Annotated in this window: 103 protein-coding genes, 1 pseudogene and 1 riboswitch (2 of these 105 only partly in view); of the genes and pseudogenes, 58 read left to right on the top strand and 46 right to left on the bottom strand. The window is 70.2% G+C overall.

Annotated elements, in window-relative coordinates; all coding sequences use genetic code 11:
- From QFZ67_RS08540 to QFZ67_RS08530, 3 genes are all read left to right on the top strand, one after another.
- Positions 1 to 600, top strand: the 3' portion of a protein-coding gene (locus QFZ67_RS08540) for a nucleoside/nucleotide kinase family protein (protein WP_307660496.1). The gene continues 42 nt to the left of window position 1, outside the view; the window shows 600 of its 642 coding nt (coding positions 43-642); its start codon lies off the left edge, out of view; its stop codon occupies positions 598 to 600.
- Positions 601 to 701: 101 nt separating this feature from the next.
- A complete protein-coding gene (locus QFZ67_RS08535) occupies positions 702 to 1655 on the top strand; it encodes a hypothetical protein (RefSeq protein ID WP_307660495.1) in 954 nt (317 codons plus the stop codon).
- A 37-nt stretch (positions 1656 to 1692) separates the two neighbouring features.
- Complete coding sequence (locus tag QFZ67_RS08530; RefSeq protein ID WP_307660494.1) at positions 1693 to 2814, top strand: aminopeptidase P family protein; 1122 nt, start codon at positions 1693 to 1695, stop codon at positions 2812 to 2814.
- Between the two features lie 62 nt (positions 2815 to 2876).
- Here QFZ67_RS08530 and QFZ67_RS08525 read toward each other — a convergent pair whose 3' ends face one another.
- Both QFZ67_RS08525 and treZ read right to left on the bottom strand, forming a co-directional pair.
- Positions 2877 to 3881: an aldo/keto reductase gene (locus QFZ67_RS08525; protein WP_307660493.1), complete on the bottom strand. Its 1005-nt coding sequence runs from the start codon at positions 3879 to 3881 to the stop codon at positions 2877 to 2879.
- A 43-nt stretch (positions 3882 to 3924) separates the two neighbouring features.
- A complete protein-coding gene (gene treZ / locus QFZ67_RS08520) occupies positions 3925 to 5670 on the bottom strand; it encodes a malto-oligosyltrehalose trehalohydrolase (RefSeq protein WP_307660492.1) in 1746 nt (581 codons plus the stop codon).
- A gap of 90 nt (positions 5671 to 5760) precedes the next feature.
- Between treZ and QFZ67_RS08515 the strand changes: the two genes are divergently transcribed.
- On the top strand, positions 5761 to 7119 hold the full coding sequence (locus QFZ67_RS08515; RefSeq protein ID WP_307660491.1) for a GH1 family beta-glucosidase: 1359 nt from the start codon (positions 5761 to 5763) through the stop codon (positions 7117 to 7119).
- 5 nt (positions 7120 to 7124) lie between these two features.
- On the opposite strand, the gene QFZ67_RS08510 is transcribed toward QFZ67_RS08515, so the two are convergent.
- Positions 7125 to 8345 carry an MFS transporter gene (locus QFZ67_RS08510; protein ID WP_307660490.1) on the bottom strand — a complete coding sequence of 407 codons (1221 nt, stop codon included), beginning with the start codon at positions 8343 to 8345 and terminating at the stop codon, positions 7125 to 7127.
- 73 nt (positions 8346 to 8418) lie between these two features.
- Positions 8419 to 9309 (bottom strand): GNAT family N-acetyltransferase, encoded by an 891-nt coding sequence (locus QFZ67_RS08505; protein ID WP_307660489.1) that lies wholly within the window; start codon positions 9307 to 9309, stop codon positions 8419 to 8421.
- A gap of 336 nt (positions 9310 to 9645) precedes the next feature.
- Between QFZ67_RS08505 and QFZ67_RS08500 the strand changes: the two genes are divergently transcribed.
- On the top strand, positions 9646 to 10194 hold the full coding sequence (locus tag QFZ67_RS08500) for a DUF1707 and FHA domain-containing protein (RefSeq protein ID WP_307660488.1): 549 nt from the start codon (positions 9646 to 9648) through the stop codon (positions 10192 to 10194).
- 135 nt (positions 10195 to 10329) lie between these two features.
- Here QFZ67_RS08500 and treY read toward each other — a convergent pair whose 3' ends face one another.
- Together treY and glgX are read right to left on the bottom strand one after the other, a co-directional pair.
- A complete protein-coding gene (gene treY / locus QFZ67_RS08495; protein WP_307660487.1) occupies positions 10330 to 12687 on the bottom strand; it encodes a malto-oligosyltrehalose synthase in 2358 nt (785 codons plus the stop codon).
- Between the two features lie 196 nt (positions 12688 to 12883).
- On the bottom strand, positions 12884 to 15004 hold the full coding sequence (glgX, locus tag QFZ67_RS08490; protein WP_307660486.1) for a glycogen debranching protein GlgX: 2121 nt from the start codon (positions 15002 to 15004) through the stop codon (positions 12884 to 12886).
- Positions 15005 to 15303: 299 nt separating this feature from the next.
- Between glgX and QFZ67_RS08485 the strand changes: the two genes are divergently transcribed.
- Both QFZ67_RS08485 and QFZ67_RS08480 read left to right on the top strand, forming a co-directional pair.
- Positions 15304 to 16536 carry an SAV2148 family HEPN domain-containing protein gene (locus tag QFZ67_RS08485; RefSeq protein ID WP_307660485.1) on the top strand — a complete coding sequence of 411 codons (1233 nt, stop codon included), beginning with the start codon at positions 15304 to 15306 and terminating at the stop codon, positions 16534 to 16536.
- A 72-nt stretch (positions 16537 to 16608) separates the two neighbouring features.
- On the top strand, positions 16609 to 17331 hold the full coding sequence (locus tag QFZ67_RS08480) for a 3'-5' exonuclease (RefSeq protein ID WP_307660484.1): 723 nt from the start codon (positions 16609 to 16611) through the stop codon (positions 17329 to 17331).
- Positions 17332 to 17392: 61 nt separating this feature from the next.
- On the opposite strand, the gene QFZ67_RS08475 is transcribed toward QFZ67_RS08480, so the two are convergent.
- Positions 17393 to 18244 (bottom strand): phosphotransferase enzyme family protein, encoded by an 852-nt coding sequence (locus QFZ67_RS08475; protein WP_307660483.1) that lies wholly within the window; start codon positions 18242 to 18244, stop codon positions 17393 to 17395.
- Between the two features lie 123 nt (positions 18245 to 18367).
- On the opposite strand from QFZ67_RS08475, the gene QFZ67_RS08470 reads away from it, so the two are divergent.
- The 4 genes from QFZ67_RS08470 to mgt all read left to right on the top strand — a co-directional run bounded on the left by QFZ67_RS08470 (position 18368) and on the right by mgt (position 22899).
- Positions 18368 to 19312, top strand: coding sequence for a carbohydrate ABC transporter permease (locus QFZ67_RS08470; protein ID WP_373430213.1), 945 nt, complete (start codon positions 18368 to 18370; stop codon positions 19310 to 19312).
- Positions 19309 to 20151 (top strand): carbohydrate ABC transporter permease, encoded by an 843-nt coding sequence (locus QFZ67_RS08465; protein WP_307660482.1) that lies wholly within the window; start codon positions 19309 to 19311, stop codon positions 20149 to 20151. The genes QFZ67_RS08470 and QFZ67_RS08465 overlap by 4 nt, the downstream gene beginning before the upstream one ends.
- Positions 20151 to 21446 (top strand): ABC transporter substrate-binding protein, encoded by a 1296-nt coding sequence (locus tag QFZ67_RS08460; RefSeq protein ID WP_307665770.1) that lies wholly within the window; start codon positions 20151 to 20153, stop codon positions 21444 to 21446. The genes QFZ67_RS08465 and QFZ67_RS08460 overlap by 1 nt, the downstream gene beginning before the upstream one ends.
- A gap of 247 nt (positions 21447 to 21693) precedes the next feature.
- Complete coding sequence (mgt, locus tag QFZ67_RS08455) at positions 21694 to 22899, top strand: macrolide-inactivating glycosyltransferase (protein WP_307660481.1); 1206 nt, start codon at positions 21694 to 21696, stop codon at positions 22897 to 22899.
- A 233-nt stretch (positions 22900 to 23132) separates the two neighbouring features.
- On the opposite strand, the gene QFZ67_RS08450 is transcribed toward mgt, so the two are convergent.
- A complete protein-coding gene (locus tag QFZ67_RS08450) occupies positions 23133 to 25409 on the bottom strand; it encodes an MMPL family transporter (protein ID WP_307660480.1) in 2277 nt (758 codons plus the stop codon).
- Between the two features lie 368 nt (positions 25410 to 25777).
- Between QFZ67_RS08450 and QFZ67_RS08445 the strand changes: the two genes are divergently transcribed.
- The 5 genes and pseudogenes from QFZ67_RS08445 (at position 25778) to QFZ67_RS08420 (ending at position 29545) form a co-directional block, all read left to right on the top strand.
- A complete protein-coding gene (locus QFZ67_RS08445) occupies positions 25778 to 26977 on the top strand; it encodes a S8 family peptidase (RefSeq protein WP_307660479.1) in 1200 nt (399 codons plus the stop codon).
- A gap of 77 nt (positions 26978 to 27054) precedes the next feature.
- Entirely contained in the window at positions 27055 to 27603 is a 549-nt protein-coding gene (locus QFZ67_RS08440; RefSeq protein ID WP_307660478.1) for a DUF1697 domain-containing protein, read from the top strand.
- A gap of 237 nt (positions 27604 to 27840) precedes the next feature.
- Positions 27841 to 28176 (top strand): annotated as a pseudogene (locus tag QFZ67_RS08430) (ketopantoate reductase C-terminal domain-containing protein); the annotation flags it as partial.
- Positions 28177 to 28266: 90 nt separating this feature from the next.
- Complete coding sequence (locus QFZ67_RS08425; RefSeq protein ID WP_307665769.1) at positions 28267 to 28887, top strand: DsbA family protein; 621 nt, start codon at positions 28267 to 28269, stop codon at positions 28885 to 28887.
- Positions 28888 to 28960: 73 nt separating this feature from the next.
- Entirely contained in the window at positions 28961 to 29545 is a 585-nt protein-coding gene (locus QFZ67_RS08420; RefSeq protein WP_307660477.1) for a TIGR03086 family metal-binding protein, read from the top strand.
- 62 nt (positions 29546 to 29607) lie between these two features.
- Here QFZ67_RS08420 and QFZ67_RS08415 read toward each other — a convergent pair whose 3' ends face one another.
- The 14 genes from QFZ67_RS08415 to QFZ67_RS08355 form a co-directional block, all read right to left on the bottom strand.
- Entirely contained in the window at positions 29608 to 30354 is a 747-nt protein-coding gene (locus QFZ67_RS08415) for a sirohydrochlorin chelatase (protein ID WP_307660476.1), read from the bottom strand.
- An 8-nt stretch (positions 30355 to 30362) separates the two neighbouring features.
- Positions 30363 to 31268: an ABC transporter permease gene (locus QFZ67_RS08410; protein WP_307660475.1), complete on the bottom strand. Its 906-nt coding sequence runs from the start codon at positions 31266 to 31268 to the stop codon at positions 30363 to 30365.
- Positions 31255 to 32055 (bottom strand): ABC transporter ATP-binding protein, encoded by an 801-nt coding sequence (locus QFZ67_RS08405; protein WP_307660474.1) that lies wholly within the window; start codon positions 32053 to 32055, stop codon positions 31255 to 31257. The genes QFZ67_RS08410 and QFZ67_RS08405 overlap by 14 nt, the downstream gene beginning before the upstream one ends.
- A gap of 33 nt (positions 32056 to 32088) precedes the next feature.
- The gene (locus tag QFZ67_RS08400; protein WP_307660473.1) at positions 32089 to 33204 is read right to left on the bottom strand and encodes an aliphatic sulfonate ABC transporter substrate-binding protein; all 1116 of its coding nucleotides are present in this window, start codon (positions 33202 to 33204) and stop codon (positions 32089 to 32091) included.
- 219 nt (positions 33205 to 33423) lie between these two features.
- Positions 33424 to 34767, bottom strand: coding sequence for a sulfate adenylyltransferase subunit 1 (locus QFZ67_RS08395; RefSeq protein ID WP_307660472.1), 1344 nt, complete (start codon positions 34765 to 34767; stop codon positions 33424 to 33426).
- 2 nt (positions 34768 to 34769) lie between these two features.
- Positions 34770 to 35705 carry a sulfate adenylyltransferase subunit CysD gene (gene cysD / locus QFZ67_RS08390; RefSeq protein ID WP_307660471.1) on the bottom strand — a complete coding sequence of 312 codons (936 nt, stop codon included), beginning with the start codon at positions 35703 to 35705 and terminating at the stop codon, positions 34770 to 34772.
- 91 nt (positions 35706 to 35796) lie between these two features.
- Positions 35797 to 36381, bottom strand: a complete 585-nt coding sequence (cysC, locus tag QFZ67_RS08385) for an adenylyl-sulfate kinase (RefSeq protein WP_307660470.1) — start codon at positions 36379 to 36381, stop codon at positions 35797 to 35799.
- Entirely contained in the window at positions 36363 to 37067 is a 705-nt protein-coding gene (locus tag QFZ67_RS08380; protein WP_307660469.1) for a phosphoadenylyl-sulfate reductase, read from the bottom strand. The genes cysC and QFZ67_RS08380 overlap by 19 nt, the downstream gene beginning before the upstream one ends.
- Positions 37064 to 37243 carry a hypothetical protein gene (locus QFZ67_RS08375; RefSeq protein ID WP_307660468.1) on the bottom strand — a complete coding sequence of 60 codons (180 nt, stop codon included), beginning with the start codon at positions 37241 to 37243 and terminating at the stop codon, positions 37064 to 37066. Before QFZ67_RS08375 ends, QFZ67_RS08380 begins: the two co-directional genes overlap by 4 nt.
- A complete protein-coding gene (locus tag QFZ67_RS08370; RefSeq protein ID WP_307660467.1) occupies positions 37240 to 38937 on the bottom strand; it encodes a nitrite/sulfite reductase in 1698 nt (565 codons plus the stop codon). The genes QFZ67_RS08375 and QFZ67_RS08370 overlap by 4 nt, the downstream gene beginning before the upstream one ends.
- Before the next feature lie 115 nt (positions 38938 to 39052).
- Positions 39053 to 39136 carry a putative leader peptide gene (locus QFZ67_RS39070; RefSeq protein WP_351448512.1) on the bottom strand — a complete coding sequence of 28 codons (84 nt, stop codon included), beginning with the start codon at positions 39134 to 39136 and terminating at the stop codon, positions 39053 to 39055.
- 96 nt (positions 39137 to 39232) lie between these two features.
- Positions 39233 to 39799 (bottom strand): GNAT family N-acetyltransferase, encoded by a 567-nt coding sequence (locus tag QFZ67_RS08365; RefSeq protein WP_307660466.1) that lies wholly within the window; start codon positions 39797 to 39799, stop codon positions 39233 to 39235.
- Between the two features lie 66 nt (positions 39800 to 39865).
- Positions 39866 to 41164 carry a GAF domain-containing protein gene (locus tag QFZ67_RS08360; protein WP_373429968.1) on the bottom strand — a complete coding sequence of 433 codons (1299 nt, stop codon included), beginning with the start codon at positions 41162 to 41164 and terminating at the stop codon, positions 39866 to 39868.
- 361 nt (positions 41165 to 41525) lie between these two features.
- Positions 41526 to 43190 (bottom strand): acyl-CoA dehydrogenase family protein, encoded by a 1665-nt coding sequence (locus tag QFZ67_RS08355; protein ID WP_307660465.1) that lies wholly within the window; start codon positions 43188 to 43190, stop codon positions 41526 to 41528.
- 17 nt (positions 43191 to 43207) lie between these two features.
- On the opposite strand from QFZ67_RS08355, the gene QFZ67_RS08350 reads away from it, so the two are divergent.
- A complete protein-coding gene (locus tag QFZ67_RS08350) occupies positions 43208 to 44392 on the top strand; it encodes a YihY/virulence factor BrkB family protein (protein WP_307660464.1) in 1185 nt (394 codons plus the stop codon).
- A gap of 58 nt (positions 44393 to 44450) precedes the next feature.
- Positions 44451 to 45188 carry a DUF6597 domain-containing transcriptional factor gene (locus QFZ67_RS08345; RefSeq protein ID WP_307660463.1) on the top strand — a complete coding sequence of 246 codons (738 nt, stop codon included), beginning with the start codon at positions 44451 to 44453 and terminating at the stop codon, positions 45186 to 45188.
- Here the strand turns inward: QFZ67_RS08345 and QFZ67_RS08340 are convergent.
- On the bottom strand, positions 45128 to 45523 hold the full coding sequence (locus QFZ67_RS08340; RefSeq protein WP_307660462.1) for a VOC family protein: 396 nt from the start codon (positions 45521 to 45523) through the stop codon (positions 45128 to 45130). The genes QFZ67_RS08345 and QFZ67_RS08340 overlap by 61 nt on opposite strands.
- 155 nt (positions 45524 to 45678) lie before the next feature.
- Here QFZ67_RS08340 and QFZ67_RS08335 point away from each other — a divergent pair, with 155 nt between their 5' ends.
- The 3 genes from QFZ67_RS08335 (at position 45679) to QFZ67_RS08325 (ending at position 48636) form a co-directional block, all read left to right on the top strand.
- The gene (locus QFZ67_RS08335; RefSeq protein ID WP_307660461.1) at positions 45679 to 46470 is read left to right on the top strand and encodes a response regulator transcription factor; all 792 of its coding nucleotides are present in this window, start codon (positions 45679 to 45681) and stop codon (positions 46468 to 46470) included.
- 5 nt (positions 46471 to 46475) lie between these two features.
- Positions 46476 to 47597, top strand: coding sequence for a sensor histidine kinase KdpD (locus tag QFZ67_RS08330; protein ID WP_307660460.1), 1122 nt, complete (start codon positions 46476 to 46478; stop codon positions 47595 to 47597).
- Between the two features lie 160 nt (positions 47598 to 47757).
- Complete coding sequence (locus tag QFZ67_RS08325; RefSeq protein WP_307660459.1) at positions 47758 to 48636, top strand: ABC transporter substrate-binding protein; 879 nt, start codon at positions 47758 to 47760, stop codon at positions 48634 to 48636.
- A gap of 148 nt (positions 48637 to 48784) precedes the next feature.
- Here QFZ67_RS08325 and QFZ67_RS08320 read toward each other — a convergent pair whose 3' ends face one another.
- Both QFZ67_RS08320 and QFZ67_RS08315 read right to left on the bottom strand, forming a co-directional pair.
- On the bottom strand, positions 48785 to 49552 hold the full coding sequence (locus QFZ67_RS08320; protein ID WP_307660458.1) for a CbtA family protein: 768 nt from the start codon (positions 49550 to 49552) through the stop codon (positions 48785 to 48787).
- A 28-nt stretch (positions 49553 to 49580) separates the two neighbouring features.
- Positions 49581 to 49796, bottom strand: coding sequence for a CbtB-domain containing protein (locus QFZ67_RS08315; protein ID WP_307660457.1), 216 nt, complete (start codon positions 49794 to 49796; stop codon positions 49581 to 49583).
- Positions 49797 to 49799: 3 nt separating this feature from the next.
- Positions 49800 to 49947, bottom strand: a riboswitch (adenosylcobalamin (AdoCbl) riboswitch).
- Positions 49948 to 50057: 110 nt separating this feature from the next.
- Here QFZ67_RS08315 and QFZ67_RS08310 point away from each other — a divergent pair.
- Positions 50058 to 50636 carry a histidine phosphatase family protein gene (locus tag QFZ67_RS08310; RefSeq protein ID WP_307660456.1) on the top strand — a complete coding sequence of 193 codons (579 nt, stop codon included), beginning with the start codon at positions 50058 to 50060 and terminating at the stop codon, positions 50634 to 50636.
- Positions 50637 to 50645: 9 nt separating this feature from the next.
- On the opposite strand, the gene QFZ67_RS08305 is transcribed toward QFZ67_RS08310, so the two are convergent.
- Positions 50646 to 53327 carry a SpoIIE family protein phosphatase/ATP-binding protein gene (locus QFZ67_RS08305; RefSeq protein WP_307660455.1) on the bottom strand — a complete coding sequence of 894 codons (2682 nt, stop codon included), beginning with the start codon at positions 53325 to 53327 and terminating at the stop codon, positions 50646 to 50648.
- A 140-nt stretch (positions 53328 to 53467) separates the two neighbouring features.
- Entirely contained in the window at positions 53468 to 55099 is a 1632-nt protein-coding gene (locus tag QFZ67_RS08300) for an FAD-dependent monooxygenase (RefSeq protein WP_307665767.1), read from the bottom strand.
- A gap of 272 nt (positions 55100 to 55371) precedes the next feature.
- Between QFZ67_RS08300 and QFZ67_RS08295 the strand changes: the two genes are divergently transcribed.
- The 7 genes from QFZ67_RS08295 (at position 55372) to QFZ67_RS08265 (ending at position 60666) form a co-directional block, all read left to right on the top strand.
- The gene (locus QFZ67_RS08295) at positions 55372 to 56493 is read left to right on the top strand and encodes a SchA/CurD-like domain-containing protein (RefSeq protein WP_307660454.1); all 1122 of its coding nucleotides are present in this window, start codon (positions 55372 to 55374) and stop codon (positions 56491 to 56493) included.
- A gap of 66 nt (positions 56494 to 56559) precedes the next feature.
- Positions 56560 to 57027 carry a cupin domain-containing protein gene (locus QFZ67_RS08290; protein WP_307660453.1) on the top strand — a complete coding sequence of 156 codons (468 nt, stop codon included), beginning with the start codon at positions 56560 to 56562 and terminating at the stop codon, positions 57025 to 57027.
- On the top strand, positions 57024 to 58292 hold the full coding sequence (locus QFZ67_RS08285) for a beta-ketoacyl synthase (protein WP_307660452.1): 1269 nt from the start codon (positions 57024 to 57026) through the stop codon (positions 58290 to 58292). Before QFZ67_RS08290 ends, QFZ67_RS08285 begins: the two co-directional genes overlap by 4 nt.
- Entirely contained in the window at positions 58289 to 59539 is a 1251-nt protein-coding gene (locus QFZ67_RS08280) for a ketosynthase chain-length factor (RefSeq protein WP_307660451.1), read from the top strand. The genes QFZ67_RS08285 and QFZ67_RS08280 overlap by 4 nt, the downstream gene beginning before the upstream one ends.
- Positions 59540 to 59554: 15 nt before the next feature.
- A complete protein-coding gene (locus QFZ67_RS08275) occupies positions 59555 to 59812 on the top strand; it encodes an acyl carrier protein (protein ID WP_307660450.1) in 258 nt (85 codons plus the stop codon).
- 1 nt (position 59813) lies between these two features.
- The gene (locus tag QFZ67_RS08270) at positions 59814 to 60293 is read left to right on the top strand and encodes an SRPBCC family protein (RefSeq protein WP_307660449.1); all 480 of its coding nucleotides are present in this window, start codon (positions 59814 to 59816) and stop codon (positions 60291 to 60293) included.
- Between the two features lie 40 nt (positions 60294 to 60333).
- On the top strand, positions 60334 to 60666 hold the full coding sequence (locus QFZ67_RS08265; RefSeq protein ID WP_307660448.1) for a TcmI family type II polyketide cyclase: 333 nt from the start codon (positions 60334 to 60336) through the stop codon (positions 60664 to 60666).
- 73 nt (positions 60667 to 60739) lie between these two features.
- Here the strand turns inward: QFZ67_RS08265 and QFZ67_RS08260 are convergent, their stop codons facing one another.
- From QFZ67_RS08260 to QFZ67_RS08235, 6 genes are all read right to left on the bottom strand, one after another.
- The gene (locus QFZ67_RS08260) at positions 60740 to 61792 is read right to left on the bottom strand and encodes a methyltransferase (RefSeq protein WP_307660447.1); all 1053 of its coding nucleotides are present in this window, start codon (positions 61790 to 61792) and stop codon (positions 60740 to 60742) included.
- 35 nt (positions 61793 to 61827) lie between these two features.
- Positions 61828 to 62892, bottom strand: a complete 1065-nt coding sequence (locus QFZ67_RS08255; protein WP_373429967.1) for a nitrous oxide reductase family maturation protein NosD — start codon at positions 62890 to 62892, stop codon at positions 61828 to 61830.
- Between the two features lie 322 nt (positions 62893 to 63214).
- Positions 63215 to 64453: a cytochrome P450 gene (locus QFZ67_RS08250; protein ID WP_307660445.1), complete on the bottom strand. Its 1239-nt coding sequence runs from the start codon at positions 64451 to 64453 to the stop codon at positions 63215 to 63217.
- 54 nt (positions 64454 to 64507) lie between these two features.
- Positions 64508 to 65902, bottom strand: coding sequence for an NAD(P)/FAD-dependent oxidoreductase (locus QFZ67_RS08245; protein WP_307660444.1), 1395 nt, complete (start codon positions 65900 to 65902; stop codon positions 64508 to 64510).
- Positions 65892 to 66128 (bottom strand): ferredoxin, encoded by a 237-nt coding sequence (locus tag QFZ67_RS08240; RefSeq protein ID WP_307660443.1) that lies wholly within the window; start codon positions 66126 to 66128, stop codon positions 65892 to 65894. Before QFZ67_RS08240 ends, QFZ67_RS08245 begins: the two co-directional genes overlap by 11 nt.
- 112 nt (positions 66129 to 66240) lie before the next feature.
- Entirely contained in the window at positions 66241 to 66861 is a 621-nt protein-coding gene (locus QFZ67_RS08235; protein ID WP_307660442.1) for a hypothetical protein, read from the bottom strand.
- 772 nt (positions 66862 to 67633) lie between these two features.
- Between QFZ67_RS08235 and QFZ67_RS08230 the strand changes: the two genes are divergently transcribed.
- A complete protein-coding gene (locus QFZ67_RS08230) occupies positions 67634 to 68989 on the top strand; it encodes a rhodanese-like domain-containing protein (RefSeq protein ID WP_307660441.1) in 1356 nt (451 codons plus the stop codon).
- Between the two features lie 295 nt (positions 68990 to 69284).
- On the opposite strand, the gene QFZ67_RS08225 is transcribed toward QFZ67_RS08230, so the two are convergent.
- Positions 69285 to 70838: a serine/threonine-protein kinase gene (locus tag QFZ67_RS08225; protein WP_307660440.1), complete on the bottom strand. Its 1554-nt coding sequence runs from the start codon at positions 70836 to 70838 to the stop codon at positions 69285 to 69287.
- Between the two features lie 453 nt (positions 70839 to 71291).
- Here QFZ67_RS08225 and rsgA point away from each other — a divergent pair, with 453 nt between their 5' ends.
- The gene (gene rsgA / locus QFZ67_RS08220; protein WP_307660439.1) at positions 71292 to 72407 is read left to right on the top strand and encodes a ribosome small subunit-dependent GTPase A; all 1116 of its coding nucleotides are present in this window, start codon (positions 71292 to 71294) and stop codon (positions 72405 to 72407) included.
- Positions 72408 to 72545: 138 nt separating this feature from the next.
- Here rsgA and QFZ67_RS08215 read toward each other — a convergent pair whose 3' ends face one another.
- From QFZ67_RS08215 to QFZ67_RS08200, 4 genes are all read right to left on the bottom strand, one after another.
- Positions 72546 to 72914 carry a PPOX class F420-dependent oxidoreductase gene (locus tag QFZ67_RS08215; RefSeq protein WP_307660438.1) on the bottom strand — a complete coding sequence of 123 codons (369 nt, stop codon included), beginning with the start codon at positions 72912 to 72914 and terminating at the stop codon, positions 72546 to 72548.
- 118 nt (positions 72915 to 73032) lie between these two features.
- The gene (locus tag QFZ67_RS08210; protein ID WP_307660437.1) at positions 73033 to 75396 is read right to left on the bottom strand and encodes a glycoside hydrolase family 95-like protein; all 2364 of its coding nucleotides are present in this window, start codon (positions 75394 to 75396) and stop codon (positions 73033 to 73035) included.
- Between the two features lie 166 nt (positions 75397 to 75562).
- The gene (locus tag QFZ67_RS08205; protein WP_307660436.1) at positions 75563 to 76045 is read right to left on the bottom strand and encodes a DUF456 domain-containing protein; all 483 of its coding nucleotides are present in this window, start codon (positions 76043 to 76045) and stop codon (positions 75563 to 75565) included.
- Between the two features lie 26 nt (positions 76046 to 76071).
- A complete protein-coding gene (locus QFZ67_RS08200) occupies positions 76072 to 77061 on the bottom strand; it encodes a helix-turn-helix domain-containing protein (protein ID WP_307660435.1) in 990 nt (329 codons plus the stop codon).
- A gap of 244 nt (positions 77062 to 77305) precedes the next feature.
- Between QFZ67_RS08200 and QFZ67_RS08195 the strand changes: the two genes are divergently transcribed.
- The 3 genes from QFZ67_RS08195 to QFZ67_RS08185 all read left to right on the top strand — a co-directional run bounded on the left by QFZ67_RS08195 (position 77306) and on the right by QFZ67_RS08185 (position 81075).
- Positions 77306 to 78673 carry a protein phosphatase 2C domain-containing protein gene (locus QFZ67_RS08195; protein ID WP_307660434.1) on the top strand — a complete coding sequence of 456 codons (1368 nt, stop codon included), beginning with the start codon at positions 77306 to 77308 and terminating at the stop codon, positions 78671 to 78673.
- Between the two features lie 60 nt (positions 78674 to 78733).
- Positions 78734 to 80476, top strand: coding sequence for a pyruvate dehydrogenase (locus tag QFZ67_RS08190; RefSeq protein ID WP_307660433.1), 1743 nt, complete (start codon positions 78734 to 78736; stop codon positions 80474 to 80476).
- A gap of 137 nt (positions 80477 to 80613) precedes the next feature.
- On the top strand, positions 80614 to 81075 hold the full coding sequence (locus QFZ67_RS08185; RefSeq protein WP_307665766.1) for an ATP-binding protein: 462 nt from the start codon (positions 80614 to 80616) through the stop codon (positions 81073 to 81075).
- A 50-nt stretch (positions 81076 to 81125) separates the two neighbouring features.
- Here QFZ67_RS08185 and QFZ67_RS08180 read toward each other — a convergent pair whose 3' ends face one another.
- On the bottom strand, positions 81126 to 82211 hold the full coding sequence (locus tag QFZ67_RS08180) for a DUF2637 domain-containing protein (RefSeq protein WP_307660432.1): 1086 nt from the start codon (positions 82209 to 82211) through the stop codon (positions 81126 to 81128).
- Between the two features lie 210 nt (positions 82212 to 82421).
- Positions 82422 to 83267 (bottom strand): (2Fe-2S)-binding protein, encoded by an 846-nt coding sequence (locus QFZ67_RS08175; protein WP_307660431.1) that lies wholly within the window; start codon positions 83265 to 83267, stop codon positions 82422 to 82424.
- 149 nt (positions 83268 to 83416) lie between these two features.
- Between QFZ67_RS08175 and QFZ67_RS08170 the strand changes: the two genes are divergently transcribed.
- Entirely contained in the window at positions 83417 to 84244 is an 828-nt protein-coding gene (locus QFZ67_RS08170) for a GntR family transcriptional regulator (protein ID WP_307660430.1), read from the top strand.
- Positions 84245 to 84497: 253 nt separating this feature from the next.
- On the opposite strand, the gene QFZ67_RS08165 is transcribed toward QFZ67_RS08170, so the two are convergent.
- A complete protein-coding gene (locus QFZ67_RS08165; RefSeq protein WP_307660429.1) occupies positions 84498 to 84668 on the bottom strand; it encodes a MerR family DNA-binding transcriptional regulator in 171 nt (56 codons plus the stop codon).
- 202 nt (positions 84669 to 84870) lie between these two features.
- Here QFZ67_RS08165 and QFZ67_RS08160 point away from each other — a divergent pair, with 202 nt between their 5' ends.
- Positions 84871 to 85068 carry a hypothetical protein gene (locus tag QFZ67_RS08160; RefSeq protein WP_307660428.1) on the top strand — a complete coding sequence of 66 codons (198 nt, stop codon included), beginning with the start codon at positions 84871 to 84873 and terminating at the stop codon, positions 85066 to 85068.
- On the opposite strand, the gene QFZ67_RS08155 is transcribed toward QFZ67_RS08160, so the two are convergent.
- Positions 85065 to 85280: a DUF2867 domain-containing protein gene (locus QFZ67_RS08155; RefSeq protein ID WP_373429966.1), complete on the bottom strand. Its 216-nt coding sequence runs from the start codon at positions 85278 to 85280 to the stop codon at positions 85065 to 85067. The two genes, QFZ67_RS08160 and QFZ67_RS08155, sit on opposite strands and share 4 nt — an antisense overlap.
- A gap of 130 nt (positions 85281 to 85410) precedes the next feature.
- Here QFZ67_RS08155 and QFZ67_RS08150 point away from each other — a divergent pair, with 130 nt between their 5' ends.
- On the top strand, positions 85411 to 85770 hold the full coding sequence (locus tag QFZ67_RS08150; protein WP_307660427.1) for a hypothetical protein: 360 nt from the start codon (positions 85411 to 85413) through the stop codon (positions 85768 to 85770).
- A gap of 54 nt (positions 85771 to 85824) precedes the next feature.
- Here QFZ67_RS08150 and QFZ67_RS08145 read toward each other — a convergent pair whose 3' ends face one another.
- Positions 85825 to 86373 (bottom strand): hypothetical protein, encoded by a 549-nt coding sequence (locus QFZ67_RS08145; RefSeq protein ID WP_307660426.1) that lies wholly within the window; start codon positions 86371 to 86373, stop codon positions 85825 to 85827.
- Positions 86374 to 86479: 106 nt separating this feature from the next.
- On the opposite strand from QFZ67_RS08145, the gene QFZ67_RS08140 reads away from it, so the two are divergent.
- Together QFZ67_RS08140 and QFZ67_RS08135 are read left to right on the top strand one after the other, a co-directional pair.
- Positions 86480 to 87247 (top strand): transposase, encoded by a 768-nt coding sequence (locus QFZ67_RS08140; RefSeq protein WP_307660425.1) that lies wholly within the window; start codon positions 86480 to 86482, stop codon positions 87245 to 87247.
- Between the two features lie 134 nt (positions 87248 to 87381).
- Positions 87382 to 87810, top strand: a complete 429-nt coding sequence (locus QFZ67_RS08135) for a pyridoxamine 5'-phosphate oxidase family protein (RefSeq protein ID WP_307660424.1) — start codon at positions 87382 to 87384, stop codon at positions 87808 to 87810.
- A 15-nt stretch (positions 87811 to 87825) separates the two neighbouring features.
- Here the strand turns inward: QFZ67_RS08135 and QFZ67_RS08130 are convergent, their stop codons facing one another.
- Both QFZ67_RS08130 and QFZ67_RS08125 read right to left on the bottom strand, forming a co-directional pair.
- Complete coding sequence (locus QFZ67_RS08130; RefSeq protein WP_307660423.1) at positions 87826 to 88680, bottom strand: hypothetical protein; 855 nt, start codon at positions 88678 to 88680, stop codon at positions 87826 to 87828.
- A gap of 429 nt (positions 88681 to 89109) precedes the next feature.
- Positions 89110 to 90834, bottom strand: a complete 1725-nt coding sequence (locus QFZ67_RS08125) for a PucR family transcriptional regulator (protein WP_307660422.1) — start codon at positions 90832 to 90834, stop codon at positions 89110 to 89112.
- 277 nt (positions 90835 to 91111) lie between these two features.
- Between QFZ67_RS08125 and QFZ67_RS08120 the strand changes: the two genes are divergently transcribed.
- The 6 genes from QFZ67_RS08120 (at position 91112) to QFZ67_RS08095 (ending at position 99477) form a co-directional block, all read left to right on the top strand.
- A complete protein-coding gene (locus QFZ67_RS08120; protein WP_307660421.1) occupies positions 91112 to 91999 on the top strand; it encodes a xanthine dehydrogenase family protein subunit M in 888 nt (295 codons plus the stop codon).
- Positions 91990 to 92583: a (2Fe-2S)-binding protein gene (locus QFZ67_RS08115; protein WP_307660420.1), complete on the top strand. Its 594-nt coding sequence runs from the start codon at positions 91990 to 91992 to the stop codon at positions 92581 to 92583. Before QFZ67_RS08120 ends, QFZ67_RS08115 begins: the two co-directional genes overlap by 10 nt.
- 2 nt (positions 92584 to 92585) lie before the next feature.
- A complete protein-coding gene (locus tag QFZ67_RS08110; protein ID WP_307660419.1) occupies positions 92586 to 94994 on the top strand; it encodes a xanthine dehydrogenase family protein molybdopterin-binding subunit in 2409 nt (802 codons plus the stop codon).
- Between the two features lie 274 nt (positions 94995 to 95268).
- The gene (locus QFZ67_RS08105) at positions 95269 to 96750 is read left to right on the top strand and encodes an NCS2 family permease (protein ID WP_307660418.1); all 1482 of its coding nucleotides are present in this window, start codon (positions 95269 to 95271) and stop codon (positions 96748 to 96750) included.
- A 31-nt stretch (positions 96751 to 96781) separates the two neighbouring features.
- Positions 96782 to 97918, top strand: a complete 1137-nt coding sequence (locus QFZ67_RS08100; RefSeq protein WP_307660417.1) for an XdhC family protein — start codon at positions 96782 to 96784, stop codon at positions 97916 to 97918.
- A 299-nt stretch (positions 97919 to 98217) separates the two neighbouring features.
- The gene (locus QFZ67_RS08095) at positions 98218 to 99477 is read left to right on the top strand and encodes a glycoside hydrolase family 6 protein (protein ID WP_307660416.1); all 1260 of its coding nucleotides are present in this window, start codon (positions 98218 to 98220) and stop codon (positions 99475 to 99477) included.
- Between the two features lie 77 nt (positions 99478 to 99554).
- Here QFZ67_RS08095 and QFZ67_RS08090 read toward each other — a convergent pair whose 3' ends face one another.
- Positions 99555 to 100295 carry a class I SAM-dependent methyltransferase gene (locus tag QFZ67_RS08090; RefSeq protein WP_307660415.1) on the bottom strand — a complete coding sequence of 247 codons (741 nt, stop codon included), beginning with the start codon at positions 100293 to 100295 and terminating at the stop codon, positions 99555 to 99557.
- 77 nt (positions 100296 to 100372) lie between these two features.
- On the opposite strand from QFZ67_RS08090, the gene QFZ67_RS08085 reads away from it, so the two are divergent.
- The 13 genes from QFZ67_RS08085 to QFZ67_RS08025 form a co-directional block, all read left to right on the top strand.
- Complete coding sequence (locus QFZ67_RS08085; RefSeq protein WP_307660414.1) at positions 100373 to 101719, top strand: histidinol-phosphate transaminase; 1347 nt, start codon at positions 100373 to 100375, stop codon at positions 101717 to 101719.
- Between the two features lie 116 nt (positions 101720 to 101835).
- On the top strand, positions 101836 to 102438 hold the full coding sequence (locus QFZ67_RS08080; RefSeq protein WP_307660413.1) for a hypothetical protein: 603 nt from the start codon (positions 101836 to 101838) through the stop codon (positions 102436 to 102438).
- A gap of 7 nt (positions 102439 to 102445) precedes the next feature.
- Complete coding sequence (locus QFZ67_RS08075; RefSeq protein WP_307660412.1) at positions 102446 to 103204, top strand: fibronectin type III domain-containing protein; 759 nt, start codon at positions 102446 to 102448, stop codon at positions 103202 to 103204.
- 161 nt (positions 103205 to 103365) lie between these two features.
- Positions 103366 to 104655 (top strand): ATP-binding protein, encoded by a 1290-nt coding sequence (locus QFZ67_RS08070; RefSeq protein ID WP_307660411.1) that lies wholly within the window; start codon positions 103366 to 103368, stop codon positions 104653 to 104655.
- A 145-nt stretch (positions 104656 to 104800) separates the two neighbouring features.
- The gene (locus tag QFZ67_RS08065) at positions 104801 to 105259 is read left to right on the top strand and encodes a DUF6325 family protein (RefSeq protein WP_307660410.1); all 459 of its coding nucleotides are present in this window, start codon (positions 104801 to 104803) and stop codon (positions 105257 to 105259) included.
- A gap of 66 nt (positions 105260 to 105325) precedes the next feature.
- Positions 105326 to 105610, top strand: a complete 285-nt coding sequence (locus QFZ67_RS08060) for an SHOCT domain-containing protein (protein ID WP_307660409.1) — start codon at positions 105326 to 105328, stop codon at positions 105608 to 105610.
- A 48-nt stretch (positions 105611 to 105658) separates the two neighbouring features.
- Positions 105659 to 107041, top strand: coding sequence for a chloride channel protein (locus QFZ67_RS08055; RefSeq protein ID WP_307660408.1), 1383 nt, complete (start codon positions 105659 to 105661; stop codon positions 107039 to 107041).
- 129 nt (positions 107042 to 107170) lie between these two features.
- Positions 107171 to 107605, top strand: a complete 435-nt coding sequence (locus tag QFZ67_RS08050) for a hypothetical protein (protein WP_307660406.1) — start codon at positions 107171 to 107173, stop codon at positions 107603 to 107605.
- Between the two features lie 82 nt (positions 107606 to 107687).
- A complete protein-coding gene (locus QFZ67_RS08045) occupies positions 107688 to 108614 on the top strand; it encodes an aldose 1-epimerase family protein (RefSeq protein ID WP_307660405.1) in 927 nt (308 codons plus the stop codon).
- A gap of 123 nt (positions 108615 to 108737) precedes the next feature.
- A complete protein-coding gene (locus QFZ67_RS08040; RefSeq protein WP_307665765.1) occupies positions 108738 to 109652 on the top strand; it encodes a cyclase family protein in 915 nt (304 codons plus the stop codon).
- A 152-nt stretch (positions 109653 to 109804) separates the two neighbouring features.
- A complete protein-coding gene (locus QFZ67_RS08035; RefSeq protein WP_307660404.1) occupies positions 109805 to 111385 on the top strand; it encodes a GMC oxidoreductase in 1581 nt (526 codons plus the stop codon).
- A gap of 187 nt (positions 111386 to 111572) precedes the next feature.
- Positions 111573 to 112367, top strand: a complete 795-nt coding sequence (locus QFZ67_RS08030) for an SDR family oxidoreductase (RefSeq protein WP_373430212.1) — start codon at positions 111573 to 111575, stop codon at positions 112365 to 112367.
- Positions 112368 to 112402: 35 nt separating this feature from the next.
- Positions 112403 to 113004, top strand: partial view of a cytochrome ubiquinol oxidase subunit I gene (locus QFZ67_RS08025; protein ID WP_307660402.1) — the 5' end (the start) only. The gene runs 883 nt beyond the window's last position; only the first 602 of its 1485 coding nucleotides appear in the window; the start codon lies at positions 112403 to 112405; its stop codon lies beyond the right edge, outside the window.

Genomic DNA, 113004 nt, shown 5'->3' with positions numbered 1-113004 from the left:
TACCGCGCCCGCGCCCTCGCCGTCCCCGGTCGCCGCCTCGTCCTCGGCATCGCGGGAGCCCCGGGCGCCGGGAAGTCGAGCCTCGCCGCCCATCTCGTCGACGCCCTCGACGGGCTCGCTGTCCTCGTCCCCATGGACGGCTTCCACCTCGCCCAGGCCGAGCTCGAACGCCTCGGCCGCGCCGGCCGCAAGGGTGCCCCCGACACCTTCGATGCCGCCGGGTACGCCGCCCTGCTCGCCCGGCTGCGTGCCCCCGCCCCGGACGCCACGGTCTACGCGCCCGCCTTCGACCGCGCTCTGGAGGAGCCGGTCGCCGGCAGCATTCCCGTCGCCCCCGACGTCCCGCTCATCGTCACCGAGGGCAATTACCTCCTCCACGACGAAGGCCCCTGGGCGCAGGTCCGGCCCCTTCTCGACGAGGTCTGGTACCTGGAGATCGACGACGCCGTGCGCGTACGCCGCCTGGTCGACCGGCATGTGCGGTTCGGCAAGCAGCGGCATTACGCCGAGCGCTGGGTCCACGACTCCGACGAGCCCAACGCCCGCCTGGTGGCCCGCGGCCGCAACCGCGCCGACTTCGTGGTCACACAGTCCCCGTAGCCCCCGGGGCCCGCCGCAGGCACCGGCCCGCGGCGAAGGAGCCGGACGGGGTCGGTACGCTCGAAGCCCTGCACGCGAGCGGACGAGCGAAGGCGGTTGACGTGGGGTTGTTCCGGCGAGGGCCGAAGCGTGACGGACGCGATGCACCCCGGGACCCCGAGTTCTCCTTCTTCTCGGCCGACGAGGGCACACGCTTCCGCGCCCAGGTGCGGGAAGCCTTCGCCGAATCGGGCCTGGAGGTGACCGTCTACGCGGACGTGGTGACCGACAGCGCGGGCCGCCAGTTCGGCCTCGCCAACCTCGCCGCCGTCTGCCACAACGACGAACGCGGGCCGCGCGCCTGGCCCGAACTCGTCCGCCAGCACGTCGGGATGGTGCTGCGCACCATGGACGCCCCCTCCGCGCTCGACACTCTCCCGACTGAGCAGATCCGCGCCCAGCTCTACCCCCGCGTCGTCGGCCGCGACGGCTTCAACCCGGAGAACTTCGGCTACGCTCGCGCCCTCGCCCCCGGCCTGTACGAGATCATCGCGCTCGACCTCCCGGAGAGCGTCATGATGCTCACCGACGAGGCCCTGGAACCCCTCGGCGACCTTCAGTACCTGCGGGACCAGGCGCTCTACAACCTCAGGGGACTGCCCGTCGAGGGGCACGAGACCGTCAAGGACGGCGAAGGCATGCGCTTCGAGGTGGTCCTCGGCGACTCCTTCTACACCGCGAGCCGGGTCCTGGCTCTGGACAGCGTCGTACGGCAGGTGACCGGTCAGCAGCTCACCGCCGACGGCGCTCTGGTGGCCATGCCCTTCCGGCACCAGCTCGCCTTCCACGCCATCCACGACGCCGGGATGATCCCCGCGCTCAACGCCATGGCCTCCTTCGCTGCCTCCGGCTACGTCGACACCCCCGGCGCCATCAGCCCGTACGTCTACTGGTGGCGCGACGGCACGCTCACCCAGCTCAGCGACCACGACGAGGACGGCGAGGGCCTTCGGATCGTGGTCGGCGACGAGTTCCAGGAACTTCTCGAGCGGCTGGTGGCCAAGGGCCAGGACTGAGCTCGCGCGCCCCACGAGCTGCGGGCAGGATGGCCCCATGTCCACGACGCCCGCGCCCTTCACCGCCGCCGACTACCAGGCCCGGATGGTCCGCGCCGCCGACTCCGCAGCCGACGCGGGGCTCGCCGGAGTGCTGGTCGCGCCCGGCCCCGACCTCACGTACCTCACCGGCTACCGGCCCGCGATCACCGAGCGGCTGACCCTCCTCGTCCTTGCCGCGGGCCAGGACCCGGTCCTCGTCGTCCCCACCCTGGAGGCCCCGGACGCCGAGCGGGCCCCCGGCGCGGCCGCGCTGACCCTGCGGGACTGGACCGACGGCAAGGATCCGTACGGCGTCACCGCTCCCCTGCTCGATGTGGACGGTCGCTTCGGCATCAGCGACAACGCCTGGGCGATGCATCTGCTCGGCCTGCAGAGGGAGCTGCCGGGGACTTCGTACGTATCGCTCACCGAAGCGTTGCCGATGCTACGGGCGGTCAAGGACGCGGCCGAGCTGGAGCGGCTGGCCGCGGCGGGCGCGGCCGCCGACGCGGCGTACGAGGAGATCCTCAAGGTCCGCTTTTCGGGGCGGAAGGAGACGGACGTCGCGGCTGATCTCGCCGCGCTGCTCAAGCACTTCGGCCACTCCCAGGTCGACTTCACCGTCGTCGGCTCCGGCCCGAACGGTGCCAATCCGCACCACGAGGCCGGTGACCGCACCATCGAACACGGCGACATGGTCGTCCTCGACTTCGGCGGCCTCAAGCACGGCTACGGCTCCGACACCTCCCGTACCGTCCATGTCGGTGAGCCGGGCCCCGCCGAGCAGCACATCCATGACGTCGTACAGGAGGCGCAGCGGGCCGGGGTCGAGGCCGTGCAGCCGGGCGTGGCCTGCCAGGAGATCGACCGCGCCGCCCGCGAGATCATCGACGAGGCCGGGTACGGTGACCTGTTCATCCACCGCACCGGCCACGGCATCGGCGTCACCACGCATGAACCGCCGTACATGATCGAGGGCGAGGGGCGGCCGCTGGTGCCCGGGATGTGCTTCTCCGTGGAGCCGGGGATCTATCTCCCCGGGCGCTTCGGCGTCCGTATCGAGGACATCGTCACGGTCACCGAGGACGGCGGCCGCCGCCTGAACACCACCTCACGCGAGATGGCGATCGTGGAGTAGCCCCGGGCTCCGCCCCCGGGGCTCCGGTCGCCGGAAGGGCGTTCGGGGCCCGATGGCCCGCTCTAGCGCGGGTCGTGGTGGCTGTGGCGCGCCAGCATGTCGTACGGATACGGCAACGGGCGCGCGCTCGCCGCGTCCAGCTTCGCGGTCTGGTCCGCCGTCAGCTCCCAGCCGACCGCGCCCAGATTGTCCGTCAGCTGCTCGGCCGTACGCGGCCCGATGATGGGCGCGGTCACCGCCGGCCGCTCCGCCAGCCAGCGCAGCGCCACCTGCGACGGCGTACGGCCCGCCTCGTCGGCCACCTCGTGCAGCGCGTCCAGCACCCGCCAGGTGTCCTCGGTGTCCCGCTCGCGCCAGCCCTCGTTCCCCGACCGCTCCTGGAACCGGGCCTCCCGGGAGTCGGCCGGCACGGACTCCATGCCGCGCCGGTACTTGCCGGTCAGCCAGCCGCCCGACAGCGGGCTCCACGGAATGACGCCGACGCCCTCGGCCTCGCACAGAGGCGCCAGCTCCCACTCCAACTCGCGGCGCAGCAGGTTGTAGAGCGGCTGGAGACACACATAGGGCTCCCACCCACGGTGCCGGGCCATATCGAGGGAGCGCTGCAACTGGGAGGCGGACACATTGCTGGCGCCCACATAGCGGACCTTGCCGGCCTTCACGAGGGTGTCGAGCGTGGCGAGGGTCTCCTCGATCGGCGTCGTCGGATCCCATACATGCGTCTGGTACAGATCGATGTAGTCCGTGCCGAGACGGCGCAGGCTCGCCTCCACGGCTGCCACGATGTGCTTGCGGCTCAGCCCGCCGTCGTTGGGGGCGTCGCCCATCCGTCCCCACACCTTGGTCGCGACGACCAGGTCGTCGCGCCTGCGCCCCTTGAGCCAGCGGCCCAGGATCTCCTCCGAGCCGCCGCGCTCGTACATGTCGGCGGTGTCGATGAAGGTGCCGCCCGCCTCGATGAAGGCGTCGAGGATGCGATGTCCGCTCGCGTCGTCGGCGAAGCTCATCGTGCCGAGACAGAGCTCGCTGACGCGCAGACCTGTCCTGCCCAGATTCCGTTGCCTCATAGCAGCGACAGTAGGAGCTTGAGTGCGCTCGAAGGCAAAGGTTTCAGTCGTCTGCCAGGACGACACAGGACTCCGGCGGCAGGTGCAACAGGCCGTCCGCGCCCGGCGCCTCGACAGGCTCCCAGGCTGCCAGCACGCGGCCGCCGCCGCCCAGCGGGATCGCGGCCGGATCCTTGGCGAGATTGACCGCGACCCGCAGATCGCCGCGCCGGAAGGCCAGCCAGCGCGCCTGTTCGTCGTACGCCACCTTCACCGCGGCCAGATCGGGGTCGGCCAGATCGGACTGTGTACGGCGCAGCGCGATCAGTTCGCGGTGCCAGGCCAGCAGCCGGGCGTGCGGCTCCCGCTCCCGCTCGGCCCGGTCCAGACAGGAGTGCTCCCTGGTCCGCGGATCCTGCGGGTCGGGGATCTGCTCGGCCGCCCAGCCGTGCGCCGCGAACTCCCGCCGCCTGCCGGCCCGTACAGCCTCGGCGAGCTCCGGGTCGGTGTGGTCGGTGAAGAACTGCCAGGGCGTGCGGGCGCCCCACTCCTCGCCCATGAACAGCATCGGAGTGGAGGGCCCGGTCAGCACCAGCGCGGCCGCGCACGCCAGCAGCCCGGGGGAGAGGGTGGCCGAGAGCCGGTCGCCCAGCGCCCGGTTGCCGATCTGGTCGTGCGTCTGCGCATAGCCGAGGAAGCGGAGTGCGGGGGTGCTCGTCACATCGACCGGGCGGCCGTGCGTACGGCCGCGGAAGGACGAGTACGTGCCGTCGTGGAAGAAGACGCGGGTGAGGGTCTTGGCGAGGGCCGCGAGGGGAGCGGCGGCGAAGTCGGCGTAGTAGCCCTGGGATTCGCCGGTCAGCACGGTGTGCAGGGCGTGGTGGAAGTCGTCGTTCCACTGCGCGTGCAGACCGAGGCCGCCCGCCACGCGCGGCCGCGTCGTCCGCGGGTCGCACAGATCCGACTCGGCGATCAGGAACAGCGGCCGACCGATCTCGCGGGAGATCGCGTCGACGGCGGTCGAGAGCTCCTCCAGGAAGGTCAGCGCCCGGGTGTCGGCGAGGGCGTGTACCGCGTCCAGACGCAGGCCGTCCAGACGGTAGTCGAGCAGCCAGGCCATTGCGCTGCCCAGCAGGTACGCACGCACGTCGTCCGAGCCCGGGGCGTCGAGGTTGACTGCCGAACCCCACGGCGTGTGGTGGGTGTCGGTGAAGTACGGGCCGAAGGCGGGCAGGAGGTTCCCGGACGGGCCGAGGTGGTTGTGGACCACGTCCAGCACCACCCCGAGGCCGTGCCCGTGCGCCGTGTCGACAAAGCGTTTGAGCGCCTCGGGCCCGCCGTACGGCTCGTGCACAGCCCACAGCGAAACGCCCTCGTAGCCCCAGCCGTGCACCCCGGGGAAGGGGCACAGCGGCATCAGCTCGATATGCGTGATCCCCAACTCGGCCAGCTCGCCGAGCCGTTCGGCCGCCGCGTCCAGGGTGCCCTCGCGCGTGTACGTGCCGATGTGCAGCTCGTACAGCACCGCGCCGCCGAGCCCACGCCCCGCCCACGCGTGCCGCCACTCGTACGCACCCTGGTCGACCACCGCGCTCGGGCCTTCCGGTCCTTCCGGCTGGCGCCGCGAGCGCGGATCGGGCAGCACGGGACCGCCGTCCAGCGCGAAGCCGTACCGCGCGCCGTCGCCCGCGTCGGCCTCCGCGTGCCACCAGCCCGCACGCCCCTCGGCGCGCACCATCGGGCGCTCCTCGCCCTCCAGCCACAGCGCGACCCGGTCCTCGGCCTGCGGCGCCCACACCTCGAACAGCACTGGCGGTCCCCTCGTCGTCTCTGCCGACTCCCATCCTGGCAAGATCGGGGTCTAGAGGCGGTGACGTTGGGGCCATTAAGGTCACCAACCATGTCGATCCCGCCGCCGCTGCCCGCGTTCCCGCCCGGCTTCCTCTGGGGCGCGTCCGCCTCCGCCTTCCAGACCGAGGGGGCCGCCGACACCGACGGCAAGGGCCCCTCCGGATGGGACGCCTTCGCCGCCCAGGGCCGGATCAAGGACGGCGCCGACGCCTCGCGCGGCACCGGCTTCCACGCCCGCTACCGCGAGGACGTCGCCCTGCTCGCCGGGCTCGGCGCGGACGCCTTCCGCTTCTCGGTCAGCTGGCCGCGCGTCGTCCCCGGCGGCAGCGGCCGGGTGAGCGCCGCCGGGCTCGACTTCTACGACCGGCTCGTCGACGAACTGTGCGCCCACGGCATCACGCCAGCGCCCACCCTGTACCACTGGGACACCCCGCTCCCGCTGGACGAGGCGGGCGGCTGGCTCAACCGCGACACGGCGGCCCGGTTCGCCGAGTACGCGTCCGTGGTCGCCGAACGGCTCGCCGACCGCGTACCGATGTGGATCACCATCAACGAGCCGGCCGAGGTCACCCTGCTCGGCTACGCCCTCGGCGAGCACGCGCCCGGCAAGCAGCTCCTCTTCGACGCGCTGCCCGCCGCCCACCACCAGCTGCTCGCCCACGGCCTCGCCGTCCAGGCACTGCGCGCGGCGGGCGTGGCGAACATCGGCATCGCCGTCTCCCACTCGCCCGTGTGGACCGCCGGGACGAGCGAGGAGGACCGGTTCGGAGCGGAGCTGTACGACACGATCACCAACTGGATGTTCGCCGACCCGATCCTGACCGGCCGCTACCCCGACGAGAACTTCGCCGCCCTGATGCCGGGACCGGTCGCCGAGGATCTCGCCGTCATCTCCGCTCCCCTCGACTGGTACGGCGTGAACTACTACCACCCGATGCTCGTCGGCGCGCCTTCGAACAACGCCCTCGGGGACTTCGCGGGCGTCGGCATGCCCGCCGAACTCCCCTTCGGGCTGCGGGACATCGCGAGTGACGAGCGCACCGACTTCGGCTGGCCGGTCGTCCCCGACGGGCTTCGTGAGCTGCTCGTACAGCTGAAGGACCGGTTCGGCGACGGCCTGCCGCCGCTGTACATCACCGAGAACGGCTGCTCGTACGACGGCCTTGACGACCCTCGTCGTATCGCCTTCCTCGACGCCCACCTGCGCTCGCTGCACGAGGCGATCGGCGCGGGAGTCGACGTACGCGGCTACTTCACCTGGTCGCTCACCGACAACATCGAGTGGGTCGAGGGCGCGTCCCAGCGCTTCGGGCTCGTCCACGTCGACTACGAGACGCTTGAGCGCACACCGAAGGCCTCGTACGCCTGGTACCGGGACGCCGTCGCAGCCCAGAAGTCACAGCACTGAACGGTTCACGGCACTGAGCGGATCTTCCACACCAGCACCCCGCCGAGGACCGTAACAACCGTGGAGGTCAGATACAGCCCGGCGTACCCGCCCGCGTACGCCACGATCGGCGCGGCCAGCGCCGGGCCGAGGACCTGTGGCGCCGAGTTGGCGATATTGATGACGCCCAGATCCTTGGCGCGGTCGCCTGCCCGCGGCAGCACCTGGGTGATCAGCGCCTGGTCGACCGCGATGTACAACCCGAAGCCGAGCCCCAGCAGCGCCGCGGCGCCCATCGCCACCGGCCAGGTGTGCCAGAACGTCAGCAGCAGCGAGGCCGCCGCCATCACCGCCGAACCGACTGCCACCAGCGCCTTGCGCCGCCCCAGCCGGTCCGAGACCACCCCGCCCGCCATCGCCGTCACCACCACGCCCGCTGTGTACAGCAGCGTCAGGATCAGCACGCCCTCGTCGGGATCCGCGTAGCGCACGGCCTCTTTGAGGAAATACAGCAGATAGAGCGTGCCCATGGCATTGCCGAGCATCACCAGAAAGCGGGTGAGCCAGGCCCAGCCGAAGTCCGGATACGCCCGCGGGCTCACCCAGAAGTCCTTCAGCCGCACCGACTCCCGTGCGGATACCGGCACTTGAGGGTCCGGCACGAACAGAACGAACGGCAGTGCGCAGAGCACCGTCAGCACAGCCAGCAGCAGATAGCCCGTCGCGATCCCCGTCACCACCATGGTCACCAGGAGCGCGCCGACCACCAGACCCAGCGTCATCGGTATCCCGATGAAGCCGGAGACCGCGGCCCGCTGACGCACCGGCACCTGGTCGGGCACCACCGCGTTGGTCCCGGCAAGCATGGCGTTCAGCCCGAGCTGTGCCAGGCACCAGCCGAGCGCGACCCCGAGGACCGTCGTCTGCGCCGCGGTGACGGCGAGTCCCACCGCGCCCAGCACAGCGCCGCCCAGGATCCACGGCCGACGGCGGCCGAAGCGCCCGCCCGTACGGTCCGAGAGCGCGCCCGCGAGCGGATTGGCGACCACGGCGACGAGCGCCCCGACACCCGTCGTCCAGCCCAGCGCAATCTCCTTGCCCGACGGGTCGAGTGCGTCGATCTGCTCGGCGAGCAGTATCTGGATCGGGGTGAGAAAGGCCATGAACAGGCCCAGGTTGGCCAGTACGAGAGCGGATATCCAGCCGCCGCCCACGCGATGCTGCGGCTCCGTGCGGGGATCGTCCATGACCATGGGGGGCCGCTCGCCATCGGCTCGGGGGTGCCCGGAGCCTACGGACACCCCCGCGCGTGATCAATACCTATGAAGCAGGAAGGAAGTGGATCCGCTCCTGGACCACCGGATGCCCGGCCTTGGCGAAGTTCGCGGCCATCGGGAAGTTGCCCTGATCGGTTGCGCCCGCGATGAACTCAGCGCCCTGCTCCGCCAGGAAGTTGGTGCACTCCACGAGCAGGTCGTACGCATAGCCGTTGCCGCGCTGCTCCGGTACGACGCCGATGAAGCCGACGCACGGGCCTGACGGATTGTGCGCCGGGACCTGGATGCCGACCAGTTCACCCTCGGGCGTGTGCGCCAGCCGCCACCACTCGCGTGGCGACGGGCACCAGTGGAAGAAGTCCAGCTCCTCCTGCGCGGCCCGGTCCAGCCCGCCCTCGGCGATGGCGCGAAGCGCGTGCGCGTCGAGCGTGACGGAGTGGACTCGGCGCAGAATGTCGAGGACCACGGCGTCGTCGGGCTCCGGCCGGAACTCCAGCCGCCCGGGGCGCTCCGGCAGCCCGCACTCGGGCGTCCAGCGGTACTGGTACCGCTCCACCAGGACCTTCATTCCGGCCGCGGTCGCGGCTCGGATCCTGGCCTCACCGGCCGCCCGGGCCGCCGGGTCATCGCGCCAGCCGGCGGGCAGGATCAGTTCGTACTCGACCTGGAACGGGGAGGTGCGCAGCAGCTCGGCGCCCGCCTCCTCCTCGCCTTCGGCGACGTCGAACCAGTTGACGTTGACGGGGGATTCGTCATCGGGGCCGCCCCACCAGGCGGCCCGCGCGACGGCCTTGCCGTCGCGCAGCGCGACCCGCTTCCAGTCGGGCCGGTGCGTGGCACGGGCCAGCGCGCGGCCCACGCCGAGCGGGTCGGGCAGGGTGTCGAAGAGATGTGCGTCGCTCTCGGTGAGCGCGCGGATGACCAGTTCGGTCATGGGAGAAGCCTCCGGGAAGATGTGCGGCATGCGCTCCCGGTCAGACAGCGAACGCGCGGTGGACGGGGCGGGAGCACGGGAGTTGTGTGGTCTGCACTGCTCTCGCCTCCTTCCGTCGGTCCGTGGCGTCGCGATCACGCTAGACGGCCGGGTAGGGAGCCGTCCAGCGCTTTTTCCGTCCCCCATTCCATCCCCCAGAAATGATCGACTGCGGCCCGACAGTAGCGGCCGCCCACAGGCACGAAAGCTTCCGCGCAGGTCAGCAATGTCCCGACCGTGTTCGGGAAAGCCGCTTCATCTGGACACCCCGGGGTCTTCGGCCCGACAATCTCGTATGTGACGTCCTCCTACGAGTTCCACACGTATCCCGCTCGGCTCTCGGATGCCGAGCGCGACCGTGTCCTCGGTGTGCTCAGAGAGGGCGCGGCTCAGGGCAAGTTGTCGCACGACACCTTCATGCGGCGCATGGAACTCGCCCTGGTCGCCCGCCGGCCCGACGAACTCCAGGCGCTCACCGCCGACCTCGCCACCGAGGGCCGCTGGTCGCGGCGGCTGTACGCCGCGGTGGGCCGCGTGTCCGCTTTCTCCGTACGGCTGCGCAGGGCCTGGCAGGCCGAGAAACTGCCGCCGCTTCTGCTGCCCGAACCCGGCCCGTACCCCCTGCGGATAGGTCGTGACCCGGCCAACGGACTGCGGCTCAGCCATGACACGGTCTCGCGACTGCACGCCGAACTGAGCAGGCAGGGCAGCCTGTGGATCCTGCGCGACCTCGGCTCGACCAACGGCACGACTGTCAACGGGCGGCGGGTCACCGACTCGGTCGTCGTGCACGACGGGGACATGGTGGGCTTCGGCCGGATGAGTTTCCGTCTCACCGCGCGCTGAAGCCGGCTTGAGGCCAGTCCGACCGCGCGGGACCGCAGTCGGCGCGGCGGCACCGTGCCACGGCGGGTGCCCGGCACGGCAGACACGACCGCCGACGACCCGCCCGTCACGACCCGCCCCGTCGCGACCGGCTGTTCACTCGCTCGCCGCCGACCCCTCCCGTACCGCCGCGCGGCTCAGCAGCGCCACCGGGCGGTCCGCGAACAGTTCTGCCACCGGCACAGGCCCGCCCCCGAACTCCCGTTCCGGCGCGAGCAGATCCGCCCATCTGCCCCCCGGCAGCGTCAGCTCCGTACCCGCCCAGCCGCCTGTCTCCGACAGTCGCAGCGACAGCCGGGTGACCGCCGTGACCACCTCGCCCGTGCGGCAGAACGCCAGGCAGTGGCCGGCCGCGGGGCCGCTCGCGGTCAGCGGTGTGTATGTCCCCGACTCGCCGAAGACCTCCGGCCGCTCCCGCCGAAGCCGCAGCGCCGCCTGCGTGACCGCCGTCTTCTCGTCCGGCGGGCCCTGGCGGAAGGGCCCACGGTTGTCCGGGTCCACCAGGGCCAAGTACTGGCGCTCCGTGCCCTGGTACACATCAGGCACCCCCGGCATCGTCAGCTGCACCAGCGCCGCGCCCAGCGCGTTGGCGCGTACATACGGATCCAGCTCGCGGGCGAAGAGCGCAGCCGAGTACAGCGGCGGGCCCGCCGGCCCCGCGTCCACGAACGCGGTGACTGCTCGCTCGTACGCCTGGTCCGGCTCCGTCCAGCTGGTGTGCAGCCCCGCTTCCCGCACGGCCTTCAGCAGTGCCGTCTCCAGCCTGTCGTGGTTCGGGATGCCGAACCCGACAGCGGTCTGCCAGGTCACCCACGCCAGATGCGGATCGGGCGCGCGGCCGCCCTCGAGGCGGGTCGCCTCTTCCGTGATGCGCCGCAGGAAGTCGGCCCAGCGTTCGGGGCACTCGGAAAGCACCGCGATCCTGGCCCGTACATCCGCGCTGCGTTTGGTGTCGTGCGTGGTCAGCACGGTGCCGGTGGCGGGCCAGTCGCGCGCGAGCCGTGCGCAGTACGCATGGAAGTCCTCGGGATCCACCGCCGGCCGCCCCGGGTCCCCGCCCACCTCGTTCGCCGAGATCAGCGGCGCGTAGCGGTAAAATGCCGTGTCCTCAACGGACTTGGCGCGCAGCGCGGACGACGTCTGGGCGAAGCGCGCACGGAACGCCGCGTGGTCGGGCCCCTCGCCGAGCCGCCCGAGCGCCAGGTCCCGCACCACGTCGACGGCCGCGGCCTCCTCGGCCACCGTGAAGGCCCCCTTCGCCGCGGCCGCCGCCTCCACCGGCAGCGCCTCCTCGCCGCCGATGCGGTACGGGCGGTAGACGGGCACCCGCACCAGCAGCTCGCGGACCGCCACCCGCAGCGCCCAGGGGGCGTGGTCGCGCAGCGCGGGATCCGCCGCGCAGATCCGCTCCGCCAGGCGGGTAAGCGCCGCGGTCTCGGCGGCCAGCTCATGCGTGACCACCTTGTACGCGGCGCGGCGCGCCGTCGCCTCCCAGTAGCCGCCACGGTCACTCGCCGGGCCCGCGAACTCCCGGTACTGACCGACAAGTTCCGCCGCGCCCGCCGGATCGGTGAACAGCCCGTCCACCTGCCGCAGCGCGTCGTACCCCGTCGTCCCCGCAACCGGCCAGTCGGCCGGCAGGCGCTCGTCCCCGGTGAGGATCTTCTCGACGACCGTCCAGCATGCCCCGCCCGTCGCCTCGTCGAGCCGCCGCAGATACGCCTCGGGGTCGGCGAGCCCGTCCGGGTGGTCGATGCGCAGGCCGTCGACGACCCCGTCCCGCACCAGTTCAATGATCTTTCCGTGGGTGGCGTCGAAGACCTCCGGGTCCTCCACCCGTACCCCGATCAGATCCGAAATGGTGAAGAACCGCCGGTAGTTGAGCTCGGTACGGGCAAGCCGCCACCAGCCCAGCCGGTACCACTGCGCGTCCAGCAGCTCGGGCAGCGGCAGCTTCGCGGTGGACTCGCGCAGCGGGAAGCGCTGCTCGCCGTAGTGCAGCACGTCCCCCTCGACCCGCATCGCGCCCAGCTCGTCCCCGATGCGGCCCGCGAGCACCGGCAGCAGCACCTTCCCGCCGCCCGCCTCCCAGTCGATGTCGAACCAGCGGGCGTACGGCGACAGGGGACCCTCGCGCAGCACCTCCCACAGGGCCCGGTTGTGGCGCGGCACCGCCGCCATATGGTTCGGGACGATGTCCAGGACCAGTCCGAGGCCGTGATCGCGCGCCGTACGGGACAGCTCCCGCAGGCCCGCCTCGCCGCCGAGCTCCTCCCGCACCCGCGCGGGGTCGACGACGTCGTAGCCGTGCGTCGACCCGGGGACCGCCTCGAGCACCGGCGACAGATGAAGATGCGAGACGCCGAGCTCGGCGAGGTACGGCACGGCTTCCGCGGCGGCCGAGAACGGGAAGTCCGGCTGGATCTGCAGCCGGTATGTGGCGGTGGGCGTCATGCGAACGTACGTACCCACCTTGAGCGCTTCTGTGTCATCGGCCCATGCGCCGGTATCGGCCGATCGGGCTACGTTCGCCCGTTGCCCCTCATGGTCCGCACCTACCGCGAAGCGCCGGCTCTCACCCTGACGAGCACCCTCGCGGAGCCCGGCGGCCCACGACGTCGGGCTCGGCCGGCCCTTGCGGCGTCGGCGGCTACGCGGGCCGCCGCAGCACCGTCAGGCTCCGCCCCACCAGCCGCACCCGCTCCCCGGCCGCCACCTTCGGGCCCTCGCCCGGCGGGACTCCCTCCTTGCGTGCCGTGTCCACGACCACCTGCCACTGCCTTCCGTGGTTCACCGGCACCGCGAAGTCCAGATCCTCGGCGCTCGCGTTGAACATCAGCAGGAACGAGTCGTCGGCGATCCGCTCGCCGCGCGGTCCCGGCTCCGAGATCGCGTGGCCGTTCAGGAACACCGACAGCGCCTTCGCATGCACCGCCTGCCAGTCCCGCTGGACCATCTCCTCGCCCTCGGGGGTGAACCACGCGATGTCGGACAGCTCGTCGTGCGTCCCCTCCACCGGCCGCCCGTGGAAGAACCTGCGCCGCCGGAACACCGGATGGTCCCGCCGCAGCCACACCATCGCCCGGGTGAAGGCCAGCAGCGTGCCGTCCTGGTCCGTGCCTGGCTCCGGCCAGCGCACCCAGGAAACCTCGTTGTCCTGGCAGTACGCGTTGTTGTTGCCGCCCTGCGTACGCGCGAACTCGTCGCCGTGGCTGAGCATCGGCACACCCTGCGAGAGCATCAGCGTCGCGATGAAGTTGCGCATCTGCCGCTCGCGCAGATCCAGCACCTCGGGGTCGTTCGTATCGCCCTCGACCCCGCAGTTCCACGACCGGTTGTGGCTCTCGCCGTCGCGGTTGCCCTCGCCGTTCGCCTCGTTGCGCTTCTCGTTGTACGAGACCAGATCGTGCAGGGTGAACCCGTCGTGGCAGGTCGTGAAGTTGATGGAGGCCAGCGGCCGCCGCCCGTCGTCCTGGTAGAGATCGGACGAGCCCGTCAGCCGGGAGGCGAACTCCGCCAGTGTCCGCGGCTCGCCCCGCCACAGGTCCCGTACACAGTCCCGGTACATGCCGTTCCACTCGGTCCACAGCGGCGGGAAGTTCCCCACCTGATAGCCGCCCTCGCCCACGTCCCACGGCTCGGCGATCAGCTTCACCTGGCTGACCACCGGATCCTGCTGCACCAGGTCGAAGAACGACGACAGCCGGTCCACCTCGTGGAACTGCCGGGCCAGCGTCGCCGCGAGGTCGAAGCGGAAGCCGTCGACATGCATCTCGGTCACCCAGTAGCGCAGCGAGTCCATGATCAGCTGGAGCACATGGGGGCTGCGCATCAGCAGCGAATTTCCGGTCCCCGTCGTGTCGGTGTAGTAGCGCGGATCGTCGGACAGCCGGTAGTACGAGGCGTTGTCCAGGCCCCGGAAGGAGAGGGTGGGGCCGAGGTGATTGCCCTCCGCAGTGTGGTTGTAGACGACGTCGAGGATGACCTCGATGCCCGCCTGGTGCAGCGCCCGCACCGCCTGCTTGAACTCCAGCACCTGCTCGCCCCGGTCGCCCCAGGAGGCGTAGGCGTTGTGCGGCGCGAAGAACCCGATGGTGTTGTAGCCCCAGTAGTTGTTCAGCTTCGCGTCCACCAGCCGGTGGTCGTTGACGAACTGGTGCACCGGCATCAATTCGAGCGTCGTGACGCCCAGTTCCGTCAGATGCGAGATCACCGCGGGATGCGCGAGCCCGGCGTACGTACCGCGCAGCTCCGGCGGCAGCTCCGGATGCAGCATCGTGAGGCCCTTCACATGGGCCTCGTAGATCACCGTCCGGTGGTAGTCGATACGCGGCGGCCGGTCGTCGCCCCAGTCGAAGTACGGGTTGACCACGACCGATGTCATCGTGTGCGGCGCCGAGTCGAGGTCGTTGCGGGAGTCCGGCTTGCCGAAGTGGTAGCCGTACACGGTCTCGCCCCAGTCGATGCTGCCGCTGATCGCACGTGCGTACGGATCGAGGAGCAGCTTCGCGGAGTTGCAGCGCTGCCCGCGCTCGGGCGCGTACGGACCGTGGACCCTGAATCCGTACCGCTGACCCGGCATCACGCCCGGCAGATACGCGTGCCGTACGAACGCGTCGGTCTCGCGGAGCTCCACCGCGGTCTCGGAGCCGTCGTCGTGCAACAGGCACAGCTCAATGCGTCGGGCGGCTTCGGAGTACACCGCGAAGTTGGTGCCGGCGCCGTCGTACGTGGCACCGAGGGGATACGCCTGTCCCGGCCAGACCTGCATAGATATGACTCTTCCACTTCTGTTCCGGGTGCTGGGGGGCACTTGGCCCAGATCCTCCCCGAAAGTATCGCCGGTGAGGGGCCCCGACGGCGGTGGACGACGCGGTCAACATCGGGTTCGTTGTGTCGCCCCGGGACGCAACCGCTATGAATCCGCTCACTACGGCAGATCTTGCCTGGCAGAACGGCCATATTTGACAAGGGAGTTGGGAAAGTACACTGCCGATCCGGCTGCACCGTGTCCCGCAGGCGGAGTAGTCTTCCTTGATCGTTGAAGGGGTCTGGGAAGGCGGTGCGCGGGTGAGCTCGGGAGGGCTGGAGCTTCCCCCCGGTGACGCAGGTCACGAGGGGGACTCCACCGACGTCCCGCCCGGAGCGGTCTCCCTCGCCAGACCGATGGAGATCGGGGCGGAACTGGACTGGGGCGCGGACGCCTGGAGCGAAGTGCGTACGCGCGCCCAGCGTGCCGGGCGGGCCTACATCTGGCTGAACCTCGTGGAGCAGCGGCTGCGGGCCGTGGTGGCAGCCGTACTGCGCCCCATCTACGAGCCCGTGCACGGCGACGACTGGGTGGTGGCCGCGGCCGGGCCCGCGGGGCAGGAGTGGGTGCAGCGCGCGGTCGCGGTGCGGGAGGTCTCCCGCCGCAAGGGCTATCTCCTCGATCCGGCGGACGACAATGTCCTGTCTTTCCTCACCCTTCCTCAGCTGCGCGAACTGATGGTCCAGCACTGGCCCTGCTTCGAGCCTTACTTCGACGACCGGCGCGACGTCGAGCTGGCGCTGGACGAGCTGGAGGTCGCGCGCAATGTCGTATCGCGCAACCGGGCGCTGAACGAGGCGGTCCTCGCCCAGGCCGAGCGCGCCTCCGCCCGTCTGCTGGAGATACTCGACAGCGGCGCGGGTGTCCCCTCCGCCGACCGCCTGCCGGTCGACGCGGTCGAGGATCTCGTCGGCGACCGCTACGCGGACGTGGTCTCCGTCCACCCCGACCGGGTCCGGCTGCAGCGCCAGCTCCCGGCCGAAGACCTCTTCGGCGGCGCGCGCCGCCTCGACGCGATCGGCATAGGCCTGAACCTCCTGGTCCAGAACTTCTCCGGACGCCGCCTGGTCCGGCTGGCCGAATCGGGCTGCCGGGTCCGCCTTGTCTTCCTGAACCCGGCGAGCAGTGCGGTCAAGCGCAGGGAGCGCGAACTGGGCCTCAAGAAGGGGGAGTTGAGCCGCACAGTGGAGATGAACATCCTTCATATGCGCCGCGTACGCTCCCGTCTGCGCGACCCGGGAGCGTTCGAGATCCAGGTCTTCGACGAGACCCCCCGCTTCACGGCCTATCTGGTCGACGGCGACGGTCCCGACGGTCTGGCCGTCGTTCAGTCCTATCTGCGCAGGGCACGGGGCATGGAGGCGCCGGTGCTGGTGCTGCGGGGCGGCGGGCGGGCGGTCGTGCGTGCGGGGCACGACAGTGAGAACGGACTCTTTCAGACATACCGTGAGGAGTTCGAGTCCGTATGGGCGGACTCACGTCCCGTCTCCTGAGTTGTCAGTGGCGCGTGGGAGGGTGAGTACCCACTGGGGGAAAGCACCACCGCACCACGAAGGAGGGCCACGATGGCTTGGCACGGGGAACCGCTGGTCGGCTTCGATCTGGAGACGACGGGCACGGAGCCGCTGGAGGCGCGGATCGTGACGGCCGCGATCGTCGGGGTCCGGGCGGGGGAGCCCGTGCGGCGGCGGGGGTGGCTGGCGGACCCCGGGATCCGCATCCCCGCGCAGGCGTCGGCGATCCACGGCATCAGCAGCGAACGGGCGACGGCGGAGGGACGTCCGGCGCGCGAGGTGGCGGACGAGATCGCGGAGACGCTGACGGGGTACTGGGCGGAGAGCGTGCCGGTCGTCGCGTACAACGCGGCATTCGATCTGACGCTGCTCACGGCCGAGTTGCAGCGCCACGGCCTGCCCTCACTGAGCGACCGGCTGGCCGGACGCCCGATCGGCCCAGTGATCGATCCGTACACCATCGACCGCGCGGTCGACCGCTATCGAAAGGGCAAGCGCACGCTGGAGGCGGTCTGCGTCGAGTACGGCGTGATCCTGGACGCGGCCCACGATGCGTCGGCAGACGCTCTGGCGGCGGTTCGGGTGGCCTGCGCCATAGCGGAACGCCATGCTCCGGTGGCCGCGCTGACACCGGCTGAGCTGCATGAGCGTCAGATCGACTGGTACGCGGAGTGGGCGGCGGACTTCCAGCGCTTCCTGCGGAAGAAGGGCAGCCCCGAGGCGGTGGTGGACGCGTCCTGGCCGTTGCGGGAACTGGTGCCGACGACGGGCTGAGCCCGGGTCAGAACGCGTACCAGCTGAGCTCGGGTCAGAACGAAAACCAGCTGAGCCCCGGTCAGAACGCGTACCAGCGGACCCCGCGCGCGTCCTGGCGCAGGGAGGCGACCCGGCGGGCGAACTCCTCGCGCGCCTTCGGATTTGCCGGGGCATGCTGCGCCACCCATGCGCAGCTCGCCGTTTCGCGTGCGCCGCGCAGGACGTCGCAGCCTTCCCACTCGCGCACGTCCCAGCCGTACTCCGCGGTGAAGGACTCGTACGCCTCGGGCGCCAGGCCGTACCGGTCGAGGGACAGCGCCATGACCACCAGGTCGTGTTCGCGCAGGTCCCCCGAGAACGTCTCCAGGTCCACCAGGACCGGGCCGTCCGGTCCCACATGGACGTTGCGCGGGAGCGCGTCGCCGTGGATCGGGCCCGGAGGCAGGTGGGGAGTCAGCGCGGACGCCGCCGCGGCGAAACCGTCGCGGCGCTCGCGCAGGTACGCCGCGTCCGCCGGGTCGATCGCGTCGCCCGCCAGCCGCAGCCAGCGCTCGACGCCGCCGAGCAACTCCCGCCGCGGCAGGGCGAACGACGGCGAGGGCAGCGCATGGATCAGGCGCAGCAGCCGCGCCAGATCCGCGGGCTCGGCCGGACGCACCGCAGCCGGCAGCCGGTGCCAGACCGTCACCGGATGGCCCTCCACCAGGCGGGCCTTCGGCTCGGCCGGCCGGACCGCGGGCACGCCCGCCTCCGACAGCCACGCCCCGACGGCCAGTTCGCGCTCCGCCCGCGCCAGCAGCTCCGCGTCCCGGCCGACCTTGACGACCACATCGCCCGCCACGAACACCGCGTTCTCACCGAGCGCCAGCAGCGACGCGTCGGCGGGGAGCCCCGCGGCCGTCAGTACCTCGCGTGCCCGTGTCTCGTCCATGGGCGCAAAGTCTCGCATCCGTGCAGGCTGCCTTGACGAACCGACGGACCGTCAGCACGATGACGGGGGCCGCCGGGGCGGCCGGACCAGGTCGAGCCGCCCGAAGGAGTCGAATCCGTGACATTGGCGAGCGCAGCGCCGCGGTCCGGAGAGCCGGGGCCCAGCAGGCCGCGGCCCGGCAAGCCGCGGCCCGTCAGACACCTGGACCACGGGGCCTGGTTCCTCGTACTGCCTGCCCTGATACCGATCCTGGTGCTCAGCGTCGGGCCGCTGCTCTACGGCATCTCGCTGGCCTTCACCGATTCCCAGGCCGGCCGCACCGAGCCCACCGAGTGGATCGGGACGCTCAACTTCCAGGACCTGGCGCACGACACGCTCTTCTGGGACTCCTTCCGCATCGGCCTGCTCTGGGCCGTCGGCGTGAGTGTCCCGCAGTTCGTGCTCGCCCTCGGCCTCGCTCTGCTGCTCAACCAGAACCTCCGCTTCCGCTGGCTGACGCGCGCCCTCGCGATCATTCCCTGGGCCATGCCCGAGGTCGTCGTCGCCATCATGTGGCGGCTCGTCTACAACCCCGACGCGGGCATCCTCAACGAGACCATCCGCGACCTGGGCCTCGGAGACGGCAGGGACTGGCTGACCGGCCTCGCCACCGCGCTGCCCGCCGTGATCGTCGTCGGCATCTGGGCCGGCATGCCGCAGACCACCGTCGCGCTCCTCGCCGGGCTCCAGAACACGCCGTACGAACTCCACGAAGCCGCGGCCCTCGACGGCGCGGGTGCCTGGCGCCGGTTCCGCACCGTCACCTGGCCCGCCCTCAAGCCCGTCGCGCTCGCCATCACCGCGCTCAACTTCATCTGGAATTTCAACTCCTTCGCCCTGGTGTACGTGCTCACCAACGGCGGCCCCGGCGGACGCACCCGCCTCCCCATGCTCTTCGCCTACGAAGAGGCCTTCCGCTACGGCCAGTTCGGGTACGCCGCCGCGATGGGCTGCGTCATGGTCGCGGTGATCTCGGTGATGCTCGCCCTCTATCTCGTAGGACGGCTCAAGGGAGGCGATGAAAAGTGACGGCACTGCGCACCAGCAGGTCCGGCCGCGCCGGCCAGTACCTCGCGCTCCTGTGCTACCTCGTTTTCCTCGCGTTCCCCTTCCTGTGGCTGATCTCCACCGCCTTCAAGCCACCGCGCGAACTGGGCTCCCTGCACCCCACCTGGATCCCCGAGGACCCGACCCTCGACAACTTCCGGCAGGCCTTCGACGAACAGCCCCTCCTCCAGGCCGCCGCCAACAGCCTGATCGCGGCGCTCGCCGCAGCCCTGATCGCCGTGGTGATCGCCACGCCCATGGCGTACGTAATGGCCCGTCACCGCAGCAAGCTCTCCACCGCCGCCACCGGCTGGGTCGTGGTCAGCCAGGCGTTCCCGTTCGTCCTGGTGATCATTCCGCTGTTCCTGATCCTGAAGAACCTGCATCTGATCAACACCCTGTTCGGACTGATCATGGTGTACGTCGTGTGGGCGCTGCCGTTCGCGCTCTGGATGCTGGTCGGATACGTACGGGCCGTGCCGCGCGAACTGGAGGAGGCCGCGGCCGTCGACGGCGCGGGCAGGCTCCGCACGCTCGTCTCGGTCACCGCACCGCTGCTCGCGCCCGGCATCGTCGCCACCGCGCTCTTCGCCTTCATCACCGCATGGAACGAGTTCTTCTTCGCGCTCGTCCTACTCAAGACCCCGGAGAAGCAGACCTTGCCGGTCGTCCTCACACACTTCCTCGGTGCGGAGGGCGCCGCCGACCTGGGCCCGCTCGCCGCGGCCGCGTTCCTCGCGACGCTCCCCTCGCTCGTCATCTTCGCGATCATCCAGAAACGGATCACGGGCGGGATGCTGGCAGGGGCGGTGAAGTCATGATGCGCGCACGACTGCTGACGGCACTCACCGCCGCCCTCGCGCTGCTGCTGACCGGCTGCACGGACGGCGACGGCTCCGGCGCCGACGGGAAGATCACGCTCCGCTTCCAGTCCCTGGCCTGGCAGAAGGAGTCCGTCGACGCCAACAAGGAGCTGGTGAAGGAGTGGAACGCGAGCCACCCCGACATCCAGGTCCAGTACGTCCAGGGCAGCTGGGACAGCGTCCATGACCAGCTGCTGACCTCCTTCGAGGGCGGCGAGGCGCCGGACATCATCCATGACGCCTCCGACGACCTCGCCGACTTCGCGTACGGCGGCTATCTCGCCGATCTGAGCGAGCTGCTGCCCGAGCGCCTCAAGGCCGACATCCCGCAGCGGAGTTGGCAGACGGCGACCTTCGGCAAGGGGATCTACGGCGTTCCCTTCCTGCAGGAGCCGCGCGTCCTGTTCGCCAACAAGAAGATCCTCGACTCCTCCGGGATCCGCGTCCCGACCGCCGGGAAACCCTGGAGCTGGGAGGAGTTCCGGCAGGTCACCAAGGCTCTGACGGAGAAGATGGGACCGGGGAAGTACGGCGTCGCCTGGCCGCTCAAGGAGCCGGTCTCTCTCACCCTCAATCTCGGTCTGTCGGCAGGCGGTCAGCTCTTCCACCGCGGCGACGACGGCAAGGTCACGATCAGATTCACGGACGGCGACGGGGTGGTGCCCGGCACCGTCCACGACCAGGTCAACGCCGACAAGAGCGCGTCGCGCAGCACCCTTGGCATGGGCGGTTCGGACACCCTGCCCGGCTTCTTCGGCGGCAAGTACGCGATGGTCCCGCTCGGCTTCTCGTACCGGCAGCAGATTGTGCAGCAGGCGCCCGAGGGCTTCGAATGGACGGTGCTGCCCGCCCCGGCCGGACCCGATGGCCCGGCCCAGGGAGTAAGCCCGCAGACTCTCTCGGTCGCCGAGGACAGTCCGTACAAGAAGGAGGCGGCGCAGTTCATCGACTTCATGCTGGGTCCGCAGAACATGGTGCGGCTGGCGAAGGGCGACTGGATGCTGCCGACCGGTACGCAGGCGCTGGCCGACCCGTCGCTGCACACCGAGAAGGACGGCTGGGCCACCGGCGCGGCGCTCGCGCGGGATCTGCGGTCCGCGCCCGCGCAGTCGGTGCGCGGCTATCCGGAGTGGAAGGACAAGGTGGCGACGCCGGCGCTGCAGGAGTACTACAGCGGCGCGATCGACGCCGATGAGCTGGAGAAACGGCTGGTGAAGGACGGGAATCTGGTGCTGGCCCGCTATCAGCGCTAGGCGTTCGCGCGTGGTGACCAGTCGGTCCACCAGCCTGCTGGGATTGCTGCCGCTCTCGCAGACCAGCAGCGCCGCCAGGCCGGACATGCCGAGCGGCTGCCGCTCGGCGAGCAGCCGCAGAACCTCCGCCTGAGCGGGCGTCACTCCCAACGGGCATAGTGCCTGGGCGAGTTGCCGTTCACCACTGTATGAATCGGGTGAATGAATCAGGTTGCACGAGACGTATCGTCTCGCTTAAGGTTGCGGCATGACCGAACCCCAGCGTGCCCATATCGCCATGTTCTCCATCGCCGCTCCAGGGCATGTGAACCCCAGCATCGAGGTCATCCGGGAGCTCGTCGCCCGCGGGCACCGCCTCAGTTACGCGATCCCCGCGTCCTATGCCGACAAGGTCGCCGCGACCGGCGCCGAGCCGGTGATCTACACCTCCACGCTCCCCACGGAGGACGAACCGGAACTGTGGGGTACGGAACTGATCGACAACATCGGGCCGTTCCTGAACGACGCGATCCAGGTGCTGCCGCAGCTGGCGGCGGCGTTCGAGGGGGACGAGCCGGATCTGGTCATCCATGACATCACCTCGTATCCGGCGGTCGTCCTCGCCCACCGGTGGGGCGTACCCGCGATCTCGCTCTCGCCGAACCTCGTTGCCTGGGAGGGGTACGAGGAGGAGGTGGCAGGGCCGATGTTCGCGGAGCTGAAGGCATCCGAGCGGGGCCAGGCGTACTACGCGCGCTTTTGCGCCTGGCTCGCCGAGAACGGCATCGACACCCATCCCGACCCCTTCGTCGGCCGGCCCGCGCGGTCGATCGTGCTGATCCCGAAGGCGCTTCAGCCGCACGCCGACCGGGTCGACGAGTCCGTCTACTCCTTCGTCGGCGCGTGCCAGGGCGACCTGAAGGAACAGGGGGAGTGGCAGCGACCGGCCGGTGCGGACAAGGTACTGCTGGTCTCGCTCGGCTCGGCCTTCACCAAACAACCCGCCTTCTACCGCGAGTGCGTGAAGGCGTTCGGCGATCTGCCGGGCTGGCATGTGGTGCTGCAGATCGGCCGGTACGTCGACGAGTCGGAGCTGGGTGAGGTTCCGGCCAATGTCGAGGTGCACCGATGGGTGCCGCAACTGGCGATCCTGCGCCAGGCGGACGCCTTCATCACCCACGCGGGCGCGGGCGGCAGCCAGGAGGGCCTGGCGACGGCCACCCCGATGGTCGCGGTCCCACAGGCGGTCGACCAGTTCGGCAACGCCGACATGCTCGTCGGCCTGGGCGTGGCCTGTCGGCTCGACTCGGAGACGGCGACGGCGGATGAGCTGCGGGAGGCGGTGCTGGGGCTGACGGGAGATCCCGAAGTGGCGCGGAAACTGAAGGAGATCGGCGTCGGGATGGCGTCGGAGGGGGGCACGATGCGTGCGGCGGACCTGATCGAGGCGGAGCTCGGCGACCGGCAGGGCTGAGGTTACTGCTTGTCCTCAGCGCCGGACGGGCTTGAATGTGCCGCCTGTCGCAGAAATTCGGCCGTCCGGAGCAGACCCGGTACGCCCTTCGGGCGTGTCCTCAATCGCCGGACGGGCTGAAGTCAAGCCCGTCCGGCGATTGAGGACTGGGGGTCCCCCCCATGCCCGCCAGGGCATAGGGGGCGGGTCTGGGGCGGAGCCCCAGCCAGGGGCCCCGTCCCCGTGCGTAACCGCTAGACCCGTACCCGGTCCGGCCTGTCGTCGTCGTGGCGCGCGGCCGCGACCGAGGCCGGACCAACCGCCGGCTCGTCGTGTGTCAGATCCGGCAGCCACCGCAGCCACTTCGGGAAGTACCAGTTGCGCTCGCCCAGCAGCGCCATGATCGCCGGGAGCAGCACCCCGCGGATGATCGTCGCGTCGATCAGGACCGCCGCCGCAAGACCCACGCCCATCTGCTTCATCGACTGCATCGACAGCGTGCCGAAGATCGCGAACACCGCCACCATGATGACCGCCGCGCTCGTCACCACACCGGCCGTCGTCACCACTCCGTGCGTGATCGCGTCCCGCGTGTCGCGCCCCTGCATCTTCGCCTCGCGGATCCGCGACACCACGAACACGTGATAGTCCATCGAGAGCCCGAACAGGATCACGAACAGGAACAGCGGCAGCCAGGCGATGATCGCGCCCACGCCCTCCGCGCCGAACGCCGACGCGCCCCAGCCGTGCTGGAAGACGGCCGTCAGGATGCCGTAAGCCGCCCCCACCGACAGCAGGTTGAGCACGATCGACGTGATCGCGATCGTCAGCGAGCGGAACGACAGCAGCATCAGCACGAAGGCGAACACCACCACGAAGGCGAAGACCGGCGCCACCGCCCCACCGAGCTGGTCGTTGAAGTCCTTCGACCCCGCGACCTGACCGCTGATCGGCGCCTCAAGTCCGTCTATCTGGCCCAGGGTGGCAGGCCGGACGTCGTTGCGCAGGATGGCCAGGCTCTTCTCGGCCTTGTCCTGGTCGGAGCCGCCCACCAGGGGTACGTATACGAACGCGAGGTTCTGCGCGTCGTGCGTCACGACCTCGACCGGGCCACGGGACGCGCCCGAACTCACCGCCTGCTTACGGAATTCGGCGATCGCCTGCCGTACCGGCGCCGCGTTGATGTCGTCCGCCTTGACGATGACCTCCGCGGGATCCGCCCCGCCGGGGAACGCCTCGTTGATCCGCTCGTACGTCGCCACGATCGGCACCGAGTCGCCGAACTCCTGGTCCAGCGTGAAGTTCTGGGTCTTCATGCCGACCGCGGGCAGCGCGATCGCCACCAGCGCGCCCGCCGCGACGAGCAGCGACACCAGGGGCCGCTTCAGTACGCCGCCGAGCACCCAGGTCCATACGCGGCTCTCGCCGCCGGTGCCGCCGGTGCCGTCGGCGCCGCGCTTCAAGCGGTTGAGGAAGGGGATGCGGCCCTTCTCGACCCGGTCACCGAGCAGCGAGAGCAGCGCCGGCAGCACCGTCACCGAGCCGACCATCGCCACGGCCACCACGATCAGCGAGGCCAGGCCCATCGACTCGAACTCGCCGATCCCGGTGAAGAGCATGCCGGCCATGGCCACGCACACCGTCACGCCGGAGACGATGACGGCCCGCCCGCTGGTCGCCGCGGCGATCTGCATCGCTGTCTGCCGGTCGCGCCCCGCGGCCCGCTCCTCGCGCTCACGCCGCAGATAGAAGAGGCAGTAGTCGACGCCGACCGCCAGACCCACCAGCAGCATCACAGAGCTTGCTGAATCGCTCATCGGCTGGAGATGGCTGACGACACCCATCAGTCCCATCGTGGCCACGATCGCGGTGATCGCCAGAGCTACCGGCAGCAGCGCAGCCACCAGGGCGCCGAAGGCGATCAGCAGAATGCCGAGCGCGACCGGCACCGCCGAGAGCTCCGCCTGCTGGAAGTCGTCACCGAAAGCGTCGTCGAAGGTCTTGTTCATGCTGGCGCTGCCGATCTCCTCGATCCGCAGCTCCTTGTGCCCGTCCTGGACCTTGGCAACGGCCTGCAGAACCGGCTCGATCCGGTCGCTCGCCGTTTCTGGATCACCGCGCACATTGAATTGGACGAGCGCACTGCGCCCGTCCTTGGAAATGCTCTTGGTGTCGTACGGAGAAGTCACCGCGGTTACTTCACCGGTGCCGCCGACCGCCTTCACCACCGCGTCGACGGCCTTGCGGAACTGAGGGTCGGTCGCCTTCGTTGTGTCGTCCTTGGCCTGGACGAGCACGGTCTCGCCGGCCGGCTCCTCGACGCCCGCCTCCTCCGTGATCCGCGACGCCTGGGTCGTCTCACCCTTCAGCTGATCGCTGTCCTTGAGCTCCACCGTGCCCACGGCCGAACCGGCAACCGTGGTGAGAAGGACGAACAACACCCAGATTCCCACGGCAGCCCAGCGGTGCTGCGCACTCCAGCCGCCGGCCCGCGCGGCGATTCCGCGCGGTCTTCCTCCTGCGTTTCCCATGACAGCCCTGTCCCCTTGAGCATGACGTCGGCGCGGCGCCGTCGTCCCCGCTTCGAAGCTATGGGCTCATTCAGGCCTTCTCCTCCTGCTCGCCGGTGACCCCGCTGGGCGGTTCACTCCTCCTTTCGGACCGGTCGGATCCCCGACAAGAAGGATCGAAGCCCCTTACATGTATGGGGGGTTGAGGGTGAAGTCCGACTTGTGCGACCCTGGCCGATTTCTTATTACGAAACCTTGTTGTCTAAGTCACAGCTGTATGAAGGTCTTGATCTGAGCCCGTCAATCGGTCAGGGTTTCGAACCAGCCCCCGGAGATTTTCCGTCCGCGGGCCAATCCCCCCACAAATGATGACGAGGAGACCCCTCTTCATGGCAACTCACAAGCGCGCGAGCAGGATCAAGCTCACCGCGGCGATAACCGCCGTGGCTGCCGCAGCAGGAGTGACCGTACTCAGCACGTCCTTCGCCGGAGCGGCGACTCCTGCCCAGGGCACCATCTACGGCGCGAACGCCGAAGGTGCCGTCGCGGGCAGCTACATCGTGCTGCTGGACAAGAAGGCCGACAAGCAGGACCTGGCCAAGGAGTACGGCGGCAAGCTGCAGCGCAACTACAGCTCCGCCGTCAACGGCTTCTCCGCCAGCGGCCTTTCGGAGACCGAGGCCAAGCGCCTCGCCGCCGACCCGGCCGTCGACAAGGTCGTCCAGAACAAGAAGTTCTCGATCAACGCGACTCAGGACAACCCACCGTCCTGGGGTCTGGACCGGATCGACCAGGCCGACACCGCCGGCGACAAGAAGTACACCTACCCGGACAGCGCGGGCGAGGGTGTCACGGCGTACGTCATCGACACCGGAGTCCGCATCTCCCACAAGGACTTCGAGGGTCGCGCGGCCCACGGCTTCGACGCCGTCGACAACGACGACTCCGCCGACGACGGCAACGGCCACGGCACCCATGTCGCCGGCACCATCGCCGGTGCCGCCCACGGCGTCGCCAAGAAGTCGAAGGTCGTCGCCGTCCGCGTCCTCGACGACAACGGCTCAGGCACCACCGAACAGGTCGTCGCGGGCATCGACTGGGTCACCAAGAACCACCAGGGCCCGTCCGTCGCCAACATGAGCCTCGGCGGCGGCGCCGACGAGGCGCTCGACGAGGCCGTCCGCAAGGCGATCGCCTCCGGTGTCACCTTCGCCGTCGCGGCCGGCAACGAGTCCACCGACGCGAGCCAGGGCTCCCCGGCGCGCGTCAAGGAAGCCATCACCGTGGCCTCCTCGACCAAGGACGACGCGCAGTCGGAGTTCTCCAACTTCGGCCAGATCGTGGACATCTACGCCCCGGGCTCGGACATCACCTCGGCGTGGAACGACAGCGACGAGGGTACGAAGACCATCTCCGGCACCTCCATGGCGACGCCGCACGTCGTCGGCGCCGCGGCGGTCTACCTCGGCGCCCACCAGGACGCCACCCCGGAGCAGGTGGCCACGGCGCTGACCGACGGCGCCACGGCCGACAAGATCACCAATCCCAGCGAGGGCACGCCCAACAAGCTGCTGAAGGTCGTCGAGTAACCGACGCTCTCCATCGCTGAACCGGCGGTCGCCGTGCCCTCCCCCACGGGGCGCGGCGGCCGTCCTATGGTGTGCCCATGACCACGAGGTATGCGGCACTCCTGCGCGGAATCAACGTGGGCGGGCACAAGAAGGTGCCGATGGCCCAACTCCGCGAACTGCTCACGGAACTGGGCCACGGCGACGTCGCCACGTATCTACAGAGTGGCAATGCCGTCTTCACCAGCGACTCGGACGACGAGAACGCCATCTGTGCCGCGTTGGAACGGGCCATCGCGAAGCGCTTCGGCTTCGGCGTCGACTGCCTGGTGCGCAGCGGTCCGTATCTGCGCGCGGTGGCCGAGGCGTGCCCCTTTCCCGCCGCGTCGCTGGAGGGCAAGCAGCTGCACGTCATCTACTTCTCGGAGCCGGTCGGCCCCGAGCGGCTCGCGTCGATCGACGCGGCGGCGTATCTGCCGGAGGAGTTCCGGCTCGGTGACCGGGCGCTGTATCTGTACGCGCCGAACGGCCTCGGCCGCTCCAAACTCGCCGAAGCGCTCGGAAAGCCGAGCCTGTTCAGGGGCACCGTCGCCACCAGCCGCAACTGGAACACCGTCGTCAAACTGGCGGAGCTGACGCGTGAGTGAAGGCTGATCGCCGAAGGCCGATCACGGAAGACCGATCACCGAAGGGCGGCGCGATCCTCCTCCGAGAGCCGGATCGCGCCCGCGTCCAGGTTCTCCTCCAGATGTGCGAGCGAGCCGGTGCCCGGCGTCGGACACAGCACCGTGCGCGACGGCGGTCTGCGGCTGACCACACCCGACGGCAGGCACACTCACCGGCTGCCCGTTGTCGAAGGACCGCAGCAGCTGGGCGAGTTGCGCGAGGACGATGTGCTGGTACTGGCCGCGGGCATCGAGGCCGCCGGCGAGGAGGAGCAGATACGGGCCCGCGCCGAGAAGGTCCGGCTCGAGCCCCTCTGCGGCTCCGAGCGCGGCGGCGGCTCGTCCTGGCAGTCGCTCAACCGCGGCACGGGCACGATCGAGGCCGACTACCTCAACGGCGAGATCGCCCTGTTGGGCCGACTGCATGGCGTTCCGACGCCCGTCAATGACGTCCTCCAGCGCGTGGCGAACAGTTTCGCCCGCGAGCGCAGGGCAGCCGGCTCGATGTCCGTCGCCGAGCTGACCGCGCTCGTCGACGCCGAAATGGACCAGTGAATCAGCTCGTGAGTGGCCCAGGATTCCGGGCCACTTCATGGCTAGCCTCAAGGCATGACCACTGACGTGACCACTGACGTGACCACTGGCATGACCACTGAGAAGAACAACATCGCAGTCGATTTCTGGTTCGACCCCGCCTGCCCTTTCGCCTGGATTACCTCTCGCTGGATGCTGGAGGTCGAGCGGCAGCGCGACATCGCGCTGAACTTCCGGCCGATGAGTCTGTATCTGCACAACATCGGCAATGAACTGCCTCAGTGGTACCGAGAGTTGGTCGACAAGTCGATCGGTCCCGTACGGGTGGCGGTCGCCGCGGCCGAGCAGCACGGCGACACGATCCTGCGCGGCCTCTACACCGCCTTCGGCACCCGCATCCACGAGCGCAAGACCGAGGACTTCGACGAGGTGATCGCCCAGTCCCTGGCCGAACTCGGCCTGCCCGCGTCGCTCGCCAAGGCGGCGCACGACGAGTCGTACGACGAAGCGGTGCGCCGCAGCCACGACGCGGGCAAGGACCCGGCGGCCGACGCCTATGTCGGCACGCCCACCATCCATGTCGACGGCACGGTCTGGTTCGGCCCGGTGCTCAACTCCGTCCCGCGTGGCGAGGAGGCGGCGCGGCTCTTCGACAGCTTCCGGGTCATCGCCGGACACCGGGACTTCTTCGAGCTGAAGCGCACCCGCACCGGCAGCCTGAACTTTGACTGACGGGGGGACCGGCCCGCCCGGCCGTCGCGTTTGTTCAAGACCATGCCCCGCGCCCGTCCCTAGGGTGCCGGGCATGGACATGGACAGCGTGTACCCCTACCTGACCGAGTGCGCGAGCGAAGCCGCCCGCATCGCCCGCGGCGTCACCGCCGACCAGCTGTCCGCGCCGACGCCCTGCAAGGAGTGGGACGTCCGCGGACTCGTCAGTCATCTCGTGCTCTACTCCTCCCACGGCCTCGAACACCGCGCCCTGCGCAAGCAGCTCCCCGACGAGCTCACCAGTCGCGACTTCACCGCCGACGCCGACTGGGCCGAGCGGTACGCCGCCCAGCTGGACCGCGCCGTCGCCGCCTGGTCCGACCCGGCCGTCTGGAAGGGCGACGTGGACCTGGGCTTCACCTCGATGCCCGCACCCGAGATCGCCGCGCTGATCACCAAGGAACTGGCCGTCCACGGCTGGGACCTGGCCCACGCGACCGGGCAGCAGTGCCGGATCTCCGACGATGCCGCGGCGCTGGTCCTGTCCGTCGTCGACGAGCACGCCGAGGTCTACCGTCAGTACGGCGGCTTCACCGATCCCGTACCGCTGCCGGACTCGGCCCCTGCCTTCGAGCGCGCCCTGGCCGGCTCCGGCCGCGACCCGCGCTGGACGCCCTAGCCGCCGTGCTCAGCGAGCCGTGCTCAGCGAGCCGTGCTCGGCCAGCCGTGCTCAGCCGCCGCTCAGCCCGCCGCCGCGACCCGCTCCTCGACCCGCGCCTCGTCGAAGCGCCGCAGCAGCAGCCGTGCCAACTCCGGTGCAGCGCCGAGGACATCGGCGATGACGTCCGCCTCGCGGGCCCCGGCGGCGATACGGTCCGGGAGGCGGCCGGGAGCGATGACGTACGGAGCCACCGCCACCCGGCGGACGCCCTCGGCCCGCAGTTGTCCTACCGCGTCCTCGGTGCGGGGAAGGGATGCGGAGGCGAACGCAGGCCGCACGGCGCACCAACCGGTGTGCCGCAGCTCCCGCGCGATTTCAGCGATCACTGCGATCGCCTCCGGGTCTGTGGAGCCCGCCGAGGCCAGCACCAGGCCGGTCGAGCGCTTACGGGACGGGTCGAGCCCCGCCTCGTACAGCCGTCGCTCCAGGGCGGACAGCAGCAGCGGCGACGGGCCGAGGACCTCGGCCTGGCGGATCCGCAGGCGCGGCAGGCGCGCCGACGCCTCGTGCAGTACGGCGGGGATGTCGGCCTTGGCGTGGAAGGCGCGGGTCAGCAGCAGCGGCAGCGCGACCACATCCTCGACGCCCTCGGCGGCCAGCCGCTCCAGCACCCGCGGTACGGCAGGGGCGTTGAAGTCCAGGAAGCCCGTCTCCACGCGCAGCCCCGGCCGCAGCGACCTGGCCCGCTCCACCAGGGCGTGCACGGTCGCCGCATGCCGCGGGTCGCGGCTGCCGTGGGCGATGACGAGGAGAACAGGGCTGCGCATGGAGGTGCTCAGTTCTTGACGAGGAGACCGCGGCTGCGCAGCACCCGCCGCTCCAGCGGGCTGAAGATCAGCAGGTCGATGGCGATGCCGACGATCAGGATGAGGATGATGGCGAGCAGCACGCCGGGCATGTCGGCGTTGTTGCGCCCGTTCTCCAGCAACTGGCCGAGCCCCAGGCCCAGATCGGGCGAGGACGCGATGATCTCGGCGGCCATCAGCGAGCGCCAGGAGAACGCCCAGCCCTGCTTGAGGCCCGCCAGATAGCCGGGCAGCGCGGCCGGCATGACCACGTGCCAGATGCCCCGGTACCCGATGGCGCCCAGGGTCCGGCCCGCCCGCAGGAACAGCGGCGGCACCTGGTCCACTCCGGAGACCAGCCCGTTGGCGATCGAGGGGACCGCGCCGAGCAGGATCACCGCGTACATCATCGAGTCGTTGAGGCCGAGCCAGATCACCGCCGGAGCCACCCAGGCGACCGAGGGCAGCGCCTGGAGGCCGGAGAGGATCGGTCCGATCGCCGCACGGACGAACTTCACCCGGGCGACGAGCAGTCCGAGCGGGGTGCCGATGGCGAGTGCCAGCACAAAGCCGAACAGGCCACGCGAGACGCTGGTCCAGACGACATCGAGCAGCGTGCCCTGTACCCACTGCTCGGCCACGCTGTCCCACACCGAGGACGGGGCGGGCAGCTTGTAGTCCTCGGTGACCTTCGCCCAGACCAGCACCTGCCAGACGACCAGCACGAGGGCCACGGCCAGGATGGGCGGCAGCACCTTCTGCAGCAGCACCTGGTGCACCGGGGTGCGATGGACCTGTACGGCGTCCAGTGCGTCCAGGCCGGCTTCGAGGCCGGCGAGGTCGTCGGCCTTCGTGCCTGCCTTTGCGACGTCGTCGCGAACCTCAGTGCTGGCCATGGCGGCGGATCTCCCCACGCAGTTGTTCAGTGATCTCGACGGACAGCTCCGCGACGTCGGCGTCCTCAATACGGCGCGGCTGCGGGATGTCCACGGTCCACTCGTGCGCGATCCGGCCCGGCCTGGAGGACAGCAGCACCACACGCTCGGCGAGCCGCACGGCCTCGCGGACGTTGTGGGTGACGAACAGGACCGAGACGTTCGTCTCGCGCCAGATCCGCGTCAGCTCGTCGTGCAGGACGTCCCGGGTGATGGCGTCGAGCGCGGCGAACGGCTCGTCCATCAGCAGCAGTTCGCTGTCCTGCGCCAGCGCACGCGCCAGCGCCACGCGCTGGCGCATGCCGCCGGAGAGCTCGTGCACCCGCTTGCCGTACGCGCCCTGGAGCCGTACCAGCTCAAGGAGGCGCTCCGCTTCGGCGCGCCGCTCGGACTTGGCGACGCCGCGCAGCCGCAGCGCCAGTTCGATGTTCTTGCCCGCGGTCAGCCACGGGAAGAGTGCGTGCTCCTGGAACATCAGGGCGGGCCGCCCGCCGGGGGTCTCGATGGTCCCCGCGGTCGGGCGGTCGAGCCCCGCGACCAGGTTGAGCAGGGTGGACTTACCGCACCCCGACGCCCCCAGGAGGGTGACGAACTCGCCCGGCGCGACATCAAGGGTGATGTCGTCCAGCACAAGCTGCCGCCCGGACGGACCGCCGAAGGACTTCGAGACATGCTCGATACGGGCGGCGTGTGTCACCGCGGCACGGTCATCGGCCTGGGCCTTGTCCTTGGTGAGGGTGGTGGCCATGGTCGTCACCTCCTGGGAACGTGGGCGGGTGGACTACTTGACGCCGAGACCGGCGTCGGTGACCTCGGGCTGCCCTGCGGCCTTGAGCACCTTGTTGAGGAGCGTCAGGTCGTAGATCCCCTTCAGGTCGGGTTCCTTCAGCAGACCGGACGCGACCGAGTGCTGCGCCTGCGTGTTCAGCGTGGCGGCCAGCGGGTCATTGGTGATCTGGATGCTCGGCCAGGCCAGGTCGATGACCTTGGCGGGGAGCTCCTTGCCGGTCTCCTCCTTGAGGGCGGCGTTGGCCGAGGCCTTCGCCTTGTCCGGGTTGGCGTTGATCCACTCGTTGGTCTTCACGGTGCCGCGCAGTACGGCCTCGACGACGTCCGGGTGCTCCTTGAGGAAGCTCTGCTTCACGATGATGTTCGTGATCACGAACTTCTTGTCGGGCCACAGGGTGGACTCGTCGAGCAGCACCTTCGCGCCCTCGGAGACCAGTTTGGACGCGGTCGGCTCCGGCACCCAGGCGCCGTCGATGGCACCGGACTTGTAGGCGTCCGGGGTCACCTTGTTGTCCGTACGGACCACGGAGACGTCGCCCTTGCCGCTCTGGGCGTCGACCTTCCAGCCCTTCTCGGAGATCCAGTTGAGGAAGGCGACATCCTGGGTGTTGCCCAGCTGCGGGGTGGCGATCTTCTTGCCCTTGACGTCGTCCAGGGTCTTGATCTTGTCCGGGTTGACGACCAGCTTCACGCCACCCGATGCGGAGCCGGAGACGATCTGCAGGTTCTGGCCCTTGGCCTTCGTGTAACCGTTGATGGAGGGGGAGGGGCCGATGAAGCCGATGTCGATGCTGCCCCCGTTGAGGGCCTCGATCTCGGACGGACCGGCGTTGAAAGCCTGGGGGGCAACCTTGGTGCCGCCCAGCTCCTTCGCGATGAGGCCTTCCTGGAGGCCCACCAGAGCGGTGGCGTGCGTGAGGTTCGGGAAGTAGCCGATCTTCACGGTGTCGGCGGAGAGCTTCTTACCGCCGGCGGCGACGTTGGCCTTCTTGCCGTCGTCCTTCTTGGCCTCGGAGCCGTAGCCGCAAGAGGCGAGCGCGCCGATCAGCAGCGGCAGGGCGGCGGCCGCGGCGAGGCTGCGACGCAGGGTGGTACGGGTGGCAGGCACGGGAGGGTTTCCTCTCGGAGGCCCGGTTCTTACGTCACTTCGGACGCGGCCGGGAAGTCGGCATATCTTCGTTTGTGCAGGGTGCGGGGGGTGCGGGCGCGCAGGCAGTGCGCGTACGTCATCGCGCACATCGCGCAACCCCGCCCGTGCCCGCGCCGAGGGCGCCGCTGCCGACGCGGCCGCCCTCCTTCGCGAACGTCGCGTAGAAGTCGGTGGACATCAGAAGTCCCACCCCTCGTCGTCGGTCACCTGCACGGCCTCGGCGGTCGCGGTGAACGAGTCCCCCGCCATGCCGGCCGCCAGCGTGGTGCCGTCCGCGGGGTCGATCAGCAGGAACGACCCGGTACGGCGGGAGTCGGCGTACGAGTCGAGCGCGAGCGGCTCGGCGGTACGGATCTTGACCCGGCCGATGTCATTGGCGACCAGCTGCCCGGGGTTCGGGTGCTGGGACAGGTCGTCGAGGGTCAGCCGGGACGGGATCTCCTTGACGATCGCCTTCACCGTGCGGGTGGTGTGCTTGAGCAGCACCCGCTGGCCGACGGCGAGCGGCTGGTCCGCGACATGGCAGACCGTCGCCTCGACGTCCTGCGTGGTCGCGGGCGCGTCGCCGCTCGGCACGATCAGGTCGCCCCGCGAGATGTCGATGTCGTCCTCGAGCAGGAGGGTGACGGACTGCGGGGTCCAGGCGATGTCCACCGACTGGCCCAGCAGGTCGATCCCGGCGATCTTCGAAGTGCGGCCCGCCGGCAGGACGGTCACCTGCTCGCCGACCCGGAACGTGCCCGCGGCGATCTGCCCCGCGTAGCCCCGGTAGTCGGGGTGCTCGGCGGTCTGCGGACGGATCACGTACTGCACCGGCAGCCGGGCGTGGCAGCCCGTCAGATCGTGGCTGACCGGGACCGTCTCCAGGTGCTCCAGTACGGTCGGGCCGCCGTACCAGTCCATGTTCGCGGAGGGGTCCACCACGTTGTCACCGGCCAGCGCCGAGATCGGGATCGCGGTGATCTCGGGGACGCCCAGGGAAGCGGCGTACGCGGTGAACTCCTCGGCGATCGCGGCGAAGACGGGCTCGGCGTAGTCGACGAGGTCCATCTTGTTGACGGCTAGGACGACATGCGGGACGCGCAGCAGGGCGGCGACCGCGGCATGGCGGCGGGTCTGCTCGACCACGCCGTTACGGGCGTCGACCAGCACGACGGCCAGCTCGGCAGTGGACGCGCCGGTGACCATGTTCCGGGTGTACTGCACATGCCCGGGGGTGTCGGCGAGGATGAACCGCCTGCGCGGCGTCGCGAAGTAGCGGTACGCGACATCGATGGTGATGCCCTGCTCCCGCTCGGCCCGCAGACCATCGGTGAGCAGCGCCAGGTCCGGGGTCTCCTGGCCACGCGAGCGGGAGGCGTGCTCGACGGCTTCCAGCTGGTCGGTGAGGATCGACTTGGAGTCGTGCAGCAGTCGCCCGACGAGGGTGGACTTGCCGTCGTCGACGGAGCCGGCGGTGGCGAAGCGCAGCAGGGTGGTGGCCGAGAGCTGCTCGGCCAACTGGATGTCACGTGTGGTCATGGCTAGAAGTACCCTTCGCGCTTGCGGTCTTCCATCGCGGCCTCGGACATCTTGTCGTCGGCGCGGGTCGCGCCCCGCTCGGTGAGCCGGGATGCGGCGATCTCGGTGATCACGGCGTCCAGCGTGGTGGCGTCGGAGTCGACGGCGCCGGTGCAGGACATGTCGCCGACGGTGCGGTAGCGCACCAGCCGCGTCTCGACGCTCTCGGACTCCTTCGGGCCGCCCCACGCACCGGCGGTCAGCCACATGCCGGAGCGCTGGAAGACCTCGCGCTCGTGCGCGAAGTAGATCTCGGGCAGCTCGATCTTCTCGCGTTCGATGTACTGCCAGACGTCCAGCTCGGTCCAGTTGGACAGCGGGAAGACTCGCACATGCTCGCCGGGCGCGTGGCGGCCGTTGTAGAGCTGCCACAGCTCGGGCCGCTGCCGGCGCGGGTCCCACTGCGAGAACTCGTCCCGCAGCGAGAACACCCGCTCCTTGGCGCGCGCCTTCTCCTCGTCCCGGCGGCCACCGCCGAACACCGCGTCGAAGCGGTGCTCCTGGATGGCCTCGGTCAGCGGCACGGTCTGCAGCGGGTTACGCGTCCCGTCGGGGCGTTCGCGGAGCACACCACGGTCGATGTAGTCCTGTACGGAGGCCACATGGAGCCGCAGCCCATGTGCGGCCACCACGCGGTCGCGGTACTCCAGCACCTCGGTAAAGTTGTGCCCGGTGTCCACATGCAGCAGCGTGAAGGGGATCGCGGCCGGCGCGAACGCCTTCAGCGCCAGATGCAGCATGACGATCGAGTCCTTGCCGCCTGAGAAGAGGATCACCGGCCGCTCGAACTCGCCCGCCACCTCGCGGAAGATGTGCACCGCCTCGGACTCCAGAGCGTCCAGGTGCGACAGGGCGTAGGGGCTGTCAGTGCCCTCGTGAACAGTGGCGGCGGTCGTCATGCTGCACCCCTTTCGTTTGCTTCTCCGCCCGAGCGGCGCAGAGGCGCGGCATTCGTATTCGTCTGCGGCCCGGCGGCCGCACGTGCGTCGCTCACAGGAGGCCCCTCTCGGTGAGCAGCGCGTGAAGTGCCGCCGCGGACTCCTGCACGGTCTGGGTGTGCGACTCGATCCGCAGATCCGGGTTCTGCGGCTCCTCATACGGGTCGTCGACGCCGGTAAGACCACTGATCTCGCCGGCCGCCTGCTTGGCGTACAGACCCTTCACATCGCGTACGGAGCACACCTCCACCGGAGTGGCGACATGCACCTCCAGATACGCGGTGCCCTCGGTCTGGTGGCGCTTGCGCACGGACTCGCGGCTGTCCTCGTACGGGGCGATCACCGGCACCAGCGCCTTGATGCCGTTGGACGCGAGGAGTTCGGCGACGAAGCCGATCCGCTGGACGTTGGTGTGGCGGTCCTCGCGGCTGAAGCCGAGGCCCGCGGAGAGGAATTCGCGGATCTCGTCGCCGTCGAGCACCTCGGTCCGGTGGCCGTCGGCGCGCAGCCGGTCCGCCAGCTCGTAGGCGATGGTGGTCTTGCCCGCGCTCGGCAGACCGGTGAGCCAGATGGTGGCCCCAGTCACGTGCTTCTCCCGCTGCTTCTCGTCGTCGTTCATCAGCCGTGCAGCCCGCATTCGGTCTTTCCCCGGCCGGCCCAGCGGCCGGCGCGTGCGTCCTCGCCCTCCAGCACCCGGCGGGTGCAGGGCGCGCAGCCCACGGAGGCGTAACCGTCCATCAGCAGCGGGTTGGTGAGGACGCCGTGTTCGGCGACGTACGCGTCCACGTCGTCCTGCGTCCAGCGGGCGATCGGCGAGATCTTGACCTTCTGCCGCTTCTCGTCCCAGCCGACGACCGGGGTGTTCGCCCGGGTCGGGGACTCGTCGCGGCGCAGGCCCGTCGCCCACGCGTCGTACCCGGTCAGGCCCTCTTCGAGCGGCTTGACCTTGCGCAGCGCGCAGCACAGGTCGGGGTCGCGGTCGTGCAGCCTGGGGCCGTACTCGGCGTCCTGCTCGGCCACGGTCTGCCGCGGGGTGAGCGTGATGACGTTGACGTCCATCACCGCATCCACGGCGTCCCGCGTCCCGATCGTCTCCGGGAAGTGGTAGCCGGTGTCGAGGAAGACTACGTCGACCGGGCTGCCGCCGGGGAAGACACGGGAGGCGAGATGGGCGACCACCGCGTCCTCCATCGAGGACGTGACGCAGAAGCGCGGCCCGAAGGTGTCGGCCGCCCACTTCAGAATGTCCAGGGCGGAGGCCTCTTCGAGGTCCCGCCCGGCCTGCTCCGCGAGCTCTTTGAGATTGGTCTGAACCGCCGTCATATCTCGTCCCCTCCACCGTCATTGCGCTGAAGTCCCCGGGTCAGCAGACCGAGGAACTTCAACTGGAAGGCTCGATTGCACGCCCCGCATTCCCATGCGCCGTGGCCCTGCTCGTTCGGACGCAGGTCCTCGTCGCCGCAGTACGGGCAGTAGAAGGGGGCAGCCCTCTCACTCATGACAGAGCCTCCTCGGACGCACGCGCCGCCCAGGTCGCGAAGCGCTCGCCGTCCTCGCGCTCCGCCTGGAAGCGCTTGAGGACGCGCTCGACATAGTCCGGCAGCTCGGCCGAAGTGACCTTCAGACCGCGGACCTTGCGGCCGAAGCCGGGCTCCAGGCCCAGCGCGCCGCCCAGGTGCACCTGGAAGCCCTCGACCTGGTTGCCTTCGTCGTCCAGCATCAGCTGGCCCTTGAGACCGATGTCCGCGACCTGGATACGGGCGCAGGCGTTGGGGCAGCCGTTGATGTTGATGGTGATCGGCTGGTCGAACTCGGGGATGCGGCGCTCGAGTTCGTCGATCAGCGAGGCGCCACGGGCCTTGGTCTCGACAATGGCCAGCTTGCAGAACTCGATGCCGGTGCAGGCCATCGTGCCACGCCGGAACGGCGACGGGTTGACCCGCAGGTCCAGTGCCTCAAGACCGGCCACAAGCGACTCGACCTGCGACTCCTCGACATCGAGCACGATCATCTTCTGCTCGACGGTGGTACGCAGCCGGCCCGAGCCGTGCGCGTCCGCCACCTCGGCGATCTTGGTGAGCGTGGCGCCGTCGACCCGGCCGACGCGCGGTGCGAACCCGACGTAGAAACGTCCGTCCTGCTGCCGGTGCACACCGACGTGGTCGCGCCACTGCTGTACGGGCTGCGCCGGGGCGGGGCCGTCGATCAGCTTGCGCTTCAGGTACTCGTCCTCGAGAACCTGGCGGAACTTCTCGGCGCCCCAGTCGGCGACCAGGAACTTCAGGCGGGCGCGGGTGCGCAGCCGCCGGTAGCCGTAGTCGCGGAAGATCGAGATGACGCCTTCCCAGACGTCCGGGACCTCGTCCAGCGGCACCCAGGCACCGAGGCGCACCCCGAGCTTGGGATTGGTGGACAGTCCGCCGCCGACCCAGAGGTCGAAGCCGGGGCCGTGCTCCGGGTGTTCGACACCGACGAAGGCGATGTCGTTGATCTCGTGGGCCACATCCAGCAGCGGGGAGCCGGAGATCGCTGTCTTGAACTTGCGGGGCAGGTTGGAGAACGCCTTGTTGCCGATGAACCGGCGGTGGATCTCCTCGATCGCCGGAGTGCCGTTGACGATCTCGTCCGCGGCGATACCGGCGACCGGCGAGCCGAGGATGGTGCGTGGGGTGTCGCCGCAGGCCTCGGTCGTCGACAGGCCCACGGCCTCGAGACGGTTCCAGATCTCCGGGACGTCCTCGATGCGGATCCAGTGGTACTGGACGTTCTGCCGGTCCGTGAGGTCGGCGGTGCCGCGCGCGAACTCCTGCGAGATCTCACCGATGACGCGCAGCTGCTCGGTGGTCAGCCGGCCGCCGTCGATGCGGACGCGCATCATGAAGTACTTGTCGTCCAGCTCCTCCGGCTCCAGGATCGCGGTCTTGCCGCCGTCGATCCCGGGCTTGCGCTGGGTGTAGAGCCCCCACCAGCGCATCCGGCCGCGCAGGTCGGCGCCGTCGATCGAGTCGAAGCCTCGGTGGGCGTAGATCGTCTCAATGCGTGTCCGCACATTGAGACCGTCGTCGTCCTTCTTGGTCTGCTCGTTGGCGTTCAGCGGCGTCATATGGCCAACGGCCCACTGGCCCTCGCCGCGGTGGCGTCCGGCCTTGCGGCGGGGCGTGGCGGAGGCGGGCTTTTCGGAGGTGGCGGCCATGGCGGTATGTCCTTCGAGACTGCAGGAGGGCGGCTCTCAGCTGCACACTCGCGCGGGGGCGCGGCGGTGCGCAGGAGGTTCAACGGGGTACGGAATGCTCGGCTGTGCTGGTCTTTCAGCAGACCGGACAGATGGCGCTGGACATGCGGCCGAGGTCGACGTGCCGCCGACTCACCAAGGCAATTCCAGCTCGAGACATGACGGAAGCGTGTCACGGCGATCCGACGGCAGTCCACCGTTATCCAGAATGTGGACAACACCGTCCTGCATCGTGAGACGATGTGTTGCCCGTCACTCAGCGGTGAGCGCCGGGCCAGGGACCGGGAGCGACCGATTCGGACTCCTCGTCGACCACTGTGTCGAAGAGAGTGAAGCCGCGCCGCAGATAGTTGTCCATGGCGTGCGGGCCGTCCTTGGAGCAGGTGTGCAGCCAGACCCGCTTCGCCGGCGTCAGCCCCGGCCATCGCTCCGCCAGGTCCCAGGCCCTGGCGACCGCGTACGACAGGAGATGGCCGCCGATCCGGCGGCCCCGGAACGGCAGGATCAGCCCGAAGTAGACGATCTCGACCGAGCCGCCCTCCTGCGCCTGAAGCTCCGCATAGCCGGCCGGGGTGCCCTTGTCGTACGCCACCCAGGTCTCGGTGCCCGGCCTGGCGAGCAGCTCCTCCCACTGTGCGTACGTCATGCCGAGCCGGTCGTTCCATTGGATGTCACCGCCGACGGCCGTATACAGAAAGCGGCTGAACTCCGGGGACGGCACCTCGGCGCGGACGATGCGCACATCCCCTTCGGGCGCGGCGGCCGGCCGCAGATCCGCGGGCGAGGTCTGTTCCAGGGACCAGGTGGTCACGGTGATGCTCATGCCCGCCAGGGAATCACGACGTGCTGATCAGGCCAAAGCCGCGTCCGCGGATCATTGAGGACCGGATCATTGAGAATCGGACCATTGAGGACCGAGGTGGGCGCGGCGCACAGCCGGGGCCGTGGAGTGCGGCAGCAGCTCGGCCGGCTGCTCCGGCCGCACCAGCTCCACCTCGACGTCCTCGACGAAGCGGTACGGGCGGTGGGCGAGGACCGGCGCCAGATGCCGCCGCAGCCGCGACATCTCGGCCCGTACCGTCCCCGTCCGCGTCCCGTCCCCGAAGATGTCCTGCGCCAGCTGCACGGCGCTGCGCCCGTCCCGGTGCAGGGCCAGCACATACAGCAGCTCGGCATGGCGCGGGCTGAGCTCCTGCGCCCAGCTGCCCGCGTCGCCCGAGACGGTGACCAAGGGCCGCCGTGATCTGCTCAGATCCAGCACCACCCGGGCCGGTGCCGCCGGGGAACGCTCCTCGTCCACCCGCACCAGCCAGCCGCCGGGCAGCGGCTCGACCGTGCACATGCCGAGTGAGGGCAGCCAGAGCCGGCCGCCGCCGATGGACTTCGGCAGCGGCAGCCGCCCGGTCGGCGGCATGCCGGTGACCGCGGCGGGCCAGCCGTTCACATCCACGGCCAGTGCCCGGCCGGCCAGCCTCGCGAGCAGCGGGGCCGCCACACCGCGCAGCCGGTCCAGCACCGCGAAATGCCGGTTGCGCAGCTCGGCCTCGGCGAGCCGGGTGACCGAGGTGACCAGCGAGAGGGTCGCCGGATGCATGGTGGACACCGGTCCGCTGATGTCGACGACACCGATCAGCCTGCCGTCGCGCGGATCGGTGACTGGTGCTCCCGCACAGGTCCACATGTGGTTGGCGGAGACGAAGTGCTCGGCGGAGTGCACCTGGACCGGCCGCCGGGAGACGAGGGGGGTGCCGATGCCGTTGGTGCCGACGAGATCCTCGTTCCAGTCGGCCCCCAGCACGAAGCCGTGCGAGTCGCCCTTGCGCAGCACGGTCGCCTTGCCCTCGCGCCAGAGCAGCTTTCCCTCGGTGTCCGCGACGACCATGATGTGCTGCGCCGCGTCGGCGATCGACACCAGACCGTCCCGCAGGACGGGCAGCACCTCCCGCAGTGGCGAGGCGTGCCGACGGCGTTCCAACTCCTCCAGCGGCAGCAGCCCGGCCCTTCGGCCCCGGTCGGGATCCACGCCCCCGCGCAGCATCCGCTGCCAGGACTCCTCGATGTCCGCCCGCGGGCCGACACGCGACGGGCGGCCGTTGAGAGTGGCGTCCCGCACTCCCTTCAGCAGTCGGGCAGCCTCCGCGCTGTCCATGGCGGCGAGTCTGGCCATGTCGAGTGATGTCGTTTGCACTGGGGTCCTCCTGGGCGAGGCCAGCGTCCGAGTGCGGGGGGCTGGCACAATCGTGCCCCTCCTGGGCGAGAGCCGTGGCGATACGGCGCACAAAGCTGCAACCTTTTGCAACCCTCGCGAACGGGGGTGCGTGTGTACGAGGCTGACGGAGCACCGGTTCGTTCCGGTGGTTCGTCATGCACCGCACCGCTTTGCTGTGGGCGCATGACGGAGCGCGGGGTGGTGCCGTGTCGGCGCAGCACCACCCCGACAAACTTCCCGACGCGGCGAACTGCGGCTCGCGCCGCTCGACGATCGCGCCCCCCGAGCCGGCGCGGCCCGCGACCGTCGGCCACGGCTCGCGCCGCTCCACGACCGGCTGTCAGACCACCGCTCGTGCCCGGTCCACGACCGACGCCAGATCCAGCGTGTGCGGCAGCGTGCCGAACGCCGCGCCCCAGTCCCCGCCGAGCCGCGACGCGCAGAACGCATCCGCGACCTCCGGCGGCGCCCAGCGCACCAGTAGCGACCCCTGAAGCACCAGGGCCATCCGCTCGACCAGCCGGCGCGCCCGCGCCTCGATGCCGTTCAGATCGGCCAGCTCGGTCAGCAGGTCCTTGATCGCCCCGTCCAGCCGGTGGTCCGCGCCCCGCGCCGTGCCGACCTCCTGCAGGAACGCGTTCAGCGCCTGCGGCTCTCTCCCCCTACGCCCTGCGGCGTGGGGGGACCCCCAGAGCGCCCGCAGGACGTCCAGTGCCTGTACGTTGCCCGAGCCCTCCCAGATCGAGTTGAGCGGCGACTCGCGCAGCAGCCGCGGCAGCCCCGACTCCTCGACGTAGCCATTGCCGCCCAGACACTCCAGCGCCTCGGCCACCGTCGGCGTACACCGCTTGGTCACCCAGTACTTGGCCGCCGGCACTGCCAGGCGCAAGAACGCCCGCTCCTCCTCCGTATCGGCGTCGTACGCCGCGGCGAGCCGCAGCGCCAGTGTCGTGGCCGCCTCCGACTCCAGTGCCAGATCGGCCAGTACGTTGCGCATCAGCGGCTTGTCGATCAACAGCCCGCCGAACGCGCTGCGGTACGCGCTGTGGTGGATCGCCTGCGCCACCGACTGCCGCATCAGCGCGGCCGATCCGACGACGCAGTCCAGCCGGGTCGCCGCCACCATCTCGATGATCGTGCGAACCCCGCGCCCTTCGTCGCCGACCCGGCGAGCCCACGTCCCGTCGAACTCGACCTCGCTCGACGCGTTGGACTTGTTGCCCAGCTTGTCCTTGAGCCGCTGGATCCGGAACACGTTCCTCGTCCCGTCCTCCAGCACCCGAGGCACCAGGAAACAGGTCAAGCCCCCGGCCGCCTGCGCGAGTACCAGAAAACCGTCACTCATCGGAGCCGAGCAGAACCACTTGTGACCGGTGAGCACATACTCCCCGTCACCGGCGACGGGCTCGGCACGCGTCGTATTGGCCCTGACGTCGCTGCCGCCCTGCTTCTCCGTCATCCCCATCCCGAACAGCGACCCCGCCTTCAGCGAGGCAGGCCGCAGCCCCTCCTCGTACACCTGCGAGGTCAGCCGCGGCTCCCACTCGGCCGCCAGCGCCGGGTCCGTACGCAGCGCGGGGACGGAGGCGTGCGTCATCGACAGCGGACAGCCGTTCCCGGCCTCGGCCTGCGTCCACACCAGGAACCCGGCCGCGCGCCGCACATGCCCGGCCGGCCTGCCCCAGGCGTTCGTCAGACCCGCGGAGACGCCGTGGCCCAGCAGCCGGTGCCAGGCCGGGTGGAACTCGACCTCGTCGATCCGGTTCCCGTACCGGTCGTGCGTCCGCAGTTTCGGCGGATTCTCGTTGGCCTGCACCCCCCACTCCTGGGCCTGCGCGGAGCCCGCGGTGGTGCCGAGCTCCGTGAGCTCTGCCCGCGCCTCGTCGAGGAGTTCCGGCGCGACATGCCGCTCCACGCCCTCGGTGAGCGCCTGGTCGGATGTGTAGACGTCGTACCCCACCAGGGGCGGAGCCTGGTTGGTCACTGTGTGGGTGGTAGCTGCCATGCCGATACGGTAAGGAGGTGCAGGCAGCAAATGAAACACCCGAGCGGCCATCGGGCCGACTCCACCGGGCCCGAGTCCTCTATCGCAACGTCTCCAAGCGGAAGATGGCATGGCTGCTGCTGAAAGACACGGTCAATTCGTGCATCGAGTACCGCATCCTGGGCCTCGCCGCCGAGGCGGCGTTCTTCACGCTGCTGTCCCTGCCGCCGCTGATGCTCGGCATGATCGGTCTCCTCGGCTATATCGACAACTGGACCAACACCACCACCGTCGCCTCGATCGAGGAGAACATCCTGGGCGCGGTCGGCACGGTGCTGTCCGACCGGGGTGTCAACGAGATCGCCAAGCCCCTGCTGGAGGACGTCACCCACGGCGGCCGTCCCGACATCATCTCGATCGGCTTCGCGATCGCCCTCTGGTCGGGATCGCGGGCGGTGAACGTCTTCATCGACACCATCACCGTGATGTACGGCCTCGACGGCCAGCGCGGCATCGTCGCCACCCGGCTGCTCGCCTTCCTGCTCTACATCGTGGCCCTGCTGATCGGCGCGGTGGTGCTGCCGCTGGCGGTCGTCGGCCCGGACCGGGTGGTGGAGTTCATCCCGTGGGGCACGGAAGTCGTCAGCGTCCTGTACTGGCCGGTGGTCAGCCTGCTCTCGATCGCGTTCCTGACCACGCTCTACCACGTGTCCGTCCCCGTCCGGTCCCCGTGGATCGAGGACGTCCCCGGAGCGCTGGTGGCGCTCGGAATGGGAGTGTTCGGCAGCTTCCTGCTCCGCATCTACCTCACCAGCACGGTCGAGGGCCCCACGATCTACGGCTCGCTCGCCGCCCCGATCGCCGTCCTGCTGTGGATCGGCCTCACAGCCTTCGCGGTCCTGGTGGGGGCGGCGGTCAATGCCGCGATCGACCGTGTCTGGCCGTCGGTGGCCACGGCCGCGGCCCGTGCGGCCAACGAACGCGTCCGCGCTGCCCACGCGGCGGAGGTCCTGGCCCGGGCGAAGGCGCATCACGTCTTCGCGGAAGAGGACGACGACGAGGACGAGGACGACGCGGACAACGGGGACATGCCCTCGGAGTTCCCGGAGCGGTGGTCGCGGTTCCTGCCGCCGGACGATGTGAAGTCCCGGCTGCACTCGACCCGGGAGCACCGTGAGAAGGAGCACCGCGACAACGGCCGTGACAAGGAGTCCAAGGAGTAGCGGCGGTCGGCATTCTTGATCAATTCCGCGCCGTTCGGGAGGGATTAGCCTCGGTGTCATGTACGAGGAACGGCGGTCGCGGCTCGACGGCGCCGTCGTCTGGACGCGGACGATCGACACCCGCGCCGACGCCGCCCACCCCGTGCTGTCCGACGGCTGCATGGACCTGCTGTGGACCGACGGCCGCCTCCTCGTGGCGGGACCCGACACCCACGCCCACATCCCCGAGGGCGCGCCCGTCCTGCGGTACGCGGGCGTCCGCTTCGCGCCCGGGACCGCGCCCGCGTTCCTCGGCGTACCGGCCCACGAGCTGCGCGACCGCCGGGTCGAGCTCGCCGACCTGTGGGGCGGCGCCGAGGCCCGGCGCCTCGCCGAGCGGATCGACGAGGCCGCGGACCCGGTGGCGGAGCTGGAGGACGTGGCGCTGCGCCGTGCGGCCGCGGCCGGCCCGCCCGATCCGCTGCTGGGCGAGGTGGTGCGCCGCCTGATGGCGGGCGGCACGGTCGCGGGCGCGGCGGACGCCATCGGCCTCGGCGCGCGCCAGCTGCACCGCCGCTCCCTGGACGCCTTTGGCTACGGGGCCAAAACGCTGGCCCGGGTGCTGCGGTTGCAGCGTGCACTGACGCTCGTACGGGAAGGTGTGCCGTACGCCGAAGCGGCACTCGCCGCGGGCTGCGCCGACCAGGCGCACCTCGCCCGCGAGATGCGCGATCTGGCCGGAATCACCCTGGGGGCTTATTCCGCGCTGGCGAACAGCGAGACGGCACAGCCGTCGGGGTCCAGGACGAGCGCGTAACGCTGTCCCCAGAAGGCGTCCCAGGGCCTCCGGTGCCCGTGGTAGCCGGCCTCGATCAGCTCGGCGTACACCGAGTCCACCTCGGCGGGGCTGCCACAGAGAAAGGCGAGACCGAGACGCTCGCCGCCGGCGGTGGGCCGGGTCCACCCGGGGTCGAAGGAGCGGACGGTCTCCTCGGTGTCCCACAGCACGCGCAGCCCGCTCGGCAGCGTCGCCTCGGCGTGGGGCGCGGAGTCGGCTTCGGCGGGGATGTCCAGGCCGAGCCGGCGGTAGAAGGCGAGCGAGGCGGCCATGTCGGCGACGACGAGGCCGATCGCATCGAGTCGTGGAGTCATGACCTCACCGTAGGCAGGGCCCGGACCTGCGGTCTTGAACGAATCGGACGTCTGCGGTTTCGCAGGACCCAGTTCTTCGGGCGACTCTTCGGGCGTCATGGTTTCGTAAGGCGACGCGTGCCGTGGACCGTGCTCCGTACGAGGACACTGGCGGTATGCACAACATTCTGGTCGTCGACGACGATCCGACCGTCGCCGAGGTCGTCACCGGCTATCTGGAGCGCGCGGGCTTCACCGTGGACCGGGCCGCCGACGGGCCCCAGGCGCTCCGGCTCGCCGCCGCCCGGCTGCCCGATCTGGTCGTCCTCGATCTGATGCTGCCGGGCATGGACGGCCTGGAGGTGTGCCGCAGGCTCCGGGCCGGCGCGCCCGCCGCCGTGCCGGTGATCATGCTGACCGCGCGCGGCGACGAGGACGACCGGATCCTGGGGCTCGAAGTAGGCGCGGACGACTATGTCACCAAGCCGTTCAGCCCGCGCGAGCTGGTGCTCCGGGTCGAGTCCGTACTGCGCCGGGGCGGAGCGGCGGGGGAGCGGCGGGCGGGGCCCGAACTGGCGGCCGCGGGCATCGTGCTGGACCCGGCGGCGCGGCGGGCCACCAAGGACGGGCGTGAACTGGGCCTGACCCTGCGGGAGTTCGACCTGCTCGCGCATCTGATGCGGCACCCGGGGGAGGCGATCGGGCGGGAGCGGCTGATGCAGGACGTGTGGGGCTGGGAGTTCGGCGATCTGTCCACCGTCACGGTTCATGTGCGGCGGCTGCGCGGCAAGATCGAGGACGATCCGGCCAGGCCGCGGCTGATCCAGACGGTGTGGGGCGTGGGCTACCGCTTCGACGTGCCGGAGGACGCCTCCCCGGGCGACGGCACATCGCACGGCCACGCACCGCACGGCCACGCACCGCACGGCCACGTTCCAAACGGCCACGCACCACGAGAAGAGGCCTGATCACCGTGCGGGACATGCTCCTCATCGCGCTCTTCGCCTTCCTCGGGGCCGCGGCCGTCGGCCTCCTCGGCGCGCTGACCCTGCGTCTGCTGCGCCACCGGTCCGTCGCCGTCTCCCTCACCGTCGTCGCCGCCGTCGCGGTCACCGCCATGCTCGCCGGTACGCTCGCGGTCGCCCAGGCCATGTTCCTGTCCGCGCACGACCTCACCGTCGTCACCACGGTCGTCGCGATGGCGGCGGTCGTCTCGCTCGCCACCGCGCTGCTGCTCGGCCGCTGGGTCGTCGCCCGCAGCCGTGAACTCACCCTGGCAGCACGCTCGTTCGGCGACGGCGGCTCCTTCGCCGCCCCCGACGGGGCGTCCACCGCCGAACTGGCCGCACTCAGCCGCGAACTCGCCGCCACCAGCGACCGGCTCGCCGCCTCCCGCGAGCGCGAACGCGCCCTGGAGACCTCCCGCCGCGAGCTCGTCGCCTGGATCTCGCACGATCTGCGCACTCCACTGGCCGGGCTGCGCGCGATGTCCGAGGCCCTGGAGGACGGCGTCGTCCAGGATCCAGAGCGCTACTTCCGCCAGATCCGCACCGAGGTCGACCGCCTCAACTCCATGGTCGGCGACCTCTTCGAGCTCTCCCGCATCCACGCGGGCACGCTGGCCCTCACACCCACCCCGATGTCGGTGTACGACCTGGTCGGCGAGGCGCTCGCCGGGGCGGACCCGCTCGCCCGCGAGTACGGCGTACGCCTCGTCGGGGACCGTGTCGAGCCGTTCCCGGTCGAGGTGGACGGCAAGGAGATGACCCGCGTCCTGGCGAACCTCCTGGTCAACGCGATTCGCCGGACCCCGGCCGACGGCACGGTCGCCGTCGCCGCCGAGCGCCGCGAGGAGTGGGTGGTGCTGTCCGTCACCGACGGCTGCGGCGGCATCCCGGAGGAGGACCTGCCCCGCGTCTTCGACACGGGCTGGCGCGGCACGCAGGCCCGTACGCCCCCGGCCGGCGCGGGTCTCGGCCTCGCCATCGTCCGCGGCATCGTCGAGGCGCACGCGGGCCACGCCGACGTACGCAATGTGACGGGCGGCTGCCGCTTCGAGGTGTCGCTGCCCGCGGCTGCGGCCCAAGGCCGTTGAGCCACAGGGTCGTTGAGCCACAGGGTCGTTGAAGCAAGAGGCGGTTGAAACGGCGACGGTCCGCATGAGTGACCGCCGAGCCCGCCGGGCAGTCAAACGTCGATGCCCTCGGGGGAGGCGTCGCGATCTGTAACCGGCAATAGGCAGGGGTGGGGACGGTATGGCGCGTAAGAAGGACTGGGAATTCCTGGACGACCGCGGCCGCCTGGCGGCAGCGGCAACCACACCGTCGAGGCCGGTCGCCTACATCCAGGCCGGGGCGACACTCTTCGACCACGGCATTCGCCCGGTGGGCATCTTCGGTTCCAACCACGACGGCGACACCGCAGACCCGGCCAAGGCCGGCCCCCTGCCCGTAGGGGACATCGCCTATCTCGGGTCGGGATCACGCGTGGACGCGGACGCGGTCCTGCGGGCGGACCCCGACCTGGTGGTCGCCGTCGCCTACGGCACCGATCAGGTGTACGGCCTGGATCCGGACACGGCGAAGTACATCGAGGAACGGGTCCCGGTGGTGGTTTTCGACGTGGGGCAGGGCCGCTCACTCGGTGACGTGCGCGACCGGTTCACGGCGCTCGCCCGGTCGCTCGGAGCGGACGCCGACAGCTCGGGTGCGGTGGAACTCGCCCGTGCGGAAGGCCGGTTACGTACCCTCGCGGCCCGGGCCGCCGGGTTACGCGTACTGGCGCTGTCGCCCGCCACCCGGGACAGTGTCCACCTCGCCAGGCCCCGAGCCTGGGCGGACCTGCGGGCGCTGGCCGACTGCGGTATCGGCCTCGTGGAGCCCGAGTGCGGACCGGGCGCCAGCTGGTCCACCGTCGACTGGACCGCGGCCGTGTCGCTGCGGCCGGACATCGTGCTGAGCGACGTACGCGCCAATGCTCTGCCGGTCGACCGGCTCAGCGCGATCGAGGCGTGGCGGCCTGTGGCGGGACGGGCGCGGCTGGTGCCGTGGAACCCCGAGATTCCGTGCAGCCACCTCGCGCACGCACGCTTCTTCGACGCTGTGGCGGACGCGGTGGAGGCGTCTGCGGGATAACCGGGGGCTGCGCCCGCAGACCCGTCCCCTACGCCCTGCGGGCGTGGGGGGACCCCCAGTACGGCCTTCGGCCGTGTCCTCAATCTCCCGCCAGACGAAGTCTGGCGGGAGATTGAGGCGCGGGGTCCGGGGCGGAGGCCCAGCTCGGTCAGTTCGCGGCGGCTGTCGCCCGCGATGCGACCTTCCCCTCCTGCGCGGCAGCCTCCGGGGTGAGGAGCCGTTCGGCGAGGTGACCGAAGACCAGTCCGAAGACGGTCCAGACCGTGACCTGGATGGCGAGCGTGGCCAGCCGGAACTCCCAGACCACGGTTGCCGGGAAGCCCTTCGGCACCTCGTTGAACGAGGGCAGGAAGGCGAAGGCGAGACCGACGGCGACGACGAACGCGGCCGCGGCGGCGACGGTCGCGTTCCAGTTGCCAAGACGGGGAGCCAGACGCTTGCCGAGGATCACCGCGGCGACCGAGAGCAGGACGCTGAGCAGGATCATCAGGAAGTACAGCGTTGTTCGTTGGCCGATCGTGTCGGGGTCACCGACGGCCGGTGGGTTCGGCGGGTACTTGAGGAACGGCACGACGTACACGCTCAGCAGCGCGCCGAGAGCGACCAGCAAGGCTGTGGCGCGCGGTCCGAACCGGCCGATGCGGCCCAGCGCGACAGCGAACGCGAGGGCGGCGATGCCGCCGATCGCGACGGCGAAGACCAGTACGCCCGTGGCGAGACCGCCCGTGGACTGCATGGCGCGGCTGACGAGTTCCTCGCCGCCGCCGTGCTCATGGCTGTGGCTCTCCTCGAACGCGATGGCGGCGTCCACAGGGGACTCACCGAGCAGATACGCGACGACGAGAGCGAAGACGCCGGCGACCAGGCCCGCGAGCATGCCGCGGCCGAGCAGGCCTCTGACAGATATGGAGTTCATGGTGTTTCCCCTGAGCTCTGAAGAAGTTCTAGTGGCAGGGGAATCCGAGCAGATGGCGTCCGTCGTGGACCCACTCGTGGACGTTCTCGCCGGAGATGAGCGAGGTGGCGCCCTGCTCCGCGCCGACGAAGTAGAGCAGAACCAGCATCAGAACGCCGAAGAAGAGCGCCCAGGGGGCGATGGCCGTGAGCGAGATGGGGGTGATGGCCGGTGCGGCGGTGGCGGGCGCAACAGACTGTGCCATGGCAGAACCTCCTGGGGGAACACGCGTCCCGATCGTGGTGCCTGAGACGAAGGTGCTGGGTCTGACTTCCCGCGGGGAACGGGTACACAGTGGCGCGACCGTGCCGGATTCTCACCGGGCTTCCGTCACACCGTCGTCAATGTCCACGAGACCGTACCGCTTGCGGGCCTGCACCGCTACGGCGCAGGGGCGCGTGAACGGGCGCCCGAACGCCCATGATGTGCTTGTTCCTTGGCCGCGAAGGGGAGGGGAGCGCACGGGATGACGGTACGGGTGATGTTGGTCTCACCTGCGACGAACACGGCGCTGCGGGAGGCCCGCTTCGACGGCGACGCGCCGCTGGACGCGTCGGGAGCACGCCGCGCCCGCGCCGCCGCGGGTGCGCTGCCTCGCGCCGACCGGCTCTTGAGCGGCCCGTCCGCGCGCTGCCGGGAGACAGCCGCCGAGTTGGGCCTGCGGGCGGAGCCCGCCGAGGCCCTCGGCGACTGGGACTTGGGCCGCTGGCGTGGGCGACGACTGGACGAAGTGAGCGCCGGCGAGCCGGAGTCGGTGTCGGCGTGGCTCAGTGACCCGTCGTGCGCACCGCACGGCGGCGAGTCGCTGCGGTCGCTGTGCACGCGGGTGGGCGCGTGGCTGGAGTCGCTCCCGCCCGACGCGGGCCGTGTCCTCGCGGTCGTCGACCCGGCGGTGACGCGGGCGGCGATCGTGCAGGCTCTGTCCCTGCCACCTGAGGCGTTCTGGCGCTTGGACGTCGCGCCTCTGACCCTGACGGAACTCACCGGGCGCGGGGGCCGCTGGAACATGAGGTGCGGACGCCCGCTGGGCCCGGAGGCCGGCTGACACCCACGCTCACTGCCCCTCGGCCGGCAGTGGCTGTTCCGTCCAGATGACCTTGCCGTCCGAGGTGTACCGCGTGCCCCAGCGTTCCGCGAACTGGGCGACCAGGAACAGCCCCCGGCCGCCCTCGTCGGTGGTCGCCGCCTGGCGCAGGTGCGGGGACGTGCTGCTGTGGTCCGAGACCTCGCAGATCAGGGAGCGGTCACGGATCAGCCGTACGCGGATCGGGCCCGTGGCATACCGGATCGCGTTGGTGACCAGCTCGCTGAGGATCAGCTCCGTCGTGAAGGCCTCCTCCTCCAGACCCCACTCGGCCAGCTTGCGGGAGACGGCGGACCGCACCTCGCCCACGGCCGACGGGTCGGACGGCACCTCCCAGTCGGTCACCCGGCTGGAGTCCAGGACGCGCGTACGGCCGACGAGCAGCGCGATGTCGTCGCGCGGGCGTTCCGGCAGCAGCTCCTTCAGCACCGCCTCGCAGGTTTCCTCCGGGCTCCGGTCCGCGTGCTCCGCCAGCGTCTGGCGCAGCAGCGCCAGGCCGTCGTCGATGTCGCGGTCGCGGTCCTCCACGAGCCCGTCCGTGTACAGGACCAGGCGGCTGTCCTCGGGCAGCTGAAGGTCCAGGGTCTCGAAGGGCAGTCCGCCGAGCCCGAGCGGCGGGCCGCCGGGCACATCGGCGAAGACCGCGGTGCCGTCCGGGTGGACGATGACGGGCTGGAGATGGCCGGCCCGTGACATCGTGCAGTGTCCGGACACCGGGTTGTAGATCACGTAGATGCAGGTGGCTCCGGTGACCCCCTCCGTGCCGTCCGCGGTCTCGTCCTGGTCGATGCGGGCGACCAGCTCGTCGAGGTGCCACAGGAGCTCGTCGGGCGGCAGATCAAGGCTGGAGAAATTGTGGACCGCGGTCCGCAGCCGGCCCATGGTCGCCGCGGCGTGCAGGCCGTGGCCCACGACGTCGCCCACCACGAGCGCCACCCGGGCGCCAGGCAGCGGGATGATGTCGAACCAGTCCCCGCCGACACCGCCGAGCCCGCCGAGCCCGGCCTGCGCGGGCCGGTAGCGGTAGGCGACGTCGATGGCGTTCTGCTCGGGCAGGCCGCGCGGCAGCAGACTGCGCTGGAGGGTCACCGCCATGGTGTGCTCGCGGGTGTAACGGCGGGCGTTGTCGATGCTGACCGCGGCCCTCGCGACCAGCTCCTCCGCGAGGGACAGGTCCTCCTCCTCGAACGGTTCGGGCTTCTCGGAGCGCCAGAACATCGCCACGCCCAGAATCACGCCGCGGGCGCGCAACGGCACCGCGATCATCGAGTGGATTCCGTGCTCGACGAGCTTCCTGGCCCGCACCGGATCCTGCTCCTGCCATCCGGCGTACGCGGTCAGATCGGCCTCCATGACCGCCTCGCCCCTGCGGATGCCGAAACCCAGCGGCGTGGACGGCACAAAGCGGATCAGCTTGCCCAGCGGGTAGAGCGCGGTGTCGTCCCGCCGTCCCCTGAAGGCCATACGCCGCATGTCGTGGTTGGTGCCCGCGGCAGTCGGCTCCTCGCCGCGCAGCACCTCCTCCACCAGGTCGACGGTGGCGTAGTCGGCGAACCGGGCCGCGGCGAACTCCGCCAGCTCCTCGCAGGTGCGCACCACGTCGAGGGTGGTGCCGATCTCCGTACCGGCGTCGTACAGCAGCTTCAGACGCCCCCGTGCCACATCCGCCTTCCCGGTCAGCGCCCGCAGCTCGGTGGTGTCGCGCAGCGTCGCGACGCTGCCCGGCGGGCCGCCGTCCTGGTCCGTCGGCCGCTGGTTCACGGCGAGCAGCCGGTCCCCGACCAGATGCACCTCGTCGGTGGCGGTCCGCCCGGAGGCGAGCAGCCGGGCGGTGAGCGGGTCAAGGCCGAGCTCGGTGACCGGGCGGCCTTCCACGTCCGACGGCAGATTGAGCAGCCTGCGCGCCTCGTCGTTGGCGAGCAGCAGCCGCCCGTCACCGCCGACGATGAGCACGCCCTCGCGTACGGCATGCAGCACCGCGTCGTGATGCTCGTACATCCGGGTCATCTCGGCCGGGCCGAGGCCGTGGGTCTGGCGGCGCAGCCGTCGGGTCACCAGTGCCGTACCGCCGGTGGTGACGAGAAGCACCGCCCCGGTGGCCGCGAACAGAAGGGGGAACTGCTCCTCGACGACATTGCTGACATGCGCGATCGTGATCCCGGCGGACACCAGGCCGACGACCGAGCCATCACGTCCCTTGACCGGCACCACCGCCTGGACGAGCGGCCCGATCGTCCCGATGATCTTCTCGGTCGTGACGCCGCCGGCCAGCGCGGGCCCCAGATTGCCGACGAACTTCTTCCCGATCCGGTCGGGCAGCGGGTGGGTGTAGCGGATTCCGTCGGTGTTGGTGACGACGATGAAGTCGACGCCGGACCGCTTACGGGCCTCTTCGGCGCGCGGCTGGAGCACGGCCGTCGGATCGGGACTCTTCAGTGCCGCCTCGATGCCCGGCGAATTGGCGAAGGTCTCGGCGACGGCGACCGACCGGTTGCGGGCCTCGCGCTCGCTGTCGGACCTGGACTGCAGGACGAGCGCGACCATGGCGGCCGCGACGAGCAACACCACGATCGCCAATTGCAGGAGAAAGACCTGGCCTGCGACAGTTCGCATCCGTAGAACCGAGCGCGGGCGGCCGTAGCGTGCGGCCATGTCCTAGTTCTACACCTCCCCCATACGCAGAGCTATCTGCGCACCGTAGAGCGCAAAGGCCGCACGCGCGACGGGTTCGCCACAGATTTAGTGTGGTCCGGCCCGCGGATCTGCGCCTGGGTGGGGTAGCGGGACGTCGGTCAGGCGCGACTCAGCAGCGTGCTCATCGCCGCGTGGAGCGTCGCCTCCGGATCCTGGACGGCGCCCGGCGAACGCCAGGCCACGAAGCCGTCCGGGCGTACCAGCAGCGCGCCCTCGGGCGTGGTGCCGTGCATTGCGGCCCAGTCTGCATCGCCCTCGGGGACCAGATCGGCGTCCGGACCCGCACCGACCGCGTACGCGTCCAACTGCACGGACAGCCGCTCCGCGACCCTCCGCGCCGCTGCCTGCCACGCGGTGCCCGCCGCGCTGAGCAGCACGAACGACCGCTCGTAGAGGTCCAGGGTGGACACCCGCCCGGTGGGCCCGCCGACCCACATGTGCGGGGCGCGGGTGCCGGGTGCGCCCATCAGCTCCATGCGCTCCGGCACGATGGGCCGGTCCGGGGCGACGCCCAGGACCGCGCCGTGCAGATAGCTGTAACCCATCGCCACCGAGAGGATCCCGCCCTTGCGCCCGCCGCCCGGGGTGACCGCGGGTGCGTAGCCGGGGTGGCTGTGTTCCGCCGAGCGGGACGAGGCGCGTTCGCTCGTCGCGCGCGCCACCGGGCGCCGCTCCGCGTCGTACGTCTCGAGCAGCCCGGGACCCGCCGATCCGTCCAGCACCAGCGCGAGCTTCCAGGCCAGGTTGTGGGCGTCCTGGATGCCGGTGTTGGAGCCGAACGCCCCGGTCGGGGACATCTCGTGGGCCGAGTCGCCGGCCAGGAAGACCCGGCCTGACGAGTAGCTCCCGGCAACCCGTTCCGCGGCGTGCCACGGCGCCTTGCCGGTGATCTCAACGTCCAGGCCCGGCGCACCGGTTGCCTTGCGGATGTGCTCGGCGCAGCGCTCGTCGGTGAAGTCCTCGAGTGCCTCGCCCCGCTCGGGGTGCCAGGGCGCGTGGAACACCCACAGCTCCCGGTTGTCCACCGGCAGCAGGGCCCCGTCCGCTTCGGGGTTGGTCAGATAGCAGACGATGAAGCGCCGGTCTCCCACCGCGTCCATGAGCCGACGGGAGCGGAAGGCGATGCTCACGTTGTGGAACAGATCGCCGTTGCCGGTCTGGCCGATGCGCAGCTGTTCCCTGACGGGGCTACGAGGCCCGTCGGCCGCGACGAGATAGTCGGCACGCACGGTGCTGTGCTCACCGGTGTCCCGGTTCTTCAGGACCGCCATCACGCCCGTCGAGTCCTGCTCGAAGCTCAGCAGTTCGGTGGAGAACCGCACGTCGCCGCCTTGCGCGCGGGCACGGTCCAGCAGCACGGGTTCAAGGTCGTTCTGGCTGCACAGGCACCATGTCGTCGGGCTGAAGCGGGCCAGCCCGCCGCCGGGGTCGATCTCCTTGAACAGCCACTCCTGGTCGTCGCCGGTCAGCGAGCCCGCCTGCAGGATGCCGTGGTTGTCCGCGAGGACCGACGCGGCCTGCCGGATGTCCGCCTCCACCTCGGCGCCCCGGAACAGCTCCATCGTCCGCACGTTGTTGCCGCGTCCGCGCGGGTGCATCGAGGTGCCCGAGTGTTTTTCGACCAGCAGATGTCTGACGCCGTGGCGGCCCAGAAACAGCGACGTGGACAGGCCCACCAAGGAGCCGCCCACGATGAGGACCGGTACGCGGTGGTCGACGTTCTCTTCCATATCTGCCATGAGTCGCTCCAGCTCCTGCCGCCCGGGGGGATGGAACTTTCATGCCCTCTGGGGGAACGGTTCCCTCGCCCATTCACCCGCTTGGTTCTCAGCTCTCGCGCCAGTCGAAGTACCGGACCACGATCAATTGCGGGAGCGCCACCCGAGCCAGGGAGGCGGACCGTCCGTATCCGCAGGGTGGTTGAAACCCGGGCGGATTCCACCGACGACGGACGAGGAGCCACGGCACGTGGCGGCCGAGCTGTCGATAAGGAGTGTGAACGATGACAACCCTGTCGGAACGGATATCGCAGTCCGCCTTCGATGGCTCCAGGCTTCGGGTCGTGCTGCTGCTGGACCTCCAAGACGGCGCACAGAACCAGTTCCTCGAGGCGTACGAGCATCTGCGCAATCAGGTCGCATCGGTCCCTGGCCACATCAGCGACCAGCTGTGCCAGTCGATCGAGAACCCCTCGCAGTGGCTCATCACCAGCGAATGGGAGGGCGCCCCGCCCTTCCTCGCATGGGTGAACAGCGAGGAGCACGTGACGACGGTTCAGCCGCTGCACAACTGCGTACGGGACACCCGCTCGCTGCGCTTCAGCGTCCTGCGGGAGACCGGACAGGCCTTCACCGAGACACCCGCACAGCTCAAGGGCAGGCTCCAGGCCGCACCCCGGGTCGGCGACGGCGTCGTACGGCATGCCCTCACCTTCACGGTGAAGCCGGGCAGCGAGAAGGAAGTCGCGAAGATCCTGTCCGGGTACACCTCCCCGGCGGCCCGCGTCGACGAGAACACCCACCTGCGCCGCACCTCCCTCTTCATGCACGGCAACCGTGTCGTGCGGGCGATCGAGGTGCAGGGCGACCTTCTCGCCGGACTGCGCCATGTGGCCAGGCAGCCCGAGGTCAGGGCCGTGGAGGAAGCCATCAACCCGTATCTGGAACAGGACCGGGACCTTGAGGACCCCGACTCCGCCCGGATGTTCTTCACCCGGGCGGCTCTCCCGGCGGTCCACCATGTGGCGGGCGACGGGCGAAACCCCGCCGAGCTGAGCCGCCACGCGCTCTACTACCCGGCCAAGGAGGGCTGCGGAATGGCGCTGGCCCGGCTGCTCGCCAAGCAGGACGAGGCGGCGGCCGAGAACCCACAGAGCCCCATCGCGAGCAGCACCATCTTCCAGCGCGACGACATCGTCGTCCGCCTCGTCGATGTGAGCGGCAAGCTCGACGCGCAGCCCGCCCTGGCGCTCGGCGTCAGCGGACCCCGCAAGGCAGCCACCCTCGCCCGGCTGCTCGCCAACGGCGAGGACGGCATGCCGACCACCAAGAAGGAGATGTCGCGATTCCTCGCGGACTCCGAAATGCACCTGATCACCGACCGGATCGCGTCGCCGGAATCCTGAACCGCGCGTCCGGCCATCACGGCCACCGGCCGAGCCGTCGGGGGCAAGCACCTGGAGGAACCATTCATGACCACGCACCGCCCACGCATCGTGGACCTCAGCGAAACCCAGCCCAACCGCAGGCGCGGAGGCGACCTGCGCGCCATGCTCACCCCGACCGCGGTGGGCGCCACCAGTGGATTCATGGGCCTTGCCATCGTGCAGCCCGGCGAACGCATCGGCGAGCACTACCACCCGTACTCCGAGGAGTTCGTGTACGTGGTGAACGGGCTTCTGGAGGTGGATCTGGATGGTGAGACGCACCCGATGCGGTCGGATCAGGGCCTCCTGATCCCCCTGAACGTGCGCCACCGGTTCCGTAACGTCGGGGACGTGGAAGCCCGCATGGTCTTCCACCTCGGCCCGCTCGCCCCGCGCCCGGAGCTCGGGCACGTCGACACGGAGGAGAACGAGCGGCCCGACGACAACGACACCGGACACCCCGGAAGCGCCGAGCAGGGCAGGCCGCCGGAACGGACTGGGGTCGTTTCGTGAGCCGGCGGGTGGCGGTCACCGGGGTCGGTATCGTCGCCCCCGGCGGAGTCGGCGCCCAGGCGTTCTGGGACCTGCTCGCGAACGGCCGTACGGCGACGCGCGGCATAACGCTCTTCAACCCGGAGGGCTTCCGCTCGCGCATCGCCGCCGAGGTCGACTTCGACCCCGGGGCCCACGGTCTCGACCGGGAGCAGGTGGCGCGCTCGGACCGGTACATCCAGTTCGCGCTGGTGGCCGCCGAGGAGGCGATACGCGACTCCGGCATCGATCCGGAGAAGAAGGACCCCTGGCGTATGGGGGTCTCGCTCGGCACGGCGGTGGGTGGAACCACCCGCCTGGAGCACGACTATGTCGCGGTCAGCGGCAAGGGCGAGCGCTGGGACGTGGACCACCGGCCGGCCGGACCGCATCTGCACCGCGCGTTCTCACCGAGCTCCCTCGCCTCAGCGGTGGCCGAACAGGTCGGCGCCCACGGTCCGGTGCAGACCGTCTCGACGGGCTGCACCTCAGGGCTCGACGCGATCGGCTACGCCTGCCACGCCATCCAGGACGGCCGGCTCGACGTCTGCGTCGCGGGTGCGTCGGACTCACCGATCTCCCCGATCACGGTCGCATGCTTCGACGCGATCAAGGCGACCTCGCCGAACAACGACGACCCGGCCCACGCATCCCGGCCGTTCGACGCCAACCGGGACGGGTTCGTCATGGGTGAGGGCGGCGCCGTACTGGTCCTGGAGGAACTGGAGCACGCCCGGGCCCGCGGCGCGCGGGTGTACTGCGAGATAGGCGGCTACGCCACCTTCGGCAACGCCTACCACATGACGGGACTGACCCCCGATGGACTGGAGATGGCCCAGGCGATCAACAGCGCCCTCGATCACTCCCGTATCAACAGCTCCGAGATCGACTACGTCAACGCGCACGGCTCGGGCACCAAACAGAACGACCGGCACGAGACGGCCGCGGTGAAACGCTCCTTGGGCGACCACGCCTACAAGACGCCCATGAGCTCGATCAAATCGATGGTGGGCCACTCACTGGGCGCCATCGGAGCGATCGAACTCGTGGCCTGCGTCCTCGCCATGGACCGGCAAGTAGTGCCGCCGACGGCGAACTACGAGACCCCCGACCCCGAATGCGACCTGGACTACGTGCCGCGCACCGCCCGCCCCCGGAAGCTGCGCAGCGTGCTCTCGGTCGGCAGCGGGTTCGGCGGATTCCAGTCAGCGGTCGTCCTGACCCGGCCAAGTGGGAGGGCGCGATGAGCTCCGGAGAAGCCCGGCAGACGGTCATCACAGGCATCGGCGTCATCGCCCCCAACGGGTTCGGCACCGAAGTCTTCTGGAAGTCGACCCAGGCGGGCACCAGCGTCCTCGACCGGGTCACCCGCGAGGGCTGCGAGCAACTGCCGCTCCGTGTGGCGGGGGAGGTGCGCGACTTCGACCCCGGTGCGCTGATCGAAGAGCGCTACCTCGTCCAGACCGACCGCTTCACGCACTTCGCGATGGCCGCGGCCGATCTCGCCCTCGACGACGCCCGGCTCGGCCGCGCCGACTACGAAGGCTCGCCCTTCGCCGTTGGTGTGGTGACCGCCGCCGGGTCCGGCGGCGGCGAATTCGGACAGCGTGAACTGCAGCGGCTGTGGGGCCAGGGCTCCCGCTTCGTCGGCCCGTACCAGTCCATCGCCTGGTTCTACGCGGCCAGCACCGGCCAGATATCCATCCGCGCCGGCTTCAAGGGACCCTGCGGCGTCGTCGCCAGCGACGAAGCTGGTGGACTCGACGCGTTCGCGCACGCCGCAAGGGCGGTACGACGCGGCACCGACGCCGTCGTCGTCGGCGCCGCGGAAGCCCCGCTCGCCCCGTACTCGGTCGTCTGCCAGCTCGGGTACGAGGACCTGAGCACCTGTGAGGACCCGACACGCGCCTACAGGCCCTTCACCTCCGACGCCTGTGGCTTCGTCCCCGCCGAAGGCGGAGCGATGCTCGTGGTCGAGGAGGCGGCGGCGGCCCGCCGCCGAGGCGCCCGGCCGCGCGCCCTGGTGGCAGGGCACGCGGCCACCTTCACCGGGCCTTCCCAGTGGGAGCAGTCCCGGGAGGGTCTGGCCCACGCGATCCGCGGTGCGCTGGCGGAGGCCCAGTGCGCGCCCGAGGAGGTCGACGTGGTCTTCGCGGACGCGCTCGGCGTGCCGGAGGCCGACCGGGCCGAGGCGCTGGCGATCGCCGACGCGCTGGGCGCACACGGCCGGCGCGTACCGGTGACGGCACCCAAGACCGGTACCGGACGGGCCTACTGCGGAGGCCCCGTGCTCGACACGGCCGCCGCGGTGCTGGCCATGGAGCACGGCCTCGTACCGCCCACGCCCAACGTCTTCGACGTGTGCCACGACCTCGACGTCGTCACGGGCAAGGCCCGCCCCGCGCAGCTGCGGACTGCGCTGGTGCTGAGCCGCGGGCTGATGGGCTCGAACGCGGCGCTGGTGCTGCGCAGCGCCACCGACACCCCCTCGTGAGAAGGAGAAGTCCCCATGTCCGATCGACTGACCATCGAAGAACTCGCCGCCCTGATGAAGAAGGGCGCCGGACTCACCGTCGACCCCGTCGACCTGGCGAGCCGGCCCCAGGCCCGCTTCGACGAGTTCGGCCTCGACTCGCTGGGCCTGCTCGGCATCGTCGGCGAGCTGGAGAACCGGCACGGCCGTCCGCTGCCCCCTGACGCGGACCGCTGCAAGACCCCCCAGGAGTTCGTGGACCTCGTCAACAACACCCTCATGACTGGAGCCTGAAGTGCCCGGACACACCGAGAACGAGATCACCGTCGCCGCCCCCCTGGACCTCGTCTGGGAGGTGACCAACGACATCGAGAACTGGCCCCAACTGTTCAGCGAGTACGCGTCGGTCGAGATCCTCTCCCGGGAGGGCAGCACCACGACCTTCCGCCTGACCATGCACCCCGACGACAACGGCACGGTCTGGAGCTGGGTCTCGGAGCGTACGACCGACCGCAAGGGCCGCAAGGTACGGGCCCGCCGCGTCGAGACCGGGCCCTTCCAGTTCATGGACATCCTCTGGGAGTACTCGGAGGTCCCGGGCGGCACGCGCATGCACTGGACGCAGGACTTCGCGATGAAGCCGGACGCCCCGGTCGACGACGACTGGATGACCGACAACATCAACCGCAACTCCCGCGTCCAGATGGAACTCATCCGGGACAAGATCGAGCAGCGCGACCGCGAGAGCCGCTCCGCCTCGGTCACCGCCAACTGAACCCCGGGCAAGGGACCTGAGAGAGAAAGGGAGCTCCCCGATGCACCAAGCCCTGATCGTCGCCCGTATGGCGCCGGAGTCGGCCCCGGACATCGCCAGGCTGTTCGAGGCCTCCGACAACGGCGAACTGCCGCACCTCGTCGGGGTCGCCCGGCGCAGCCTGTTCCAGTTCGGCGACGTGTATCTGCACCTGATCGAATCCGAGCGGCCCCCCGGCCCCGAGATCGCGAAGGTGACGGACCATCCGGCGTTCCGGGACATCAGCGACCGGCTCACCGCCTTCGTCAGCCCGTACGACCCGGAGACCTGGCGCACCCCCAAGGACGCGATGGCCCGCCAGTTCTACCGGTGGGAGCGTGACGGAGCGGCCTGACACAACAATTGCCCCGGGCCCGGCTCTGTGCCGGGCCCGGGGCTTTTGTGCCGTAGGAGTGTGCCGCAGGGTCTCACTCGGGCACGGCGCCCTCGAACGCATGGAGATACGCGTTCACCGGACGGATCTCGCCGACGAGCAGGCCCGCCTCGGTCATCCTGTCCACCAGGCTTGCCTTGGTGTGCTTCGCACCGCCGACATTGAGGAGCAGAAGCAGGTCCATCGCCGTCGTGAACCTCATCGAGGGAGTGTCGTCGACGAGATTCTCGATGACGACGACCCTGGCGCCCGGGCGGGCCACCGTGACGATGTTCCCCAGCGTCCTGAGTGTGCTCTCGTCGTCCCACTCCAGGATGTTCTTGACGATGTAGAGATCGGCCTCGACCGGGATGTCCTCCCGGCAGTCCCCGGGAACGATGCGCACCCGCTCCGCCAGCGAGCCGCCGGCCCGCAGCCGGGGGTCCGCCTTCGCCACCACGTCGGGCAGATCGAGCAGGGTGCCCCGGACGTCCGGATGCTTCTCGAGCAGACTCGCCAGCACATGCCCCTGGCCGCCCCCGATGTCCGCGACCACACGGATCCCGGTCAGGTCGAGGAGCTCCGCGACCTCCAGCGCGGACTGCACGCTGGAGGTGGTCATGGCGCGGTTGAAGACATGGGCCGACTCGTGCGCGTCCTGGTGCAGATACTCGAAGAACCCCTTGCCGTACAGCTCGTGGAAGATGCTCTTGCCCGAACGCACCGCGTCGTCGAGCCGCGGCCACGCGTCCCAGGTCCATGGCTCCGTGCACCACAGGGCGATGTACCGCAGGCTGTTGGGGGCGTCCTCGCGCAGCATGAGGGACATGTCCGTATGGGCGAACGTCCCGTCCTCGGTCTCGACGAAGACGCCGTAACAGGACAGGGCGCGCAGGAGCCGGCGCAGGGGCTGCGGTTCGGTGTTCAGCGCGGCCGCGAGTTCCTCCGCGGTCGCCGGCGCGTCGCCGAGTGCGTCGGCCACACCCAGCCGGGCCGCAGCACGCACGGCAGCGGCGCATGCCGCTCCGAAGACGAGCTCCCGCATGCGCATGGCCGACTGGGGAGTGGACTCGAAGGTTGACGCTGGTCTGGGGGTAACGGTGGTCATACCGCCTCGATTCTCCGGGTGTCGGGGAACACCGGTCAGCACATCCCTGCGGGGGCGGATTCCTGGCACACGTTGTTGAGGAACGTGTTGTCCGTCCCCCCTTCTTGGTCGACCAGGTCCGCCGTCTTGTTGCCCTGCACCTGGTTGTTCTGGATGACGTTGGCGGTGTTCTGGGCGCCCACGAAGCTCTTGAACAGCACGATTCCGCCGGAGAGCGGCGTTGCGCCCACGTTGTTCAGGATCTGGTTCGAGCGGACGACGGTCGCCTCGGAACCGGTGAGGACGATGCCGGAGCCCTGGATGGCGGGCAGGCGCGGGGTGGCGGCGCAGAACTTGTTGTTCTTGTAGATCATGTTGCCGCGTACGGTCATCGCGCCGGCCGCGGGCTTCGATTCGTCGCCCACGACGAACACGCCGGCACAGTTCTCGGTCATGGCATTGCCGCGGACGGTGAGGTTACGGACCCGCCTGACCGTGACTCCGATCCGGTTCCCGATCAGTACGTTGTCCGCGACCACCGCACCCATGGTGTCGGTCGCCCCGCCCTCCTCGTCGACCGTGTTGGCGATGAAGATGCCGGCGTCGCCGTTGTCCCGCGCGACGTTGCCACGGAACACACCCCGGGTGGACTTCTGCTGAGCGATGCCCCAGATGCCGTTCTTCTCGGCGAGCACCCTTCTGACCGTCAGCCGGTCGGTGCCGGACGCCCAGATGGCGTTCTTCTTGAAGCCCGAGAGGGTGAGTGAGCGGATGCTGACCCCGTCGACGGTCTTGGCCGCCGTACCCATCACACAGATGCCGTTGCCGCTCTGCGCACAGGTGTTGGCGGTCGGCGTGGCAGCGGGCCCCGGCATGATGACCGTGCTCCTGCCGGACCCGCGCAGGGTCAGGTCCGCCTTGGTGATGAGCACGCTCTCTCGGTAGGTGCCGGGGTAGAGGAAGATTGTGTCTCCCGGCGCGGCGGCGTCGACCGCCGCCTGAATCGATTCGCCCGGATACACCGTGTGCCTGGCCGGTCCGGTGGACGGCGCCGCGGCGCCCAGTCCGGTGACCATGATTACTGAGATGCATGCGAGGCATCTGATCTGTCGTTTCGTCATGAGGCGAAGCTATGGGCGATCATCCGCGCTCGCCACATGGAGTGAGCGGATGGATACCTACTGTGCGCGAATGGCCGCTCACGTCCCCCCGACTGGGCCAACTGCGCCTCGGCCGGGCGGTGCTCAAGGGGGTGTGGGCCGAGCACGCCAACCGCTGAGGCGCGAATGCCGCGGCGTGATCGTGGGCAGCGCGGTCGGTGCGGCGCCGGGGTCGTCGTCGGACATCGCGACGGCGACCCCGTCGCCCACTCGGGCGGCGGGGTCGCACAGGAGACGATGGAGGAGGCTCCGCGACAACAGGTCTTCGCCTCACAGAGCTTCGCTAGGCACGGAAGCCGTCGAACGCGATGTTCAGGTGGCGGGGTCCGCGCAGGACGGCGTTCTGGCGGTAGGGGGGTGGGTCCTCCAGCAGGCGGGGGTTGTCGAGCCTGCGGGCGAGCTCGGTCAGGGCGAGCTGTGCCTCCAGGCGGGCGAGGGGCGCGCCGAAGCAGTTGTGGATGCCGCTGCCGAAGCCGAGGTGCTGGTTGTCCTTCCGGTCGGGGTCGAACCGGTCGGGGTCGAGGAACCGTTGCGGGTCCCGGTTGCCGGAGGCCAGGACGAGCCAGACGGACGCGCCCTTGGGGATGGTGGTGCCGGCGATGTCGATGTCCGCGAGGGTGGTGCGCTGTGGAAGCAGCTGCACAGGGGGCTCGAAGCGCAGGAGTTCTTCCACGAGCGGGACGGCCAGGCGGGGTTCGTCCCGCAGCCGCTTGAGAACGTCCGGGTTGCGCAGCAGGGTGAGCATGCCGTTGGTGATGAGGTTGACCGTGGTCTCGTGGCCGGCGATCAGGAGCAGCGCAGCAGTGCTGAGCACCTCAATCGGGGTCATCTGCCCGTCCGGGCCATGGTCGGTGACCAGCGCGGAGAGCATGTCGTCGCCGGGTGCGCCGCGACGTTCGTCGATGAGCCCGGACAGGTACATGCCCAGTTCGGTGCGGGCCTGCTGGGTGACGCGGAGCCGCTCGCCGGGGTCCTGGTCCGGGTCCGGGTCGAGGCTGGCGGCGATGGTGTCGGCCCAGGAGTGGAAGCGTGCCTCGTCCTCGCGTGGAATCCCGAGCAGTCGGCAGATCACGGTCACGGGGAAGGGGTAGGAGAAGTTGTCGACGAGGTCGACCTGGTCCCGGTCTCCGAAGCCGTCGATGAGGTCGGAAACGATCCGGGCGAGTTCGCCGTGCATGTTGTGGACGCGCCGGGGTGTGTGCGGCGGTCCGAACGGGTGCATCGTCATACGGCGCAACCGGTCGTGCTCTGGAGGGTCGAGCTTCAGGAAGGCGGGCGGCAGAGCCGTTGTCTCCTCTTCCTGCTGGGGAAGTGCGCCGGCGGCCTGGGGCGAGAGGTTACGGGCGTCCGAGCTGATCCGCGGATCGTGCAGCAGGCTCTTGATCTCCCAGTAGGTACTGACGACGAACAGAGCGTCTCCCTGTTGGGACACCGGCGTCTTGCGGAGCTCGGCGTACAGGGGATAGGGGTCGGCGCGGTTGGCGTGATCGGTGATCTGCCGCAGGAGCATGCCTTGCGTCATGATGGCGTCCTTGTGGGCGTTGGACAGCGGGCTTCCGGGTGCCCCGTGCCGCGGTCAGGCTCGGGCAGGGGTGAACGTGATCCGCCGGTCGGTCGGCGAGTAGCCGCTGAGGGTGACAGACGGCCCGTGGGTGGGCAGTGAGGGGTCGGGGAAGTCGGCCGGGACCGGCCGCAGACCTTCGGGACGGCGGTCCACCGTGGGGAATGCCGGCGGGAACGGCGCGGCCGTTTCGATCTGCCGCTGGTAGAACTCCAGCCACTTCGTCTGGTCGAAGGTGACGGCGGCGATGACGCGGCCCTGGTATCCGTACACGCCGGTGAAGCGGCGCTCGGCGAGTGACCCTTGGGCGATGAGGACCTCCTCGCCCAGGGACGGCACGCCGACCGACTTGATGCTGACCCCGAATTGGGAGGACCAGAAGGCCGGCACCCACAGGTGCGGACGGCGGTCCGAACTGGCGCTGATCATGTTGTGCGCCGCGATCTCGGCCTGTGCGACGGCATTGCCCCAGTGTTCGAGGGACAGGAACTGGTACCCGAAAAGCGCGTGCGGGGATCGTGCGACGTCGCCGGCGACGAAGATGTCGTCGGTCACGATGCCCCGGACGTCGAAGGCCCGGCATCCGGCGTCGCAGGCGATTCCGCGCGGGCCGGCGCCGAGTCCGGATTCCGCCAGCCACGCGGTGTTGCGCGTCGCGCCGAGCGAGACCACCGCGACATCCGCGTCGATGGTGGTGCCGTCGGACAGGTGGGCGCTCCGCAGGCGTCCCGCCGAGTCGCCCTCCAACCCCGTGACCATGATTCCGCAGCGCAGGTCCACGCCGTGTTCGCGTTGCAGCTCTGCGGCCGCCTGGCCGACCACGCCGCCGAGCGCGCCCACGAGAGGCGCTGCTGCGCGTTCGGCGACGGTGACCGGCAGCCCGCGCTCGCGGCAGGCGGATGCGATCTCCGAGCCGGTGAAGCCGGCACCGATGACGAGCACCCGGCGGGGCGCGGCCATCAGCCGCCGGTGCAGACCGGCCGAGTCGTCGCGCGTACGCAGTACGAAGACCCCGTCCAGGTCGGCTTCTGCCTCATGCGGCCATGGCCGGGCATGAACGCCGGTCGCGATCAGCAGCCGGTCGTACTCCACCTCGTCGCCGTCGGCCAGGCGCACCCGTTTGGCCGCCATGTCCAGCCCGGTTGCGGCGACACCGAGCCGCCAGTTTGCGTCGAGCGCCATACGCCGGGGCAGTGCGGTGCGGTCGGCGGTCGCCTTGCCCAGCAGGACCTGCTTGGAGAGCGGCGGCCGGTCGTACGGTTCGTAGGGCTCGTCGCCGATCAGCGTCAGTGAACCGGTGAAGCCTTCCTCCCGCAGGGTCTCCGCGGCCCGGAGGCCGGCGAGGGAAGCGCCCACGATCACGATCCGCCCCTCACGCCTCATCCATTCCAAGAACCCGTCACTGGCCACTGGACAGGCCCTCCTTCACCGTGGCGGCCGCATCGCCCAGGTCGTCCACCAAGATGGCCTGGACCGGACACGACGCGACGGCGCGCGCCACGTGCTCCCGCTGTGAATCGTCGGCGTGCGGGTTGTACAACAGCGCCTCGTCGCCGTGCATGGCGAATACATCGGGTGCGAGGAAGGCGCACTGCGCGTACCCCTGGCACCGGTTGAGATCGACGACAAGCCTCATCAGGGGGCCGCCCTTTCAGTAGTCCCTGCCCCAGCATGCGAGCGTTGTTGTGCTTCCGCGAGCACAGCGGGCCAAAGGAGTTATCGGTCGATAACGCTCGGGAAATGGCTCGTCATGAGGAGACGGCTGGTGCGGGCCGAGGGCGGAAGCTGGCCACAAGAATGTGGATGCTGACAATCAGCGCCCAGAGGGGGAAGACCAGTTCGGACCAGGCGATGCTGTCCGTCACGAAGAGCAGTGTCAGGGCGACGAGATAGCCCAGGAGGGAAAGCCAGCGCGGAAGAACTCCGAGCCGATGCCCGATGGAGGAGGTCGAGAAGACGAATACCGCGGCCATGCGCATCGAGTAGGTCGTCAGAAGGCTGTAGGTGAAGTGCTGGCCGAATGACGACAGTTGCTCGTTGGAGCCCGCCCCGGACCCATCAGCCGTGGCCAGCAGGCTTCCGGCTGCCGCCGAGGCCCCGAAAAGAGTCGCCACGAACAGCAGACCGCTGCCCATGAAGACAGTGGCGATGAACTTGTCCTCCGCTTCTCCGATACGTGCGCGCACAGCGCCCATGAACCAGAGGAAGAAGATGCCCGCGAATGGGATGAGGTCGAGCGCCGTCTGAACCGTGCGCCGACGCGAGGGATCGATGAACCAGTCGCTGCCCCCGTCGCTCGGCTCGTCCGGTATCGACAGGCGGACCAGAATGATGGCGCCGGCCAGCAACAGGGCGAAGATGATCCCCACCAGGCCCGCAGCTCGTGGAGTGCGCAACGACTGATGTCTCGTCTCCATGGGCGGTCGTTCGCTCCTCTCCCTGTCCCTGCGTCACCCGATCCGAGGACGACTAGGACCAGCAAGCACCCGCGCAGGCGGCAGCGCCACCCGGACCACGCGTGAGGGTGACGTGCGGCGACCAGCAGCAGGCCCCGGCCCCGGCACGCGGACACGAGCCGGGCCGCACGGAGCGTCGCATGCGGGCCCTGCCTGAGGTGGGGGAGGACGGGCTTCCTGTGGAGCCTGCTCCCGCGGTCGTGACGCCGCACGATCCGCTGCGGGTCATCAGCACCGGTGACTGGGGCGCCCTCGACCACGCGAGGGCCGCGGCAGACCACGCGAGGGCCGCGGCATGGCTGCGGACACGACAGTCCCCGGCAAGTCCTTGTCGATGTCGTGAGTCTCAGTCGTCGCTGCTGGCTCCGATACCGACAGATTCCGCCGGGGGCCTGGCCAGAGCCGAGAATAGGGTCACGCCGCCCATGGACGTCTCCATAGGTATTGCGGCTCTTTCCGGTTGTCCGGTGTATTGACCAGTTTCCTCCCCATTCTGTTCTAGTCAAGGGGCTTGCCTGGCTTTTCGGGGGACGAACCTAGCCTTGAAGTAACCCGCGCCCGCATCGGCAATTCCCCATGGACCCTGGGCCACGGCCTGGACACCCGAGTCGTGCCGCGGACGAACAGGGGGAACGCTTGAAACAGGGGGAACGCCTAGGGAACGACGGCGGAGCAGGGTGACGGCATGAACGAGATCGAGATCATCACCACCGCATCGCTCGGTGACACCAGCTACCTCCTGGTCAGCGGAGACGAGGCCGCGCTGGTCGACCCTCAGCGGGACAGCTGGGCACTGATGGAGTCCTGTACCTCCAGGGGGGTACGGATCCGGTACGCCCTGGAGACGCATGTGCACAACGACTACGTCTCCGGTGCGCTGGAGGTCCGCGCGGCGACCGGCGCCACGGTGGCCGGCCCGGCACGGGCGCCGTACGCCTTCGACCACCTGCCGCTGGCGGAGAACGACGAGATCGCCGTCGGAGACGTGATCGTCCGGGCGATGGAGACACCCGGGCATACGGTCGAGCACACGTCGTACCTCGTCTTCGAAGACAGCCAACCGGTGCCGACGGCCGTCTTCACCGGAGGCAGCCTGCTCGTCGGCAGCGCCGGCCGTACCGACCTGTCCGGTGACGACCACACCGAAGAGCTCGCCCGGGCGCAGTTCCGTTCGCTGAGGCGACTGTCGCTGCTGCCGGACGCCACCCGGGTGCTGCCGACGCACGGAGCGGGCAGCTCCTGTGCGGCCGGACCGGTGTCGCAGGACAGGACCACCACCGTGGGCGCCGAGCGGCGCACCAACCCCGCACTGACCACCCAGGACGAGGAGGAGTTCATCAGCCAACGGCTGTCCGGCCCGGCGCCGTACCCCGCCTACTACCAGTACATGGCACCGATCAACCGGTTCGGACCGGGTGTACTCGGTGGGCCGCCCGCTCTTGGGCCGCTGACGCCGGGCATGGCGGAAGGAATGGCCGCGGGAGGGGCGCAGATCGTCGACGGGCGTGACCGCGGAACCTTCGCCGCGGCCCATGTGCCCGGGTCGCTCTGCGACGAGCTGGACGACCGCTTCGCGAGCCTGATCGGCGAGGTTGTGCCGTTCGGCACACGCATGGTGCTGGTACTGCCGGAGCCGGCCGAGGAGGAGGCGGCCGACGAGGCGATGACCCAGCTGCTGCGGATCGGATACGAGAACGTCGCGGGCTACCTGGAGGGAGGCATCCACGCCTGGCAGTCCGACGGCCGCCCGCTGCGTGCCTTCGGTACTGCGGACGTGTCCGAGTTGGCCGCGCGCATCGCCGAGGTGCGGGTGCTCGACGTCCGGCCCATGCGCCCGGAGGGCGGAATTCCGGGCACGCTCGGCGTGCCCCTCGCCGAACTGCCCGGGCGGCTCGACGAGATCCCCAGGGACCGCGAGATATGGACAGTCTGCGGAAGCGGTCGCCGGGCGATCATCGCGGCGAGCCTGCTCGACCAGGCCGGCATGCCCGTGACGGCGGTGGTCAGCGGTGGCGTGCAGGACCTGATGGCACTCATATGAGTGAGGAGAAGATCATGGGCAGCAGTGGCTACGCACATCCGGAGCGCGTATCCGACCGGGGTCGGTCGCCGCATGCTCCGCGCTGGACTTGCCCTCGCTGATGCAGTTCGCCGGCGGGCTCCTGCACGACCAGGATGCCGTTATCGCGTCGATGACCGGCGCGACGGTCGCGTTGGCCGGAAGGTCGAGTTGCCGAGGTGCCGGCCCGGCTGGAGTGGGGGTGTCGGCGAGTCGTCTTGGCCGCTACCGCCAGGCTGGGTATACAGCGGTTCCACCGGCACGACGGCCGTCCCCGTCAGCGCCGGGTGAGGGTGGACGGCGCGCCGGCGGACTGCGCCCCTTCCTCGCCCAGGTCCAAGGTGTCGCGGCCGGTCATCGTGACGACGTAGATATTTCCCTTCGGGCAGGAGACGGCGGCCGACTGGTCGGTGGGATGGTTGGTGGCCGCCTCGAAGACCATGGATGTCCTGCGTACCTCCTGCAGTCGCAGAGCCTCGGTGCATCCCAGCTCACGGCCGGTGCCCACTTCGGTCACGTGGCTGACCTGCTTGCCCGCCAGTGCACCTCGCAGTGCCCGGTGGAGGGTCAAGGTGACGGCGAAGCCGTTGGTCCGGGCCTGGGTGACGCCGTCGGCCGATGGGGTGCCCGGGCCGGTGCCGACCCATGTACCCGCCCAGGCCGCGGGCAGAGAAGCGACGGTGGAAGACGGCGAAGGCGTCCCGCCGGATGCATCATCGCCGGGCAGATGCCGCAGGACGAGCGTCCCCGCCGTCGCGATCAGGGACGCGGTGACTGTCCCCGCGATCGCCCAGGCGGTACGGCCGGACAAACGCCGTCGCAGGAATCCGATGGCCGGCGGGGCGGCGGTCCCTGCGCCGCCGGAAGCCGGGGCATCCGCAGCCGCACCTGACGCAGCCGCCACAGGCGGCAGTTGCGCTGGGGCGGCGACCAATGCGTGCGCCTCCCCCTCCCGCACCGCGATATCCCTCTCCAGCGCCTCAGGCAGCAGCTGCGGCCAGGTACCGGTGCGGCCGCCCAGGCGTTCCAGCAGCGCGCCGATGGCGCCGGCCGTCGGCCGCTGCTGCGGGTCCTTGGCCAGACAGGACCGAAGCAGCGAAATCAGGGACGCCGGAACCCCGTCGAGAATCGGCTCCTCGTGCACGATTCGGTACAGCAACACCGCGGCCGAGACCTCCTCGTCCCGGCGGGAAAAGGGGCCCATTCCGGTCGCCGCGTACACCAGCACCGCAGCCAGGGAGAAAACATCAGCCGGCGCACCCGACCCCCCGGCACTCGCCTGCTCCGGCGCCAGATAACCGGGAGAACCGATCACACCGCCGGTCCGCGTATGACGCGAGTCCTCCATAGCCCGCGCGATCCCGAAATCGATGAGCAATGGACTACGGCGGCCCAACAGCACATTGGACGGCTTGACATCCCGGTGCGCAAGACCCGTCCCATGCACGGCCCCCAGCGCCCCGCACAGCTCAGCTGCCAGGGCCAGTACGGACCGCTCGGGCAGCCGGCCGTACCGCTGCACCCACTCCGCCAGGGACGGCGCGGCCACGTACTCCGTGGCGAGCCACTGCGGGCGCTGCCCCACCGGGCTGTAGTCCACCACCGCAGTGGTCCAAGGGGAGCGCACCCGGTCGCTGTTACGGATTTCACGCGCGAACCGCTCCTCGAACCCCGGTTCCCTCCCGAACTCGGCACGCACCGTCTTCAACGCCAGCGGACGCCCCGACACCGTCCGGGACAGATACACCCGCCCCATGCCACCCTCACCCAGCCGCGCCAGCAGCGGATAGCCACCAATAGCACCCGGATCCGACCCGTCCAGCAACTCCACGCCCCCGCCGCCCCCTCACACCTACACACTGCCAACCGTGCCCAGCCCCCGGACCCAGTCCAACCGAGATCCGCATCCGCACCAGGCATCACCCGCCACACCCAGCACAGCTCTCGGCCGCCCGAGAACTGTAGCTGCGTCCGTCACTCCAGGGGGCTTCCCCTGACTGCGGCGCCGCGAGGCCGAGGTGTCCGCGGTAAACAGCTGGCGTCGCATCGCGGGGCGGGGTTACCGTTCCTTCGTTCCCGGACGCGGCCGTGGGTCGCTCCCGGAAGGACACGTTGGTTCGTTGAGGAAGCAGGAGGTGAGGACATTGATGACTGTCACGGCGACGGGCGCTGCCCGCATTCAGGAGTTCATCATCGTTTCCACCCCTGTGGTCTCCGGCTGACACCCACTCATCTTCCGTGCGCGCTCAGCGCGTTGCCGGGGCCACCCTTCGAAGGGTTTCCCTTGTCCAACGCTTCGCTCAACCCGTCTTCCACTTCTGATGCCCAGCACGCCCTCGCCTCCTACGGCTGGGACGAAGGCTGGGCCGCCGAGTTCGCTCCGTACGCCGAGCAGGGGCTGCTGCCCGGCCGGGTCGTACGGGTCGACCGCGGCCAGTGCGATGTCGTCACCGCCGACGGGCTGGTCCGCGCCGACACCGCGTTCGTGACGCCGCACGATCCGCTGCGGGTCGTCTGCACCGGTGACTGGGGCGCCGTCGACCGGGTCGGCGATCCCCGTTTCGTACGGACGTATCTGCCGCGCCGTACCGCCTTTGTACGTTCCACCTCGTCGAACCGCTCCGAGGGGCAGATCCTCGCCGCCAACGTCGACCACGCGATCATCGCGGTCTCGCTCGCCGTCGAGCTCGACCTCGGGCGGATCGAGCGGTTCCTCGCTCTGGCGTGGGAGAGCGGGGCGCAGCCGCTGGTCGTCCTCACCAAGGCGGACCTCGTACCGGATGCGACCGGGCTTTCGTACCTCGTCCAAGACGTGGAGACGACCGCGCCGGGGGTGCAGGTGCTGCCCGTAAGTTCGGCGACCGGTGAGGGCGTCGACGTGCTCGCGGCAGTCGTGTCGGGCGGTACGAGCGTGCTGCTCGGGGCGTCCGGTGCGGGCAAGTCGACGCTCGCCAACGCGCTGCTCGGCGAGGACGTGATGGATGTTCAGGCCACCCGCGACGCCGATGGCAAGGGCCGGCACACCACGACGACCCGCAACCTCCTCGTCCTGCCCGGCGGGGGCGTGCTCATCGACACCCCGGGGCTGCGGGGGGTCGGGCTGTGGGACGCGGAGGCCGGTGTGGGCCAGGTCTTCTCGGAGATCGAGGAGCTCGCCGAGGGGTGCCGCTTCCACGACTGCGCGCACGATGCGGAGCCGGGGTGCGCGGTGCTCGCCGCGATCGAGGACGGTTCGCTGCCGGAGCGGCGGCTGGAGAGCTACCGCAAGCTGCTCCGGGAGAACCAGCGCATTGTCGCGAAGACGGACGCGAGGGTGCGGGCGGAGATTCGGCGCGACTGGAAGCAGAAGGGCGCGGCGGGCCGCGCGGCGATGCAGGCGAAGCGCGGCCGCGTGCGCTGATTTTCGGGGCTCGGCCCGGGCCCCGCTCCTCAATCTCCCCCGGACGTCTGGGGGAGATTGAGGACAACGCCCGAAGGGCCGTACGGGGGTCTGGGGCGTGCCCCAGTTCGGGAAGGGGCGGGGTGGGGAACAGGTCCCCTACTCCTCCAAGCCCCAGCTGTGAATCTTCCTCGGGTGGATCCGGATCAGCTCCTCACTGAAGTGCGGCCCCAACTCGTGCGGCTCCGTCAGGAGTTCCGCCTCGCCCCGGATGTCCACTCCGCGTACCTTCCACGGGCGGAAGCTCACAATGTCGTCAACGACCAGCGCCACCTTCGGGTTCGCCTTCAGGTTGCGCCACTTCTTCGTCGTGCCCAGGGCATAGCCACCGATCAGGATCGTCCCGTCGTCCTGCGGGAAAAAACCGACCGGGTTCGCCTGCGGCTGGCCCTTCGGGTCGACGGTCGCCAGCCGGCCCAGTCGCTGGGACGAGAGGTACGCGCGCTCGGCTTCGCTGAATTCGGTCATGAATAAGAGCCTCACACGCGTACCTCGTCTGCCGCATCGGATGCGGGACCTAGGCGAGTCCTAGGACCTCAGCCCGGTTTCACGCCGGTCAGGTTCACGCCCGGTCAGTACACGCCGGTCAGGCCGGCAGCCCCCACGCCGGGGCCGGCGCGTTCGGCTTCACCGGGCGGATGCGGAGGTCCGGACGGTCCCCCCGCGCCGTGATCAGCGCCGATTCGCCCTTCCGCAGCCGGATGCGGATCGTGCCGTCGCCCGCCTCCTCCCATCGCAGCCGACCGCCTCGCCCGTCCCGCCCGTCGCGGACCTCGATCTCGCCCTCGATGCCGTGTCGTACGACGCACGGCGCGCCGGCCTCGCTCGTGATCCGGATCCAGCGGGTCCTGCCCGCCTCCCGTACCGCGCTGAGCAGGAACGCCCCCTGCGTACGGAAGTCGTGCACGACCAGTTCCCGCCACGCCGCCGGCAGCGCCGGGAAGACCCGGATCACCCCGCCCCACGACTGGCACACCATGTCGTGCAGCGACTGCGCCGCCGAGAGCGGGGTCTCGATGACCGGGCCCGACTCCTTGTACATGGTGTTGGCCTGGATGAAGCGGGTCATCAGCTCGCCCAGATACTTCAGTGCGTCCTCGCCCTTGCCCAGCAGCGCGGACATGGACGCCGCGCCCGTGAACGTATAGCCCTGCAGCGCCCCTTCGAAGCTGACCCAGTGGCTGAGCGACTTTTCGATCAGGGCGCGCTCCTGCGGCGTGCGGCCGGTGATCTCGTACAGCGGATAGACCGCGAGGAGATGCGAGTAGTGACGGTGCGACTTCGCGAAGGGGACCCCGGCGCCGATCATGTAGCCGTTCGCGTCCACCGGATAGGGGACGAGTCTGGTCAGGACCTCCTGCCAACGGGGCTCCAGCGGATCGGAGATGCCCAGTTCGGCGGCCGAGTCGATGAGCGTGCGGCAGCCCCAGCGCAACAGCATGAGGTCGTAGTTGCAGTCGGGTGCGTCCACGCCGTACTCCGGCGAGAACGTCGGCGGCAGATGCAGCTTGCCGTCCGGGCCGGGGCCGAGGAAGTGCAGGTAGTAGTTGACCGCCTTGCGCAGCAGCGGGAAGAGGAGGTCGCGCAGCAGCGACTGGTCCATGGTGTGACGGTAGGTCAGCCAGACGTTGTGCAGCGCCCAGGCCAGGTTGCCGACCTCGGGGGTCGGCGGGTTCTGGCCGGGGATGCCGACGCCGTAGCCGTTGCCGTTCGGGGTGGCGCCGCCGTTGACCAGGCGGGTGTCGGTGGTGCGGGGGATGCCCGCGGAGTCGCCGCGGTAGGGGGCGGCGACCTCGGCCGTCAGCTGGTCCCGGAATTCGCCCAGCGCCCGTGTGACGGCGTCGAGTTCGAGATGGTTCGACCCCTGGATCAGCCAGTACTCCAGCTGGACGTTGAGGTTCCACCAGGTGTTGGGCCAGGGGGTGGACTCCAGCCAGGGGCCGCAGGTCGCCATGACGGGGGCGTCGCGCCGGGCCGCCGCTGCCGTCTTGTACAGCTGGATCCAGTAGAACCGCTGCAGCCGCGCGTCGGGCAGCGACAGGAAGCTCTTGCGGTAGAAGCGCTCCCACCAGGTGCGGTGGGGGAGCGCGAGTACGTCGTACGGAACCGAGGACGCGCCCCGCACCGTACGCAGCGCCCGGTCGCGGGCGGTCGTCTTCGGGAACGAGTGCGCGACGGAAACGTACAGCGTCCGCTTCTGGTCCTGGGTCCGCTCCCGCCAGGCGGTGACATGCTGGCCGCCCGCGAGCAACGGCTGGACGGCGGCCGTCAGTTCGCCGTGGCGCTCGACGACGGCCGGCGGGTTGCCGGTGTACCCGTCGGGCAGCGGACGGAAGGCGGCGCGCGGACTGATGGCATCGGCCGGGTGGAAGACCCAGCGGAAGTTCTTCTCGCCCTCACTCGGGGTGATCTCGACGGCGAGTACGGACGTTTTGGTGTGCACGAAGGCGCGCAGGCGCAGGGTGCCCGCCGTGGTGGTGATGGTGCCGGTCAGTTCGGCGTCGCGCAGCCGCAGCCGCCAGTCGAGACCGGTGATGGCGCCGACGGGCTCCAGAGTGAAGTGGCCGATGGGCAGCCGGGCGAGGCCGAAGAGGGAGCCGAACTGCGGGCGGTGGTCCTGGACTTCGGAGTGCTGGACATTGAAGCGGACGGCGTTCTTGCCTCCGGGCTCGGCGTAGATGCCGGAGCCGAGGTAGCCGTTGCCGAGATACGGGCCCTCGTACCAAGTCTTCGGCATCTTCTGCCAGACGAGGTCGGCGTCGTCGAGGACCGTGCGCCAGGAGTCCTCGGGCGCGGTGAGGGAGTCTGCCCCGACGAGAGCGGACGAGGGCGCCGCCTGCGCGGGGATCGCACCGGCGGCGCCCACCACCAGCGCTCCGCCGATCGCCGTGCCCGTGGCAAGGACGGTTCTCCTGGACGGGTCCCTGGACGGGTCTGGTGCAGTGGCCATGTCGCCTCCCGGCGGCTCGTACGCAGACATGTCAATTCATCCGAGCTATCCCTCGACGGAAGGTAGGGAAGCGGTGGGAGGCAGTCAATACAGCAAGAGAGATCCGATGTGTATCTCTCTATCTGGACGGTGTTCAGGACTCCGGTGTCGGGAGAGGGCTCGGCCGTCAGCCCGAGATCACCACGCCCAGCCACGCCCCCACGACCAGCAGACAGGCGAACAGCTCCACCAGCACACTCGTCCCCACCGCCCGCATCACCGCCCGGGTGGAGGCCACCGCCGGGCCGTGCCCGCCGAGCCGCCGCCGCTCGGAGGCGTAGATCCCCCCGATGAATCCCGGTATCGCGCCCACGACGGGCACCAGGATGAAACCGACGAGCGCCCCCGCGCCCGCCCACACCACCATGCGCCGGGTCACCCCCACCCCACGCGGCCGGCGCGGCGGCAGCTGCCACACCACGACCTGGTCGATCAGCAGCACCACCGTCGAGGCCACCAGAAACGCCCAGGCGGGAACGGACTTCACGTTCATCGACCACCACAGGATGGCGGCCCATATCAGCCAGCGTCCCGGCACGCCGGGGACCAGTACCCCGAACAGGCCCAGCAGCATCACCAGGCCGACCATCAGGAGCTGCCACACGCCCATCTGCCAAGCGTGCAGGATCGCGATCACTACCGCAGGTCGCGAGCCACCCAGCCCTTCGCGTACGCCTGCCAGCCGAGCTGCATCCGGGTCGTCACGCCGGTCAGCTCCATCAGCCCCTTCACACGGCGCTGTACGGTCCGCAGCCCCAGGTCCAGCTGCTTGGCCACGCTCGCGTCCGTCATCCCGGCGAGCAGCAGCGAAAGGATCTCCAGATCCGTGGCGTCCGGCCCCGCCGCGTCCTCCTCCGAAACCCCGCCGCCCGCTCCGAGCCGCAGCGGCAGCGCCTCCCGCCACACCGCCTCGAACAGGCCCATCAGCGACTCCAGCAGCCCGCTCGCATGGACTACGAGCGCCGCGGGCTCGGCCCCGCGCGCCGTCAGCGGCAGCATCGCCAGGGCGCGGTCGGCGACGACAAGCTTGGTCGGCACCCGGTCCACCACCCGTACCTGCTCCTCACGGCCCAGCGCCGCGGTCAGCTCGGTGATGCCCGCGGGTGCCGCAAGCACCGCCCGCTCGATGACCACGCGGTACGTCACCCCGCGCTGCGCCACCTTCTCCTCGGCCTCGTTGTCCGTGGCGGTGATGGCCATCGGATCGCCGGTGACCAGGGCGCAGACCTCCTCGGCCGCACCGAGTTGGAGGTGTAGGAAACGGTGCGCGATGGCGCTCGCGCCCGTCACCACCTCGACCAGGTCGTGCACGGCGGGTTCGGTGGCCTCGGCGCGGTACTCGTCAGCGAGAAGCGCTGCCGCCAGCTCCGCCCGGTCCAGCTCGTGCCGTTGCTGGGTCAGCAGCGCGCCGAGCGCGACGCCTGGCGGGGCCGCCACCCAGCGGCCGGTGCGGGCCGACGACTGCGCCGCCAGCCCCTGTTGCTCCAGTCGGCGCAGCGCGCGCTCGGTGTCCGTCTCCGGCAGAGCGAGACGGTGGGCGAGATCGGTGACCTCCGCCGCCCCGAGCGCGACCAGCGCGCGGTACGCCGACTCCTGTCTCTCGTCGAGACCTATCGCTCCCAGCACCCAGACCCTCCCCGGACGTGCACTTCCCCGGCCGCCGTGGCGGAAACCGGCCACGGCGTATACCCGCCGCGTACATCATCCCTATCCATGCTTCGGATGGGGAGAGCGATGCGCCCGACAGCGATGCCGCATTTCCGTCACCCCGTTAGTGGCCAATGCCTACGCCGTGCTCTGAACACTTGTCGTACTGTGCTTTTTCGGGATGCCTCGTTTTCGTACGGCCGGTGCGGTGGACAATAAGGGCATGAGTCAGCAGGGGGAGAGGCCCGCCGCCGAGGACGACTGGTGGAACCGGCTGTACGACGAGTCCGCCCCGGACATAGGTCCCGCGGCGAGGGCGGGCGACACGCTGGACGACCGATTCGACTCCGCGGCGGATGCGGTGGCCGCGGACGACCCGCCCGACCCGCCTGAGGCGCCGGAAGCGGCGCCGGAAGCGGAGCGTCCGCGCGCCTGGTGGGAGGCGGATGCGGCCGCGCGGGAAACCCCGCCCCGGCCGACCGCGCCTCCACGGCAACGCGCCCCGTGGGAACCGCCGAAGGCCCCCGAACGACCGCCCGCGTCACCGCCCCTGCCGCCGCCCGAACCGCCCCGGCCCGACCCGGCCGTCCAGGCGCAGACCGGTGGCGCGCGGCCGCACGTCGCGTACGTCGGAGACGGCCCGCCCACCTACGAAGCCGAGCCCACCGCCCTGCCCGCCGCCCAGCCCCAGGAGTTGGACGAGCTCGTCGCCGACACCGTGCTCGACGGCGCGAGCTACGGCACGTACACCCTGCGCGCCGTCTCCATCCGCGGGGACTCCGCGCGCTACCGCGGTGAGCCGCGCCGCGACGCCCTGCTCACCGCGCGCTTCGGCACCGGCGACGCCGCGCTCGTCCTGGTCGCCGTCGCCAGCGGCGCGCGCGCCGCCGAGGGCGCCCATCGCGCCGCCGCCGACGCCTGCCGCTGGATCGGCACAGCCGTCGGCCGCAGCCACGCCCGCCTCTCCGAGGACATAAGGGCAGGCCGTCGCGGCGACCTCAAATCGGGCCTGCACCGGCTCACCGACCGCAGCTTCGGCAAGCTGCGCGCCAGCGCGGCCGAACAGGGCGTGGAGCCGCAGGAGTACACCGCCAACCTGCGGTGCCTGCTGCTCTCGGCCGACCCCGAGTGCCGTACCCGCGTGTTCTTCGGCGTCGGCGGTGGAGGCCTCTTCCGCCTCCGCGACGGTGTCTGGCAGGACCTCGAGCCCCTGGTTCCCGAGCCCGCGGCGGCCAGAGGCGAACCCGTTGTCGGATTCGGCTCACCGCCCTCCGAGACCCCGGACGGCGACCGGCTCACGATGGACCTGGGGATCGCGACGCCCCCGTCCCCGTACATCGAGGCACCGCCCCCGCCACCCGCCGAACCGTTCCGGTTCCGCGCCTCCGTGGCCCACCCGGGCGACGCCCTGTTGCTGTGCAGCACCGGCCTCGCCGAACCGCTGCGCTGCGAACCCGCCCTCGCCAAGGAGCTGGGCGGCCGCTGGGCGCACGGCGAGCCGCCGGGCCTGGCCGCGTTCCTCGCCGACACCCAGGTGAGGGTGAAGGGCTACGCCGACGACCGTACGGCTGTCGCAGTCTGGGAGGCGTAACCGAGCCCGCCATGGGTTGATGGATGTTCAGGCCCCAAGCCGAGAAAGGGTACGCATCCCATGGCCAAGCAGAATGTGGCGGAGCAGTTCGTCGACATCCTTGTCCGCGCCGGCGTCCAGCGGCTGTACGGAGTCGTCGGTGACAGCCTCAACCCCGTCGTCGACGCCATCCGCCGCAATTCCGCCATCGACTGGGTCCAGGTCAGGCACGAGGAGGCCGCCGCCTTCGCGGCGGGCGCCGAGGCCCAGATCACCGGGAAGCTCGCGGCCTGCGCCGGTTCCTGCGGCCCGGGCAACCTCCACCTCATCAACGGGCTGTACGACGCCCACCGCTCCATGGCCCCAGTGCTCGCCCTCGCCTCGCACATCCCCTCCAGCGAGATCGGCCTCGGCTACTTCCAGGAGACCCACCCCGACCAGCTGTTCCGCGAGTGCAGCCACTACAGCGAGCTGATCTCCAACCCGCAGCAGATGCCGCGCCTGCTGCAGACCGCGATCCAGCACGCCATCGGCCGCGGCGGCGTCAGCGTCGTCTCGCTCCCCGGCGACATCGCCTCGCAGTCAGCCCCGGAGAAGTCGATCGAGCACGCCCTGGTCACCTCCCGTCCCACCGTGCGGCCGGGAGACTCGGAGATCGACAAGCTGGTCAGGATGATCGACGATGCGGACAGGGTCACGCTCTTCTGCGGCAGCGGCACGGCGGGCGCGCACGCCGAGGTCATGGAGTTCGCCGAGCGCATCAAGTCCCCGGTCGGGCACGCGCTGCGCGGCAAGGAGTGGATTCAGTACGAGAACCCCTTCGACGTCGGCATGAGCGGCCTGCTCGGCTACGGCGCGGCCTACGAAGCCACCCACGAGTGCGACCTGCTGATCCTGCTCGGCACGGACTTCCCGTACAACGCCTTCCTCCCCGACGACGTCAAGATCGCTCAGGTCGACGTCAGGCCCGAACACCTGGGCCGCCGCTCCAAGCTGGATCTGGCCGTCTGGGGCGACGTACGCGAGACGCTGCGCTGTCTCACCCCGCGCGTGCGGGCCAAGACGGACCGCAGGTTCCTCGACAAGATGCTGAAGAAGCACGCCGACGCGCTCGAGGGTGTGATCAAGGCGTACACCCGCAAGGTGGAGAAGCACGTCCCGATCCACCCCGAGTACGTCGCTTCCGTGCTGGACGAACTCGCCGACGACGACGCGGTGTTCACCGTCGACACGGGCATGTGCAATGTGTGGGCGGCCCGCTATCTCTCGCCCAACGGCCGCCGCCGGATCATCGGCTCGTTCAGCCACGGCTCGATGGCGAACGCCCTGCCGCAGGCCATCGGCGCCCAGTTCATCGACCGGAACCGACAGGTCGTCTCGATGTCGGGCGACGGCGGCTTCACCATGCTGATGGGCGACTTCCTCACCCTCGTCCAGTACGACCTGCCTGTGAAGATCGTCCTGTTCAACAACTCCTCACTGAGCATGGTGGAGTTGGAGATGCTGGTGGCGGGACTCCCGTCGTACGGAACCACCAACCGCAACCCGGATTTCGCGGCGATCGCGCGGGCGGCGGGGGCGCACGGCGTACGGGTTGAGAAGCCCAAGCAGCTCGCGGGCGCGCTCAAGGACGCCTTCCGGCACAAGGGCCCCGCCCTGGTGGATGTGGTCACCGACCCGAACGCGCTCTCCATCCCGCCGAAGATCAGCGCGGAGATGGTGACGGGCTTCGCGCTCTCCGCCAGCAAGATCGTGCTGGACGGGGGCGTAGGCCGGATGGTCCAGATGGCCCGCTCCAACCTGCGGAACGTGCCGAGGCTCTGACGCCGTTGCCGTTGGTTGAGGAATCTACATGAATCGACATGAGTGGCGCTGTCCGCGTGGGGCATGCATTTCCGTGTACATATTCGACACATGGGGTCGTTCCGAAGAGAGGGCTGTTCGACGTGCGGGTGGGGATGATGACTGGGCGTCAGGGAGGGGCCGGGCCTGCCGCGAGTGGGCACGGCCGGGAACCTGGGGCGGAGGGGGACCCGGGCGGTCGGCTGCGCCGCCGATTAGGCTGCGCGGATCTCACCGCTGTCCCTGAAGTACGACGTGCGCTGCGGGAGTTGCTGCGGCACTGGGGAAAGCAGGACACGGCGGAGGTGGCCGAGCTGCTCGCCAGCGAGCTGGTGACCAATGCGCTGGTCCACACCGATCACGGCGCGGTGGTCACAGCCACCGTCGCCGCCTCCACACTCCGCGTGGAGGTACGGGACTTCATGGCCGGACTGCCGGTGCCGCATGTGCCGGCAGCAGCGCACCTCGGCACCCACGGCAGAGGGCTGGTCCTGGTGCAGAGTCTCGCGGACGCGTGGGGCGTGCGCACCCACGGCGTGGGCAAGGTGGTCTGGTTCGAGCTGCACGAAAGGCCGGCCTGACAGTCGCAGACCGGCCTTCGCGTGACTGTGTGCCGACGGGCTTTCGGCCTCTACCCGTACTGCTGCTCGAGATCCCTGAGTTTCCGCTCCAGGGAGTCGAGACGCGGCAGTGTCAGAGTGTCGTCCTCGGCGGTGAGGTCGACCGTGTGCGGCTCGGTGCCGTTGGCCGCCTTCACGGCCTGGAGGGAGGGCCGGGAACGAAGCGGCAGCTGCCCAGGCTCGGCTATGACGGGCTCCGCGACGGACCCGACGCCGGACGCGACGCCGCCGGAGGCGGTCTGCGTGGATCCCGCCGTGGAGCCGAGGGCGGGAAGCTCCGCCCGGCGGTCGCCGTGAACGCGGCCCCAGGCCCGGTGCTGCCGGTTCAGTGCCCTTATCTGCGCCCGCTCCAGCTTCTCCCTGTCCCGCCTGCGCAGACGGTTCCGCTGCTTCTCCTGCCGGTCCTCGCGGACCTCGTCGACCGCCTCGTCCAGAGTGCGTACGCCTTCGAGCAGCATCAGCGACCAGGCGCCGAAGGTCTCCCGGGGTGCCCTCAGCCACCGTACGATCCGGATCTGCGGCAGCGGGCGGGGCACCAGGCCCTGCTCGCGCAGCGCGGCCCTGCGGGTCTGCTTCAGCGCGCGGTCGAACAGCACCGCGGCCGAGAGCGACATGCCGGCGAAGAACTGCGGGGCACCCGCGTGGCTCAACCCCCGTGGCGCATGGACCCAGTTGAACCAGGCGGCCGCGCCCGCGAAGGTCCACACCAGCAGCCGTGAGCCGAGTGCCGCGTCGCCATGGCTGGCCTCGCGCACCGCGAGCACCGAGCAGAACATGGCCGCGCCGTCGAGGCCGAAGGGGACCAGATACTCCCAGCCTCCGCTGAGGCTGAGATTCTCCCGGCCGAAGCCGACCAGGCCGTGGAAGGAGAGCGCGGCGGCGACCGCCGCGCAGCAGAACAGGAGCACATAGGAAGCCGTGCCGTAGACCGCTTCCTTGCGCCGTCGGCGCTCCTCGCTGCGCTCCCAGGAGTCCTCGGCCGCGGCCTTGTCACCGGCGCGCCTGCCGCGCGCGAGCACCGCCACCGCCACCAGGACTCCCACGAGCATCACGCCGCCAGGAAGCAGCCAGTTCAGTGATATGTCGGTCAGTCTCATGGGCGGTGTCCCTTGCATCGCGGTAGGGCGTTTCGGCCGCAATAGTGGCCGAACTCCCGGGACCCCCAAGGGCTTTCGGGGCAATAGAACGCCAACGGGGTCGCATCGCATACGGATAGGTGCGTTTCGGTCGAACTGCCGTATGGGCAAGGGGGATTGGTTCGATTTACGCCATCCGGTCAGGTGACGTGACAGCGGGCATGCGGGAGATCAGACGTTCGGCCGCAGTTTGCTCACTCGGTCGGCATCGCACGTGCGCGGACAGGTGACGCAGGTGTCGTCGGGCCGCAGCGTGTAGAAGAGGCAGCAGCTTGCCCGGTCGCGGGTCGGCAGCGGCTCGCCGCCCGGTCCGGCGAGCTCACGGAAGCCGGCGGTGCCGACGTACGGCTTGGTGGTGCCCGGCAGCAGCTGCTCGAGCTCCACGACGGCGCGCTGCTCCTCGCCGAGCAGATGCGCGACGTACCAAAGGCCTTCGACGATCTCGTCGGTCGCCATGCCCCACAGCGCGCGCTCGCCGCGGCGCATCCGCGGCCCGAAGCCGTCCAGGACGGGCCCGATGTGCTCGGCGACGGCGGCGCGAACCTCGGCGCGCAGCGCCTCCTCGTCCGGTACGACACGGGCGCCGGGCAGCTGCGCCGCGGGGTCGTCCGGCAGGCAGGCGAACTCTGTCACCCGGACAGCCATCCGCCCACGCGCGCGGTGGAAGGCGACGTCCTCGACCGGCGCCCGCACCACCCGGCGGTGCAGAAACCAGGGGACCGTGATCAGCAGACAGGCGGGCCAGGCATAGCGGTGCAGGCCGAAGCTGGCGATCACGTCGGGGCGGGCCTGCTGTCCGTAGTCCCGCAGGACCTGAGCGTTGTCCCAGGCGAGAAAGGCGTCGAGGGCGGGTCCCCCGCCGGCGAGCTCGGCCGCGCCCACCCAGCCCGCGCCGGACGGAGGCCGCTCGCCCGCAGTGAGTTCCCGCACCCCCAGCCCGGGGAAGACCTCGGCCAGGCGCGCGTACGCCTCGCCGACGGGCGAGGCAAGGGCGGGCAACAGGGCGGGAACGGTCATGCTGGAGGACCACCGAATCGCGATCGTTAGCAGGTTAGCCTTACCTTACCCGACGCATTCGATGTTTGAACTGCGGCCCCGTCCGCCTATGGTGCACAGGGGCCCTGCGCTTGGTGCCGGGCCTGGCGCCAAGCCGGAGGAGGACCCGAGTGGAGCAGGCCCGAGCGCGCGATGCCGCGCTGTCGCAGCCGTACGCGTCCGCCCGTGTCCCCGGACAGGCAAGCCCGCCCGACCGCCCGGGCCCCGAGCAGCCACGCATTCCGGCGCAGTCGGCCCGCGCCGCCCGCGCGCCGGAAGGCGCGCGAGGCGAGCACACCCACAGCGAGCCCCCTGCTCCCGGCACCGCGCCCCGCACGGTCCAACGCCACTCGGTGCGCGGCCAGATCCTCGAAGCCCTGCGCACCGCCCTGGTCGACGGCGAGCTGATCCCCGGTGAGGTCTACTCCGCCCCCGTCCTCGGCGAACGCTTCGGCGTCTCGGCGACGCCCGTACGCGAGGCGATGCAGCAACTGGCGATCGAGGGCGCGGTCGAGGTCGTCCCCAACCGCGGCTTCCGCGTCACGGTACGCAGCGCCCGCGAACTGGCCGACCTGGCAGAGGTCCGCTCCCTGATCGAGGTCCCGGTCATGCTCCGCCTGGCCCTCACGGTCCCGGCCGCCCGCTGGGCGGCCCTGCGCCCCCTGGCCGAGGCAACGGCGGCGGCTGCGGCCACCGGCGACCGCGCCGCCTACGCCGAAACGGACCGAGCCTTCCACCGCACCGTGCTCGCGCTGTCCGGCAACCACCAACTGGTGATGGTCGCCGACGACCTCCACCGCCGCTCCCAATGGCCCCTGACGAGCGCCCCCGCCATGCGCCGCGCGGACCTGGTGGCGGACGCGGCGGAACACATGGCACTGCTGGAGGCGCTGACCGCGCAGGACTTGGCGGTGGTGCGGTCGCTGGTGCGGGAGCACTTCACGGGCGCGGACGGCTGACGGCATCCACCCGACGTTGGTCTCGGCCGACGATGTACCCGCCCTCGAGTAGCCCGGCGCATTCGGCCGCGGTCGGCTTGCCCGCCTTGCCGGGCCGCGGTGCTGTTGATGCGTGCCGACGTCCAGGGCATTGGTGGCATCGGACGCTCAGCCGTGAATGCGGAAGGACAGCGTATGCCCATACCCGGATGCATAGCGGGCCGCCGGTGTCATGCCGCGGCCATCGCCGCGGTGGTGATCTACTCGACGATATTCACCGGGCCGAACCTCGCTCCGGCTTGGCGTGGGCGCTCGTGAAGATGCGGTAGCCGCCGGCGGTGCGTTCGACCGGCGGCAGAATCCCCATCTCTATGTAGTTGCGGACCTGTTGAACGGAGATGCCTGCCGTAAGTGCAAGGTCGATGGCCCGCAATCGGTCACTCATACCGCCTTGCCTCCTGGCTGTTTGTGCGCGGGACGGCACACCGTACTGCCTCACTGCTGGTTGAGACTTTTCGGGCATCTCTGGTCGCTGACCAAGGGTGTTGCCTCGAAAAGTACCCAGTAGCAGTTCAATGAAATGATTGAAGCTACGAGCCGGTGGCCGCATCGGCATTGGTGACCGAATCTGGCAATGGAGGCGAGAAGTGAAGTTTCTTCTCGAAGTCGATATGGGTGACAAAGCATTTGACGGGGACGCCGTCGGCGAGCTGGGCCGGATCCTGCGGTACTGGGGCGGGAACCTTCACCACTACGACCTGAAGCCCGGGACTGGTTCGGTCGTCTACGACTCGAACTACCACGAGGTCGGACTGTGGAGCGTCATCACGACCGCCGAGTACTAGGCTGCGGGCGGCGAGTCTTGAGGCATGTCTGCCTGCCACGTCTGTCCGATGCGTCGCATCAGTGGCGGGTACACGAACAGGTGCCGGAACGGCGCGATCGCGGCCATGTAGGCCTTCCCGAACAGGCCGTTCGGCTTTACCAGAACGGCCATCTGGCCCCGGTACCCACCGGCATCGTCCGGGACCCAGCCCATGTGCATCACCGCGTGCACGGTCCGGTTGCAAGCGTCCACGATCGCGTGCCCGTCGGGAAGACCGTACGGGCGGAGCTCACGCTGCCGCGTCGAGCCCGCCGCTAACCTTTGGCCAGAGCTGGATTGTCCATCGAGTGGGGGGTCATTCATGTCCGCGGAGCTGCCCGAGTCGTCCATACCCGACGAGGCGTGGGAGGAGTTCCAGCGTGAGAGCGAAGGGCCCGCACGCCTCGCCGCGCCCAAGGAGCCGTCCGCGCGGGCGCGGATGGTGACCGAGCGGCTGCGGCGCGAGGACGAGGAGGCCGCGCGGCGGCACGGCAAAGTTCGGGGCTGGGGCAGGCGCAGGACCCAGGTTCGGGCGGAACCCGACGCGTGGCGGGCGTGGCCGTCCCAGCAGCGGCAGGCGCGGCGGCGCAGGGTTTGGGGCGTCTTCTGGTTGCTCGTGGTCGTCGGGGTCGTTCTGGTCGTGATGAATCCGGCCAAGTCCCTTTCCTGGCTCGTCGGCTAAAGCGGCGTCCCGCAATTCCTTGAGCAGGTCTTCGCGGGCGCCGACGGTGGACGGTCAGGCCCTCTCCACCAGTGCCGAGTAGGCTCTCTCGAGGCCCTGCGTGTAGCCGGCCCCCAACTCGATGTAGACGTGCCCGCTGGCCGCACAGGCTTCACGTAGGGCAGTGCTCTGTTCCCTGACCCACGCGGCGATCTCCCGGTAGGTGGTGTCATCGGCTCCATCGAGCCAGTCCGGGGCGGCCCTCAAGTGTTCGGTGGTCAGCTCCGTGTTTCCGAGGAAGACGCAGCTCAGTGGCATCCCGAGACCGGTGGCGGCTGTGGCCGCCGCCGGCGTGACGATGTCGCCCTCGACCACATAGCCGTCCAGGGGATCGGAGTCGTCGAGGCCCTCCGCAGTGGCACGGATGAACTCGAAGAGGAAGGGCTGCGCCCGTACGGCCTTGTCCGGATGCGTACCGTGCCGCACGCCGTGCTGGGGCGCAGCGCGCTGCAGCATCGAAACCAGAGCGTCGGTCGGGCATCCCGGGATGCCGTCCCGGTCCAGCAGCATCCATGCGAGGGTGCTCTTGCCCACCCGTGGCGGGCCGCCTATCAGGTAGATCACGTGCAGACCGTACCCCGGGCGACAGCGTGAGTGATCTCGCGGCAGCAGAGTCGTGACCAGCGCCTCCAGATCAGGCAGGTGAACGTGCCATGGGATGATCTTGGCCGTGGCTGGTGTAATCACGGCATCGGAGCCCTCCTGGATAGCCCCATTCACCCGGCTGAACCCGCGCGCCTTCGACAAATTGGTGACCGCGCTGCGCCGCGAGGGTGCCGACGAGGTGCGGCGGGGACGGCCGTGGGCGCTGCCCCTAGAGGACCGGGTGCTGCTGGTCGCGGCCTACTGGCACACGAACTTGACGCTGCGCCGGCTCGCCCCGCTGTTCGGCGTCTCGAAGTCCGCCGCGGACCGCGTCATCGGCCAGCTCGGCCCGATGCTCGCGCTCCGGCCGCGCAAACGGTTCCGCAAGGACACCGTGCTCATCGTCGACGGCACCCTGGTGCCCACCCGCGACCACACGGTGGCCGAGCAGTCCAAGAACTACCGGTACTCGACCAACCACCAGGTCGTCATCGACGCCGACACCCGCCTGGTCGTCGTAGTCGGCCGGCCACTGCCGGGCGACCGTAACAACTGCAAGGCGTGGGCGGAATCCGGCGCGAAGGAGGCCGTCGGAAAGACCACGACCATCGCCGACGGCGGCTATCCCGGTACCGGCCTGGTCCTCCCGCACCGCCGCCGCAAAGGCGGGGAGCTGCCCGACTGGAAAATCGCGCACAAGAAGTCCCACAAGCAAGTCCGCGCCCGCGTCGAGCACGTCTTCGCCCGCATGAAGTGCTGGAAGATCCTGCGGGACTGCCGCCTCAAGGGGGACGGCGTCCACCACGCCATGCTCGGCATCGCCCGCCTGTACAACCTCAACCTCGCCGGATAGACGGTAGGTTCGCTCGGCAGCCCACCGCGATCCGACCATGCCGGAGATCATTTACGGGACAACCCTTGGGAGGGGAAGCTGGGTAGGAGGCATCCCGTCCGGGAGCGCCCCGAATCCCTGCGAAGGAGTCATCCGTGGCCTTGACCCGTGAAGAGCGTGAGCAGTTTCTGGGTGAGCCCCACATCGCCGCGCTGGCGGTGGACGCGGGCGAGGGCGGGCGGGCTCCGCTCACCGTGCCCATCTGGTACCAGTACGCGCCCGGCGGCGACATCTGGATCATGACGGGGCGTGACTCTCGTAAGGCCGCGCTGATCGCCCGGGCGGGACGGTTCAGCCTGATGGTCGACCGCGTCACGCCCACCGTCCGGTACGTCTCCGTCGAAGGGCCCGTCATCGAGACCGTACCGGCCACCCGCGAACAGCTCGTCGAGATCTCGGCCCGCTACCTCCCGGCCGAAAAGGTCGACGTCTACGTCGACTTCGCCTGGAAGGAGCACGGCGAGCAGGTGGTCATCCATATGCGGCCGCAGCGCTGGATCAGCTCGGACCTCGGCGAGGGGTGACCAAGCCGCCTCTCGTCATGCCGCAGGCTCGGGCTGCGGAGGGGAGGACTGGGTCGGCGCCGACGGGGACAGTTGCGCAGCCAGCCACACCGGTACGCCGCCCAGCAGGCGGAACAGCCGGCCCGCCTCTGCCCGCAGTCGGCCCGCCTCCGGCTCCGGCTCGCAGTCGGCGAGCGCGGCCAGCACCGGGGCCGTGCCGATCAGATAGCCGAGCTCCTCGCGGATCCGCAGTGACTCGGTGAAACCGTGCCGCGCCTCCGCCAACTCCCCGTCCCGCAGGGCGAGTCCGGCCTGGTGGTGCCAGGTGAAGGAGAGCAGGAGCGTGTCCCCCTGCGCGGTGGCTCCGGCGTGGGCGCGCTGGTACGCGGCACGGGCGGCCTGCGGAGAGTCCGCGATGTGCTCGGCGACCAGGCCGCGGCGGAAGTCGAGCAGCGGGCGTCCTGGTGAGGTGGGGGCGAGCAGTGCCGCAGCCCGGCCGAGCGCGGAGCGGGCCTCGTCGGCACGGTCGCGTACACCGAGGCGGGTCGCCGCGTACGCGAGCCGCCCGCGCTCGCTCGCCGCGCCGCCGCGCTCCTCGTCGTCCCGGGCCACGGCCTCCGCCGTACGCAGCGCGTCCTCCGCGTCGGCCCAGCCGTCGGCGGTGAACAGACAGCGCTCGACGAGCAGTCCGGCCCGCTCCAGCGCGGCCGCGGGATCTGCCGCGTGGGGGGTGAGCAGGGCTGCCGCATCGGTCCAACAGCCGCGCGAGCGCAGCCGCCATACCGCGGTCTGGAGTGGATCGTCACCTGCAGTGGTTCCGGAACCAGACATGGCGGTATGCGCCACATTGCCCTCCCCGAGCACGCCATTGAGCTGTTGAGTCTGTCGCATCTCAGCATGGATGGGTATGCCGGGCCAAGGGGTCAGGTGAATGAATTCACAATCGCGGTGCGGCAGATGGGCTTGCCCCACCGGGGTCCCGCGCCCGGACCCCCGCGCCTCAATCGCCGGCGGGGCTCGTTTTGGGGCTCCGCCCCAGGCCCCGCGCCTCAATCGCCGGCGAAGCTGGATTTCGCGTCCGGGACCGCGCGTCAATCGCCGGCGGGGCTGATTTTCGCCCGGGCGGACTTGAAGTTCTGGCCGGAGAGGCTTGAGTTTCCGTCGGACGGGCGGAACTTCAAGCCCGTCCGGCGTTTGGGGACAACGGCCGAAGGGCGTACGGGGCTGGGGCGGAGCCCCAGTTCGGGAAGTGGGGGCCCCCACGCCCGCCAGGGCGTAGGGGGAGGGTCGGGGAACAGGCCCGCCGCAGGCGACCCCCCCTCAACTCATCCGCAGCGCCAGGAAAAAGTCCAGCTTGTCCTCCAGCCGGGACAGATCACGGCTCGTCAGCTGCTCGATCCTGCCCACCCGATACCTCAGCGTGTTCACATGCAGATGCAGCCGCGTCGCGCATCGCGTCCAGGACCCGTCGCAGTCCAGGAACGCCTCCAGCGTCGGGATCAGCTCCGCCCGGTGGCGGCGGTCGTAGTCGCGCAGGGGGTCCAGCAGGCGGGCCGTGAACGCGCGGCGGACGTCGTCCGGGACGAAGGGGAGCAGCAGGACGTGCGAGGCCAGTTCGTGGTGGCCCGCCGCGCAGACCCGGCCCGGGCGGGCCGCCGCGACGCGGCGGGCGTGGCGGGCCTCCTCCAGCGCGCCGCGCAGCCCCTCCGCCGAGCTGACCGCGGCGGAGACGCCCAGCGTGAGCCTGCCGTCGTCGGCGAGGCCGGCCGAGAGCGGGTCGCGTACGGAGCTCAGCAGCGCGTCCGCGTGCAGCCCGGCCTCCGTGGACCCGGCGTCGGGCGCGTCCGGGTCGACGGGGACGGCGGGCAGCGGGACCAGTGCGATGGCCTCTTCGCCGGTGTGGGCGACCGCGATCCGGTCGGTGGCGTCGGGTCCGGCCGCCGCGGGGTCGACCAGGATCTCCTCGAGCAGGGACTGGGCGACAGGCCCGGCCTCGATCGCCGTAGCCGTCCCGCCGCCCGCCACCCCCGCACCCGCGGCGCCGTCCTGACCCCAGTCCACCCGGGCCACCACGACCTGCCAGTGCGGTGCCGTCCCGAGGCCGGGCAGCAGCACCGGCGCGGCGACCCGCAGCCTGGCCGCGATCTCGGCGGGCGCGGCGCCGGTCTGGACCAGTTCCAGGACCTCCTGGGCGAGCCGGCGCCGTACCGTACGGGCCGCCTCGCGCCGGTCCCGTTCGACGGCGATCAGCTGGGTCACGCCCTGCAGCAGGTCAAGACGGGCGGCGGGCCAGTCGCTCGCGTCCGCCTCGACCGCCAGCAGCCAGTCCGACAGGACGGTCTCGCGTACATCCCTGGAGGCGGGGGCGGCCCCGCGCCCGGTGTTCCGGATAGGGAAGAGGGAGTACGTGACTCCGCCGATTGTCGCCCGGTGCGGCCCCCGGCGGCCGGTGCGGGTGGCGGCCAGGTGCTCGCCCGCCAGCGCGGCGCTCACCGCGGGCGGCAGCGGCTTGCCCGCCCCCGCGATCTGACGTCCGGTGGGGGAGAGCACCCAGGCCCGGAGGTCCAGGTCGGAGCCGAGGAGGTCCAGTACGACCTCGGGTCCGCCGCCCGCCGGGCCCGACGTCATCAGCCGCCTGTGCCTGTCCACCACCGCCGCGAGATCACCGGCCCGCTCACCCGAGACCTGCCGTACGACGTACTCCGTGATCGTCGCAAATGCAACGGATTCATTGACTGCAAAGAGTGGCAGCCGATGGCGCGAACACGCCTCGACCAGATCACCGGGAATGTCCCCGAGCTCCGCCTCACCGGCCGCCAGACCGGCCACCCCGGCACCCGCCAGGATCCGGACGAACGGCTCGGAGTCGGCGGCCGTACGCCACCACGCGAGCCCGGTCAGCACCAGTTCGCCGCCCGAGAGATACCGGCTCGGATCCCGCAGGTCGGTCGTCATCACGCCACGTACACCGCGGTCGAGTTCGTCCTCGCCGCCGAGCAGCCGCAGCCCCAGCGCATCGGTTTCAAGAAGTGCGCGCAGCCGCATCTCGTCGCCGCCGATCTGTCTCGTTGTTGCCGGTGGCCGTGGCCACGGTTTTCATGGGAAAACGGTGAGGTTACTGAGCCTCGCCTTTCGTTCGAATCTACAAGACGAGACGGGCGACCAGCCAACTCCTTCATGGTTTCGGTGACTGCACCGAGCGGGGCACGGCTTGTGTACTGGGGCCACACCGCGTTAACGGCACATGAATAACCAGTCGAGGGCCAACCGTCCGGGCCCGCTTGCGACGAACGACCCCCGATGAAGAAGAAGAGAGCCACTCATGGACTTCCTTCGCCCCGCCAGCTGGGAGGAGGCGCTCGCCGCCAAGGCCGAGCACCCCACCGCTGTACCCATTGCTGGTGGCACCGATGTGATGGTCGAGATCAACTTCGACCACCGCCGGCCCGAGTACCTCATGGACCTGAACCGCATCGGTGAGCTGTTCGAGTGGGAGGTCGGCGGGGAGAGCGTTCGCCTGGGCGCCTCCGTGCCGTACACCCAGATCATGGAGCACCTCCGTGCCGAGCTGCCCGGTCTGGCACTGGCGTCGCACACCGTGGCCTCCCCGCAGATCCGCAACCGCGGCGGTGTCGGCGGCAACCTCGGCACCGCGTCCCCGGCCGGTGACGCCCACCCGGCGCTGCTTGCCGCAGGCGCCGAGGTCGAGGTCGAGTCGGTGCGCGGCAGCCGCCTCATCCCGATCGACGAGTTCTACACCGGCGTGAAGCGCAACGCGCTCGCCGCGGACGAGCTGATCCGCGCCGTCCACATCAAGAAGGCCGACGGGCCGCAGCAGTTCTCCAAGGTCGGCACCCGCAACGCGATGGTCATCGCGGTCTGCGCCTTCGGCCTCGCCCTGCACCCCGAGACCCGCACGGTGCGCACCGGCATCGGCTCCGCCGCCCCGACTCCGGTCCGGGCGAAGGCGGCCGAGGAGTTCCTCAATGCCGCGCTCGAAGAGGGCGGCTTCTGGGACAGCAAGAAAGTCATCACCCCGTCGATCGCCAAGCAGTTCGCGGCGCTTGCATCCGGCGGCTGTAGCCCGATCGACGACGTGCGCGGCACCGCGAGCTACCGCCGCCACGCGGTCGGCGTCATGGCCCGCCGGACCCTCGGCTGGACCTGGGAGGCCTTTCGAGGCAACGAGAGGAGCGCACAGTGCGCGTGAACTTCACGGTCAACGGTCGTCAGCAGGAAGCCGACGACGTGTGGGAGGGCGAGAGCCTTCTCTACGTACTGCGCGAGCGCATGGGCCTGCCGGGCTCCAAGAACGCGTGTGAGCAGGGCGAGTGCGGCTCTTGCACGGTCCGCCTGGACGGCGTGCCGGTCTGCTCCTGCCTCGTCGCCGCGGGTCAGGTCGAGGGCCGCGAGGTCGTCACCGTAGAGGGCCTGGCGGGCTTCGCCAAGCAGCGCGCCGAGCACGGCTGCGCCACCGGTGCCTGCGGTACTTCCCTCCAGGACGCCCAGCAGTGGGAGTCCAGGCCCCAGGACTCCCGGACCGGCGAGGGCGGCAGCGACCGGTTGACACTCTCGCCGATCCAGCAGGCGTTCATCGACGCCGGTGCCGTCCAGTGCGGTTTCTGCACCCCCGGTCTGCTGGTCGCCGCCGACGAGCTGCTCGAGCGCAACGCCGAGCCGTCCGACGCGGACATCCGAGAGGCGCTCTCCGGCAACCTCTGCCGCTGCACCGGTTACGAGAAGATCCTCGACGCGGTCCGCCTCGCGGCCGCCCGCCAGGAAGAGGCGGTCTGACGATGGCACGGAACAGCAGAGTCGCCACCGCTCCGGCCGGCACTCCCACCAATATCTCCCAGGGCTCCCACACCAAGGGCGGCATCGGCGAGTCGACGCTCCGGCCCGACGGAACCCTCAAGGTCACCGGTGAGTTCGCGTACTCCTCGGACATGTGGCACGAGGACATGTTGTGGGGCCACACGCTCCGTTCCACCGTCGCGCACGCCGAGATCAAGTCGATCGACGTCTCCGAGGCGCTCGCGACGTCCGGCGTCTACGCCGTGCTGACCTACGACGACCTCCCCGCCGAGGTGAAGAACTACGGCCTGGAGATCCAGGACACCCCGGTGCTCGCCCACGGCAAGGTCCGCCACCATGGCGAGCCGGTGGCCCTGGTCGCCGCCGACCACCCGGAGACCGCGCGCCGCGCCGCCGCCAAGATCAAGATCGAGTACGCCGAGCTGCCCCTCATCACCGACGAGGCATCGGCGACCGCGCCCGACGCGGTCCTGGTCCACGAGGGCCGCACCGACCACCACATCGGCCATGTCCCGCACCCGAACATCGTGCACCGCCAGCCGATCGTCCGCGGCAATGCCGACGAGGCCGCGGGGCGCGCCGACGTGATCGTCAAGGGCGAGTACACCTTCGGCATGCAGGACCAGGCCTTCCTCGGCCCGGAGTCCGGCCTCGCGGTCCCCTCCGAGGACGGCGGTGTCGAGCTGTACGTCGCCACCCAGTGGCTGCACTCCGACCTCCGCCAGATCGCTCCCGTCCTCGGCCTGCCCGAGGAGAAGGTGCGGATGACGCTCTCCGGCGTCGGCGGCGCGTTCGGCGGCCGCGAGGACCTGTCGATGCAGATCCACGCCTGTCTGCTCGCACTCCGTACCGGCAAGCCGGTCAAGATCGTCTACAACCGGTTCGAGTCCTTCTTCGGACATGTGCACCGGCACCCTGCGAAGCTCTACTACGAGCACGGCGCCACCAAGGACGGCAAGCTCACGCACATGAAGTGCAGGATCGTCCTGGACGGCGGCGCATACGCGTCGGCCTCCCCGGCGGTCGTCGGCAACGCCGCGTCCCTGAGCGTCGGCCCGTATGTCCTCGACGACGTCGACATCGAGGCGCTCGCGCTCTACTCCAACAACCCGCCCTGCGGCGCCATGCGCGGCTTCGGCGCGGTCCAGGCGTGCTTCGCGTACGAGGCGCAGATGGACAAACTCGCGGCCAAACTGGGCATCGACCCGGTCGAGTTCCGTCAGCTCAACGCCATGGAGCAGGGCACGATCATGCCGACCGGGCAGCCGGTCGACTCGCCGGCTCCCGTCGCCGAGCTGCTGCGCCGTATCAAGGCCAGGCCGCTGCCGCCCGAGCAGCAGTGGCTCGCGGCCGGCGAGGAGGCGGACGTACGCGCCCTGCCGGGCGGGCTGTCCAACACCACGCACGGCGAGGGCGTCGTCCGCGGCGTCGGCTACGCGGTGGGCATCAAGAACGTCGGCTTCTCCGAGGGCTTCGACGACTACTCCACCGCGCGGGTGCGCATGGAGGTCGTGGGCGGCGAGCCGGTCGTGACCGTGCACACCGCGATGGCTGAGGTCGGCCAGGGCGGTGTCACCGTCCACGCGCAGATCGCCCGCACCGAGCTCGGCGTCACACAGGTGACGATCCAGCCGGCCGACACCCAGGTCGGCTCCGCCGGTTCGACGTCGGCCTCGCGCCAGACGTACGTCACGGGCGGCGCGGTCAAGCACACCTGCGAGAACGTCCGCGAGAAGGTCCTGGAGATCGGCCGCCGCAAGTTCGGTTCGTACCACCCGGCATGGGCCACGGCCGAGCTGCTGCTCGAAGGCGGCAAGGTCGTCACCAACGGCGGCGAGGTACTCGCCGACCTGGTGGACGTCCTCGAGGGTGAGGCGGTCGACCTGGAGCTCGAGTGGCGCCACCGTCCCACCGAGGCCTTCGACCTGGTCACCGGCCAGGGCAACGGCCACGTCCAGTACTCCTTCGCCGCACACCGCGCGGTGGTGGAGGTGGACACCGAGCTCGGCCTGGTCAAGGTCGTCGAGCTGGCCTGCGCCCAGGACGTCGGCAAGGCGCTCAACCCGCTGTCCGTCGTCGGCCAGATCCAGGGTGGCACCACCCAGGGGCTGGGCGTCGCGGTCATGGAGGAGATCATCGTCGACCCGAAGACCGCGAAGGTGCGCAACCCGTCCTTCACGGACTATCTGATCCCCACCATCCTCGACACGCCGACCATCCCCGTCGACGTACTCGAGCTTGCCGATGACCACGCGCCGTACGGACTGCGCGGTGTCGGCGAGGCCCCGACCCTCTCCTCGACTCCGGCCGTCCTCGCGGCGATCCGGAACGCGACGGGTCTGGAGCTGAACAGGACGCCGGTGCGCCCCGAGCACCTCACCGGCACCTGATCACCGTCCCCCACAAACTCTCCGGGCGGTGTGCCGTGCCTCCAAGGAACGTCACAATTCCGCCCGTCCGCACCGCCCGGAGAACTCAAGTACCGCACCGCTCGCGGTCCTTGCGTATCCCAGCAGTACCAAGCAACGCCAGCAGTACCGGTAACACCAGGAAAAACCAGTTCGTCTCGGGCCGTCCCCCGGGTCGTGCAGCCAACGCACCATCCCAAATCCCGCAGCTACAACGCTCACGCGGGTGCCCCTGTGAACCTTGGGAGTAGGCACCATGACCCAGCAGTCCCTTGAGACCAAGACCACGGCGGAGGACGCCGGCGCGGGTTCGCGCCAGCCCGCCGGCCGGTCTTGGCTCGACCGGTATTTCCACATAACCCAGCGAGGGTCGACCATCGGCCGGGAGGTGCGCGGCGGCATCACCACCTTCATGGCGATGGCGTACATCATCCTTCTCAACCCGGTGATCCTGTCGGTGCCCGATGCTGCCGGCCACAAGCTCGACGGTGATCAGCTGACCACCGCGACCGTATTCGCCGCCGCCACAACCACCATCGTGATGGGCCTCCTCGGCAATGTGCCGCTTGCCCTCGCCGCGGGACTCAGTGTCTCCGCCGTCATGGCTTTCCAGGTCGCTCCGGAGATGACCTGGGAAAACGCGATGGGCATGTGCGTCATCTACGGTCTTGTGATCGTCCTGCTCGTCGTCACCGGCCTGCGCGAACTGATCATGAACGCCATCCCGCTGGCACTGAAGCACGCGATCACCATGGGGATCGGTCTCTTCGTCTGCCTCATCGGCCTGGTCCAGGCCGGCTTCGTCACCTCCATGCCCGGGGAGGGCGGCATCGCAGGAGCCAAGCCGATCCAGCTCGGTACGAATGACATGCTCACCGGCTGGCCGGTGCTCTGCTTCGCCGTCACCGTCCTGCTGATCTTCCTGCTGCAGGTCCGCAAGGTGCCGGGCGCGATCCTCATCGGGATCGTCGGCGGCACGGTGTTCGCCGCCGTGGTCCACCAGTTCGCCGGGCTCGACAGGAAGGCCTGGGGCGGACTGAACGCCCCCGAGATCACCGGCTCCATCGTCAGCACGCCGGACTTCGGCCTCTTCGGCAGCGTCTCGTTCGACGGCATCGGCAGCGTCGGCGGCATCACCGTCGGCGTCATCGTCTTCACCCTCGTACTGGCCGGCTTCTTCGACGCCATGGGCACCATCATCGGCATCGGCCAGCAGGCGGGCCTCGCCGACGACAAGGGCAAGATGCCCGGACTCAACAAGGCCCTGGCCATCGACGGCGCGGGCGGCGCGATGGGCGGCCTCGCCGGCGCCTCCGGCCAGACGGTGTTCGTCGAGTCCACCGCGGGCGTCGGCGACGGTGCGCGCACCGGCTTCGCCAGCGTCGTCACCGGCCTCGCCTTCACGTTCTGCCTGTTCTTCACCCCGTTGGCCCAAGTCATCCCGACGCAGGTGGCTGCCGCCGCGCTCGTCGTCATCGGATCGATGATGCTGACGAATGCCAAGCACATCGACTGGAACGACCAGGCGACCTCGATCCCGGTCTTTCTGACCACCGTGCTGATGCCCTTCACGTACTCGATCACGGCGGGCATCGCGGCGGGCGTCCTCGCGCACGTCCTGATCAAGGCCGTGCAGGGCAAGGCGCGTGACGTCGGCTGGCTGATGTGGGTGCTGTCCCTCGTCTTCCTGGCGTACTTCGCCCTTCACCCGATCGAGGGCTGGCTGGGAGTCAAGTAAGCCGCCCACCCACACCCTTGAGGAGACCGACATGCTGGACATCGCCGAAGAGCTGAACCGGTGGGTCGAGCAGGGCCGCGAGTTCGCTGTCGCCACTGTGGTGGCCGTCGGTGGCAGCGCACCCCGGCAGCTGGGCGCGGCCCTCGCCGTGGACAGCGAGGGCACGGCGATCGGGTCGGTCTCCGGCGGGTGTGTGGAGGGCGCGGTGTACGAGCTGTGCCGGCAGGCGCTCGAGGACGGCGGGACCGTCCTCGAGCGCTTCGGCTACAGCGACGAGGACGCGTTCGCAGTCGGCCTGACGTGCGGCGGCATCATCGACATCCTCGTCACGCCGGTACGCGGCGGGGTCTTCCCCGGCGCGCTGGCGGCCGCCGCCCGAGGGGAGGCGGCGGCCCTGGTCAGAATCACGGACGGTCCGTCCGATCTGATGGGCCGCGCATTGCTGGTCCGCCCCGAAGGTTCGTACGAGGGATCGCTGGGCGGCCACCCGGAACTGGACCGTACGGCGGCGGCCGAGGCGGGCGCGATGCTCGACGCGGGCCGCACGGGCACGCGGGTCATCGGTGAGGACGGCAGCCGGTGCGGGCAGCCGCTGACCCTCCTCGTGGAGTCTTCGGTCCCCGCTCCCCGGATGGTCGTCTTCGGCGCGATCGACTTCGCCTCCGCGCTGGTGCGGGTCGGAAAGTTCCTCGGCTACCACGTCACGGTGTGCGACGCCCGCCCCGTCTTCGCGACGAAGACCCGCTTCCCGGAGGCGGACGAGATCGTCGTCGACTGGCCGCACCGCTATCTGGAGTCGGCGGAGGTCGACAGCCGTACGGTCCTGTGCGTACTCACCCACGACGCCAAGTTCGACGTCCCCCTCCTCGAACTGGCCCTCAGACTTCCCGTCGCCTACGTCGGTGCGATGGGCTCCCGCCGCACTCACGAGGACCGCAACACCCGTCTGCGCGAGGTCGGCGTCACAGAACTCGAACTGGCGCGTCTGCGCAGCCCGATCGGCCTGGACCTGGGGGCGCGCACGCCGGAGGAGACGGCGCTCTCGATCGCAGCGGAGATCGTGGCAAACCGCCGCGGCGGCAGCGGGGTCTCCCTGACGGGAGCGCACACCCCGATCCACCACGACGCCGAGCAGGAGCTGACGGGACGAATCGGGTCGGTCGCCTGACGGTCCCGGGGTGTGGCGCGGTTGTAACGACGCCGCCCGCCGGCGCGCGAGCTGCGCCGCGAAGTGGGTGCTACCCCGGGGGTGTTGGGCGCGCCGGCCCCTGCGCACCGGCTGTCCCTTCCGGGGTCCGCGGCGCAGACCCGGTGTCGGGAAGGGGCGGGGCTGGGGAAAGAATGATCCCCCATCGCACACACGCACCCACCAGGGTGACCTCAACCCGGACACGCCCGCCCCGCACACCCCCGCCGCCCGCCTCGGCGTACGACAGCCTTGGCCGGCCGCTGCCCAGGAGTGAACCCTTGAGACACATCCCGTCGCCCCTCCGCCTTCTGCCCTTACCCCTCGCCCTCGCCGCCGCCCTGCTCTCCGGTCCCTCGGCCGAGCCCGCCGCCGCCCGTACCGCACCCGAGCCCGCCCCCACCGCGTCCGAGCCCGCCCGTACCGCGCCCGAGCCCGCCCCCACCGCGTCCGAGCCCGCCCCCGAGCGCACCCGGCTCTACACCCCCGCCGCCAACCCCGATGCGCTCCGCCACGCCTCAGACCTCGGCAGCGAGGGCCGGCCCGCCGACGGGGCCAAGATCCTCGCCATGGTTCGTACGCCGCACGCCGTCTGGTACGGCGACGAAACCCCCGCCGACGTCGAGCGCGACGTCCGCACCGTCGTCCGCGACGCCGCGGACGACCTCGCCGTGCCCGTCCTCGCGCTGTACAACATCCCCGGCCGCGACTGCTCCAACTACTCCGGCGGCGGTGCCTCAACCACCGCCGAGTACAAGGCCTGGATCGACGGCGTCGCCCGCGGCATCGGCGGGCGCGACGCGCTCGTCGTCCTCGAGCCGGACGCGCTCGCCCTCCTGCCCGCCGACTGCGGGCAGGACGACGCCGCCGGCACCAGGACCGCCGCCCGCTATGCCGAAGTCAACTACGCGGTCGACACGCTCGAACCCCTCGCCCGTACCAAGGTCTACCTCGACACCGGCCACCCGGCCTGGCACTCCGTCAGCAGCATCGTTCCCCGCCTCGTGAAGGGCGGCGTCGCCCGCGCCACCGGCTTCTACACCAACGCTTCCAACTACCAGACCGACGACGCCAACGCCTGGTACGGCAAGCTCATCTCCGCCTGCCTCGCCCACGCAGCGGCCGGCGGCGATCCGGCCGAGTGCCCCTCCCAGTACTCGCCCCGCCCCACCGCCCTGGCCTGGATCGCGGACAACGTCCCCGCCGACCCCTCCGGGATGAAGCACTTCGTCACCGACAGCAGCCGCAACGGCCGCGGCCCCTGGACCCCGCCCGCCGGCAAGTACACCGACCCACAGGACTGGTGCAACCCGCCCGGTCGCGGCCTCGGCGCCCGTCCCACCCTGAGCACCGGCGACCCGCTGCACGACGCGCGGCTGTGGATCAAGACCCCGGGGGAGTCGGACGGCCTGTGCCTGCGCGGTACGGCGGGTCCCGAGGACCCCGAGCGCGGCACCGTCAACCCCAAGGCGGGTGTGTGGTTCCGCGACCAGGCCCTGGAGCTGGTACAGCTGGCCGACCCACCGATTGCCACGCGCTGAAATTCGGTTGCCGTCGCCCCGCCGCTCTTTGAGAGGGAGCCGGATCCCGACCCGTTCGGGATCCGGCTCCCCGCCGGTCACCCCCGGCGGGTGGCGATCACCAGACGGCACCGCGGGCTGCCGTCCGCCCGCCGGCCGAGTTCCTTCAGCGGGTCCAGCTCCATCGAGAATCCCGCCCGGCCGAGATCGGCCAGCACATCCGGAAGCCGCCAGGTGCGGTAGTACATGACGAACCGCGGCCGCCACAGCAGATTCCGTACGCGCATCGCCGCATCGAAACCCCACAGCGTCCAGTAGAGCCGCGAGCCGATCCGGGGCGGCGCGGGAATGGGAAAGACGAACCGGCCGCCCGGCCGCAGGGCCTTGTGGACCTGGGCGAACAGCAGCGGCCGCTCCCGGGGCAGGAAGTGGCCGAACGCCCCGAAGCTCACGGCCAGGTCGAAGGCCCGCTCGAAGGGGAGAGCGCGGGCGTCGGCCCGTACCCAGCTCACCGCCGGTCCGCCCGGGGCGCCCGGCCGGGTCCCCGCCGACCTCCTGGCCTCGGCGAGCATGCCCGCGCTGAAGTCGACACCGGTGACCCGGTCCTCGCACAGCTGCCACAGGACACCCACGCCGGCGCCGGTGCCGCAGCAGACGTCGAGTCCCGACGAGAAGGGGCCGAGCGGCCGGACCGCGTGAACCACCGCGTCCAGCAGGCGCTCCGACGTCCGGAAGGGCGTCTCGTCGAACTTCGGCGCGAGCAGGTCGTAGCCGTGCTCGGTGGACGAGAGCGCCTGCACGGCGAGCTCGCGGAAGGTGGGGCCCGAAGGAGTGAACATCACCCCATCTTCCTCCGTATACGTGGAGGGTCCCTGCGCATCCGTACGGGCCGTTCCATGCAGGGGAGGCAGGGTCAATGGCCGGCAGCAATGTCACCGCACTCTTCCGCGCGTCCACCGCGCACAGCCCGTCGTACTTCACGCTGAACCGGGCAGGCGGTGGCCCCGCCGGTGAGATCACCGACTTCTGCATCCCCTGCAATCCGTACTTCCCCACCCCCGCGATGTTCGACCAACTCGGCCGCGGGCTGCGCGAGATCCTCACCTACTACCCGAGCGGTGCCGACACCATCACCGCCGAGCTGTGCCAGGTGCTCGGGCTCAACCCGCAGACCGTCGCCATGGGCAACGGCTCCACCGAACTCATCACCTGGATCGACCACTTGCTGGTGCACGAGTCGCTGGCCGTGCCCGTCCCCACCTTCGGCCGGTGGACCGACCAGCCGATGGAGACCGGCAAGCGCGTCGACATGCTCCTGCTGCCCGAGGCGCACGGCTTCCGCCTCGATCCGACGTCCTTCGTACAGTTCGTCCGGACCCGTGGCTCCCGCGCCGCGGTCATCTGCAACCCCAACAACCCCGACGGCGGCTTCCTGCCCAAGCAGCAGGTCATCGCTCTGCTCGACTCGCTCCAGGACCTGGACCTCATCGTCGTCGACGAGTCCTTCCTCGAATTCTCGGACGCCGAACAGGAGCCGAGCGTCGCCGCGGAGGCCGTTCTGCGGACCAACGTGATCGTGCTGCGCAGCCTGGGCAAGAACTTCGGGCTGCACGGCGTGCGCTTCGGCTATCTCGTGTCGAATCCCAGTCTGGCCGGCAAGGTGCGGGCCGCACTGCCGAAGTGGAACCTCAACTCCTTCGCGGAGACCGTGGTGTTCATGCTGAAGGAGCACCGCCAGGAGTACGCCGAGAGCCTTCAGCAGGCCCGCCGCGACCGGCAGGAGATGACCTGGCGGCTCTCCCAGCTGCCTGGCCTGACCGTCTACCCCTCGCAGGGCAACTTCCTCTACGTACGCCTGCCGGAGGGCGTGGACGGGACGGTCCTGCGCGACCGGCTGCTCGCCGAGCACGGGGTGCTGGTGCGCGAGTGCAGCAACAAGATCGGCAGTTCGAGCCGGTTCCTGCGGCTGGTGGTGCGCCCGCAGCAGGATGTGATGCGGCTGATGTCGGCGATGGAGCAGGTGCTGTACGGGCAGCGCACCCAGGTGCCTGAGCCGCTTCCGGAGCCGCTGGCGCCGATGCTGGCGCAGGCGCCCCAGCCGACGCCCCAGCCGCTGCCGCAGGCACAGCCACCGGCGCAGGTGCAGCAGCCGGGGCCGATGCCCATGCTGGCGCTCGCCCAGCAGCCGGTCGACGCGCGGGGCCTCGGGCCGGTCCGTTCCACGGGCACGGCGGCCGTGGACCGCCTGATCGCCCAGGCATAGAGCCGGCCACTGTCTTGACGTATACACGCCATGCCCTTACGTTGCTACGCGCTGAGCTGTTCAGCTACCGGCCCAGCATTCAGCTATCTGAACAGCCCGCGTCGAGGGAGTGGAAGATGACCGGTAAACGCCCCGTGCTCGCCGGCTTGGCAGGAATCTGCGGAGTCCTGCTGGTGGCCCCGAGCGCCTCCGCCGAAGTCGAGCCGGGCGGCTGGACCTCGCAGTCGCCCTCGTTCAACGTCCAGGAGAGAGGCTGCGGCCAGGTCGACAACCTCACCTTCAAGCTCACCTGCTCGACCGGCAGCGGCGATCAGCGCGCCGAGCGGAGGTATGCCACGTACACCGGCGGCACCCGCCAGTTCGAGGGCTACTTCAAGATCACCAGCCTGGGCGGCACCCGGATCAGCCTCAAGCAGACGTTCAGGGACGCGCCGTCCGCGGGGCCGTACTTCATGCTGGCCGTGGAACGCGGCGGCAGGCTGTACGCGGTGCACGGCGGCTCGACCGTGGCCAATGGGGCGACGGTCGGCACGAACGTACGGGTCAACACCGTTCACCAGGTGGGCAGCAGCCACCGCACCTACATCAACGGGTCGCTGAAGCACACGTACGACAGCCCGGGCGGCAGCTTCTACGACAAGTTCGGGGCGTACCGGACGAGCAGTGGTCAGGGACCCGCCACCGTGGTGTGGAGCGGCATCAAGTTCTGGCGCAAGTAGTGCCGGGATGAGCGCAGTTCGGGGCGCGTACCGCGCGTCGGCCGCCGCAGCCGTCACTGCCGTCATCGCCGTCGCGTCGGCCGCCGTGGCCGGCTGCGCGGGCGCGCCCGCCGAAAGCCCCACCGCCGAGAAGCCGCGGATGACACTGACAGCGACGCTCGACTCGCCGACCGACATCACCCTGCGCTGGAACGGCCGCGATCCGGGAGCCGCAGGCCGCACCGTCGAGTTCGCCACCGAGCCCGGCGGCCCTTACACCATCCTGCAATTCCTGCCGCCCGGCCGGGCGACGTTCACGCACCCCGATCTGATGCCGAAGACACCCTTCTACTACCGGCTGCGGCCCTTCTACGGGCCCACCTCCGCAGCGGTGAACGTCACCCTGCCCGCGGGTGACTTCAGCGAGCAGGACCAGCGCAACGACCACGAATGGGCGGAGCCACGGCCGCTGTCGGGCGACAGCGGCCCGTCCCACTCGGTGAGGACGACGGCAGCGGCTCCCACGGGGCTGAAGGCCACGGTCATGCATGCGAACGGCATCAGGCTCACCTGGCAGGACCACGCCCGCGGCGAGGAGGGCTACCTCATCGAACTCCGGCCCGACGGCGACCCCGGCTTCCGCGTCGCCGCGGTCGCGGGACCCGGCATCGAATCCATCGGTCTGATCACCCTGCCCGACGAGAAGAAGTCGACCGTCCGCGTCCGGGCCTACTACTACGGCGAGCAGTCGAACGTCGTCCACCGTACGACGGGCCCCGAGGCATAGCGCCTGTTCTGGAAGTCCGGCACCGGCCGCCAGATCCCGGCCGGTCCTGGCTACCGACGTAACGTCGGGTTTCCGGGCCGGGCATTGTGCACAGTGGAGCAGGACCCGCCGCGCAGCCGCCCCTAGCCTCACCGGAACAGCACCAACGAGGGGCGGTACCGGTGAACTGGCTCATCCACGACTACCGCGAGAGCGATCTCGCGGCGGTGGTCCACCTGATCGACACCACAGCCGAACTCGGACAGGAATCGGTCTTCTCACTCGCCGAATGCATCGGCGCGCTCACCTCGCGGCAGCCCGCCGTGGTCGCCGTCCACCAGGGCGTCCCCATCGGCGCGGCCCTCGCATCCGTGGCCGGTGAGCGCGCCTGGGTGATGCGTATCGCCATCTCCTCGGCCTGGCGCGGCCGGGGACTGGCGAGCGCCCTCCTGGTGGAGCTGGAGCGACGGCTCGTCGCCGCCCGGGTGGGCCGTATCGCCTACGTACTGCCCGAGGAAGAACTGCTCGGCGAGGGTCTGCTCAACGCGGGCTACACGCGGCAGCCCGCCGTGGCCTACTTCGAGAAGGTCGAGCCGCTCCACGGCCCCGCGGCCAGTCTGCTGGAAGACCTCGGCGGCCGGTTCCTGCCGAACGACCTGTGGGCCAAGGTCGCCGGCATGGAGACGGAGAAGGACCTCATCGAACGGCGCGTCGTACTGCCGCTCGCGGAACCGGAGCGAGCGGCCCGGCACGGGGTGCGGCCGCCGCGGGCCATCGCCCTGTTCGGCCCGCCCGGCACCGGGAAGACCACGTTCGCCCGGGGCATCGCCTCCAAGCTCGGCTGGCCGTTCGTCGAACTGCTCCCGTCCCGCCTTGCCGACGAGGGCAACCTGGCGGCCGCCCTGCGCAGCGCGTTCGCCCGGATCGCCGAGCTCGAACGGGTCCTGGTCTTCATCGACGAGGTCGAGGAGATCGCCCCGGTCCGCACCGAGCCCGCACAGCCGGGCGGGATGCACGGGGTGACCAATGAACTGCTCAAGCTCATACCGGGCTTCCGGGAGCGGGACGAGCGCCTGCTGGTGTGCGCCACCAACTCCATCCGCTCGCTGGACCCGGCGTTCCTGCGCCCCGGCAGATTCGACTACCTGATCCCGATCGGCACCCCGGACACGGCGGCCCGAGCGGCGATCTGGTCCCGGTACACGGACGGCCGGCCCGACGTGGATGTGACGGTCCTGGTGGCGGCCACCGAACTGTTCACCCCCGCCGACATCGAGCACGCGGCCCGGATCGCCGCCCAGACGGCGTTCGAGCGCGACCTGGAGACGATCGGCAGCGGCAAGGGCGACCAAGGGGCGCTCGGCGCGAGCACAGAGGACTATCTGTCGGCGATCGCCCAGTGCAGGCCGACGGTGACGCCCGCGATGATCGAGGAGTTCGGCGCGGACATCACCGCTCACGCCCGGTTCTGACGTACGTGGGAAGTGGAAGTGCGAAGCCCTCCGTGGGGTGCTGCAATGACCTGGAGGGCTGTCCGCCGCGGTCTGCCGTGGCGAGCGGCGCGCGTCATGAGCGGCGCGCGAGGCCCGGACCCCTACCCGCTCGTGAGGAGTGGCGATGAGCGACGACTTCGAGGCGATGGGCCCCGTCGACTACATGGTTGTCGAGTTCCCCGGCAATCGTATGACGGGCGAGGGCTTCCCCCTGCTCGTCGATCTGGTCGATCGCGGCATCATCCGCATCCTCGACCTGCTCTTCGTCCGTAAAGACAGCGACGGCTCGGTAGCCGCCTTGGCACTGACGGACCTCGGGGACGAGGTCGACCTGACCATCTTCGAGGGCGCCTCGTCCGGGCTGCTGGGCCAGGACGACCTCGACGAGGCCGGGGCCGCGCTGGAGCCGGGCAACTCCGCGGGAATCCTGGTGTACGAGAACCTCTGGGCGGCACCTTTCGCCCGGGCCATGCGGCGCAGCGGTGCGCAGCTGGTGGCGGGCGGCCGAATTCCCGTCCAGGCCCTGCTGGCCTCGCTGGACGCGGCCGAGGAGACGGCCTCCGACAGGCCGCTTGCCGGCTGAGAGAGATGATCCGCGGACCGTCCCCGCGACGCTCCGCCCCGCACTCACCGTGGGAGATGAGTGAACATGCCCGGACTTCTCCGTGGCGTCGCACGCACCGCCGTCGTTGCCGGAACCGCCACCGCAGTGTCCAATCGAGTATCGCGGCGACAGGCGGGCCGATGGGCCCAGCAGGACGACCAGCAGCAGGCCGCGGCCCCCGCCGCCCCCCAGACCGCACCGCCGCCGGCCGACCCCGGCGACGACATGAGCAGCAAGATCGATCAGCTCAAGCAACTGACCGACCTGAAGGCCCAAGGGGCGCTGACCGAAGAGGAATTCGCGGCACAGAAGCGCCAGATCCTCGGCTGACACCGGACAGCTGACACCGGACATGGGGGACTGGGAAGGGACGACCCCATGACGGAGCCGAGTCCGCAGCCGGCAAAATCCGACGGCGGAACGCAACCGGATGAGGCGGACCGGCTGCGCGCCATGCTGCGCAGCCCGGGCTATCTGAAAACGCTCGTGTTCTGCGCCCTCATCGGTATTCCGGTGTCGTTCGCCGCGTTCTGGTTCCTCGTCGCGCTCCGCGAGCTGGAGCGTCTGATGTGGGCCGATCTGCCGCAGGCCCTGGACTGGAACACCCCGCCGTGGTGGTGGCCGCTGCCCCTGCTGCTGGTCGCCGGCATCGTCGTAGGCCTGGTGGTCACACATCTGCCCGGCGCCGGCGGTCACATCCCCGCGGCGGGACTGCAACCGGGGGGTGCCACAGCCAGGGCCCTGCCCGGGGTGATCCTCGCGGCCGTGGCCAGTCTCCCGCTGGGCGCGACGCTGGGCCCCGAAGCCCCGCTGATCGCCCTCGGCGGTGGCCTGGCGCTCCTCTTCAGGGACCTCGCCCGCAGGCCGGTCACCCCGACGACCACGGCGCTCCTGGGCGCGGCCGGGGCCGCGTCGGCTCTCGCGGCCATCTTCGGGAACCCGCTGGTCGCCGCGGTGCTGCTCATGGAGGTGGCGGGGGTCGGCGGTCCGCAACTGTTCGCCGTCATGTTGCCGGCACTGCTGTCCAGCGGGGTGGGTTCGCTCGTGTTCACGGGCTTCGGCAACTGGACCGGCCTCTCGACCGGCGGTCTGTCCCTGAAGCCGGGCGCACCGATTCCGCATCTCGACACCGGAGACGTGGTCTGGTCGGTGCTGATGGCCGTCGCGATCGGTGCCGCCGTGCATCTGGTGCAGGTAGGAGGCCGGCGGGTCGCCGCCTTCGTCCCGACGCGTACCGTCGTCCACACGGCCGTCTGCGCGCTGGCCGCCGGCGCCTGCGCCGCCGTGTACACACTCGTCACCGACCGGTCGCCCGCGGACGTGGCCTCGTCCGGTCAGGCAACCCTGACCAAGCTCGCCGCCGATCCGCACGCCTGGGGGATCGGCGCCCTGATCGCCGTACTGCTCTGCAAGGGCGCGGCCTACGCGCTCTGTCTGGGCAGCCTGCGAGGCGGACCCATCTTTCCCTCGCTGTTCCTGGGCGGCGCGGTAGGCGTGCTGCTCGCGCCTCTTCCGGGTCTGGGGGTCGTACCGGGACTGGCCGCGGGCATGGCGGCCGCGGCGGCCAGTGCCCTGCGGCTGCCGGTCAGCAGTGTGGTGCTCGTCGTCCTGATGCTCGGCAGCGTCGCCATGACCCCCGTGGTGATCCTGGCGGCCGTCGTGGCGTTCGTGACCGCCGAGCTGCTTCCTCCCGGACGTGCTGTTTCACCGGTGGGCAAGCCCGCCCGATCCGTGCCCGCCGTCGCGGCCGACCGGGCCTGAGAGCGGCGTCGCGCCGCCGCGGAACAGCCCCCGAGTCGCGAAACGGATCACTTGGGCCGATGTTGGAGGTAACCCGATCGGCCGTACGGGAGACCGTCAGGCCGGTCGTACGACACGAAGGAGCGCACCATGACGAGTCATGTGAGCGGAACCCACACGGGCGCTGCGGCGCGCAGTTCGGCGAAGAGCGGCCTCGGCAGCGGGTGGTTGGTCTTCGCAGGCGTCCTGATGGTTTTCGGCGGCTTCATGACGCTCTTCGCGGGCATCGCCGCCATCGCCAACGACGACGTGTTCGTCGCCACCAACGACTACGTCTACCGGTTCGACCTCACCGGATGGGGCTGGATCCATCTCATCCTCGGCATCGTGATCGTCCTCGCCGGATTCGCCCTGTTCCAGGGCGCCACGTGGGCGAGGGTCGTCGGTGTGGTGCTGGTAGGTCTGGCCATGATCGCGAACTTCCTGTGGCTGCCCTACGCGCCGTTCTGGGCGATCGTGCTGATCGCCATCGACGGCTTCGTCATCTGGGCGCTGTGCGCGGCTCCGAGTCCTACGGAGAGCTGACGCGCGGGACTTCACCGGCTCCACCCCCGGGCCAACCGCGGGCGCGGCGGCCGCCCGCACCGCACTGACCGAGGAGCCGCTCATGCCCCCGCGCGCGACAGGAGAACAGTGGCAGCTGCGCCACGGCGGGCAGTCGGCCGTCGTGGTCCAACTGGGCGGCGCCCTGCGCCACTACGAGGTCGAGGGCAGGCAGCTGCTGGACGGGTTCACCGCCGACGCACGGATCACCGGCGGCCGAGGGCAGCTTCTCGCCCCCTGGCCCAACCGGGTGGGCGGCGGGCGCTACCACTTCAACGGCCAGGACCTGCAACTCCCGCTGACCGAGCCGGAGAAGCACAACGCGATCCACGGACTGCTGCGCTGGACCCCGTGGCAGCTGCTCGCCCGCAGCGACCACGGAGTCAGGGTGGGCACCACGCTCTTCCCGCAGCCGGGCTATCCCTTCCAACTGGAGGTATTCGCCGAATACCGGCTGGGGCCGGAGGGGCTCGAGGTCGCCTTCACCGCGACCAACGTGGGGGACACCGCGGCACCATACGGTGTGGGCCAGCACCCCTACTTGACCGTGGGCAGCGGTCCGGTGGACACGGCACTGCTGACCGTGCCCGCCCGCCACCGGCTGTGCACCGACGAGCAGGGCCTGCCGACCGGTCAGGAACCGGTTGAGGGCACTCCGTACGACTTCCGCACCGCCCGCCCCATCGGCGACCAGCAGCTGGACACCGCCTTCGCCGGACTCGACCGTGACGGCTCCGGCCGGGCCGTGGTGCGGCTGGCTCACCCCTCGGGCCTCCACGGCATCGACCTCTGGCTCGGCGAAGGCACCCGATACGTGCAGGTGTACACCGGTGACACGCTGCCCGAACCCGAGCGGCGGCGCGGTGTCGCCGTGGAGGCCATGTCCTGCCCGGCGGACGCCTTCCGCAGCGGTACGGATCTCACCACCCTCGAGCCGGGCGGCAGCCATGTGCTCCGGTGGGGGCTCGGCCGGTGGGGGACCAGCGGCTGAGGCCGGCGCCGCTGTCGCGGCCCCGGACCGGCCGATCGACAATGTGACGGCCGTACGCACAACTCGTCGGCAGGAGGCAGCATCCTCATGGCCACGCGCACGGAACCACCGGCCCCGCAGGCCATGACCACGGACGCGTTCCGGGCGCTTTACGAGCACCTGCGCGACGAGGTCCGGCGCAGCCCGGACGACCGGCGCGGGGCGCTCGGCCACCTGACGCCCGAGCGCGTGGTGGCAGCCGCCACCGAGGTCCGGTCCGGCCGTACGGTGTCCCTCGCCGCGCCCATCGAGACCCGGCCCGGACCGGACAACCCGGAACCCGCGGACCACCGGATGACCGGACCCGCAGCCGGTGAAATCGGCGCGGGCGGGCTGCACTTCGCCCTCGACCGGTTCGCGATGAATGTGCACGGGGACGCCGAGAGCCATCTCGACGCGCTCTGCCACGTGCTGTTCGACGGTGAGCTCTACAACGGCATCCCCGCGAGCAGTGTGACACCGGACGGCGCCGGTTCACTCTCCCTGGACGTCGTTCGGGACGGCATCGTCGGCCGCGGGGTACTGCTGGACATCCCACGACTGCGCGGCGTGCCCTGGCTGGAGCCCGGCGATCATGTGACGGCCGCCGATCTGACCGCCGCCGAGGCCGCCCAGGGCGTCCGGGCCGGCCCGGGAGACCTGCTGCTCGTCCGGGTGGGTCACCGCCGTCGGCGCCGGGAACTCGGGGCCTGGAACGCGGCGCAGGCCCGGGCCGGCCTTCATCCCACGGCGATGCGGTTCCTGGCCGAGCGGAAGGTCGCGGTGCTCGGCTCGGACGGCAACAACGACACCGCCCCAAGTGCGGTTGCGGACATCGCCTTTCCCGTGCATGTGCTGGCCATACACGCCATGGGGCTGCACCTGATGGACTATCTGCAGTTCGAGGAGCTGGCTCCTGCGTGCGCAGCCGCGGGCCGCTGGAGCTTCCTGTGTGTGGTCGCCCCGCTGCGGCTGCCCGCCGCCACCGGCTCCCCGGTGAATCCGATCGCCGTCCTGTGACCGCGGCCCGACGGCCGCGGCGGCACCGGTCCGGTCGCCGTGAACCGAAAGGGCGGATAAGTTCGAATGGGTGGGACGGGTACTTTCCGCAGCGCGCAGTGACAGGTCCCGGCGGGGAGCGCAGGGCCGCGAGCGCAAGGACGGTGGTCGCCGTGGGCGATGCCCCTGACTACGACATCATCATCATCGGTACCGGTGCCGGCGGCGGAACGCTCGCCCACCGGCTCGCCCCCTCAGGGAAACGCGTGCTCATCCTCGAGCGCGGTGACTTCCTCCCGCGTGAGCGGGACAACTGGGACTCCACCGCCGTGTTCGTCAAGGGCAAGTACCGGGCCCCGGAGTTCTGGCTCGACAAGCACGGCAACGAGTTCCCGCCCGAGGTCAACTACTACGTCGGCGGCAACACCAAGTTCTACGGCGCCGCCCTGTTCCGGCTGCGCCCCGAGGACTTCGGCGAAATCCGCCACCACGACGGCATCTCGCCCGCGTGGCCGATCCGCTACGAGGACCTGGAGCCGTACTACACCCAGGCCGAACACCTCTACCTGGTGCACGGGCGGCACGGCGAGGACCCCGGAGAAGGACCGGTGAGCGCGCAGTACGCGCACCCGCCCGTCGAACACGAGCCGCGCATCCAACAGCTCAGCGACGACCTCGAGAAGCGCGGACTGCACCCGTTCCACCTGCCCATCGGCGTCAATCTGAGCCAGGACGGAAACGGCCGGGCGACCCATTCCAGCGTCTGTATCCGCTGCAACCGGGTGGACGGCTTCCCGTGTCTGGTGCGTGGCAAGTCCGACGCCCAGGTGATCTGCGTCGAGCCCGCACTGGAGCACCCCAACGTCGAGATGATCACCAACGCCCGGGTGGTCAGGCTGGAGACCGACCCGTCCGGGCTGAGCGTCAGCACGGTCGTCACCCGGCTCGCGGACGGCTCCGAGGCCCGGTTCGAGGCGGGCATCGTGGTCGTCGCGTGCGGGGCGGTCAACTCCGCAGCCCTGCTGCTGGCATCGTCCAACGACCGGCACCCCCGGGGACTGGCCAACAGCTCCGACGTGGTCGGTCGGCACTACATGCGGCACAACAACCTGGCGTTGATGGCCCTGTCGAAGGACCCCAACGACACTCAGTTCCAGAAGACCCTCGCGCTCCACGACTGGTACCTGGGAGCGGACGACTGGGACTACCCGCTGGGCGGCATCCAGATGCTCGGCAAGTCGGACGCCGAGCAGATCCACGGCGAGGCCCCGCGCTGGGCCGGAGCCGTGACCCCGGACATGCCGTTCGAGGTACTGGCCCATCACGCCGTCGACTTCTGGCTGTGCAGTGAGGATCTTCCCCTTCCGGACAGTCGCGTCACCCTGGACGCGGACGGCAGGATCCATCTGTCCCTCGACGAGAAGAACAACGTCGCCGGGCTCAAGCGCCTGCAGCACAAACTGCAGGGAATGCTCAGCCACTTGGGCATGCACGAACATCAGCTGCTGTCGCACAGCATCTATTTGCACAAGGGCATGCCCATCGGCGCCACCGCGCACCAGGCCGGCACGGTCCGGTTCGGCGACGACCCGAACAGCTCTGCCCTGGATGTCAACTGCAAGGCCCACGACCTCGACAACCTCTATGTGGTCGACACGAGCTTCTTCCCGGGCATCGGCGCGGTCAACCCGTCGCTGACGGCCATGGCCAACGCCTTGCGTGTCGGCGACCACATCCTTGACCGGCTGAACTGAGGGCGGTCCGGCCGCTGGTCCGACCGGGCGAAGATGCTCCGCCGTGCGGCCCAATGTCTGCTCCGCCGCAGGTGCCGCCCCCGTCCGCCGGTGATTCTGTGACGAGCCGGGATCGACCGGCGCACCGAGGAGGTAAGCAATCGTGAATTCCACCGCGGGCGCACCCCAGGGCGTGATCCCGACGCATCTGCTGAAGGGCCAGAAGGCACTGGTGACCGGTGCCAACTCCGGCATCGGCAAGGCGACGGCCATCGGCCTTGGCCGGGCCGGCGCCGACGTGGTCGTCAACTACGTGGCCGACCGTGAGGCCGCCGAGCAAGTGGTCAAGGAGATCACCTCGTTCGGTGTGCGTGCGGCGGCGTACGAGGCGGACGTGTCCAGGGAGGACGAGGTCGTCGGCATGGTGGACCGGATGGTCCAGGAGTTCGGGACGATCGACATCCTCGTCGCCAACGCCGGTCTGCAGCGCGACGCCCCGTTCACCGAGATGACCCTCGCCCAGTGGCAGAAGGTGCTGGACGTCAACCTGACGGGTCAGTTCCTGTGCGCCCGGGAGGCGACGAAGGAGTTCCTGCGGCGCGGGGTCGTCCCGGAGGTGTCGAGCGCGGCAGGGAAGATCATCTGCATGAGCTCGGTCCACCAGCTCATCCCGTGGGCGGGGCATGTGAACTACGCCTCCTCCAAAGGCGGCGTACAGATGATGATGGAGACACTGGCGCAGGAACTCGCACCGCAGAAGATCCGAGTGAACGCGGTCGCCCCGGGAGCCATCAAGACGCCGATCAACCGCAGCGCCTGGGAGACGCCACAGGCCCAGGAGGATCTGCTGCGGCTCATCCCCTACAAGCGCATCGGCGAACCCCAGGACATCGCCCATGCCGTCGTAGGCCTCGCGTCCGACCTCATGGACTACGTGGTGGGGACCACCCTCTACGTGGACGGCGGGATGACCCTCTTCCCCGGATTCGCCACCGGCGGCTGACCCTCTCCTGCACGTCGCGAGCAGCAAAGGCACGTATGCATACCACGGTCCACCTGCTGGCGGACGCCCCGGCTCAACTGCTGCCGGCCAGGCAGCTCATGGCATTCACCCTCGCCTCCCACATCATCCTGGTGCCGTTGGGGGTGGCGCTGCCGCTCCTCACCCTGGTGATGCACTATCGCGGCCTGCGCCGCAACGACCCCGTCGCCCTGCTCCTCGCCAGACGCTGGTCGGCCGTCATGGCGGTGCAGTTCGCGGTCGGCGTTGTCACCGGCACCGTCCTGTCCTTCGAGTTCGGCCTGCTCTGGCCGGGCCTGATGGGCAAGTGGGGTGACGTCTTCGGCATCGGATTCGGTGTCGAGGCGTGGGCCTTCTTCCTCGAAGCGGTACTCATCGCCATCTATCTCTACGGCTGGCGCAGACTGAAGCCGCGGACCCACTTCCTGCTCGGCCTGCCGCTTCCCGCAGCCGCACTGCTCGGGGCGTTCGGCATCCTGGCAGCCAACTCGTGGATGAATACGCCCCAAGGCTTCTCACTCGACTCCGACGGCAACCCCGTCGACGTCGACATCTGGTCGGCGATCTTCACCCCGATGTTCGGACCGCAGTACTGGCACTTCGTCGTGGCAATGCTGGT

It is taken from the genome of Streptomyces sp. V1I1, from assembly GCF_030817355.1.
Classification (GTDB): domain Bacteria; phylum Actinomycetota; class Actinomycetes; order Streptomycetales; family Streptomycetaceae; genus Streptomyces.
This window is presented reverse-complemented; position numbering and strand designations above follow the sequence as displayed.

What these genes read in the sequence shown, in the direction of transcription:
- QFZ67_RS08075 (WP_307660412.1), top strand. Translation starts at nt 102,446, where the DNA reads ATGAGCGCAGTTCGGGGCGCGTACCGCGCGTCGGCCGCCGCAGCCGTC.
- QFZ67_RS08510 (WP_307660490.1), bottom strand. Translation starts at nt 8,345, where the DNA reads ATGGACGATCCCCGCACGGAGCCGCAGCATCGCGTGGGCGGCGGCTGG.
- QFZ67_RS08175 (WP_307660431.1), bottom strand. Translation starts at nt 83,267, where the DNA reads ATGACCGTTCCCGCCCTGTTGCCCGCCCTTGCCTCGCCCGTCGGCGAG.
- QFZ67_RS08230 (WP_307660441.1), top strand. Translation starts at nt 67,634, where the DNA reads ATGAACGAGATCGAGATCATCACCACCGCATCGCTCGGTGACACCAGC.
- QFZ67_RS08040 (WP_307665765.1), top strand. Translation starts at nt 108,738, where the DNA reads ATGACCACGGACGCGTTCCGGGCGCTTTACGAGCACCTGCGCGACGAG.
- QFZ67_RS08305 (WP_307660455.1), bottom strand. Translation starts at nt 53,327, where the DNA reads ATGGCCGCACGCTACGGCCGCCCGCGCTCGGTTCTACGGATGCGAACT.
- QFZ67_RS08190 (WP_307660433.1), top strand. Translation starts at nt 78,734, where the DNA reads ATGGCCAAGCAGAATGTGGCGGAGCAGTTCGTCGACATCCTTGTCCGC.
- QFZ67_RS08080 (WP_307660413.1), top strand. Translation starts at nt 101,836, where the DNA reads ATGACCGGTAAACGCCCCGTGCTCGCCGGCTTGGCAGGAATCTGCGGA.
- QFZ67_RS08295 (WP_307660454.1), top strand. Translation starts at nt 55,372, where the DNA reads ATGACAACCCTGTCGGAACGGATATCGCAGTCCGCCTTCGATGGCTCC.
- QFZ67_RS08375 (WP_307660468.1), bottom strand. Translation starts at nt 37,243, where the DNA reads ATGAGTGAGAGGGCTGCCCCCTTCTACTGCCCGTACTGCGGCGACGAG.
- QFZ67_RS08265 (WP_307660448.1), top strand. Translation starts at nt 60,334, where the DNA reads ATGCACCAAGCCCTGATCGTCGCCCGTATGGCGCCGGAGTCGGCCCCG.
- QFZ67_RS08275 (WP_307660450.1), top strand. Translation starts at nt 59,555, where the DNA reads ATGTCCGATCGACTGACCATCGAAGAACTCGCCGCCCTGATGAAGAAG.
- QFZ67_RS08525 (WP_307660493.1), bottom strand. Translation starts at nt 3,881, where the DNA reads ATGAGGCAACGGAATCTGGGCAGGACAGGTCTGCGCGTCAGCGAGCTC.
- QFZ67_RS08150 (WP_307660427.1), top strand. Translation starts at nt 85,411, where the DNA reads ATGTCCGCGGAGCTGCCCGAGTCGTCCATACCCGACGAGGCGTGGGAG.
- QFZ67_RS08345 (WP_307660463.1), top strand. Translation starts at nt 44,451, where the DNA reads ATGTACGAGGAACGGCGGTCGCGGCTCGACGGCGCCGTCGTCTGGACG.
- QFZ67_RS08120 (WP_307660421.1), top strand. Translation starts at nt 91,112, where the DNA reads ATGGACTTCCTTCGCCCCGCCAGCTGGGAGGAGGCGCTCGCCGCCAAG.
- QFZ67_RS08255 (WP_373429967.1), bottom strand. Translation starts at nt 62,892, where the DNA reads ATGACGAAACGACAGATCAGATGCCTCGCATGCATCTCAGTAATCATG.
- QFZ67_RS08280 (WP_307660451.1), top strand. Translation starts at nt 58,289, where the DNA reads ATGAGCTCCGGAGAAGCCCGGCAGACGGTCATCACAGGCATCGGCGTC.
- QFZ67_RS08515 (WP_307660491.1), top strand. Translation starts at nt 5,761, where the DNA reads ATGTCGATCCCGCCGCCGCTGCCCGCGTTCCCGCCCGGCTTCCTCTGG.
- QFZ67_RS08480 (WP_307660484.1), top strand. Translation starts at nt 16,609, where the DNA reads ATGGCTTGGCACGGGGAACCGCTGGTCGGCTTCGATCTGGAGACGACG.
- QFZ67_RS08215 (WP_307660438.1), bottom strand. Translation starts at nt 72,914, where the DNA reads ATGACCGAATTCAGCGAAGCCGAGCGCGCGTACCTCTCGTCCCAGCGA.
- QFZ67_RS08475 (WP_307660483.1), bottom strand. Translation starts at nt 18,244, where the DNA reads ATGGACGAGACACGGGCACGCGAGGTACTGACGGCCGCGGGGCTCCCC.
- QFZ67_RS08130 (WP_307660423.1), bottom strand. Translation starts at nt 88,680, where the DNA reads ATGCGACAGACTCAACAGCTCAATGGCGTGCTCGGGGAGGGCAATGTG.
- QFZ67_RS08460 (WP_307665770.1), top strand. Translation starts at nt 20,151, where the DNA reads ATGCGCGCACGACTGCTGACGGCACTCACCGCCGCCCTCGCGCTGCTG.
- QFZ67_RS08045 (WP_307660405.1), top strand. Translation starts at nt 107,688, where the DNA reads ATGCCCCCGCGCGCGACAGGAGAACAGTGGCAGCTGCGCCACGGCGGG.
- QFZ67_RS39070 (WP_351448512.1), bottom strand. Translation starts at nt 39,136, where the DNA reads ATGTCTCGAGCTGGAATTGCCTTGGTGAGTCGGCGGCACGTCGACCTC.
- QFZ67_RS08060 (WP_307660409.1), top strand. Translation starts at nt 105,326, where the DNA reads ATGCCCGGACTTCTCCGTGGCGTCGCACGCACCGCCGTCGTTGCCGGA.
- QFZ67_RS08335 (WP_307660461.1), top strand. Translation starts at nt 45,679, where the DNA reads ATGCACAACATTCTGGTCGTCGACGACGATCCGACCGTCGCCGAGGTC.
- QFZ67_RS08355 (WP_307660465.1), bottom strand. Translation starts at nt 43,190, where the DNA reads ATGGCAGCTACCACCCACACAGTGACCAACCAGGCTCCGCCCCTGGTG.
- QFZ67_RS08085 (WP_307660414.1), top strand. Translation starts at nt 100,373, where the DNA reads ATGGCCGGCAGCAATGTCACCGCACTCTTCCGCGCGTCCACCGCGCAC.
- QFZ67_RS08205 (WP_307660436.1), bottom strand. Translation starts at nt 76,045, where the DNA reads ATGGGCGTGTGGCAGCTCCTGATGGTCGGCCTGGTGATGCTGCTGGGC.
- QFZ67_RS08310 (WP_307660456.1), top strand. Translation starts at nt 50,058, where the DNA reads ATGACGGTACGGGTGATGTTGGTCTCACCTGCGACGAACACGGCGCTG.
- QFZ67_RS08055 (WP_307660408.1), top strand. Translation starts at nt 105,659, where the DNA reads ATGACGGAGCCGAGTCCGCAGCCGGCAAAATCCGACGGCGGAACGCAA.
- QFZ67_RS08300 (WP_307665767.1), bottom strand. Translation starts at nt 55,099, where the DNA reads ATGGAAGAGAACGTCGACCACCGCGTACCGGTCCTCATCGTGGGCGGC.
- QFZ67_RS08260 (WP_307660447.1), bottom strand. Translation starts at nt 61,792, where the DNA reads ATGACCACCGTTACCCCCAGACCAGCGTCAACCTTCGAGTCCACTCCC.
- QFZ67_RS08065 (WP_307660410.1), top strand. Translation starts at nt 104,801, where the DNA reads ATGAGCGACGACTTCGAGGCGATGGGCCCCGTCGACTACATGGTTGTC.
- mgt (WP_307660481.1), top strand. Translation starts at nt 21,694, where the DNA reads ATGACCGAACCCCAGCGTGCCCATATCGCCATGTTCTCCATCGCCGCT.
- QFZ67_RS08505 (WP_307660489.1), bottom strand. Translation starts at nt 9,309, where the DNA reads ATGACCGAACTGGTCATCCGCGCGCTCACCGAGAGCGACGCACATCTC.
- QFZ67_RS08185 (WP_307665766.1), top strand. Translation starts at nt 80,614, where the DNA reads ATGACTGGGCGTCAGGGAGGGGCCGGGCCTGCCGCGAGTGGGCACGGC.
- QFZ67_RS08415 (WP_307660476.1), bottom strand. Translation starts at nt 30,354, where the DNA reads ATGCGCAGCCCTGTTCTCCTCGTCATCGCCCACGGCAGCCGCGACCCG.
- QFZ67_RS08100 (WP_307660417.1), top strand. Translation starts at nt 96,782, where the DNA reads ATGCTGGACATCGCCGAAGAGCTGAACCGGTGGGTCGAGCAGGGCCGC.
- QFZ67_RS08440 (WP_307660478.1), top strand. Translation starts at nt 27,055, where the DNA reads ATGACCACGAGGTATGCGGCACTCCTGCGCGGAATCAACGTGGGCGGG.
- QFZ67_RS08290 (WP_307660453.1), top strand. Translation starts at nt 56,560, where the DNA reads ATGACCACGCACCGCCCACGCATCGTGGACCTCAGCGAAACCCAGCCC.
- QFZ67_RS08320 (WP_307660458.1), bottom strand. Translation starts at nt 49,552, where the DNA reads ATGAACTCCATATCTGTCAGAGGCCTGCTCGGCCGCGGCATGCTCGCG.
- treY (WP_307660487.1), bottom strand. Translation starts at nt 12,687, where the DNA reads ATGACGCCCACCGCCACATACCGGCTGCAGATCCAGCCGGACTTCCCG.
- QFZ67_RS08380 (WP_307660469.1), bottom strand. Translation starts at nt 37,067, where the DNA reads ATGACGGCGGTTCAGACCAATCTCAAAGAGCTCGCGGAGCAGGCCGGG.
- QFZ67_RS08180 (WP_307660432.1), bottom strand. Translation starts at nt 82,211, where the DNA reads ATGAGACTGACCGACATATCACTGAACTGGCTGCTTCCTGGCGGCGTG.
- QFZ67_RS08410 (WP_307660475.1), bottom strand. Translation starts at nt 31,268, where the DNA reads ATGGCCAGCACTGAGGTTCGCGACGACGTCGCAAAGGCAGGCACGAAG.
- QFZ67_RS08395 (WP_307660472.1), bottom strand. Translation starts at nt 34,767, where the DNA reads ATGACCACACGTGACATCCAGTTGGCCGAGCAGCTCTCGGCCACCACC.
- QFZ67_RS08165 (WP_307660429.1), bottom strand. Translation starts at nt 84,668, where the DNA reads ATGAGTGACCGATTGCGGGCCATCGACCTTGCACTTACGGCAGGCATC.
- glgX (WP_307660486.1), bottom strand. Translation starts at nt 15,004, where the DNA reads ATGCAGGTCTGGCCGGGACAGGCGTATCCCCTCGGTGCCACGTACGAC.
- QFZ67_RS08110 (WP_307660419.1), top strand. Translation starts at nt 92,586, where the DNA reads ATGGCACGGAACAGCAGAGTCGCCACCGCTCCGGCCGGCACTCCCACC.
- QFZ67_RS08195 (WP_307660434.1), top strand. Translation starts at nt 77,306, where the DNA reads ATGAGTCAGCAGGGGGAGAGGCCCGCCGCCGAGGACGACTGGTGGAAC.
- QFZ67_RS08125 (WP_307660422.1), bottom strand. Translation starts at nt 90,834, where the DNA reads ATGCGGCTGCGCGCACTTCTTGAAACCGATGCGCTGGGGCTGCGGCTG.
- QFZ67_RS08370 (WP_307660467.1), bottom strand. Translation starts at nt 38,937, where the DNA reads ATGGCCGCCACCTCCGAAAAGCCCGCCTCCGCCACGCCCCGCCGCAAG.
- QFZ67_RS08450 (WP_307660480.1), bottom strand. Translation starts at nt 25,409, where the DNA reads ATGGGAAACGCAGGAGGAAGACCGCGCGGAATCGCCGCGCGGGCCGGC.
- QFZ67_RS08445 (WP_307660479.1), top strand. Translation starts at nt 25,778, where the DNA reads ATGGCAACTCACAAGCGCGCGAGCAGGATCAAGCTCACCGCGGCGATA.
- QFZ67_RS08530 (WP_307660494.1), top strand. Translation starts at nt 1,693, where the DNA reads ATGTCCACGACGCCCGCGCCCTTCACCGCCGCCGACTACCAGGCCCGG.
- cysC (WP_307660470.1), bottom strand. Translation starts at nt 36,381, where the DNA reads ATGCGGGCTGCACGGCTGATGAACGACGACGAGAAGCAGCGGGAGAAG.
- QFZ67_RS08105 (WP_307660418.1), top strand. Translation starts at nt 95,269, where the DNA reads ATGACCCAGCAGTCCCTTGAGACCAAGACCACGGCGGAGGACGCCGGC.
- QFZ67_RS08425 (WP_307665769.1), top strand. Translation starts at nt 28,267, where the DNA reads ATGACCACTGAGAAGAACAACATCGCAGTCGATTTCTGGTTCGACCCC.
- QFZ67_RS08325 (WP_307660459.1), top strand. Translation starts at nt 47,758, where the DNA reads ATGGCGCGTAAGAAGGACTGGGAATTCCTGGACGACCGCGGCCGCCTG.
- QFZ67_RS08340 (WP_307660462.1), bottom strand. Translation starts at nt 45,523, where the DNA reads ATGACTCCACGACTCGATGCGATCGGCCTCGTCGTCGCCGACATGGCC.
- QFZ67_RS08405 (WP_307660474.1), bottom strand. Translation starts at nt 32,055, where the DNA reads ATGGCCACCACCCTCACCAAGGACAAGGCCCAGGCCGATGACCGTGCC.
- QFZ67_RS08050 (WP_307660406.1), top strand. Translation starts at nt 107,171, where the DNA reads ATGACGAGTCATGTGAGCGGAACCCACACGGGCGCTGCGGCGCGCAGT.
- QFZ67_RS08210 (WP_307660437.1), bottom strand. Translation starts at nt 75,396, where the DNA reads ATGGCCACTGCACCAGACCCGTCCAGGGACCCGTCCAGGAGAACCGTC.
- QFZ67_RS08365 (WP_307660466.1), bottom strand. Translation starts at nt 39,799, where the DNA reads ATGAGCATCACCGTGACCACCTGGTCCCTGGAACAGACCTCGCCCGCG.
- QFZ67_RS08315 (WP_307660457.1), bottom strand. Translation starts at nt 49,796, where the DNA reads ATGGCACAGTCTGTTGCGCCCGCCACCGCCGCACCGGCCATCACCCCC.
- QFZ67_RS08250 (WP_307660445.1), bottom strand. Translation starts at nt 64,453, where the DNA reads ATGACGCAAGGCATGCTCCTGCGGCAGATCACCGATCACGCCAACCGC.
- QFZ67_RS08420 (WP_307660477.1), top strand. Translation starts at nt 28,961, where the DNA reads ATGGACATGGACAGCGTGTACCCCTACCTGACCGAGTGCGCGAGCGAA.
- QFZ67_RS08240 (WP_307660443.1), bottom strand. Translation starts at nt 66,128, where the DNA reads ATGAGGCTTGTCGTCGATCTCAACCGGTGCCAGGGGTACGCGCAGTGC.
- cysD (WP_307660471.1), bottom strand. Translation starts at nt 35,705, where the DNA reads ATGACGACCGCCGCCACTGTTCACGAGGGCACTGACAGCCCCTACGCC.
- QFZ67_RS08090 (WP_307660415.1), bottom strand. Translation starts at nt 100,295, where the DNA reads ATGTTCACTCCTTCGGGCCCCACCTTCCGCGAGCTCGCCGTGCAGGCG.